The sequence below is a fragment of the Streptomyces sp. ICC4 genome (genome assembly GCF_003287915.1).
GTDB lineage: Bacteria > Actinomycetota > Actinomycetes > Streptomycetales > Streptomycetaceae > Streptomyces > Streptomyces tritrimontium.
The window spans coordinates 5,567,259-5,681,150 of the sequence record NZ_CP030286.1 but is presented as its reverse complement, the minus strand read 5'-3'; the positions used below and the strand labels follow the sequence as shown (position 1 = coordinate 5,681,150).

The 113,892-nt window shown below is 72.2% G+C and carries 102 protein-coding genes, 2 tRNA genes, 1 other RNA gene and 3 pseudogenes (2 of these 108 running past the window's edge); 63 read left to right on the top strand and 45 right to left on the bottom strand.

Going from position 1 to position 113,892, the window contains the following annotated elements; translation table 11 throughout:
* The 6 genes from DRB89_RS26480 to DRB89_RS26455 all read left to right on the top strand — a co-directional run.
* A protein-coding gene (locus DRB89_RS26480) for an ABC transporter permease subunit (RefSeq protein WP_112450600.1) crosses the window boundary here: on the top strand, positions 1-433 show its 3' portion. It extends 365 nt beyond the left edge of the window; the window shows 433 of its 798 coding nt (coding positions 366-798); the start codon falls outside the window, past its left edge; the stop codon is at positions 431-433.
* Between the two features lie 48 nt (positions 434-481).
* A complete protein-coding gene (locus tag DRB89_RS26475; protein WP_112450601.1) occupies positions 482-1,579 on the top strand; it encodes a 2-aminoethylphosphonate ABC transporter substrate-binding protein in 1,098 nt (365 codons plus the stop codon).
* 190 nt (positions 1,580-1,769) lie between these two features.
* Positions 1,770-3,290, top strand: a complete 1,521-nt coding sequence (locus DRB89_RS26470; RefSeq protein ID WP_239516347.1) for an alkaline phosphatase family protein — start codon at positions 1,770-1,772, stop codon at positions 3,288-3,290.
* Between the two features lie 137 nt (positions 3,291-3,427).
* On the top strand, positions 3,428-4,207 hold the full coding sequence (locus tag DRB89_RS26465) for an HAD-IIA family hydrolase (RefSeq protein WP_112450602.1): 780 nt from the start codon (positions 3,428-3,430) through the stop codon (positions 4,205-4,207).
* A 162-nt stretch (positions 4,208-4,369) separates the two neighbouring features.
* Entirely contained in the window at positions 4,370-5,032 is a 663-nt protein-coding gene (locus tag DRB89_RS26460; protein ID WP_112450603.1) for a hypothetical protein, read from the top strand.
* Positions 5,033-5,036: 4 nt separating this feature from the next.
* Positions 5,037-5,699 carry a class F sortase gene (locus tag DRB89_RS26455; protein ID WP_112450604.1) on the top strand — a complete coding sequence of 221 codons (663 nt, stop codon included), beginning with the start codon at positions 5,037-5,039 and terminating at the stop codon, positions 5,697-5,699.
* Positions 5,700-5,764: 65 nt separating this feature from the next.
* On the opposite strand, the gene DRB89_RS26450 is transcribed toward DRB89_RS26455, so the two are convergent.
* Positions 5,765-5,838 (bottom strand) — tRNA-Lys (locus DRB89_RS26450).
* A 315-nt stretch (positions 5,839-6,153) separates the two neighbouring features.
* Here DRB89_RS26450 and DRB89_RS26440 point away from each other — a divergent pair.
* The 5 genes from DRB89_RS26440 (at position 6,154) to DRB89_RS26420 (ending at position 13,281) form a co-directional block, all read left to right on the top strand.
* On the top strand, positions 6,154-7,554 hold the full coding sequence (locus tag DRB89_RS26440) for a peptidoglycan-binding protein (RefSeq protein WP_112450606.1): 1,401 nt from the start codon (positions 6,154-6,156) through the stop codon (positions 7,552-7,554).
* Positions 7,555-7,565: 11 nt separating this feature from the next.
* Entirely contained in the window at positions 7,566-10,502 is a 2,937-nt protein-coding gene (locus DRB89_RS46055) for an SPFH domain-containing protein (RefSeq protein WP_275435585.1), read from the top strand.
* Positions 10,503-10,801: 299 nt separating this feature from the next.
* The gene (locus DRB89_RS26430; protein ID WP_112453709.1) at positions 10,802-11,404 is read left to right on the top strand and encodes a lytic polysaccharide monooxygenase; all 603 of its coding nucleotides are present in this window, start codon (positions 10,802-10,804) and stop codon (positions 11,402-11,404) included.
* A gap of 67 nt (positions 11,405-11,471) precedes the next feature.
* Entirely contained in the window at positions 11,472-13,145 is a 1,674-nt protein-coding gene (locus DRB89_RS26425; protein WP_112450607.1) for an AMP-binding protein, read from the top strand.
* Between the two features lie 62 nt (positions 13,146-13,207).
* Positions 13,208-13,281, top strand: a tRNA-Lys gene (locus tag DRB89_RS26420).
* Between the two features lie 114 nt (positions 13,282-13,395).
* Here DRB89_RS26420 and DRB89_RS26415 read toward each other — a convergent pair.
* On the bottom strand, positions 13,396-14,154 hold the full coding sequence (locus tag DRB89_RS26415) for an IclR family transcriptional regulator C-terminal domain-containing protein (RefSeq protein WP_112450608.1): 759 nt from the start codon (positions 14,152-14,154) through the stop codon (positions 13,396-13,398).
* A gap of 229 nt (positions 14,155-14,383) precedes the next feature.
* On the opposite strand from DRB89_RS26415, the gene DRB89_RS26410 reads away from it, so the two are divergent.
* Entirely contained in the window at positions 14,384-15,598 is a 1,215-nt protein-coding gene (locus DRB89_RS26410) for an LLM class flavin-dependent oxidoreductase (protein WP_112450609.1), read from the top strand.
* A gap of 357 nt (positions 15,599-15,955) precedes the next feature.
* Positions 15,956-17,785: an ATP-dependent zinc metalloprotease FtsH gene (gene ftsH, locus DRB89_RS26405; protein WP_239516862.1), complete on the top strand. Its 1,830-nt coding sequence runs from the start codon at positions 15,956-15,958 to the stop codon at positions 17,783-17,785.
* Positions 17,786-17,860: 75 nt separating this feature from the next.
* On the opposite strand, the gene DRB89_RS26400 is transcribed toward ftsH, so the two are convergent.
* Complete coding sequence (locus tag DRB89_RS26400) at positions 17,861-18,586, bottom strand: methyltransferase type 11 (RefSeq protein ID WP_239516346.1); 726 nt, start codon at positions 18,584-18,586, stop codon at positions 17,861-17,863.
* Between the two features lie 142 nt (positions 18,587-18,728).
* Here DRB89_RS26400 and proS point away from each other — a divergent pair, with 142 nt between their 5' ends.
* The 21 genes and pseudogenes from proS (at position 18,729) to DRB89_RS26295 (ending at position 35,230) form a co-directional block, all read left to right on the top strand.
* Positions 18,729-20,141 carry a proline--tRNA ligase gene (proS, locus tag DRB89_RS26395; protein ID WP_112450511.1) on the top strand — a complete coding sequence of 471 codons (1,413 nt, stop codon included), beginning with the start codon at positions 18,729-18,731 and terminating at the stop codon, positions 20,139-20,141.
* 213 nt (positions 20,142-20,354) lie between these two features.
* Complete coding sequence (locus DRB89_RS26390) at positions 20,355-20,954, top strand: hypothetical protein (RefSeq protein WP_112450510.1); 600 nt, start codon at positions 20,355-20,357, stop codon at positions 20,952-20,954.
* Positions 20,955-21,124: 170 nt separating this feature from the next.
* A complete protein-coding gene (gene rpsP, locus DRB89_RS26385; protein WP_112450509.1) occupies positions 21,125-21,568 on the top strand; it encodes a 30S ribosomal protein S16 in 444 nt (147 codons plus the stop codon).
* A gap of 2 nt (positions 21,569-21,570) precedes the next feature.
* Positions 21,571-21,810, top strand: coding sequence for an RNA-binding protein (locus DRB89_RS26380; protein ID WP_030011889.1), 240 nt, complete (start codon positions 21,571-21,573; stop codon positions 21,808-21,810).
* An 84-nt stretch (positions 21,811-21,894) separates the two neighbouring features.
* Positions 21,895-22,527, top strand: coding sequence for a ribosome maturation factor RimM (rimM, locus tag DRB89_RS26375; RefSeq protein ID WP_112450508.1), 633 nt, complete (start codon positions 21,895-21,897; stop codon positions 22,525-22,527).
* On the top strand, positions 22,527-23,348 hold the full coding sequence (gene trmD, locus DRB89_RS26370; RefSeq protein WP_112450507.1) for a tRNA (guanosine(37)-N1)-methyltransferase TrmD: 822 nt from the start codon (positions 22,527-22,529) through the stop codon (positions 23,346-23,348). The genes rimM and trmD overlap by 1 nt, the downstream gene beginning before the upstream one ends.
* A gap of 134 nt (positions 23,349-23,482) precedes the next feature.
* Positions 23,483-23,833 (top strand): 50S ribosomal protein L19, encoded by a 351-nt coding sequence (gene rplS, locus DRB89_RS26365; protein ID WP_112450506.1) that lies wholly within the window; start codon positions 23,483-23,485, stop codon positions 23,831-23,833.
* A gap of 44 nt (positions 23,834-23,877) precedes the next feature.
* On the top strand, positions 23,878-24,651 hold the full coding sequence (gene lepB, locus DRB89_RS26360; RefSeq protein WP_112450505.1) for a signal peptidase I: 774 nt from the start codon (positions 23,878-23,880) through the stop codon (positions 24,649-24,651).
* Positions 24,652-24,709: 58 nt separating this feature from the next.
* Positions 24,710-25,675 (top strand): annotated as a pseudogene (gene lepB / locus DRB89_RS26355) (signal peptidase I).
* A complete protein-coding gene (gene lepB, locus DRB89_RS26350; protein ID WP_112450504.1) occupies positions 25,644-26,570 on the top strand; it encodes a signal peptidase I in 927 nt (308 codons plus the stop codon). Before lepB (DRB89_RS26355) ends, lepB (DRB89_RS26350) begins: the two are co-directional and overlap by 32 nt.
* Before the next feature lie 44 nt (positions 26,571-26,614).
* Complete coding sequence (gene lepB, locus DRB89_RS26345; RefSeq protein ID WP_112450503.1) at positions 26,615-27,391, top strand: signal peptidase I; 777 nt, start codon at positions 26,615-26,617, stop codon at positions 27,389-27,391.
* Positions 27,381-27,893 carry an NUDIX hydrolase gene (locus DRB89_RS26340; RefSeq protein ID WP_112450502.1) on the top strand — a complete coding sequence of 171 codons (513 nt, stop codon included), beginning with the start codon at positions 27,381-27,383 and terminating at the stop codon, positions 27,891-27,893. Before lepB (DRB89_RS26345) ends, DRB89_RS26340 begins: the two co-directional genes overlap by 11 nt.
* A gap of 55 nt (positions 27,894-27,948) precedes the next feature.
* Positions 27,949-28,257 carry a DUF2469 domain-containing protein gene (locus DRB89_RS26335; protein ID WP_005311352.1) on the top strand — a complete coding sequence of 103 codons (309 nt, stop codon included), beginning with the start codon at positions 27,949-27,951 and terminating at the stop codon, positions 28,255-28,257.
* A gap of 136 nt (positions 28,258-28,393) precedes the next feature.
* Complete coding sequence (locus DRB89_RS26330; protein WP_112450501.1) at positions 28,394-28,765, top strand: YraN family protein; 372 nt, start codon at positions 28,394-28,396, stop codon at positions 28,763-28,765.
* Positions 28,765-30,387, top strand: coding sequence for a YifB family Mg chelatase-like AAA ATPase (locus DRB89_RS26325; protein ID WP_112450500.1), 1,623 nt, complete (start codon positions 28,765-28,767; stop codon positions 30,385-30,387). Before DRB89_RS26330 ends, DRB89_RS26325 begins: the two co-directional genes overlap by 1 nt.
* Complete coding sequence (gene dprA, locus DRB89_RS26320; protein WP_112450499.1) at positions 30,384-31,643, top strand: DNA-processing protein DprA; 1,260 nt, start codon at positions 30,384-30,386, stop codon at positions 31,641-31,643. The genes DRB89_RS26325 and dprA overlap by 4 nt, the downstream gene beginning before the upstream one ends.
* A gap of 209 nt (positions 31,644-31,852) precedes the next feature.
* A complete protein-coding gene (gene whiG, locus DRB89_RS26315) occupies positions 31,853-32,689 on the top strand; it encodes an RNA polymerase sigma factor WhiG (RefSeq protein WP_112450498.1) in 837 nt (278 codons plus the stop codon).
* A 96-nt stretch (positions 32,690-32,785) separates the two neighbouring features.
* Complete coding sequence (locus DRB89_RS26310; protein WP_112450497.1) at positions 32,786-33,343, top strand: TetR/AcrR family transcriptional regulator; 558 nt, start codon at positions 32,786-32,788, stop codon at positions 33,341-33,343.
* A 173-nt stretch (positions 33,344-33,516) separates the two neighbouring features.
* Positions 33,517-34,671, top strand: a complete 1,155-nt coding sequence (locus DRB89_RS26305; RefSeq protein ID WP_239516861.1) for an MFS transporter — start codon at positions 33,517-33,519, stop codon at positions 34,669-34,671.
* A 29-nt stretch (positions 34,672-34,700) separates the two neighbouring features.
* Complete coding sequence (locus DRB89_RS26300; protein ID WP_112452248.1) at positions 34,701-34,976, top strand: type II toxin-antitoxin system Phd/YefM family antitoxin; 276 nt, start codon at positions 34,701-34,703, stop codon at positions 34,974-34,976.
* Positions 34,973-35,230, top strand: a complete 258-nt coding sequence (locus DRB89_RS26295) for a Txe/YoeB family addiction module toxin (protein ID WP_112452247.1) — start codon at positions 34,973-34,975, stop codon at positions 35,228-35,230. The genes DRB89_RS26300 and DRB89_RS26295 overlap by 4 nt, the downstream gene beginning before the upstream one ends.
* Positions 35,231-35,435: 205 nt before the next feature.
* Here DRB89_RS26295 and ssrA read toward each other — a convergent pair.
* From ssrA to ftsE, 5 genes are all read right to left on the bottom strand, one after another.
* Positions 35,436-35,824: a transfer-messenger RNA gene (gene ssrA, locus DRB89_RS26290) on the bottom strand.
* A 127-nt stretch (positions 35,825-35,951) separates the two neighbouring features.
* On the bottom strand, positions 35,952-36,437 hold the full coding sequence (gene smpB, locus DRB89_RS26285) for an SsrA-binding protein SmpB (protein ID WP_112452246.1): 486 nt from the start codon (positions 36,435-36,437) through the stop codon (positions 35,952-35,954).
* An 18-nt stretch (positions 36,438-36,455) separates the two neighbouring features.
* Positions 36,456-37,667 (bottom strand): S41 family peptidase, encoded by a 1,212-nt coding sequence (locus tag DRB89_RS26280; protein ID WP_204357906.1) that lies wholly within the window; start codon positions 37,665-37,667, stop codon positions 36,456-36,458.
* A gap of 68 nt (positions 37,668-37,735) precedes the next feature.
* A complete protein-coding gene (gene ftsX / locus DRB89_RS26275) occupies positions 37,736-38,659 on the bottom strand; it encodes a permease-like cell division protein FtsX (protein ID WP_112452244.1) in 924 nt (307 codons plus the stop codon).
* Between the two features lie 17 nt (positions 38,660-38,676).
* A complete protein-coding gene (gene ftsE / locus DRB89_RS26270; protein WP_112452243.1) occupies positions 38,677-39,366 on the bottom strand; it encodes a cell division ATP-binding protein FtsE in 690 nt (229 codons plus the stop codon).
* A gap of 224 nt (positions 39,367-39,590) precedes the next feature.
* Between ftsE and DRB89_RS26265 the strand changes: the two genes are divergently transcribed.
* The gene (locus DRB89_RS26265) at positions 39,591-39,785 is read left to right on the top strand and encodes a hypothetical protein (protein WP_112452242.1); all 195 of its coding nucleotides are present in this window, start codon (positions 39,591-39,593) and stop codon (positions 39,783-39,785) included.
* Between the two features lie 107 nt (positions 39,786-39,892).
* On the opposite strand, the gene prfB is transcribed toward DRB89_RS26265, so the two are convergent.
* On the bottom strand, positions 39,893-41,002 hold the full coding sequence (prfB, locus tag DRB89_RS26260; protein WP_112452241.1) for a peptide chain release factor 2: 1,110 nt from the start codon (positions 41,000-41,002) through the stop codon (positions 39,893-39,895).
* A 314-nt stretch (positions 41,003-41,316) separates the two neighbouring features.
* Here prfB and DRB89_RS26255 point away from each other — a divergent pair, with 314 nt between their 5' ends.
* A complete protein-coding gene (locus DRB89_RS26255; protein WP_112463440.1) occupies positions 41,317-42,384 on the top strand; it encodes a 2-oxoglutarate and iron-dependent oxygenase domain-containing protein in 1,068 nt (355 codons plus the stop codon).
* A gap of 66 nt (positions 42,385-42,450) precedes the next feature.
* On the opposite strand, the gene DRB89_RS26250 is transcribed toward DRB89_RS26255, so the two are convergent.
* Together DRB89_RS26250 and DRB89_RS26245 are read right to left on the bottom strand one after the other, a co-directional pair.
* Positions 42,451-43,698 carry a serine/threonine-protein kinase gene (locus DRB89_RS26250; protein WP_112451941.1) on the bottom strand — a complete coding sequence of 416 codons (1,248 nt, stop codon included), beginning with the start codon at positions 43,696-43,698 and terminating at the stop codon, positions 42,451-42,453.
* 208 nt (positions 43,699-43,906) lie between these two features.
* Entirely contained in the window at positions 43,907-45,703 is a 1,797-nt protein-coding gene (locus tag DRB89_RS26245) for a serine/threonine-protein kinase (RefSeq protein ID WP_112451942.1), read from the bottom strand.
* Between the two features lie 440 nt (positions 45,704-46,143).
* Here DRB89_RS26245 and DRB89_RS26240 point away from each other — a divergent pair, with 440 nt between their 5' ends.
* The 3 genes and pseudogenes from DRB89_RS26240 to DRB89_RS26230 all read left to right on the top strand — a co-directional run.
* Positions 46,144-49,464, top strand: a complete 3,321-nt coding sequence (locus tag DRB89_RS26240; protein ID WP_112463439.1) for an FHA domain-containing protein — start codon at positions 46,144-46,146, stop codon at positions 49,462-49,464.
* A gap of 161 nt (positions 49,465-49,625) precedes the next feature.
* A complete protein-coding gene (locus DRB89_RS26235) occupies positions 49,626-51,089 on the top strand; it encodes an ABC transporter substrate-binding protein (RefSeq protein ID WP_112451944.1) in 1,464 nt (487 codons plus the stop codon).
* A gap of 93 nt (positions 51,090-51,182) precedes the next feature.
* Positions 51,183-51,458: pseudogene (locus tag DRB89_RS26230) on the top strand (winged helix-turn-helix domain-containing protein); the annotation flags it as partial.
* A gap of 92 nt (positions 51,459-51,550) precedes the next feature.
* Here the strand turns inward: DRB89_RS26230 and DRB89_RS26225 are convergent.
* Positions 51,551-53,041 carry a PepSY domain-containing protein gene (locus DRB89_RS26225; protein WP_112451712.1) on the bottom strand — a complete coding sequence of 497 codons (1,491 nt, stop codon included), beginning with the start codon at positions 53,039-53,041 and terminating at the stop codon, positions 51,551-51,553.
* A gap of 82 nt (positions 53,042-53,123) precedes the next feature.
* On the bottom strand, positions 53,124-53,972 hold the full coding sequence (locus DRB89_RS26220) for a hypothetical protein (protein ID WP_112463438.1): 849 nt from the start codon (positions 53,970-53,972) through the stop codon (positions 53,124-53,126).
* Positions 53,973-54,037: 65 nt separating this feature from the next.
* On the opposite strand from DRB89_RS26220, the gene DRB89_RS26215 reads away from it, so the two are divergent.
* From DRB89_RS26215 to DRB89_RS26195, 5 genes are all read left to right on the top strand, one after another.
* Positions 54,038-54,679 carry a rhomboid-like protein gene (locus tag DRB89_RS26215; protein ID WP_204357866.1) on the top strand — a complete coding sequence of 214 codons (642 nt, stop codon included), beginning with the start codon at positions 54,038-54,040 and terminating at the stop codon, positions 54,677-54,679.
* Positions 54,680-54,737: 58 nt separating this feature from the next.
* Positions 54,738-55,571 carry a tyrosine-protein phosphatase gene (locus DRB89_RS26210; protein ID WP_112451714.1) on the top strand — a complete coding sequence of 278 codons (834 nt, stop codon included), beginning with the start codon at positions 54,738-54,740 and terminating at the stop codon, positions 55,569-55,571.
* A 101-nt stretch (positions 55,572-55,672) separates the two neighbouring features.
* Positions 55,673-57,595, top strand: a complete 1,923-nt coding sequence (locus tag DRB89_RS26205; RefSeq protein WP_112451715.1) for a hypothetical protein — start codon at positions 55,673-55,675, stop codon at positions 57,593-57,595.
* A gap of 110 nt (positions 57,596-57,705) precedes the next feature.
* Positions 57,706-58,623 carry a metal-dependent hydrolase gene (locus DRB89_RS26200; protein WP_112452874.1) on the top strand — a complete coding sequence of 306 codons (918 nt, stop codon included), beginning with the start codon at positions 57,706-57,708 and terminating at the stop codon, positions 58,621-58,623.
* Positions 58,620-59,675, top strand: coding sequence for a PDR/VanB family oxidoreductase (locus DRB89_RS26195; RefSeq protein ID WP_112452873.1), 1,056 nt, complete (start codon positions 58,620-58,622; stop codon positions 59,673-59,675). The genes DRB89_RS26200 and DRB89_RS26195 overlap by 4 nt, the downstream gene beginning before the upstream one ends.
* A gap of 72 nt (positions 59,676-59,747) precedes the next feature.
* Here the strand turns inward: DRB89_RS26195 and DRB89_RS26190 are convergent, their stop codons facing one another.
* The 6 genes from DRB89_RS26190 to DRB89_RS26165 all read right to left on the bottom strand — a co-directional run bounded on the left by DRB89_RS26190 (position 59,748) and on the right by DRB89_RS26165 (position 70,181).
* Complete coding sequence (locus DRB89_RS26190) at positions 59,748-60,197, bottom strand: hypothetical protein (RefSeq protein WP_162688728.1); 450 nt, start codon at positions 60,195-60,197, stop codon at positions 59,748-59,750.
* Positions 60,198-60,211: 14 nt separating this feature from the next.
* Positions 60,212-66,688, bottom strand: a complete 6,477-nt coding sequence (locus tag DRB89_RS26185) for an RHS repeat-associated core domain-containing protein (protein WP_239516344.1) — start codon at positions 66,686-66,688, stop codon at positions 60,212-60,214.
* Between the two features lie 99 nt (positions 66,689-66,787).
* Positions 66,788-68,935: a LamG domain-containing protein gene (locus tag DRB89_RS26180; protein WP_112463437.1), complete on the bottom strand. Its 2,148-nt coding sequence runs from the start codon at positions 68,933-68,935 to the stop codon at positions 66,788-66,790.
* 438 nt (positions 68,936-69,373) lie between these two features.
* Positions 69,374-69,703: a hypothetical protein gene (locus DRB89_RS26175; RefSeq protein WP_112450985.1), complete on the bottom strand. Its 330-nt coding sequence runs from the start codon at positions 69,701-69,703 to the stop codon at positions 69,374-69,376.
* Positions 69,700-69,945 carry a hypothetical protein gene (locus DRB89_RS26170; protein ID WP_112450986.1) on the bottom strand — a complete coding sequence of 82 codons (246 nt, stop codon included), beginning with the start codon at positions 69,943-69,945 and terminating at the stop codon, positions 69,700-69,702. The genes DRB89_RS26175 and DRB89_RS26170 overlap by 4 nt, the downstream gene beginning before the upstream one ends.
* On the bottom strand, positions 69,942-70,181 hold the full coding sequence (locus DRB89_RS26165; protein WP_112450987.1) for a hypothetical protein: 240 nt from the start codon (positions 70,179-70,181) through the stop codon (positions 69,942-69,944). The genes DRB89_RS26170 and DRB89_RS26165 overlap by 4 nt, the downstream gene beginning before the upstream one ends.
* Positions 70,182-70,287: 106 nt before the next feature.
* Here DRB89_RS26165 and DRB89_RS26160 point away from each other — a divergent pair, with 106 nt between their 5' ends.
* From DRB89_RS26160 to DRB89_RS26150, 3 genes are read left to right on the top strand one after another with little or no spacing between them, the layout of a single operon-like run.
* The gene (locus tag DRB89_RS26160; protein WP_112450988.1) at positions 70,288-71,124 is read left to right on the top strand and encodes a helix-turn-helix transcriptional regulator; all 837 of its coding nucleotides are present in this window, start codon (positions 70,288-70,290) and stop codon (positions 71,122-71,124) included.
* Positions 71,121-71,315 (top strand): DUF397 domain-containing protein, encoded by a 195-nt coding sequence (locus DRB89_RS26155; protein WP_112450989.1) that lies wholly within the window; start codon positions 71,121-71,123, stop codon positions 71,313-71,315. The genes DRB89_RS26160 and DRB89_RS26155 overlap by 4 nt, the downstream gene beginning before the upstream one ends.
* 18 nt (positions 71,316-71,333) lie before the next feature.
* Positions 71,334-71,528 carry a DUF397 domain-containing protein gene (locus tag DRB89_RS26150; RefSeq protein ID WP_112450990.1) on the top strand — a complete coding sequence of 65 codons (195 nt, stop codon included), beginning with the start codon at positions 71,334-71,336 and terminating at the stop codon, positions 71,526-71,528.
* A 42-nt stretch (positions 71,529-71,570) separates the two neighbouring features.
* On the opposite strand, the gene DRB89_RS26145 is transcribed toward DRB89_RS26150, so the two are convergent.
* Both DRB89_RS26145 and DRB89_RS26140 read right to left on the bottom strand, forming a co-directional pair.
* The gene (locus DRB89_RS26145; protein WP_112450991.1) at positions 71,571-73,577 is read right to left on the bottom strand and encodes a CocE/NonD family hydrolase; all 2,007 of its coding nucleotides are present in this window, start codon (positions 73,575-73,577) and stop codon (positions 71,571-71,573) included.
* Positions 73,578-73,621: 44 nt separating this feature from the next.
* The gene (locus DRB89_RS26140; RefSeq protein ID WP_112453763.1) at positions 73,622-75,130 is read right to left on the bottom strand and encodes a peptide MFS transporter; all 1,509 of its coding nucleotides are present in this window, start codon (positions 75,128-75,130) and stop codon (positions 73,622-73,624) included.
* Between the two features lie 211 nt (positions 75,131-75,341).
* Here DRB89_RS26140 and DRB89_RS26135 point away from each other — a divergent pair, with 211 nt between their 5' ends.
* The 4 genes from DRB89_RS26135 (at position 75,342) to DRB89_RS26120 (ending at position 78,573) form a co-directional block, all read left to right on the top strand.
* Positions 75,342-76,352, top strand: a complete 1,011-nt coding sequence (locus DRB89_RS26135) for a polyprenyl synthetase family protein (protein ID WP_112450992.1) — start codon at positions 75,342-75,344, stop codon at positions 76,350-76,352.
* A 264-nt stretch (positions 76,353-76,616) separates the two neighbouring features.
* Positions 76,617-77,846, top strand: a complete 1,230-nt coding sequence (locus DRB89_RS26130; RefSeq protein WP_112450993.1) for a DUF2092 domain-containing protein — start codon at positions 76,617-76,619, stop codon at positions 77,844-77,846.
* Between the two features lie 110 nt (positions 77,847-77,956).
* A complete protein-coding gene (locus DRB89_RS26125) occupies positions 77,957-78,160 on the top strand; it encodes a ribbon-helix-helix domain-containing protein (protein WP_239516343.1) in 204 nt (67 codons plus the stop codon).
* Positions 78,157-78,573 (top strand): hypothetical protein, encoded by a 417-nt coding sequence (locus tag DRB89_RS26120; protein WP_239516342.1) that lies wholly within the window; start codon positions 78,157-78,159, stop codon positions 78,571-78,573. The genes DRB89_RS26125 and DRB89_RS26120 overlap by 4 nt, the downstream gene beginning before the upstream one ends.
* Here the strand turns inward: DRB89_RS26120 and DRB89_RS26115 are convergent.
* From DRB89_RS26115 to DRB89_RS26085, 7 genes are all read right to left on the bottom strand, one after another.
* Complete coding sequence (locus DRB89_RS26115; protein ID WP_112450995.1) at positions 78,547-78,747, bottom strand: hypothetical protein; 201 nt, start codon at positions 78,745-78,747, stop codon at positions 78,547-78,549. The two genes, DRB89_RS26120 and DRB89_RS26115, sit on opposite strands and share 27 nt — an antisense overlap.
* Before the next feature lie 56 nt (positions 78,748-78,803).
* Complete coding sequence (locus tag DRB89_RS26110) at positions 78,804-80,120, bottom strand: M28 family metallopeptidase (protein WP_112450996.1); 1,317 nt, start codon at positions 80,118-80,120, stop codon at positions 78,804-78,806.
* Between the two features lie 323 nt (positions 80,121-80,443).
* Positions 80,444-81,469: an EamA family transporter RarD gene (rarD, locus tag DRB89_RS26105; RefSeq protein ID WP_112450997.1), complete on the bottom strand. Its 1,026-nt coding sequence runs from the start codon at positions 81,467-81,469 to the stop codon at positions 80,444-80,446.
* A 150-nt stretch (positions 81,470-81,619) separates the two neighbouring features.
* The gene (locus DRB89_RS26100; RefSeq protein WP_112450998.1) at positions 81,620-82,486 is read right to left on the bottom strand and encodes an SDR family oxidoreductase; all 867 of its coding nucleotides are present in this window, start codon (positions 82,484-82,486) and stop codon (positions 81,620-81,622) included.
* 180 nt (positions 82,487-82,666) lie between these two features.
* Entirely contained in the window at positions 82,667-83,725 is a 1,059-nt protein-coding gene (locus tag DRB89_RS26095; protein WP_112450999.1) for a 2-oxoacid:ferredoxin oxidoreductase subunit beta, read from the bottom strand.
* Positions 83,718-85,709, bottom strand: coding sequence for a 2-oxoacid:acceptor oxidoreductase subunit alpha (locus DRB89_RS26090; RefSeq protein ID WP_112463436.1), 1,992 nt, complete (start codon positions 85,707-85,709; stop codon positions 83,718-83,720). Before DRB89_RS26090 ends, DRB89_RS26095 begins: the two co-directional genes overlap by 8 nt.
* Before the next feature lie 145 nt (positions 85,710-85,854).
* Positions 85,855-86,514 (bottom strand): response regulator transcription factor, encoded by a 660-nt coding sequence (locus tag DRB89_RS26085; RefSeq protein ID WP_308313410.1) that lies wholly within the window; start codon positions 86,512-86,514, stop codon positions 85,855-85,857.
* A 184-nt stretch (positions 86,515-86,698) separates the two neighbouring features.
* Between DRB89_RS26085 and DRB89_RS26080 the strand changes: the two are divergent.
* Positions 86,699-86,899, top strand: a pseudogene (locus tag DRB89_RS26080) (DUF3516 domain-containing protein); the annotation flags it as partial.
* A gap of 50 nt (positions 86,900-86,949) precedes the next feature.
* On the opposite strand, the gene DRB89_RS26075 reads toward DRB89_RS26080, so the two are convergent.
* Complete coding sequence (locus DRB89_RS26075; RefSeq protein WP_112452120.1) at positions 86,950-87,711, bottom strand: SDR family oxidoreductase; 762 nt, start codon at positions 87,709-87,711, stop codon at positions 86,950-86,952.
* Positions 87,712-87,790: 79 nt separating this feature from the next.
* Between DRB89_RS26075 and DRB89_RS26070 the strand changes: the two genes are divergently transcribed.
* Together DRB89_RS26070 and DRB89_RS26065 are read left to right on the top strand one after the other, a co-directional pair.
* The gene (locus tag DRB89_RS26070; protein WP_112452121.1) at positions 87,791-88,381 is read left to right on the top strand and encodes a TetR/AcrR family transcriptional regulator; all 591 of its coding nucleotides are present in this window, start codon (positions 87,791-87,793) and stop codon (positions 88,379-88,381) included.
* Positions 88,382-88,817: 436 nt separating this feature from the next.
* Positions 88,818-90,287 carry a PAS domain-containing sensor histidine kinase gene (locus DRB89_RS26065; protein WP_204358109.1) on the top strand — a complete coding sequence of 490 codons (1,470 nt, stop codon included), beginning with the start codon at positions 88,818-88,820 and terminating at the stop codon, positions 90,285-90,287.
* Between the two features lie 158 nt (positions 90,288-90,445).
* On the opposite strand, the gene DRB89_RS26060 is transcribed toward DRB89_RS26065, so the two are convergent.
* Together DRB89_RS26060 and DRB89_RS26055 are read right to left on the bottom strand one after the other, a co-directional pair.
* Complete coding sequence (locus tag DRB89_RS26060) at positions 90,446-90,703, bottom strand: WhiB family transcriptional regulator (RefSeq protein ID WP_004937597.1); 258 nt, start codon at positions 90,701-90,703, stop codon at positions 90,446-90,448.
* A 332-nt stretch (positions 90,704-91,035) separates the two neighbouring features.
* Positions 91,036-92,001, bottom strand: coding sequence for a diacylglycerol kinase family protein (locus tag DRB89_RS26055; RefSeq protein WP_112452123.1), 966 nt, complete (start codon positions 91,999-92,001; stop codon positions 91,036-91,038).
* 85 nt (positions 92,002-92,086) lie between these two features.
* Here DRB89_RS26055 and DRB89_RS26050 point away from each other — a divergent pair, with 85 nt between their 5' ends.
* Positions 92,087-92,515: a hypothetical protein gene (locus tag DRB89_RS26050; protein ID WP_112452124.1), complete on the top strand. Its 429-nt coding sequence runs from the start codon at positions 92,087-92,089 to the stop codon at positions 92,513-92,515.
* Positions 92,516-92,559: 44 nt separating this feature from the next.
* Here the strand turns inward: DRB89_RS26050 and DRB89_RS26045 are convergent, their stop codons facing one another.
* From DRB89_RS26045 to DRB89_RS26035, 3 genes are all read right to left on the bottom strand, one after another.
* Positions 92,560-93,612, bottom strand: a complete 1,053-nt coding sequence (locus tag DRB89_RS26045) for an RNA polymerase sigma factor SigF (RefSeq protein WP_112452125.1) — start codon at positions 93,610-93,612, stop codon at positions 92,560-92,562.
* Positions 93,609-94,022 carry an anti-sigma regulatory factor gene (locus tag DRB89_RS26040; RefSeq protein WP_112452126.1) on the bottom strand — a complete coding sequence of 138 codons (414 nt, stop codon included), beginning with the start codon at positions 94,020-94,022 and terminating at the stop codon, positions 93,609-93,611. The genes DRB89_RS26045 and DRB89_RS26040 overlap by 4 nt, the downstream gene beginning before the upstream one ends.
* A 226-nt stretch (positions 94,023-94,248) precedes the next feature.
* Positions 94,249-94,509: a UBP-type zinc finger domain-containing protein gene (locus DRB89_RS26035; protein WP_112454146.1), complete on the bottom strand. Its 261-nt coding sequence runs from the start codon at positions 94,507-94,509 to the stop codon at positions 94,249-94,251.
* 64 nt (positions 94,510-94,573) lie between these two features.
* On the opposite strand from DRB89_RS26035, the gene DRB89_RS26030 reads away from it, so the two are divergent.
* Positions 94,574-96,154 carry a Na+/H+ antiporter gene (locus DRB89_RS26030; protein WP_112463435.1) on the top strand — a complete coding sequence of 527 codons (1,581 nt, stop codon included), beginning with the start codon at positions 94,574-94,576 and terminating at the stop codon, positions 96,152-96,154.
* Between the two features lie 22 nt (positions 96,155-96,176).
* On the opposite strand, the gene DRB89_RS26025 is transcribed toward DRB89_RS26030, so the two are convergent.
* From DRB89_RS26025 to DRB89_RS26010, 4 genes are all read right to left on the bottom strand, one after another.
* The gene (locus DRB89_RS26025; RefSeq protein WP_112451954.1) at positions 96,177-97,067 is read right to left on the bottom strand and encodes a pyridoxal-phosphate dependent enzyme; all 891 of its coding nucleotides are present in this window, start codon (positions 97,065-97,067) and stop codon (positions 96,177-96,179) included.
* 56 nt (positions 97,068-97,123) lie between these two features.
* Complete coding sequence (locus DRB89_RS26020) at positions 97,124-97,714, bottom strand: N-acetylmuramoyl-L-alanine amidase (protein ID WP_112451953.1); 591 nt, start codon at positions 97,712-97,714, stop codon at positions 97,124-97,126.
* Between the two features lie 92 nt (positions 97,715-97,806).
* Entirely contained in the window at positions 97,807-99,003 is a 1,197-nt protein-coding gene (locus DRB89_RS26015; protein WP_112451952.1) for a globin domain-containing protein, read from the bottom strand.
* Positions 99,004-99,185: 182 nt separating this feature from the next.
* Positions 99,186-99,638, bottom strand: a complete 453-nt coding sequence (locus DRB89_RS26010) for an Rrf2 family transcriptional regulator (RefSeq protein WP_112451951.1) — start codon at positions 99,636-99,638, stop codon at positions 99,186-99,188.
* A 228-nt stretch (positions 99,639-99,866) separates the two neighbouring features.
* On the opposite strand from DRB89_RS26010, the gene DRB89_RS26005 reads away from it, so the two are divergent.
* From DRB89_RS26005 to DRB89_RS25985, 5 genes are all read left to right on the top strand, one after another.
* Entirely contained in the window at positions 99,867-101,273 is a 1,407-nt protein-coding gene (locus tag DRB89_RS26005) for a family 2B encapsulin nanocompartment shell protein (protein ID WP_112451950.1), read from the top strand.
* A 50-nt stretch (positions 101,274-101,323) separates the two neighbouring features.
* A complete protein-coding gene (locus DRB89_RS26000; RefSeq protein WP_112451949.1) occupies positions 101,324-102,373 on the top strand; it encodes a family 2 encapsulin nanocompartment cargo protein polyprenyl transferase in 1,050 nt (349 codons plus the stop codon).
* A gap of 160 nt (positions 102,374-102,533) precedes the next feature.
* Entirely contained in the window at positions 102,534-103,124 is a 591-nt protein-coding gene (locus tag DRB89_RS25995) for a GNAT family N-acetyltransferase (RefSeq protein ID WP_112451948.1), read from the top strand.
* Between the two features lie 113 nt (positions 103,125-103,237).
* The gene (locus tag DRB89_RS25990) at positions 103,238-103,822 is read left to right on the top strand and encodes a dihydrofolate reductase family protein (RefSeq protein WP_112451947.1); all 585 of its coding nucleotides are present in this window, start codon (positions 103,238-103,240) and stop codon (positions 103,820-103,822) included.
* A 45-nt stretch (positions 103,823-103,867) separates the two neighbouring features.
* The gene (locus DRB89_RS25985) at positions 103,868-104,071 is read left to right on the top strand and encodes a hypothetical protein (protein ID WP_112451946.1); all 204 of its coding nucleotides are present in this window, start codon (positions 103,868-103,870) and stop codon (positions 104,069-104,071) included.
* 49 nt (positions 104,072-104,120) lie between these two features.
* On the opposite strand, the gene snpA is transcribed toward DRB89_RS25985, so the two are convergent.
* The 3 genes from snpA to dacB all read right to left on the bottom strand — a co-directional run bounded on the left by snpA (position 104,121) and on the right by dacB (position 107,807).
* Positions 104,121-104,783, bottom strand: coding sequence for a snapalysin (gene snpA, locus DRB89_RS25980; protein WP_112451945.1), 663 nt, complete (start codon positions 104,781-104,783; stop codon positions 104,121-104,123).
* Positions 104,784-105,162: 379 nt separating this feature from the next.
* Positions 105,163-106,305 (bottom strand): zinc-dependent metalloprotease, encoded by a 1,143-nt coding sequence (locus DRB89_RS25975; RefSeq protein ID WP_112450446.1) that lies wholly within the window; start codon positions 106,303-106,305, stop codon positions 105,163-105,165.
* Between the two features lie 59 nt (positions 106,306-106,364).
* Positions 106,365-107,807 carry a D-alanyl-D-alanine carboxypeptidase/D-alanyl-D-alanine-endopeptidase gene (gene dacB / locus DRB89_RS25970; protein ID WP_239516341.1) on the bottom strand — a complete coding sequence of 481 codons (1,443 nt, stop codon included), beginning with the start codon at positions 107,805-107,807 and terminating at the stop codon, positions 106,365-106,367.
* 165 nt (positions 107,808-107,972) lie between these two features.
* Here dacB and DRB89_RS25965 point away from each other — a divergent pair, with 165 nt between their 5' ends.
* Both DRB89_RS25965 and DRB89_RS25960 read left to right on the top strand, forming a co-directional pair.
* Positions 107,973-108,467, top strand: coding sequence for an inorganic diphosphatase (locus DRB89_RS25965; RefSeq protein ID WP_112453683.1), 495 nt, complete (start codon positions 107,973-107,975; stop codon positions 108,465-108,467).
* Between the two features lie 179 nt (positions 108,468-108,646).
* On the top strand, positions 108,647-110,308 hold the full coding sequence (locus DRB89_RS25960; protein ID WP_112450444.1) for a threonine/serine exporter family protein: 1,662 nt from the start codon (positions 108,647-108,649) through the stop codon (positions 110,306-110,308).
* A 147-nt stretch (positions 110,309-110,455) separates the two neighbouring features.
* On the opposite strand, the gene DRB89_RS25955 is transcribed toward DRB89_RS25960, so the two are convergent.
* The 4 genes from DRB89_RS25955 to mrdA form a co-directional block, all read right to left on the bottom strand.
* Entirely contained in the window at positions 110,456-111,157 is a 702-nt protein-coding gene (locus DRB89_RS25955) for a VTT domain-containing protein (protein WP_112450443.1), read from the bottom strand.
* A gap of 96 nt (positions 111,158-111,253) precedes the next feature.
* The gene (locus DRB89_RS25950) at positions 111,254-112,012 is read right to left on the bottom strand and encodes a MerR family transcriptional regulator (RefSeq protein WP_112450442.1); all 759 of its coding nucleotides are present in this window, start codon (positions 112,010-112,012) and stop codon (positions 111,254-111,256) included.
* Positions 112,013-112,096: 84 nt separating this feature from the next.
* The gene (locus tag DRB89_RS25945; RefSeq protein ID WP_112450441.1) at positions 112,097-112,612 is read right to left on the bottom strand and encodes a DinB family protein; all 516 of its coding nucleotides are present in this window, start codon (positions 112,610-112,612) and stop codon (positions 112,097-112,099) included.
* A 93-nt stretch (positions 112,613-112,705) separates the two neighbouring features.
* Positions 112,706-113,892, bottom strand: the 3' portion of a protein-coding gene (mrdA, locus tag DRB89_RS25940; RefSeq protein ID WP_112450440.1) for a penicillin-binding protein 2. The gene runs 889 nt beyond the window's last position; only the last 1,187 of its 2,076 coding nucleotides appear in the window; its start codon lies off the right edge, out of view; it ends in the stop codon at positions 112,706-112,708.

The window sequence follows — 113,892 nt, the reverse complement described above, 5'->3', positions numbered from 1 at the left end:
CGCCTTCAGCAAGCCGCCGCTGCTCCTCAACGGCACCAGCTCGATCGTGATCCTGGCGCACACGATTCTTGTCACGGCGTTCGCCTACCAGTCGGTTTCGGCTGCCATCGTGCGTCTCGATCCCGCGTACGAGCAGGCGGCGGCCTCCCTGGGCGCCCGACCCGCGTACGTGCTGTGGCGGGTCAAGCTCCCCCTCCTGCTGCCGTCGCTCACCGCGGCCGCGGGACTCTGCTTCGCCCTGTCCATGGGCGAGCTGAGCGCCACGATGATGCTCTACCCGCCGGACTGGATGCCCCTGCCGGTCCGCATCTTCACCGCCACCGACCGCGGTTCGCTCTTCAGCGGCTCCGCCGTCGCCGTGGTCCTGATGGCCACCACCCTGCTGGTCCTGCTGGCCGTCTCGCGCGTCCGCACCAAGGCCGCGTACCGCTGACCCCCTGCCGCACTCCCCGCTGACTCCCTTTCCCCGTGAGGAAGTTCCATGCCCAGCAACAAGTACCTGCGCGCCACCGCCGCCGTCACCGGCGGCCTCGCCCTCGCCGCCTCCCTCGCCGCCTGCGGCGGCTCCTCCTCCACCGGCTCCGACGGCTCGGCCGACGGCGCCAAGGGCGGTGGCGAGAAGGTCGTCACCGTCTACAGCGCCGACGGACTCAAGAGCGACAAGGGCGACGGCTGGTACGACAAGGTCTTCGCCGACTTCACGAAGAAGACCGGCATCGAGGTCAAGTACGTCGAGGGCGGCTCGGGCGAGATGGTGCAGCGCGCCGTCCGGGAGAAGACCAACACGCAGGCCGACGTACTGATCACCCTGCCGCCCTTCATCCAGCAGGCCGACGGCAAGGGCCTGCTCCAGGCGTACAAGCCGGCGGGCTCCGACAAGGTCAACGGCGCGGACAAGGCCGCCGACGGCAAGTGGACCTCGGTCGTCAACAACTACTTCGGCTTCGTCTACAACAAGAAGGAGCTGGCCCAGGCCCCCAAGACCTGGGAAGAGCTGCTGGACGCCAAGTACAAGGGCAAGCTCCAGTACTCCACCCCGGGCGTCGCGGGCGACGGCACCGCCGTCCTCATCAAGGCGATGCACGACTTCGGCGGCAAGGAGCCGGCGATGGAGTACCTGAAGAAGCTCCAGGCCAACAACGTCGGCCCGTCCTCCTCCACCAGCAAGCTCGCGCCCAAGACCGACAAGGGCGAGCTGCTCGTCGCCAACGGCGACGTCCAGATGAACTTCGCGCAGTCCAAGTCCATGCCGAACCTGGGCATCTGGTTCCCGGCCAAGGAGGGCGCCAAGCCCACCACCTTCTCCCTGCCGTACGCGGCCGGGCTCCTCGACAAGGCCCCGCACACCGAGAACGGCAAGAAGCTCCTCGATCACCTCCTCAGCGAGGACGCCCAGAAGCTGGTCAGCGGGGTCGGCGGCGGCTTCCCGGCGCGCACCGACGTCAAGCCCACCGACGCCAACGCCGTCGAGCTCACCAAGCTCATGAGCGGGGTCGAGGTCTTCGAGCCGGACTGGGCCGACATCGACAAGAACCTCACCGGCTACGTCGACGCGTGGAAGTCGGCGACCGGAAGCTGACCGGAAGCCGACTGGACGCCTCCCGGCCACCCACGGCCAGGATAGTGACGCTCACATAACGGGTCTGGACCGTATCTCGCCTTCGGTCCGGACCCGCCCTACGCTCGTGCGCCCGCACGCCAGTACAGCCGCACGCCAGCGCACCCGTACGTCCCCTGCGCCTTCCCCACGATTACTCCCGGAGGAGTACGTGCCCACTGTCCTGTCCGGACGGACCCTCGCCGTGGCCGCCACCGCCACGGCCCTGCTCGCCACCGCGCTCGGCGCCCACGCCGCGACCGCCGACGAGGCCGCCGCCACCACCGACAAGGTGCTCGTCATCGGCCTGGACGGCGCGGTCCTCGACCGCGTCAAGGCCGCCAACGCCCCGCACCTGAACGGCCTGATGGCCCAGGGCCTGACCGCCCGCAGCACCCTGTACGCGAACCCGATGGGAGCCACCTCCTCGGGACCCGGCTGGTCCTCCATCGCCACCGGCGTCTGGCCCGACAAGCACGGCGTGAAGGACAACTCCTTCACCGGCAAGAACTACACGGCCCACCCGGACTTCCTGACCCGCATCGAGAACGCCAAGCCGGCGCTCAACACGTACGCGGCCGCCGACTGGGAGCCCATCACCTCCACCGACCAGAACGGCCCGATCTTCTCGGCCAAGGTCGACAAGCGCCTCTCCCTCAAGGGCGACCGCGACGGTTACGGCAGCGAGGACCCGAAGATCGCCGCCGCGGCCGCCACCGAACTGCGCGACCAGAACCCGGACGCCGCCTTCGTCTACCTCGGCGAGATCGACGCGGCCGGCCACTCCTACGGCGCCGCCAGCCAGCAGTACCTGGACACCGTCGCCCGCGTCGACGTCCTCGTCGGCCAGCTCCTGGGCGCCGTCCAGAACCGCCCGACCTACGCCCAGGAGAACTGGAAGATCCTGGTCACCACCGACCACGGCCACACCAACTCCGGCGGCCACGGCGGCTCCACCATCGCCGAGCGCGGCACCTTCGTCATCGCCAAGGGCGCCGGCATCCCGGCCGGCTCGGTGCGCGAGGACGTCAAGCTCGTCGACGTGGCCGCGACCGCGCTCGCCCAGGTCGGCGTCAGCGCCCCCGGCATCGACGGCGTCCCGCTGAACGCCCCCGACGACGACCCCTTCGACACCCTGCGCCCGATCCTCCAGGCGCGCGTGGACGAGGCGGGCATCCCGGCCGCCACCAAGGGCTTCACGCACACCCCGCCGGCCGGCTGGTCCGTCGACAACTCCAAGATGGGCACGGGCGGTGTCACCGAGTGGGCCGGATGGGCCTTCGCCACCGACGAGTTCTGGAGCCAGTCGCAGCGCGACCAGTGGCGCGAGCTGAACGTCCGCTCCCGCGACGTCTTCGCCGTCGCCGACTCCGACGAGTGGGACGACAAGAGCCACACCGGCTCCTACGACTCCACCCTCATCACCCCCAAGTGGCCGGTCACCGCCGGGTCGACGCGGAACCTGACCTTCCAGACCCACTACCGCCAGGAGTCCGGCCAGACCGCCCAGGTCCTGGTCTCCTACAACGGCGGTACGCCGACGGTCGTCAAGAGCTACACCGCCGACGCGGTCGCCCGCTCCGAGTCGATCGCGCTCCAGGTCCCGGCCGGCGCCACCGACGTCCAGGTCCGCTTCCGCTACAGCGGCAGCAACAACTGGTACTGGACCGTCGACAACGTCCGCCTGGCCTGACACGACCGGCCCGACCAGCTGTTTCGCCCTCCGGTCCGGGCCGTGGACGCCGAACGCGTCCGCGGTCCGGCCCGGATAGGGTGGTAGAGACCAGAGGTCACCGAGGTCAGACGCCACCGAGAGCGGAGAACAGTCCAGTGGCAGAGCGCAAGCCGATCGAATCCTGGCTCACCGACATGGACGGGGTCCTCATCCACGAGGGCACCCCGATCCCCGGCGCCTCCGCCTTCATCAACCGGCTGCGCGAGTCCGGCAAGCCCTTCCTGGTCCTGACCAACAACTCCATCTACACCCCGCGCGACCTCCAGGCCCGCCTCAGCCGCATGGGCCTGGACGTCCCCGTCGAGAACATCTGGACCTCGGCGCTGGCCACCGCGAAGTTCCTCGACGACCAGCGCCCCGGCGGCACCGCGTACGTCATCGGCGAGGCCGGCCTGACCACCGCGCTGCACGACATCGGCTACATCCTGACCGACCACGAGCCCGACTACGTGGTCCTGGGCGAGACCCGTACGTACAGCTTCGAGGCCATGACCAAGGCGGTACGCCTGATCAACGGCGGCGCCCGCTTCATCTGCACCAACCCGGACGAGACCGGCCCCTCCACCGAGGGCCCGCTGCCCGCCACGGGCGCGGTCGCCGCGCTGATCACCAAGGCGACGGGCAAGAAGCCGTACTTCGCCGGCAAGCCCAACCCGCTGATGATGCGGACCGGCCTGAACGCCATCGGCGCGCACTCCGAGACCAGCGCGATGATCGGCGACCGGATGGACACCGACATCCTGGCGGGGCTCGAGGCGGGCATGCAGACCTTCCTCGTGCTGACCGGCCTGACCTCGACGGCGGACACCGAGAAGTTCCCGTACCGCCCGACCCAGACGTTCGACTCCATCGCGGACCTCGTCGACCTCGTCTGAGGTCCGTCCGGCGTCCGTCCGGGGTACGCCGGCGGACCCCGGCGGGTGCCCCGATCAGCTCGGCGATTAGGTCGTACGGCTGACACGTACGGGCCAAGAGAGCGCCGCTCCGGATGCGGAGCGGCGCGCCGCGCGTGAATCTCCTTGTTGAGGAGGTTCACCATGCGCACCGATCTGATCGCTCTCCGTGTCACCGGGGTGGCCGTCGCCCTGACGGCCCTGTCCGCCGTGACCGCGCCCATCGCCTTCGCGGAGGACTGGAACAACCGCGGCAGCGTGTCCGTCGACCCCAATCCGGCCGAGCCGGGGGCGCAGGTCAAACTGCGCGTCCGCGGCTGTGACGACGACTGGGCCATCGCCCAGTCCTCCGTCTTCGTCTCCGAGGTCCGGCTGTCCACCGGGCGCGACGACCGCCGCACCCTGTGGGGCGACGCGATGATCCGCTCCTGGGCCGAGCCGGGCCGGCACACCATCCGGGTCAAGTGCGGCGGCCGCGACGACCGCGAGTGGGGCTCGATCGAGATCGAGCGGCGCCGCGAGCACCACCCCAACCCGCACCACACGCCGATCTGGCCGGTCCACGCGGGCGGCGGCGGCATGTCCGAGGAGATCGCCGCGAAGTCGAAGGCGGCCGACGTGGCGAAGGCCGCCGACCAGGCGAAGGCCGCCGACTCCGCGCAGCTGGCCGCGGCGGCCAAGAAGGGCCAAGGGGACGACGGCCCCGGCCTGCCGCACACGGTGATCGGCGCGGTGCTCGCCGCCGCGGCCACCCTGGCGGTCGCCGGCCGGGCGCTGACCCTGCGCCGCCGCCGCAGCGGCGGGTGAGCGGATGAGCGGCGAGCCGAAGGCCGCCGGCGGCTCCCGGCTGCTGACCTTCGCCGCCTGGTCGGTGCTGGTCCTCGGCCTGTGGCTGTGGGGCCGTGAGATCACCGGGGTGTCGATACCCCTGCCCGGGCAGGCCGGCGGACCGGCGGCCCCGGGCCTGCCCGCGGCGCACACCCCGCTGGGGCCGGCCGCGCCCGCGCGGGTCGACGTACCGTCCATGGGCGTGCAGGCGCCGGTGATCACCCGGGACCTGGACGCGCAGGGGGCGATCGAGCCGCCCCCCTACGACAATCCCGGCACCGTGGGCTGGTGGCGCGGCGGCGCTCAGCCGGGCACGGCCGGGACCGCGCTGCTGGTCGGACACGTGGACACGCGGTCGAAGCCGGCGGTGTTCTACGGCCTGAGCTCGGCGAAGCCGGGCGACAAGGTGCGCGTGGTGCGGGCGGACGGCTCGATCGCCGAGTTCACGATCGAGGACGTACGGGTCCACGAGCGCGCGGGCTTCGACCCGGCGAAGGCCTACGGCCCCAAGGTCCGGGGCCGGGCCGAGCTGAGGCTCGTGACCTGCGGCGGCAGCTACGACAAGGCCGCCAAGCAGTACACGGCGAACGTGGTGGTGTCGGCGTACCTGACCGGCGTCGGAGCCCGCTCGGGCACGGCGGTGTAGGCCGGCCGCCGCCGGAAACGAAGAAGCCCCCCACAGTTTTCACTGTGGGGGGCTTCTCTCGTCTGTGCGCCGCCAGGGACTCGAACCCCGGACCCGCTGATTAAGAGTCAGCTGCTCTAACCAACTGAGCTAGCGGCGCTTGGTGACAGGGAAAACTCTACCCCACGCGCGCCGGTGCTCGTGACAAGCTGCGCGCGTTCTGTCCGATTAACCCATGTTTGGGGGTTTTGTCGTGCACGATATGTCTGGGCCAGGCCGGATCTGATGCCCCGCCAGATGCGGTCCCGGCTGCCCAGTGGACGAGCAGGGGAGTGGACGGAACCGCATGACGATGCAGCCTCCGACGCATGCGCACGAGATGACGCCGACGCCGACGCCGACGCCGACGCCGACGGCGACGGTGACGGTGACAGAGACGCCGGCGCCCGTGCCCGTGCCGACGGCGCCGACCCGGATGCCGATGCCCGCCTTCGAGGAGTACGAGCCCGCCGGCGACTGCCCGTGCCAAGGCTGTGCCCAGCGCCGCCGCACGCTCGCCCGTGCCCGGGCCATACCGCTGCGTGACGGCGGGCACCCCGCCGCGCACGGGGCCCGCCGGGCGCTGGTCCTGGCCACCGCCGCGGGCGTGGTCCTCGGCGGCGGCGGGGGAGCGGCGGTCGCGGTGACCGTGCCGGGCCCCGGCTCGGTGGCGCCGCAGGACGATCCGAACTCGCCGCAGGGCGGCCGCGGCCCCCTGCACGGGCCGAAGGGCGTGCCCGCGAAACCCCCCGGGCTGCCGGGAGCGCCCTCGGCGGTGAAGCGCACCGACCGCGCGACGATCATCAACCGGGCGAAGCTGTGGCTGGACGCGCAGGTTCCGTACAGCATGTCCGAGTACTGGACGGACGGATACCGGCAGGACTGCTCCGGCTACGTCTCGATGGTGTGGAACCTCGGCACCAACGAGTGGACCGGCAGCCTCGACAAGTTCGCGACGAAGATCACGAAGGAGGAGCTGCTGCCGGGGGACATGCTCCTCTTCCACAACCCGGCCGACCCCAACAAGGGCTCGCACGTCGTGCTCTTCGGGGGGTGGGTGGACGAGACCCGCACCCACTACGTCGTCTACGAGCAGACCCGGCCCACGACACGGCGCCAGGCCACGCCCTACGGCTACTGGAACAACGCGGCGAAGTACCTCCCGTACCGGTTCAACGGGCTGGCCGGCTCGGTCGTTCCCGACCCGGCGGTCGGCGAGCCGCCCGCGCCGGGCGGCACCCCGGCCGTCTCGGCCACCTTCCCCGGTGCGTCGAAGTTCGGCCCGGGATCCAACAACGCGTACGTCGCCCAGCTCGGCCGGATGCTCTCCGACCGCGGCGGCTCCCGCTTCTACCCGCAGGGCGTCACCACCCGGTGGAGCGACTCCGACCGGCTGGCGACCCAGGCCTTCCAGCGCGCCCAGGGCTGGACGGGAGCGGACGCCGACGGCATGCCGGGCGCGCACACCTGGCGGCTGCTCGCCCAGCACCAGGGCAAGGACATCCCGCCGACACAGGGCGCCGCACCCACCCCGCCGGCACCCGCTCCGCCGGCCCCGGCCCCGCCGAAACCGGGCGGCGCAGCGGGCCCGGCGGGCAAACCCGCCTACCCGGGAGCCGCGACGTTCCGTCCGGGCGTGTCCCACCCGTCCATCACCGCCCTTGGCCGCCAGTTGGTGAAGAAGGGCTTCGGCAAGAACTTCACGTCCGGGCCGGGCCCCCGCTGGGGCGAGGCCGACCGCCGCAGCGTCGAGGCCTTCCAGCGCGCCCAGGGCTGGCGCGGCGCCGAGGCCGACGGCTATCCGGGCCCGGAAACCTGGCGCCGGCTGTTCGCATGACGGAGGCAACGATGTACCCCACGCGCACGACCTCGACCACGGGCACCTTCCAGGTCCCCCCGCGCCCGGCGCCGACGCCGACGCCCACGCCGACGCCGACCCCTACTCCGGTCCCGGTCCCGGTCGCGGTTCCGGTTCCGGTTCCGGTGCCGTCCGAGCGGACGGCGACCGAGTGGGCCGCACCGACCGGCTGGACGGTGGCGCCGACCCCGGTCGCGCCGCTCGCCGCGGCGCCGGTCCCGGCCGAGCCGGCCTTCGCCGCGCCCGTCTTCGCCGCGCCGCAGCCGGTGAGCCCGACGCCGGCCGCGGAACCGGACCGGGAGCAGCCGCTCGCGGCGGCCACCGCGCACGGGCGGGCCCCGTGGGAGGCGGCCGCGGGCCGCCCGGCGCAGGCCTGGTCCGAGGACCGCGCCGCGCACGGCCCGTTCGCGGCGGAGTCCGCGCGCGGCGACCTGCTCGCGTCCGGCGCGGCGCACCACCGGCCCGCCCGGGCCGCGGAGGCCGCGCGAAGCGACGTACCGGCGGCGCGGGTGGACATCCCGCACCCGCAGGATGAGGAGGCGGTCTACGCGGGCGCGGCCGCCCCGCGCCTGCGGAACGCGGACACCGAAACCGCGCGCCCCCACCCGCAGGACAACCCGTGGCCCCCGGCCGCGGAGCCCGAGCCCGTCTTCCACACCGCCGGGGCGGACCGGGTGCCGCCCCCCGGCGCGTCCGGGTCCGACCGGCAGGCCGGACCGTACGCGGCGCGCGACCTGGCGCACGACCTGCCGGTGCCGGTCGGCGCCATGGCCGAGCCCGCGCCCACCGCACCCGCCCCGTCCGACGCCCCAAAGGGCGACCCCTTCACCTTCACCGGCCCCGCCTTCCGGGACGCGCCGGCGCGGCCCGACCACGGCCCGGCCGGTACGGCGCCCCAGACCGGCTCCGGGTTCCCGGGCGCGGCCGCTCGGACCGACTGCCGCACCGCCGGTACGGAGCCCGGCTTCGACGACGCGGCCGTTCGGGCCGAGACCCGCTCCGCCGTGGCTCCGGCCGGGCCGTTCGGCCGGGCGGAGTCCGGTAGCGACCAGCAGGAGGTGCACGGCGGTTCGCCCGTCGCGCCGGCTCCGGCGTGGTCCGTGCCCGCCCCTGCCCTTGCCGACCGGGACGACCTGCGCGACCAGTCCCGGTCCGTGCCCGGACCCGCCGGAGCGGTCCGGGAGCAGGCCGCCGACGGCGGCGTACCGGCCCGGGCCGAAGACCGGCCCGCCGCCCCGCGCGGCGGAGCCGATCGGCCGGGTGGGGCGGAGCCTGGCGGTACGGAGCCGTGCGGCGGGCCCGCCTTCGACGGCGGAGCCGGGCCCCGGGCCGCGCGGCCCGGCCCGCGCGCCGACACCGTCGAGCAGTCCGCCCGGACGGCCGGGGAGCCGGCCGGCGCCGTGGCCGCGGCCGCGGCCACGGTGTCCCGGGTGGTCACCGCCCCCGGCGGATCCGGTCGGCCCTTCGGCCAGGCCGGTACCGCGGCGAGCGCCGGTTCCGTCTTCGACGGCGGAGCCGACTCGGACGGCCCCTCGGCCGGCCACCCCTGCGCCGGTCCGGCCGAGCAGCACGAGCAGCCCGCTCCAGGGGGCCGGGAGCCGAGTGCTCCCGTCGCGGAGGCCGACGCGGACCTGGCCGGCGGAGCGGAGGCCGCGGCCGGGCGCGAGGACGGCGGCGGCGTGCGGGACCTGTCCTGGTCCGTGCCCGGACCCGGACCCGGACCCGGACCCGGCCACGGTCCCGGCGTCGCGGAGGTCGTCGCGCGGGCCGTGGCGCGGATGGAGGAGGACGACACGCAGGACCTGCCCCGGGTCGGGGCACTGCGCGGGGTCGCCGTGAGCGAGGTGCCGGTGCACCTGCCCTTCCGGGGCGCGGCCCAGCCGCAAGCCCAGCAAGTCCAGCAAGTCCAGCAAGCCCAGCAAGCAGGGCAGGCCCCGCAAACGCGGCGCGGACCGCAGGCCAAGGCTCCGGTCCCGGTGGGCGCGCCCGCCGGTGCGGCCGTCCGGACCGTCCCCGGACGCCGCGTACCCCGCGGGGACGACCGCCTCCGGGAGCACCACGGACCGGTGCTCCCCGGCTGGATCGGCGTGGCCGTCGGCGGGCTCGCCCTGGCCGGCTGCACGGTCGTGCTGTGGCGGGCCGGGGCCGTTCCCGACGCCCTCGCCGTGGCGTTCGGCGCGGAGCCCCGCCCCTACCGCGGTCTGCAAGCCCGCTTCTGGCCCCCGCTCGCCTTCCTCGGCGTCGTCGCACTCCTCGCCCTCGGCGGACTGGGCCGGGGCCGCGCCGGGCACGCCTGGGTGCTCACCCTCTTCGGCCGCTACCGCGGCACCGTCCGCCGCTCCGGCCTGACGTGGATCAGCCCCCTGCTGCTGCGCCGCCGGGTCGACGTGCGGCTGCGCCACTGGCGCAGCGACCCGATGCCCGCCGTCGACTCCGGGGGCCTCGCCCTCCAGGTCGTCGTCCAGGTCGTCTGGCAGGTCAAGGACACCGCCCGCGCGACGCTGGCCGTCGCCGACCACGTCGACTACCTCGCCGAGCAGGTCGAATCGGCCATGGCCCGCGTCCTGTCCCAGCTCCCGGCCGACGCCTTCCACGAGGACGCCCCGACCCTGCGCGACGCCGAAGCCGTCGGCGACGCGCTGACCCGGATGCTCGCGGCCGAGACCGAGGCGGTCGGGGTCGAGGTGTTCTCGGCGCAGCCGACCCGGATCGAGTACGCCCCCGAGGTCGCGGACGCCATGCGGCGCCGCCGGGTCGCGGCGATCGATGCGAAGCACCGCGACGCCGTCCTGACCTCGGTGGTCGACGCGGTCGACGACACCGTCCACCGCCTCACCTCGCGCGGGCTCGTCGAGCTCGACGACTACGAGCGCAAGGCGCTGGTGAAGGACCTGACCGTCGCCTTCTACACGGGCCGCGCGGAGTAGCGGCGGCGGGCGGCGGGCGGCGGTACCAGGACGACAGGGGCCCAGCGACAGGGCCCCGCGGCAGGGCCGGAGGCCGCCGCACCAGACGAACGGGTGGATCCGGGGTGGACCGGACCACCCGTTCTTCCATTGGTCTGGACAGGGACAACTCCCGTCAATACTGTGGGACTTGGTCTAGACCTAAAGAGTTTCGCGAACGGCCCGTTCCGGCGCCAGCGCCGGCGCGGGCCATCCCCACGCGTGCGCACGCTCTCCCGGACATCCCCCCACGTTCAAGGAGCATCATGCGTTCCTTCCGCATGCCCAGATCCCCGAAGGCCGCCGCCGCCACCGCGGCCGGCCTCGGCATCGCCGCCGCCCTCGCGCTCGTCACGGCCCCCACCGCGAACGGCCACGGCTACACCGACACCCCCATCAGCCGACAGAAGCTCTGCGCCAACAGGACCGTCGCCGACTGCGGCCCCATCCAGTGGGAGCCCCAGAGCGTCGAGGGCCTCAAGGGCTTCCCGGCTGCCGGACCCGCCGACGGCCGCATATGTTCGGCCAACCACACCGAGTTCGCCCAGCTCGACGACCCGCGCGGCGGCGCCTGGCCGGCCACCCCGGTGACCAGCGGGCAGAGCTACAGCTTCCGCTGGCAGTTCACCGCGAACCACTCGACCACGGACTTCCGGTACTACGTGACCAAGAACGGCTGGAACCCGAACAAGCCCCTGACCCGAGCCGACCTCGACCCGCAGCCCTTCCTCACGGTCGCCTACAACGGCGCCCGCCCCGCCATGACCACCGTCCACCAGGGCGCCATGCCGAGCGGCAAGACCGGCCGGCACCTGATCCTCGCCGTCTGGACGGTCAACGACACCGTCAACGCCTTCTACTCCTGCTCCGACGTCCAGTTCTGACCGTTCCGATCGCCGGCCTTCCGCGCGGCGTTCATTTCTGACGGAACGTCAGCTATCCTCCGGCGGCATGCGGACGACGACACCCGAAACCGTCGCGGAGCTCATCGCGCGCCAATGGGGCGACCACCGGCCCGGTCTGAAGTACGCCGACGGCGTCCTCAGCCACCACCGGACCGCCCGGGAGGCCGCGGCGCGCGCCGCGCTCCTCGTCGACCTGCTGCCGCCGGGGGCGGAGCCGCACATCGGGGTGCTGCTCGACAACACCCCCGAGTTCCCGTTCTGGCTCGGCGCGGCGGCCCTCGCCGGGGCCGCCGTCGCCGGGATCAACCCCACCCGGCGCGGTCCCGAGCTGGCCCGCGACATCCTGCACACCGACTGCCGGATCCTGGTCACCGAGCGCGCCCACCTGCCCCTGCTGCGCGGCCTCGACCTGCCCGGCGTACGGCTGCTGGTCACGGACGCCGAAGAGTACGAGGCCCTGCTCGCCCCCTACGCCGGCGCGAAGCCCGGCGAGGCGGTCCTGGGCGCGGGCCCCGGCCCGGAGTCGCGGCTGCTCCTCTACTTCACCTCCGGTTCCACCGGCGCGCCCAAGGCCGCCATCTGCACCCAGGGCCGCCTGGCCGGCGCCGGAGCCTCCCTCGCCCGGCACTTTTCGGTCACCCCGGACGACGTCCACTACGTCTGCATGCCCCTCTTCCACGGCAACGCGGTCATCGCCGACTGGCTGCCCGCGCTCGCCGGCGGGGCCGCGGTGGCGCTGCGCCGCCGCTTCTCGGCCTCCGCGTTCCTGGACGACGTACGGGCCTACGGGGCGACGTACTTCACCTACGTCGGCCGCGCGGTCCAGTACCTCCTCGCCACCCCGCCGCGCCCCGACGACCGCGCGCACACGCTGCGCCTCGGCTTCGGCACCGAGGCCGGGGCGGTCGACGCGGCCCGCTTCGCCGAGCGCTTCGGGGTCCGGCTCGTCGAGGGCTACGGGGCCACCGAGGGCGGCGCCTCCGTCCAGCGCACCCCGGACACCCCGGCCGCCGCCCTGGGCCGCGCGGGCGCGGGCGACGACCTGGCCGTCATCGACCCGGAGACGGGCCGGGAGTGCCCGCCGGCCGATCTCGACCCGCAGGGGCGGCTCCTCAACGGCGACGAGGCCATCGGCGAACTGGTCAACAAGGGCCGCAGCCTCTTCGAGGGCTACTGGCGCAACCCCGACGCCGAGGCGGCCCGCACCCGCCAGGGCTGGTACTGGACCGGCGACCTCTTCTTCCGCGACGCGGACGGCTTCCTGTACTTCGCGGGGCGCACCGACGACCGGCTGCGCGTCGACAGCGAGAACCTGGCGGCGGCGGTGATCGAGAACATCCTGGCCCGCTGGGCGCGGGCCGCCGCCGTCGCGGTGTACGCCGTACCGGACGAGGTGGCCGGCGACCAGGTCATGGCGGCGGTCGCCCTGCGCGCGGGGGCCGTCTTCTCACCGGAGGGCTTCGCGGCCTTCCTCGGCGTCCAGCCGGACCTCGGCACGAAGATGGCCCCGCGCTACGTGCGGGTCGTCGACGCCCTGCCGACCACGGCGACGAACAAGGTCCACCGGGTCTCCCTGCGCCGCGAGGGCTTCGACACCCCGGACCCGGTCTGGTGGCGCCCGCGGGGCGAATCCGCCTACCGCCCGCTCGGCCCGGCGGACCGGGCGGCCCTCCTGGCCTCCTACGAGGCCCAGGGACGGGCCGGGCTGCTGGGCCGCTGAGCTGCCGGACCCCATGGTTTTGAGCACCCCGGAGGAGCAGGTAGTATTTTCTCTGTCAGCAGGCGCCGCTAGCTCAGTTGGTTAGAGCAGCTGACTCTTAATCAGCGGGTCCGGGGTTCGAGTCCCTGGCGGCGCACCTGTCCTTCGGGCGGTTTCCGGTTCACCGGGAACCGCCCGAAGTGTTTTCCGGGCCGGCCGCCCCGGCCCGGGGCCCGGCAGGGCGCCCCGCCGCCACCGCCGCCCCCGCCGTTCAGAGGGTGAGCGACAGCAGCAGCGGTGCGGCCTTGCGGTTCAGGGCGTCGGCCGCGGCCCGCAGCCGGTGGGCGTGCTCGACCGGCAGCGACAGGGCCAGGCAGCCCACCGAAGCTCCGGCGGTGATCGGGACGGCCGCGCAGACCGTGCCCACCGCGTACTCCTGGAGATCGAGCATGGGGACCGTGGCCGGCTGGCTGTCCAGCTTCGAGAAGAGGATCCGCTCGTTCACGATCGTCTTCGACGTCAGCCGGGCGATCTTGTGCCGCGACAGGTGGTCGCGCCGCCCGTTCTGGTCGAGCTGGGTCAGCAGGCACTTGCCGACCGCGCTGGCGTGCGCCGCGGAGCGGAAGTCGACCCACTCGTGCACCTTGGGCGTGCGCGGGCTGTCCGCGAACTGCGTGATGCGCACTTCACCGTCCACGTACCTGCTGATGTAGACCGCCGCCCCCACCGAGTCCCGCAGCCGGTCCAGGGTCTCCTGGAGCTTGTCCTGCAGGGCCTGCTGGCGGTCCACGCCGGAGCCCAGCAGGACCAGGGAGTCCCCTATGGCGTAGGCGCCGTCTGACACCTGCAGTACGTATCCTTCCCGGCGCAGCATGAGGAGCATGGGGGCGAGATGGACCGCGGGCAGGCCGGTCTCACGCGCGATCTGTACGTCGGTCACGCCGCCGGTATGGCGGGCGACCGTTTCGAGTACGCGCAGGGCGTACTGCACCGAGTGGAACGGCGCGGTCGGCTCGGGCTTCAGCGCCACGGTTTCCCCCTAGCAGGTTGTTACCGCTTGCTCTCACACGATAGCCATCAAGAGGCCCACGTGGAGCGCCTGTTGATGAGATTGATGGCTCATTTACATCGCTCTGCCTGGATCTACTCCTCTGGCATATGCCAAGGTCACGCGCGGTGTCCGACTGTGCCGGGAATGCCCGGAGCGCGCCCGAGGTTCGGGTTCTTCGTACGGACGGTCGAGCGGAGCGGGAGCGACGATGAGTGACACCGGAGACGCGGGTCGACAGGAGAGCCGCACGCCGGACCGGGCAGGGACCGGCCCCCGGGACGCCTCGGGCGGCGGTTCCGTCGGCGGTTCCGTCGGCGGCTCGGGCGGCGCCTCGGGCGGCGGTTCCGGCGACGGGATCCACGGGACCGCGCACGGCCGGGCCCCGGTTCCGCTCTCCGTGCTCGACCTCGTCACCGTGGGCGCGGGCAGCACCGCCCACGCCTCGCTGCGCACCAGCGTGGACATGGCCCGGCTCGCGGAGGCCCGCGGCTTCCACCGCCACTGGGTCGCGGAGCACCACTCCATGCCCGGGGTCGCAAGCTCCTCCCCGGCCGTGATCCTGGCCCACCTCGCCGCCCACACCTCCCGGATCCGGCTCGGCTCGGGCGGGGTCATGCTGCCCAACCACGCCCCGCTCGCGATCGCGGAGCAGTTCGGCACCCTGGAGGCCTTCGCCCCGGGCCGGATCGACCTCGGCCTCGGCCGGGCGCCCGGCACCGACGGGCACACGGCCGCCGCGCTGCGGGGGCCCGGGCGCCGCGACGAGGCCGTGGACGAGTTCCCCCGGCAGCTCGCGGAGCTGATCCGCTTCCTCGACGACGACTTCCCCGAGGGGCACCCGTACGCCCGCGTGCACGCCGTGCCGGGCCCCGTGCAGGGCCCCGCCGGGCGGCCGCCGGTGTGGCTGCTGGGCTCCTCGGGCTTCAGCGCCCGGCTGGCCGGCGGACTCGGACTGCCCTTCGCCTACGCGCACCACTTCTCCCCGGCCGGGACGCTGCCCGCGCTCGACCTCTACCGGCAGTCGTTCCGGCCCTCGGCCGTCCTGGACGCCCCGTACGCCCTCATCGGGGTCGCGGCCCTCGCCGCCGACACGGACGCCGAGGCCCGGGCGCAGGTGCTGACGGGCGCGCTGTCGATGCTGCGGCTGCGCACCGGGCGCCCCGGGCTGGTGCCGACGCCCGAGGAGGCGGCGGCGTACCCGTACACGCCGGCGGAGCGGGAGTTCGTGGACGAACGGCTCGCGAGCGTGGTCCACGGAACCCCCGACGAGGTCCGCGCCGGGCTCGACGGGCTGGCGAAGCGGACGGGCGCCGACGAGCTCATGCTGACCGCCAACGCCCACGGCGGGGAGGCGAGGTTGCGCTCGTACGCGCTCGTCGCAGATGCGTACGGGATGCCCGGGGAGGACCCGGACCGGGTCTGATCGCACACGAACGGGGTTTGGCTGGTTTGTTGCCAAAACCTTGCGCGGGGGTGGCCGAAGGTACCCGAAAACTGCTCGTCACCCGGGGTGGCGGGCAGTTTTTGGTATGCAGTCAGGCCTCTGACAAGGGGAATTGTCCTGCGAGTGGTCTAGTCCTTCTTTGGTCCAAACCATTGACGCGGGCCTGGAGTGATCGCTATCACTTCTCCCACCTGATGTTGTCGCCCTCCCCTCCCACAGTATTGCGTCGTGAGCGGCAGATGTGGACACTGGCCCCCCCCCGTACCGCCCCGCGACCGGGCCGACACGCCCTGGCGCTCCGAGGGCGCACCGCCCGCCCCGCCGCCCAAGAAGAAGATGCCGGGGGGCTGGCGCGGCCTGATCCTCACCGCCCTGATCGTCTACCTGGTGACCAACCTGGTCCTGTCCTTCTTCAACGAGGGCGACGAGCCGACCATCTCGTACACCGAGTTCAGCAAGCAGGTCGCCAACGGCAACGTCTCGAAGATCTACTCCAAGGGCGACGCCATCCAGGGGCAGCTGAAGACCGAACAGCCCAAGCCGGACGGCGGAAAGGGCGACTACACGAAATTCGTCTCCCAGCGCCCCGCCTTCGCCGACGACGACCTGTGGGCCGACCTCACCAAGCAGAACGTCGTCGTCACCGCCTCCCCGGTCGTCGAACAGCGCAGCTTCCTCGCCAACCTGCTGATCTCCCTCGCCCCGATGCTGCTCCTGGTCCTCCTGTGGGTGTTCATCGCCCGCCGGATGAGCGCCGGAATGGGCGGGGGCATGGGCGGGCTCGGCCGCAAGGCGCCGCCGAAGCCGGTGGAGCTGGAGGGCGCCAAGCGCACGACCTTCGAGGACGTGGCCGGCATCGACGAGGTCGAGGGCGAGCTCAACGACGTCGTGGACTTCCTCAAGAACCCCGACGAGTACCGCAAGATGGGCGCCCGGATGCCCGGCGGCGTGCTGCTCGCCGGCCCGCCCGGCACCGGCAAGACCCTGCTCGCGCGGGCCGTCGCGGGCGAGGCCGGAGTGCCGTTCTTCTCCGCCTCCGCCTCCGAGTTCATCGAGATGATCGTCGGTGTCGGCGCGTCCCGGGTGCGCGAGCTCTTCTCCGAGGCGCGCAAGGTGGCCCCCGCGATCGTCTTCATCGACGAGATCGACACCATCGGGCGGGCCCGCGGCGGCGGCGGGGCCATGGGCGGCCACGACGAGCGCGAGCAGACCCTCAATCAGATCCTCACCGAGATGGACGGCTTCTCCGGATCCGAGGGCGTGGTCGTCCTCGCCGCCACCAACCGGGCCGACGTCCTGGACCCGGCGCTGACCCGGCCGGGCCGCTTCGACCGCACCGTCGTCGTCTCCCCGCCCGACAAGGCCGGCCGGGAGGCCATCCTGCGCATCCACACCCGGGACATCCCGCTCGCCTCCGGCGTGGACCTGGCCCAGGTGGCCCGTACGACGCCGGGCATGACCGGAGCCGAACTGGCCAACCTGGCCAACGAGGCCGCCCTGCTCGCCGTGAAGCGCCAGCAGAAGGAGGTCACCCAGGCGGACCTGTCCGACGCGCTGGAGAAGGTCCAGCTCGGCGCGGAACGGTCGCTGGTCATGCCGGACGAGGAGCGCCGCCGCACGGCGTACCACGAGAGCGGGCACGCCCTCCTGGGGATGCTCCAGCCGGGCGCCGACCCCGTCCGCAAGATCACCATCGTGCCGCGCGGCCGGGCGCTCGGCGTCACGCTCTCCACCCCGGAATCGGACCGGTACGCGTACACCGAGGAGTACCTGCGCGGCCGCATCATCGGCGCACTGGGCGGCATGGCCGCCGAGCAGGTGGTCTACGAGGTCATCACCACGGGTGCGGAGAACGACCTGGAGCAGGTCACCAACATCGCCCGGGGCATGGTCGGCCGCTGGGGGATGAGCGCGCGCATCGGCCCGCTCACGGCGATCCCCTCGGACGGGCAGGGCCCCTACGGCCTCCTCGCGGCCCCCGCCACCCTCGACGCGGTGGACCACGAGATGCGGCGCATCGTGGACGAGTGCTACGAGAAGGCCCGCCGGCTGCTCCGCGAGAACCGCGACAAGCTGGACGCCCTCGCACAGGCCCTCATGGAGAACGAGACCCTGGACGAACCCGCCGCCTACGCGGCGGCGGGCATCCCGCGCCTGCACAAGTGACCGCGAAGCCGGGCGGGACCGGATCCCCCGGCCCCGCCCGGCCCGGCCCGCACACCTTGCGCGCGGGGGACGCCGTTACGCCGTCCGGGCGATGACGTACCGGAAGATGTTCGGCAGCCACACGGCCCCGTCACCCCGCTCGTACGGGTGAAGCGCCTCGGCCAGCTCCTTCTCCGTCAGGGCCGGGTCGGCCGCTTCGAAGGGCGCGGGGCCCGCCGCTGCGGTGGAGCCGGTGCCCGCACCGGGGTAGAGCCCGGTCGACAGCAACCCCCGTACCGCGCTGTCCACATCCGCGTAGCCGAAGGGGCAGAACACCCGCCCCGACCCGTCCGGCACCAGCCCGGCCGAGGCCACCACCGCGTCCAGGTCCCGCGCCGCCGGTCCGCCGCCCAGGACGGACGGCACCGTGCAGCGTTCCGCGGGGCCCCAGTCGGCCAGCACCACCACCCCGCCGGGCCGGCGCAGCGCCGGCAGGGCGGCCTCCAGGGCGCCCGGAGCGGGCGAGAAGGCCAGCAGCACGTCGTACGGCACCACGGGCGCCGGCGGGGCCGCCAGCACCTCCAGCAGCCGCTCACGCGCCAGTGTCCGCAGCGCCGGATCCGCCTCCACACCCGTGGCCAGGGCTCCCCGCCCCGAGGCCAGCAGGAGGGGCAGCCCGGCCCCGCAGCCGAGGCCCAGCAGCCGGTCGCCCGGCCCCATGTCCAGTCGGTCGTAGACCGCCTCGTACAGCGGTACCAGCATCCGTTCCTGGATTTCCGCCCAGTCCCGGGCGACAAGCGTCGCCGTCGGCGTCGGTGTCATCGAAAGAGCGCTCCTGATTCCGTTTCGCCCCCATGCCCCCGTTGCCAGGGAACTCCCGATTCGACCCCGCGTCCAGAGGAGCGCGCCACCCGATTCGCACCCGATTCACGCTCAGCACGCCGGGCGCCGTACCATTCGCGCCATGGCAAAGGCACCCGTTCTCACCCCCCAGGCGGAGGATTTCCCCCGCTGGTACCAGGATCTGATCAACAAGGCCGAGCTGGCCGACAACGGTCCGGTACGCGGCACCATGGTCATCCGACCGTACGGCTACGGGCTGTGGGAGCGGATGCAGCAGGAGATGGACGCGCGCATCAAGGACGCGGGCGCCCAGAACGCGTACTTCCCGCTGTTCATCCCGCAGTCGTACCTGACCCGGGAAGCGGAGCACGTCGAGGGCTTCGCCCCCGAGCTCGCCATCGTCACGCACGGCGGCGGCAAGGAGCTGGACGAGCCGGTCGTCGTCCGCCCCACCTCCGAGACGATCGTCAACGAGTACTTCTCCAAGTGGGTCCAGAGCTACCGCGACCTGCCCCTGCTGATCAACCAGTGGGCGAACGTGGTCCGCTGGGAAATGCGTCCGCGCATCTTCCTCCGTACGAGCGAGTTCCTCTGGCAGGAGGGCCACACGGCCCACGTCTCCTACGAGGACGCCCGCGACTACGCGGGCCGCATCCACCGCGACGTCTACGGCGACTTCATGACGAACGTGCTCGGCATCGACGTCGTGCTCGGCCGCAAGACCGCCAAGGAGCGCTTCGCCGGCGCCATCAACACCCTCACCCTCGAGGGCATGATGGGCGACGGCAAGGCCCTGCAGCTGGGCACGAGCCACGAGCTCGGCACCAACTTCGCCAAGGCCTTCAACACGCAGTACCTGTCGAAGGAAGGCAAGCAGGAGCTCGTCTGGCAGACCTCGTGGGGCGTCTCCACCCGCATGGTCGGCGGCCTGATCATGTCGCACGGCGACGACAACGGCCTGCGGGTCCCGCCGCGCCTCGCGCACGTCCAGGTCGTCGTCATGGCGATCAAGGGCGACGAGGCCGTGGCCAAGGTCCGCGAGCTGGGCGCCCAGCTCAAGGCCGCGGGCCTGCGCGTCTTCGTCGACGACCGGGTCGACACCCCCTTCGGCCGCCGCGCCGTGGACTGGGAGCTCAAGGGCGTACCGGTCCGCGTCGAGATCGGCCCCCGCGACCTGGAGGCCGGCACCGCGATGCTGGCCCGCCGGATCCCGGGCGGCAAGGAGGCCGTGCAGATCTCCGACCTCGCCGCCCTGCTGCCCAAGGTGCTGGAGGAGGACCAGGCGCAGCTGCTGCGCGAGTCCCGCGAGCGCCGCGAGTCCCGCACGTCCGACGTCGCGACCATCGAGGAGGCCGCCGAGGCCGCCATCGCCGGCGGCTGGGCGCGCATCCCGTGGGCCGACCTCGGCCCCGAGGGCGAGGCGAAGCTCGCCGAGCAGGCCGTCTCCGTACGCTGCCTGATCACCGAGGACGGCGGGGTCCCGGAGGCCGACGACAGCCCCGGCAACCTCGCCATCGTCGCCCGCTCGTACTAGCCGGTCCGGCTGGACCGGTCTCACGCCCCGGCGTGCGGCTCGCGCCGCGCGCCGGGGCTGTGCCGTCGTTGGCCCTCGTTACGTACCGACTCCTCCTGAGATGTGCGCACCCGTCCTCGTCGGGACGCATCAGACAGAACTGACTGGTACGTGCAAAAAATTTGGAATGGCCCGGAATCGGAACACCGGGGCACCCCGGCTCGTTGTCACGACGTGAGCACGACACCACCTGTTCTCGCCGCAGAGCTGGCGCAGGCGTGGGCCGATATTCAGCGGTACCACTCCGAGCTGCCTGACCTTGCCGCGCCCGAGTCCCTGATCGGAGAGTCCTCGTCCGCCTGCGGCGCCGAGCTCTCCTTCGAGCGACTGCTGCACGAGGCAGTCCACGGCATCGCCGCCGCCCGCGGAGTGCGTGACACCTCGCGCGCCGGCCGCTACCACAACCGCAGGTTCCTCGCGATCGCCGAGGAGATGGGCCTGGACCACGCCGACGAGCCGCATGCGAGCAGCGGTTTCTCGCTGGTCTCGCTCAACCCGGAGGCGAAGACGCGCTACCGCCCCACGATGGAGCGCCTCCAGCGAGCGCTGAAGGCCCACACGGTCGCGACGGCGGCCGACACCAAGCGCAGTTTCCGGGGTCCGGCCGCCCGGCACGGATCCTCCGGCGGAGGCGTCCGCGTCAAGGCGGTCTGCGACTGCGGGCGCAACGTGCGGGTGGTCCCGTCCGTGCTGGCCCAGGCCCCGATCGTGTGCGGCGGCTGTATGAAACCGTTCCGCATTCCCGACGTCGCGGTGTCGGCAGCCGCTTCCTGACCGGGGCGGGCGGGGCACCTCGGGCGTGTGGCACAATGGACAGCTGTACTCGACAGTCGCATAGGACCCCTCTCTCCTCCGGCTGACGCGTCCATCGGGCACCCGAGTACCGCAACCCCACGTGGCATCTCATGTGCCCAACCACGTCAAGTTCAGGAGACACCACTCCAGTGGCAGTCAAGATCAAGCTCAAGCGCCTCGGCAAGATTCGCCAGCCGCACTACCGCATCGTCGTCGCCGACGCCCGTACCCGTCGGGACGGTCGCGCGATCGAAGAGATCGGTATCTACCACCCGACGTACAACCCGTCGCGCATCGAGGTCACCGCCGAGCGTGCGCAGTACTGGCTGTCGGTCGGCGCCCAGCCCACCGAGGCTGTGCTCGCCATCCTGAAGCTCACCGGTGACTGGCAGGCGCACAAGGGCCTTCCGGCCCCCGCGCCGCTGCTGCAGCCGGCGACGAAGGAAAACAAGCGTCGCACCTTCGACGAGTTCGCCAAGGCCCTCGAGGGCATCGGCGAGGGCAAGGGCGAAGCCATCACGCAGAAGGCGAAGAAGGCCGACAAGAAGGCGGACGAGGCTGAGGCCGAGACCGCCGAGTCGACCGAGGCCTGAGCATGCTCGAGGAGGCTCTTGAGCACCTCGTGAAGGGCATCGTGGACAACCCCGACGAAGTGCAGGTCGCCTCGCGCAACCTGCGCCGCGGGCAGGTGCTGGAGGTCCGGGTCCACCCCGACGACCTCGGCAAGGTGATCGGCCGCAACGGCCGCACCGCACGTGCTCTGCGTACCGTCGTGGGCGCCATCGGCGGCCGGGGGATCCGCGTCGACCTCGTCGACGTGGACCAGGTCCGCTGAGAAGTAGTTGAGTCACCGGCACGGGCCGGGGAGGGCAATTTTGCCCGCCCCGGCCCGTCGTCGTATGAACAGGAGAGATGTGTAGTGGAGCTGGTAGTCGCGCGGATCGGCCGCGCCCACGGGATCAAGGGTGAGGTCACCGTCGAGGTGCGGACCGACGAGCCGGAGCTGCGGCTCGGACCCGGCGCCGTGCTCCGGACCGAGCCGGCGTCGGCGGGACCGCTGACGGTCGAGACGGGCCGGGTGCACAGCGGAAGGCTGATGGTGCGCTTCGCGGGGGTCAAGGACCGTACCGGCGCCGAGGCGCTGCGCAACATCCTGCTCATCGCGGACGTGGACCCGGCGGAGCTGCCGGCCGAGGACGACGAGTACTACGACCACCAGCTGATGGACCTCGACGTGGTCCTGGAGGACGGCACCGAGATCGGCCGGATCACCGAGATCTCCCACCTGCCCTCGCAGGACCTCTTCATCGTCGAGCGGCCGGACGGCACCGAGGTGATGATCCCCTTCGTCGAGGAGATCGTCGCCGAGATCGACCTCGAGGAGCAGCGCTGCGTCATCACCCCGCCGCCCGGACTGATCGACGACCGCGCCGAGGTCGCGTCCGCGCGCGACGACGAGTCCGCTGAGACGTCTGGGTCCGCTGGGACCACTGAGTCCGCTGTGTCCGCCGGGTCGTCCGAGGGTGCCGAGGCCGCCGGGGACGAAGCCTGATGCGGCTGGACGTCGTCACGATCTTCCCCGAGTACCTGGAGCCGCTCAACGTCTCCCTGGTCGGCAAGGCGAGGGCGCGCGGGCAGCTCGACGTGCACGTCCACGACCTGCGGGACTGGACGTACGACCGGCACAACACGGTGGACGACACCCCGTACGGCGGCGGCCCCGGCATGGTCATGAAGACCGAGCCCTGGGGCGAGGCCCTGGACGCGGCGCTGGCCGACGGCTACGAGGCGGGCGCGCACGGGCCCGTCCTCGTCGTCCCCACCCCCAGCGGCCGGCCGTTCACCCAGGAGCTCGCGGTCGAGCTCTCCGAGCGGCCGTGGCTGATCTTCACCCCGGCTCGGTACGAGGGCATCGACCGCCGGGTCATGGACGAGTACGCCACCCGGATCCCGGTCTACGAGGTCTCCATCGGCGACTACGTCCTGGCCGGCGGCGAGGCGGCCGTCCTGGTCGTCACCGAGGCCGTGGCCCGGCTGCTGCCCGGGGTGCTGGGCAACGCCGAATCGCACCGCGACGACTCCTTCGCGCCCGGCGACATGGCCAACCTGCTCGAGGGGCCCGTCTACACCAAGCCCCCGGAGTGGCGCGGTCGCGGCATTCCGGACGTGCTGGTCAGCGGCCACCACGGCAAGATCGCCCGGTGGCGCCGGGACGAGGCGTTCCGCCGCACGGCGGCCAACCGCCCGGATCTGATCGAGCGCTGCGAGGCCTCCGCCTTCGACAAGAAGGACCGCGAGCTGCTGAGCATCCTGGGCTGGCGCCCGACGGCCGACGGCCGATTTTGGCGTAGGCCGCAGACCGTGGAAGAATAGGCGGCTGCTGTGTGCTCGCGTGCGCCCCTGCCACAGGGGGACAGTCGCCCGCCGAGTCCCGCGGCTCCCGAATTCTCTACGGAAACCCCGCACCGGCGGCCTGTGGCGTCGTGCGAAGAAAGCAGACGAATTACATGTCTCACCTGCTCGATGGCGTCAACGCCGCCACGCTGCGCTCGGACCTCCCGGCGTTCCGCCCCGGTGACACGGTCAACGTTCACGTCCGCGTGATCGAGGGCAACCGCTCCCGTATCCAGCAGTTCAAGGGTGTCGTCATCCGCCGCCAGGGCGCCGGTGTCTCCGAGACCTTCACCGTCCGCAAGGTCTCCTTCAGCGTCGGCGTGGAGCGTACCTTCCCGGTCCACTCCCCGATCTTCGAGAAGATCGAGCTCGTCACCCGCGGTGACGTGCGTCGCGCCAAGCTGTACTTCCTCCGTGAGCTCCGCGGCAAGGCCGCGAAGATCAAGGAGAAGCGCGACCGCTGATCTGCTCTCGGGGCCCCGGGACGGGCCGGATAGGCTCGCCCCCGATGGACACCGAAGCACGTCACACGCAGCGCGGCCACTCTTCCCCCGGCGAGGGGGAGGGGCGGTCGCGTTTCGCGTTTTCCGGCGACGGCGGCGACGGCCATGGCGATGACGGCGGGCCGGCCGCGGGCAGGGCGGGATGGCTGACCTGGCGCCGGGCCGGGCTGCTGGGCGTTGCCTGCACCCTCTTCCTGCTGCTGCTCGGCAATTTCGTGCTCCAGCCCTTCCTGATCCCGAGCCGCTCGATGGAGCCGACGCTCGAGGTCGGCGACCGGCTGCTGGTCAACAAGCTGGCGTACCGTTTCGGCGACCAGCCCGAGCGCGGGGACGTCGTGGTCTTCGACGGCACCGGCTCCTTCGTGCCGCAGGGCCCGGACGGCAACCCGGTCGGCGAGGCCCTGCACGGCGCGGCCTCGGCGCTCGGCCTCGCCGACCCCTCGGACACCGACTTCGTGAAGCGGGTCGTGGGCGTGGGCGGAGACGACGTGGTGTGCGACGGGAGCGGCCGGATCAAGGTCAACGGTGTCGCGCTGGACGAGCCGTACCTCTTCCCTGGAGACTCGGGGTCGAAAGTGCCCTTCCGGGTCGTCGTGCCCCTGGGGACCCTGTGGGTCATGGGTGATCATCGTTCCCAGTCCCGGGATTCCCGGGACCACCTGGGGGAACCGGGCGGGGGGATGGTGCCGGTGGAGAAGGTGATCGGGCGGGCCGACTGGATCGGCTGGCCGGTTTCGCGCTGGGGCGCCGCCGACCCGACGGGCGGCGATCGTGGGTAGCCGGGGGCGCCGGCGGGGCGACTGGGACGAGGCCGCCGCGGACCAGGAGGACGAGCCCGTGTCCGGAGACGGGGCGCAGGAGGCCGGAGGCCGAGCCGATCGGCGCCGGCTGGCGCGCAAGGTCCGGCGCAGACGGCGTACCCGCAGGGTCGGGGAGCTGCCCCTGCTCGTGGTGGTCGCGCTGTGCATCGCGCTGATCCTCAAGACCTTCCTGGTGCAGGCGTTCTTCATCCCCTCGGGCTCCATGGAGCAGACGATCCGGATCGGCGACCGGGTCCTGGTGGACAAGCTGACCCCGTGGTTCGGCTCCAAGGTCGAGCGCGGCGAGGTCGTCGTCTTCAAGGACCCCGGAGGCTGGCTGGGCGCCGAGAGCGTCCGCCCGGCACCGGACCCGGTGGGGATCAAGCAGCTCAAGCAGGGCCTCACCTTCATCGGCCTGCTGCCCTCGGCCGACGAGCAGGACCTGATCAAGCGGGTCATCGGGGTCGGCGGGGACACCGTGAAGTGCTGCGACGCCCGGGGCCGGGTCAGCGTCAACGGATCACCGCTGGACGAGCCGTACGTGAACCCGGGGAACGTGCCTTCGGAGATCCGCTTCGAGGTGCACGTGCCCGCCGGGCGGATCTTCGTCATGGGTGACCACCGGGCGAACTCGGCCGACTCCCGCTACCACCTCGACGAGGCCTTCCAGGGCACGATCGACGAGAAGGACGTGGTCGGCCAAGCCGTCGTGATCGCATGGCCGTTCGGGCACTGGCAGCGGCTGGAACAGCCCGCCACCTTCCGGATGGTGCCCGACCAGGCGCGCGCCGGTCGCCGTGCGCCCCGTCGGCGCCGTCGGGCCGCGTCGTTCGCATAGTGTGTCCTGGGTCTCCCGCGCCTTCGGGAACTCCCGCTCGTTAGGGGAGGGGAGGGCCCGTGCCCGATTCGGCGCGGGCGGATTTGCCGGTTTCCGAGTTCTGAGTTCCGACTGAGGAGTGGATGTGGGGGATGTGGCGGTAGGCGCACGGTCCGGACGCGATGAAGGTGATGAGCGGCCGGACGACGCCGTCGAGCGCGATGCCGTCGAGCGCGATGCGAAGGACGGCGACGCGACGGACGACGGCGCGGTCAAGCGCCCGCACCGCTCGTTCTGGAAGGAGCTGCCGCTCCTGGTCGGCATCGCCCTGATCCTCGCCCTGCTGATCAAGACCTTCCTGGTGCAGGCGTTCTCGATCCCCTCCGACTCGATGCAGAACACCCTGCAGCGGGGCGACCGGGTGCTCGTGGACAAGCTGACGCCGTGGTTCGGCTCCGAGCCCGAGCGCGGGGAGGTCGTGGTCTTCCACGACCCCGCGAACTGGCTGAGCGGGGAGGCCACCCCGGAGCCCAACATCGCGCAGAAGGTCCTCAGCTTCATCGGCCTGATGCCGTCGGCCGAGGAGAAGGACCTGATCAAGCGCACGATCGCGATCGGCGGTGACACGGTCGAGTGCAAGAAGGGGGGACCGGTCGTCGTCAACGGCAAGGAGCTCGACGAGCCGTACATCTTCCCCGGCAACACTCCCTGCGACGACGTGCCCTTCGGCCCGCTGACCGTGCCCAAGGACAAGATCTGGGTGATGGGCGACCACCGGCAGAACTCGCAGGACTCCCGCTGGCACCAGCAGGACGAGACCCACGGCTTCGTGCCCGTCAGCGATGTCGTCGGGCGGGCCGTGGTCGTCGCGTGGCCGGTCACCCGCTGGTCCACGCTGCCGATCCCGGACACCTTCGACCAGCCGGGCATCGGCACGCAGTCCGCGGCCACCGCGCTCGGCCTCGGTGCCTCCGGACTGGCTCCGGTCGGGCTCGGCCCGGCCGCCCTCGGATTCGCCGGAGCGGTCCCGCTCGTGCTGTGGCGCAGGCGGAAGCTGACTGCCGGGCGTACCGGCAGGTAGGGTGCCGCCCAGGTCGACGATCTCCGAAGTGTGGGGGCGCTCCAATGGGCGGAACACGAGCAATACGAGCAGGTGACGGCCATGGCCGCGGCGGTTTCGGCAACATGTTGTCGGGAATCGCCGTGGCCATCGGCTTTGTGCTGTTCCTGGGCGGGTTCGTGTGGGGAGCCGTCGTGTACCAGCCGTACACGGTGCCGACCGACTCGATGGTGCCGACGGTGAAGCCCGGGGACCGGGTCCTGGCACAGCGGATCGACGGCGGCGAGGTGCGCCGCGGCGACGTGGTCGTCTTCAAGGACGACATGTGGAGCGATTCGCCGATGGTCAAGCGGGTCGTGGGCATCGGCGGCGACACCGTCAAGTGCTGCGGCGACGGCGGGCGGCTCACCGTGAACGGCAAGGAGCTGGACGAGCCGTACATCGAGGAGGAGAAGCTCGACGTACCGGACGCGCCCGGCGGCTCCGCCTCGCGCACGCCCTTCGAGGTGACGGTGCCCGAGGGCAACCTCTTCCTGCTGGGCGACCGGCGCGGTGCCTCGCTCGACTCCCGGGCCCACCTGCAGGAGGCCGGGCAGGGGACGGTGGCGCGGTCGGCGGTGAAGGCCCGGGTCGACGCCCTCGCGTGGCCCTCCATGTCGATGCTGGAGCGGCCGCGGACCTACGCCTCCCTGCCCGGCGGGACCTCCGAGGCAGGCCCGCTGCGACTCCAGGTGGCGGCGGTGGCGGCCGGCGTCGCCCTGGTGCTGCTCGGAGCCGCGTACGGGCCGGTCGTACGGGTTCTCGGGCGCGGGCGCAGGAGGGCGCGGGCCGGTGTCCGCTGACCTGCGGGACGGGGCCGGCGGCGGTCCGCGCAAGGTGTCGCGGGTGATCCTGCTGGACCCCGCGGACCGGATCCTGCTGCTGCACGGCTTCGAGCCCTCGGACCCGGCGGACGACTGGTGGTTCACGCCCGGCGGCGGTCTGGAGGGGGCCGAGACCCGGGAGCAGGCCGCGCTGCGCGAACTCGCCGAGGAGACCGGGATCACCGCGGTGGAGCTGGGGCCGGTGCTGTGGCACCGCTCCTGCTCGTTCCCCTTCGACGGGCGCCGCTGGGAACAGGACGAGTGGTACTTCCTGGCACGTACCACCCAGACCGCGACCGACATGGGCGGGCTCACCGAGCTGGAGCGGCGCAGCGTCTGCGGAGCGAGGTGGTGGACCTCCGAGGAACTTCTCGCGGCCCATGAGACGGTGTACCCGACCAGACTCGCAGAGCTGCTCCGCACGCTGCTCGACGACGGTCCTCCGGGTGCGCCCGTGAACCTGGCCCCGGAAATCGTTTAGGGGCGCACGGGCCTGGCGCACAATAGGGGGACGCACGGCTGAAGGGGAACATGCCATGAGTGCCGAGGACCTCGAGAAGTACGAGACCGAGATGGAGCTGAAGCTCTATCGCGAGTACCGCGACGTCGTCGGGCTGTTCAAGTATGTGATCGAGACAGAGCGCCGTTTCTACCTCACCAACGACTACGAGATGCAGGTGCACTCGGTCCAGGGGGAGGTCTTTTTCGAGGTCTCGATGGCCGACGCCTGGGTCTGGGACATGTACCGGCCCGCCCGCTTCGTCAAGCAGGTGCGGGTGCTGACCTTCAAGGACGTGAACATCGAGGAGCTCAACAAGAGCGATCTCGAGCTTCCGGGCAGCTGAGGCGGTCCTTCGCCGTGCCGCACCGCTGACGGTTCACCCGCAGGGGTGAGCGGGTTTTCCACAACGCCTTCGTTGTCCACCAAGATCCACAAGGTGGGCGGGGTTGCGGGACCGTCGGCGCTGGAGGTGGTGCCGGATGAACGCGAAGGGCGTGGCACAGCAGGCATTGGGGCGGTACGGCGAGGAACTCGCGGCGCGGCGGCTCGCCGAGGCCGGGATGACGGTGATCGCGCGGAACTGGCGGTGCCGCAGCGGGGAGATCGACATCGTCGCCCGCGACGGCGACGCCCTCGTCGTGTGCGAGGTCAAGACCCGGCGGGCGGGGGAGTTCGAGCACCCCATGGCAGCCCTGCGGCCGGGCAAGGCCGAGCGGCTGCGCCGGCTCGCCGGGCGGTGGCTCGCCGACCACGGCGGACCGCCTCCGGGCGGCGTGCGCATCGACCTCGTCGGGGTCCTGCTGCCGCGGCGCGGTGCGCCCGTGGTGGAGCACGTCAGGGGGGCCGCCTGATGGGCTTCGCGCGTGCCTGCTCGGTCGCCCTGCTCGGCGTCGACGGCGTGGTGGTGGAGGTGCAGGCCGACCTCGAACCGGGGATCGCGACCTTCGCCCTGGTGGGGCTGCCCGACAAGACCCTGATCGAGAGCCGCGACCGGGTCCGGGCGGCCGTGGTCAACTCCGGGGCGACCTGGCCCCAGAAGAAGCTCACCGTCGGCCTCAGCCCGGCCTCCGTGCCGAAGTCGGGCGCCGGCTTCGACCTGGCCGTGGCCGCCGCGGTCCTGGGCGCCGCCGAGGTGGTCGATCCCGCGGTGATCGCCGATCTCGTCCTCATCGGGGAGCTCGGCCTGGACGGCAGGGTCCGCCCCGTCCGGGGGATCCTGCCCGCCGTGCTCGCCGCCGCCGAGGCCGGATACCGGCAGGTCGTGGTCCCGCAGCAGTGCGCGGCCGAGGCCATGCTCGTTCCCGACGTCTCGGTGCTCGGCGTGCGCAGCCTGCGGCAGCTGATCGCGGTGCTGACCGGCGGGGAGGTGCCCGAGGCGGACCCGCCGGATCCGCCCGGGAGGCCCGATCCGATGCTGGCCGGGCTGGTCGTGCCGGGCGCCGGACTCGGCACGGGCGTGGCCCGCGAGGGGGACGGGCGGGACTTCCCCGACCTGGCCGACGTCGCCGGACAGCACGCCGCGCGCCGAGCGCTGGAAGTGGCCGCCGCCGGGGGCCACCACCTCTTCCTGAGCGGACCGCCGGGCGCGGGCAAGACCATGCTGGCCGAGCGGATGCCCTGGATCCTGCCCCCGCTCACCCGACAGGACTCCCTGGAGGTCACGGCCGTCCACTCGGTCGCGGGAATCCTGCCGCCGGGAGAACCGCTCGTCGCCAGGCCGCCGTACTGCGCCCCGCACCACTCGGCGACCATGCAGTCCCTCGTCGGGGGCGGCGCCGGTGTGCCCAGGCCCGGGGCGGTTTCCCTGGCCCACAAGGGGATCCTCTTCCTCGACGAGGCCGCGGAGTTCAGCACGAAGGCCCTGGACGCCCTGAGACAGCCCCTTGAGTCCGGGCACGTGGTCATCGCACGGGCCGCCGGCGTGGTACGCCTGCCGGCCAGGTTCCTGATGGTGCTCGCGGCCAACCCCTGCCCGTGCGGCCGGCACACCCTGCAGGGGGCGGGCTGCGAATGCCCGGCCTCGGTGATCCGGCGCTACCAGGCCCGGCTGTCGGGGCCGCTGCTCGACCGGGTGGACCTGCGGGTGGAGGTCGAGCCGGTCACCCGCTCCGATCTGCTGGGGCGCGGCGGCCGCGGCGAAGCCACGGCGGTGGTGGCCGACCGGGTGCGCGAAGCCCGCGACCGGGCGGTGGCGCGACTGGCCGGCACGCCGTGGCGGCTCAACTCCGAGGTGCCCGGGCACGAGCTGCGGACCCGCTGGCAGGCGGGCCCCGGGGCGCTGGCCCTGGCGGAGCGGGACCTGGAGCGCGGGCTGCTCACCGCGCGGGGGCTGGACCGGGTGCTTCGGGTCGCCTGGACGGTGGCGGACCTGCGGGGCCGCGACCGCCCCGACGCGCTGGACGTGGCCGTCGCCCTCGAGCTGCGCACCGGCATCGCCCGGGGCGCGGCGGCGGCCGTCGGACCCGGATCATGACCGGGCCCGGGCCGGCCGGGCCGGAGCCGCCGGCCGGGCCGGACGGTGCGCACCGGCCGGGCGCGAGGGCGGCCGCGGCGCAGGACGGGGAGCCGTGCGACGAGGTGCTCGCGCGGGCCGCGCTGACCCGGGTGCTGGAGCCCGGGGAGGCGCTCGGCGGGCGCTGGCTGCGCGCGTACGGGGCCGTCGGGCTGATCCGCCTGCTGACCGCGCCCGAGCCGCCGCCCGGCCTGCCGGGCGGGGCCGGCGCCGAGCGGCTGGCCGGCTACCGCAGACGGGCCGCCCTCGCCGACCCCCGGCGGGACCTGGCGGCCGCCGCCGAGACGGGCGGCCGGTTCGTCTGCCCCGGATCGGCGGAGTGGCCGACCCAGCTGGACGGCCTCGGTGACGCCCGGCCCCTCGGGCTGTGGGTGCGCGGCCGGGCGAGCCTGCGGACCTGGGCCCTGCGCTCGGTGGCCGTGGTCGGGGCCCGCGCCTGCACCCCGTACGGGGCGCACATGGCACAGTCCCTCGCCGCCGGGCTCGCCGAGCACGGCTGGGTGGTCGTCTCGGGCGGCGCCTACGGCATCGACGGCGCCGCCCACCGCGGGGCCCTCGGCGCCGGCGGGGCCACGGCCGCCGTGCTGGCCTGCGGCGTGGACGTCCCGTATCCCCGCGGGCACGCCGGACTGTTCGGCCGGATCGCCGCCCAAGGGCTGCTGCTCGGGGAGCTGCCGCCCGGCAGCCACCCCACGCCGAGCCGGTTCGTCCTGCGCAACCGCGTCATCGCCGCACTGACCCGGGGCACGGTCGTGGTGGAGGCCGCCCACCGCAGCGGCTCCCTCGTCACCGCCCGGCGGGCCCAGGCGCTCGGGAGGTGCACCATGGGCGTCCCCGGCCCGGCCACGAGCGGGCTGTCGGCCGGCGTGCACGAGCTGCTGCGCGGCGAGGCCACCTTGGTCACGGACGCGATGGAGGTCATCGAGCTGGTCGGAGCCATGGGCGAGCTGGCCCCCGAGCGGCGCGGTCCGGTGCTCGCCCGGGACCTCCTGGACCCCGCAGCCGTCCGGGTGCTCGAAGCGCTTCCGGCCGGGCGGCTCGCCGATCCGGCGGAGGTCGCCCTCGCCGCGGGCACCGGCACCGATGAAGTCATCGGCAGACTGTACGAACTTCACTCTCTGGGGTTCGTCGAACGGCAGGGCGACGGCTGGCAGTTGATCCCGCGAGCGCCTGCGGGAGGCATACAAACCGGCGTTGCCCGGCGAGGCGGTCGTTGACCTGGGGAGTTCCGGTGAAAGAGTGAAGCCGATGAGAGACGCGGTCCTCCCGGCGGCAGTCGCCGGGACCGTGCGCCAGGCGCCGGTCCCGGGTCGCCCGCGCGAGCCGGGGCGCCCTTGTCGGCCCGCGCGATCCCGTACTCTTCGCGCACCGCGACACTTCCGTCACGCTACGCTCCCAAGGAATCCGGCTCCGGCAAAGGCGAAGCATGCCCCAGCACACCTCAGGGTCTGACCGCGCTGCGGTGCCCCCCGCTGCGCGCAGCAGCGAGCGGTCCACCGCGCCCTCGTCCCTGGAGGTGCTGTGGCGCTCGTACAAGGACTCGGGTGACGAGCGGCTGCGGGAGCAGCTGATCCTGCACTACTCGCCCCTCGTGAAGTACGTGGCCGGGCGGGTCAGCGTCGGCCTGCCGCCCAATGTGGAACAGGCCGACTTCGTCTCCTCCGGGGTCTTCGGACTCATCGACGCCATCGAGAAGTTCGACATCGAGCGGTCCATCAAGTTCGAGACGTACGCGATCACCCGGATCCGGGGCGCGATGATCGACGAACTGCGGGCGCTGGACTGGATCCCGCGGTCGGTTCGGCAGAAGGCGCGGGCCGTGGAGCGGGCCTACGCCACGCTGGAGGCCCAGTTGAGGCGTACCCCGACCGAGGTCGAGGTCGCCCGTGAGATGGGTATCGCCGTGGAGGAACTCCACGCGGTTTTCAGCCAGTTGTCGCTCGCCAACGTGGTAGCCCTGGAAGAGCTGCTGCACGTCGGCGGAGAGGGCGGCGACCGCCTCTCGCTGATGGACACCCTGGAGGACACCGCCGCCGACAACCCGGTGGAGGTCGCGGAGGACCGCGAGCTGCGGCGACTGCTGGCACGGGCCATCAACACGCTGCCCGAGCGGGAGAAGACGGTGGTGACCCTCTACTACTACGAGGGGCTCACGCTCGCCGAGATCGGCAACGTGCTCGGTGTGACGGAGAGCCGCGTCAGCCAGATCCACACCAAGTCGGTGCTCCAGCTGCGGGCGAAGCTGGCGGACGTCGGACGCTGATCGGGCCGCGGGCGCGGCCGCGGGTGCGGCCGGGGGCGCGACGGCCTTGCGGGACGTCCGTAGAGTGGACGCGTGCCCAGGATTCGAGCGGCCTCCGTGGCCGAGCACCGGTCGATGCAGCGCGGCTCCCTGTTGGACGCCGCGCGTTCCCTGCTGTCCGAAGGGGGGACGGAAGCGCTGACCTTCCCCGCCCTCGCCGAGAGGACCGGCCTCGCCAGGTCCTCCGTGTACGAGTACTTCCGCTCTCGCGCCGCCGTCGTCGAGGAGCTCTGCGCGGTGGACTTCCCCGTGTGGGCGGCCGAGATCGAGGCGGCTATGTCGGACGCGCAGACGCCGGAGGCTAAGATCGAGGCGTACGTCCGCAGCCAGCTGGGGCTGGTGGGGGACCGCCGGCACCGGGCGGTGGTGGCGATCTCGGCGAGCGAGCTGGACGCCGGGGCGCGCGAGAAGATCCGCGCGGCCCACGGGGGGCTGATCGCGATGATCGTCGAGGCGCTCGCGGCGCTCGGACAGAAGGAGCCGAGGCTGGCGGCGATGCTCCTGCAGGGAGTCGTGGACGCCGCCGTCCGCCGGATCGAGGCGGCCTCCGGTGAGGACCCGGACGTGGTCACCGACGCGGCCGTCGCCATGGCCCTGCGGGGCGTCGGGGGCTGAGGCCCGTCACCCCCTTGTCCCGTCACCCCCATGTCCCGTGGTCCCGCGGTCCCGCGGTCCCGTCGTCCCGGGGGGCAGGCGGGGGGTCGGGCGGGGGAGGAGCAGCCTCCCCCTCCGCTTCCCCCTCTGCCCCGGCGGCGCGGCCGGCCCGCGCCGCAGGCCCGTACCGGCGGCTGTTCGCGCTCCCCGGCACCCGCGGCTTCACCACCGGGAACCTGATCGCCCGGCTGCCCATGGGCATGTTCGGCATCAGCGCCGTCATGATGATCGCGGGCCAGCGCGGCTCGTACGCCCTGGCCGGGGCGGTCGTGGCGGCCGGCCTGGCGGCCACCGCGCTCGTGGCGCCCTGGACGGCCCGGCTGGTGGACCGGCACGGGCAGGCCCGTGTCGCCGTACCCGCCACCCTGATCGCGGTCCTCGGCTCGCTCTCCCTCGTCGCGTGCGTCCGTACCGGGGCCCCGGCCTGGACCCTCTTCGCCTCCTACGCCGCCACCGCGACCACCCCCAACATCGGCGGCATGTCCCGCGCCCGCTGGACGCACCTGCTGAAGGGCGAACCGGCCGCGCACCACACCGCGATGTCCTTCGAACAGGCCGCGGACGAGCTGGCGTACATGCTCGGGCCGGTGGCCGCCGCGTTCCTGTGCACGGCCGTCTTCCCCGAGGCGGGCACGCTCGCGGGCGCCGTGCTGCTCCTCACCGGCATGCTGGTCTTCACCGCCCACCGGGCCACGGAGCCCCCGCCGGCGCCCGCGGTCCGCGGCCGGTCTCCACTGCGGGCCCTGGGCCGTCTCCTGCCCCTGTTCTTCGTGCTCGGCACCATGTTCGGCTCGATGGAGATCACCTCGGTCGCCCACCTCGGCGCCCACGGCCTCGGCGCGCTCTCGGGCCCGGTCCTCGCCCTCCAGGCGGCGGGCTCCTGCGCGGCCGGCCTGCTGTACGGCACCCTGCGCCCGCGCGGGCTCCCGGTCTGCCTGGCCGTCCTGGCCGGGGCGATGGCGCTGCCGTGGGCGGCGGCGGCCGCGGGTTCGGTGCCCGGCCTCGCCGCGGCCCTGCTGGCCGCCGGCACGGCCACGGCCCCGGTCATGGTCACGGCCATGTCCCGGGTCCACGCGGTGACCCCGCCGGGCCGGCTGAACGAGGGGATGACCCTGGCCGTCACCGCGATCTTCGCGGGCATCGCGGTCGGCTCGGCGGCCGCCGGATCCGCGATCGACCACCTCGGCACGACCGCCCCGTACGCCCTGCCGGCCGCGGCGGCCCTGCTGGCCTTCCTCCTTGCCGGGACAAGACTGGTACCGGTTTTCGGTACAAGACTGGTACGGTAGATCGGTACCTTCGAGAATGGAGTGACGCCATGTCCATAAGCGCCAGCGAGGCCAGAGCGACCCTGTTCCCGCTCATCGAGCGCGTCAACACGGACCACACTCCGGTGCGCATCACCTCCAAGGGCGGCGACGCCGTCCTCATGGCCGCCGACGACTACGACTCCTGGCAGGAGACCGTCTACCTGCTCCGGTCTCCGGAGAACGCGAAGCGCCTGATGGAAGCGGTCGCCCGCGACCGCGAGGGTGCCATCACCGTCACCAGGACACTGGACGAGCTGAGGGAGATGGCCGGGGGCGAGGAGTGAGGGGCGTCCACTTCGACCCCGCGGCCTGGGACGACTTCCTCTTCTGGCTCTCCTCCGACCGGAAGATGGCCCGCAGGATCACCCGCCTGATCGGCGAAATCCAGCGCGACCCGTTCGGCGGGATCGGCAAACCCGAACCCCTGAAGGGCGAGCTGTCGGGCTACTGGTCCCGCCGGATCGATGACGAACACCGGCTCGTCTACCGGGCGGACGACAAGGAAGTGAAGATCCTCAAGGCCCGCTACCACTACTGACCCTGAGGGCCTTGGACCCGGGGGACGAAGGTGAAGCGATGGCGTACTCGCCCCACCAGCGGGCCATGAAGGCGATGGCCTCACGGAGGGCCCGCGGGGTCCTCTCCGGCATGGGCGGGACACCCGGTTCGCCCACGGGGGGGGCTTCGGGCACGACAAAGGCCCCGCAGCCTGATGGCCGCGGGGCCTTTGCCCAACATGGGGGTTGTGGAGATGGCGGGAATCGAACCCGCGTCCAACGGTGCAGAAGTAGGGCTTCTCCGAGCGCATTCCGCTGCGCTTTTCTCAGCCCCGGAGATCACACGGACAAGTCTCCGACGGGCTCAGTCACTGTTTGGTTTCCCCCTAGCCCCCGTGACCGGGGTTAGAGGTTTAGATCCCTAATTGACGCCAGGATCCGGACCGGGACCACTTCCGGGCTGACGCTCCTCACAGAGGCTTCAGCTCACTGTTATTAGGCAGCGAGGGTGAAGCGGGAGTTATCGCTCTTGGAGTTGGCGATTATTGTTTGCGACATATGGTTAACGAGATCATTGCCGCTTTCTCGGCTCGCTTCCCCTACATCAACATCCGCTGTCGAAACCGATCATCCCCATGTTTCACACTCTTCAGTTGTGAGATCGAGCCGGCGCTCTCCATGCGTTCCGACCGACCGGCACCACCCGCAAGCGCGTGGTGCTGACGCCATGGTACGCGAAGTGGACCTCCGCGTGCCAGGAGATTAAAGCTGGGCGCGCTCCTTGCGCTTCACGGCCGAGATCACCCGGTTCGTCTCGCGCGTGTCCTGCTTCTCCCGCAGGGACTGGCGCTTGTCGTACTCCTTCTTGCCCCTCGCCAGCGCGATCTCGATCTTCGCCCGGCCGTCCTTGAAGTACAGGGCGAGCGGCACGATCGTGTTGCCCGTCTCCCCCGTCTTCGACTCCAGCTTGTCGATCTCCTCGCGGTGCAGGAGCAGCTTGCGCTTGCGCCGCGCGCTGTGGTTGGTCCAGGTGCCCTGGCTGTACTCCGGCACGTGGACGTTGTAGAGCCACGCCTCGCCGCTCTCCACCGACACGAAGCCGTCCACCAGCGAGGCACGGCCCTGGCGCAGGGACTTGACCTCGGTACCGGTGAGCACGAGACCGCACTCGTAGGTGTCGATGATCGTGTAGTCGTGCCGCGCCTTCTTGTTCTGGGCGATCAGCTTGCGCCCTGTTTCCTTAGCCATAGTGCGGTCATTTTCGCACTACGGACCCACCCCGAGGCCACTCAATACCGTTCGGGCCCGATCCTCGACCCCGTCCGCCGCCGAAAGGTCGGGCGTGATGCCCCCGCCGTCGAGGCTGCGGCCCGCCGGGGTGCGGTACGTGCCCACCGTCAGTTCCGCCACCGACCCGTCCGGGAGCTCCGTCGGCATCTGCACCGAGCCCTTGCCGAAGGTGCGGGTGCCGACCGCCACCGCGCGGCCCCGGTCCTGGAGGGCACCGGTGACCAGCTCGGCCGCGCTCATCGTGCCGCCGTCGATCAGCGCCACCAGCGGCCGGTCCGTGTCCCCGCCCGGGGACGCGTAGAGGGCGTGCTGGGCGCCGCGCACGTCGTACGTCGCCACGAGCCCGCCGTCCAGGAAGGCGGAGGCGGCCGTCACCGCCTCGGTGACCAGCCCGCCCGTGTTGCCGCGCAGGTCGAGCATGACCCCGCCGCCGGCCGGGGCGGCGCGGACGGCGGACCGTACGCGCTCGCCGGAGCCCCGGGTGAAGGAGGCGACCTTGATGACCGTGATGCCGCCCGGCAGCTCCCGTACGGTCACCGGATCCGTGCGCAGCTCCTCGCGCCGCACGGTCACGGTGAGATCGGCTCCGTCGCGGGTCAGGTGCAGCACCACGGGGGTGCCGGCGGCGCCGCGCAGCAGGGCCACCACCTCGCCGACCCGCAGCCCGCTCACGCCCTGCCCGTCGATGCTCAGCAGCCGGTCCCCGGCGCGCAGCCCGGCCCGGGCGGCGGGACCGCCGGGCTGGACCCGGTCGATCTCCACGCGGCCGTCGCGCAGCCTGGCGGCCCACAGGCCGACGCCGGTCCAGTGGCCGTCGAGCTCGTCGGCGAAGGCCTCGTACTCGCTCTGGTCGTACACGGTGCCCCAGCGGTCCCCGCTGCGGCTGACGACGTCCTCGGCGGCCTTCTTGCCCGACTTGCCCTCGGCGACGGCCTCGGCGGCCGCGCGGGTCACCGCGTCCCGGTCAGCGGTGCCCGCCTCGCGGTCCGCCGGCGGGCGCGGCGGGGGCACGGCGGGGCCCGTACGGGCCGCCAGGAGGGAGGACGCGGATTCCCCGTGGCCGGAGTCCCAACTGCCGGTGCACGCACCGGCGCCGACGGCCGCGAGGAAGGCCAACGTCAAAACGGCCCCGCGACGCATGTCGCGGGGCCGTGGACAGAAGGCGGGAACACTCGGCAAGCCCGGCATGGCGCCGAGTCTAGGACAGGACCCGCGGCGGGTACGGCTGGTCGGCCGGACCGCTCACGGGTCGCTTGTCACACCTTCAGGTACTTGCGCAGCGCCACGAAGGCGGCCAGCGAGGGCATGAGCACCCCGATGACGAGCACCAGCGGCAGCTTGGTCAGGACCGAGTCCCAGCCGATGAAGTTGATGAGCTCCATCTTGTCGCGGAGCGCGGCGCCGTGGTCGATCACGAAGTACTGGCCGGCGCCGAGCATGCCGCAGGCGAGGAGGGCGCCGATGAGGCCCGCGAAGGCGGCCTCCATGATGAACGGCACCTGGATGTAGAAGCTGGACGCGCCCACCAGCCGCATGATCCCGGTCTCGCGCCGCCGGCTGAAGGCGGAGACGCGCACCGTGTTGACGATCAGCAGCAGCGCCACGATGAGCATGATCAGCATGATGCCGAGGGCGGCGATGTTGAGGTAGCCGAGGAGTCTGAAGAGGTTGTCCAGCACGGTGCGCTGGTCCTCGACCGACTGGACTCCGTCACGTCCGGAGAAGGAGGTCGTGATGACCTTGTACTTCTCGGGCTGCTTGAGCTTCACCCGGAAGGACTCGGGCATCTGGTCCGGGGTGATGGAGGCGGCCAGGGCGGTGTGCCCGAACTGCTCCTTGTAGTGCTTGAAGGCCTCGTCGGAGGACTCGTACGAAACGTTCTCGACGAGGTCCATTCCCTTGAGCTCGGTCTCCAGGGCCGTCTTCTGCTCGGGCGTCACCGCGCCCTTGGAGCAGGAGGCGCCGCCGGTGGCCTCGGCGTCGTTCTTGTTGCAGAGGTAGATCGAGACATTGACCTTGTCGTACCAGTAGCCCTTCATCTTGCTCACCTGGTCGCGCATGAGCAGGGAGCCGCCGAACAGGGCCAGCGACAGGGATACGGAGATGATGACCGCGAAGGTCATGGTCAGATTGCGGCGGAGACCGACCCCGATCTCCGACATGACGAACTGGGCGCGCATCGCGTCTCAGGAGCCTTTCAGTGCTGGTAGCCGTAGACGCCGCGCGACTGGTCGCGGACGAGACGGCCCAGCTCGAGTTCGATGACGCGCTTGCGCATCTGGTCGACGATCTGCTGGTCGTGGGTCGCCATGATCACGGTGGTGCCGGTCCGGTTGATCCGGTCCAGCAGCTTCATGATCCCGACGGAGGTCTGGGGGTCCAGGTTGCCCGTGGGCTCGTCCGCGATCAGCAGCGCGGGCCTGTTGACGAAGGCGCGGGCGATGGCCACGCGCTGCTGCTCACCACCGGAGAGCTCGCCGGGCATCCGGTCCTCCTTGCCGCCGAGGCCGACGAGCTCGAGGACCTGGGGAACGGCCTTCTTGATCTCGCCGCGCGGCCGGCCGATGACCTCTTGGGCGAAGGCCACGTTGTCGGCCACCGACTTGTTGGGCAGGAGCCGGAAGTCCTGGAACACGCACCCCAGCTGGCGCCGCATCTGCGGGACCTTCCAGTTGGAGAGCTTGGCGAGGTCCTTGCCCAGGACGTGCACCTGGCCGTGGCTCGCCCGCTCCTCGCGCAGGATGAGCCGCATGAAGGTGGACTTGCCGGAGCCGGAGGAGCCGACCAGGAAGACGAACTCGCCCTTCGCGATGTCCAGGGAGACATCTCTGAGTGCGGGACGGCTCTGCTTCGGGTAGGACTTGGAGACGTTGTCGAATCGGATCACGGGTGCACCACGGTCGCCGGGAGTAGGTGAGCGTGACCATACGCGAACAGGCGCGGGGTGTGGACCCGGCGTCCGGAGTTGCCCGATATATCCCCTGGTCCCCGGCGTGCACGACCGCGATTGCCCGGACGGGCCGCGCCTAATGTCGCCGGAGCTGGCACAGTGGTAGGGGAACGGAGTCGTTCCCGCTGCCGTTGTACCCGAGGGGACGGAAGGAGGAGCGCATGACATATGACCGGCTCGTGTGCGCGAACTGCGCCGCGCCCGTGAACCAGGGCCGCTGCCCGGTGTGCCGGGCGAACCGACAGCGCCTCCAGCAGGAGGGCCCCTTTTCCGGCGGCCTGAACCCGGTGGCGCTCGTCGCACTGCTCGTGATCCTGGTGGCCGCGCTGGCACTGGTGGCCCAGCAGACGGCGTAGCTCCTCAGCCGCCACGTACCCGATCAAGCGCAGCCCGATCGAGCGCGGAAAGGGCCCGGACACCTTGAGGTGTCCGGGCCCTTTCCGCGCTCTACGCGCTCACGTGCTTACGCGGTCTGCTCCTGCTGCTTGCGCCAGCGGATGCCGGCCTCGAGGAAGCCGTCGATCTCGCCGTCGAGCACCGCCTGCGGGTTGCCGACCTCGAACTCCGTCCGCAGGTCCTTGACCATCTGGTACGGGTGCAGGACGTAGGAGCGCATCTGGTTGCCCCAGGAGCTTCCGCCGTCCTTGAGGGCGTCCATCCTGTCCTTCTCCTCCTGGCGGCGCCGCTCGAGCAGCTTGGCCTGGAGGACGTTCATCGCGCTGGCCTTGTTCTGGATCTGCGAGCGCTCGTTCTGGCAGGAGACCACGATGCCGGTCGGCAGGTGCGTGATGCGCACCGCGGAGTCGGTCGTGTTGACGCCCTGGCCGCCGGGGCCCGAGGCGCGGTACACGTCCACGCGCAGCTCGCCCTCGTCGATCTCGACGTGGTCGCTGGACTCGACGACCGGCAGCACCTCGACGCCCGCGAAGGAGGTCTGGCGGCGGCCCTGGTTGTCGAAGGGCGAAATCCGGACGAGCCGGTGGGTGCCCTGCTCGACGGAGAGGGTGCCGTAGGCGTACGGGGCCTTGACCACGAAGGTGGTCGACTTGATGCCGGCCTCTTCCGCGTACGAGGTCTCGTAGATCTCGGTCGGGTAGCCGTGGCGCTCGGCCCAGCGCAGGTACATGCGCTGCAGGCGCTCGGCGAAGTCGGAGGCGTCCACGCCGCCGGCCTCGGCGCGGATGTTGACCAGCGCCTCGCGCTCGGCGTACTCGCCGGAGAGCAGGGTGCGGACCTCCATCTCGTCCAGCGCCTTGCGCACGGAGACCAGCTCGGTCTCCGCCTCGGCGAGGGTGTCCGCGTCGTCCATCTCCACGGCGAGCTCGAAGAGCACCGCGAGGTCGTCGATGCGCCCGCGCAGGTTCTCGGTCTTGCGGACCTCGGCCTGGAGGTGCGAAAGCTTGCTCGTGATCTTCTGGGCGGCGTCCGGGTCGTCCCACAGGGACGGCGCGGCGGCCTGCTCCTCGAGCACGGCGATATCTGCCCTCAGCTTGTCGAGGTCCAGGACGGCCTCGATCGACCCCATGGTCGAGGAGAGGGACTTCAGCTCTTCGGATACATCGACGACTGCCACGGGTCCAGCGTAGCCGGTCCCCGGGGGCCGCTCTCCGGCCAGGCCGAATCACCCGTTCTGGTGGCGGGTCGTACGGGCGTACGCTCACCGTATGACCGTTCTCCTCGTCAAGCGCCGCCATGTGGACCACATGCGTGTCACGACGACGAGCTGTCCGCCGCCGGACCTGCTCCAAGCCTGATCCACCCCGATCCGACTTGGTCCTGTACGCGGCTCTCGCGGTCCCGGCGCCAACCCTGCCGGCGGCCCCTCCCCGGCCGCGGCCCCCACCATCCCTGGGGACAGGACCCCGTGACATCCGAAACGGAGCCGTCATGCCGTCCGCGCCCTCCTCCCGGCCCTCTCACCCAGCCCAGGCCTCCCACCCGGCCCGGCCCGCCGGACCCGCTCAGCACACCCTCCCGGTACTGGACCTCTCCCAGGCCGACGACCCCGCCCTGCGCGACTCCTTCCGCGGGCGACTGCACGCGGCCGCCCGGGACAGCGGCTTCCTGCACCTCACCGGGCACGGGGTCAGTGCCGCCGAGACCGCCCGCATCCTGGAGCTGACCCGGGCCTTCTTCGCGCTCCCGGAGGCCGACCGGCTGGCCGTGAGCAACCTGAACTCCCCGCACTTCCGCGGCTACACCCGCATCGGGCACGAGCTGACCGGCGGCGCCTCCGACTGGCGCGACCAGCTGGACGTGGGCGCGGAGCGGCCCGCGCCCGAGGTGGGCCCGGACGACCCGGCGTACCTGTGGCTGGAGGGGCCGAACCAGTGGCCCGCCGCGCTGCCCGAGCTGAGGGACGCGGTGCTGGGCTGGCAGTCGCGGCTCGCGGCGGTCGCCCACCGCCTCCTCCAGGAGCTGCTCGCCTCGATCGGAGCCCCCTCGGACTTCTTCGACGCGGCCTTCGCGGACCGGCCGCACCTGCACACGAAGCTGATCCGCTACCCCGGCTCCGCTCCGACGGGCACCGACCAGGGGGTCGGGGCCCACAAGGACTACGGCTTCCTGACCCTGCTGCTCCAGGACACGGTGGGCGGGCTGCAGGTGGTCCGGGACGGGGCCTTCCTGGACGTCCCTCCCCTGCCGGGCGCGTTCGTGGTCAACCTGGGCGAGCTGCTGGAGATCGCGACCGACGGCTATCTGACGGCGACCGACCACCGGGTGGTCAGCCCGCAGGGGGCGGTGGAGCGGTTCTCGGTGCCGTTCTTCTACAACCCGCGGCTGGACGCGGTGGTGGAGACGGTTCCCGGCGACTACCTGCGCTCCGCGCCGGGCCTCGCCCACGACGACGCCAACCCGCTGCACGCGGAGTACGGCCGCAACGAGCTGAAGGGCTGGGTCCGCGCCCACCCGTCGGTGGCCCGGCGCTGGCACCCGGAACTCGTGACCGTGTGACCGTATGACCGAGATCGTCGGCGGGGCGCTCCGGCCCCGCCGGCGTTCGAGGCGCGGGGTCCGCGGCTACGGGGCCGTCGAGCCCGACTGCTTGTTGTCCCGGGCCGGGGGCGCCGAGTCCGAGGAGACGGCGAGCCAGCTCCCGACCCCGACCGCGGCGGCCAGCGCGACGGTCGCGGCGGCCAGCGCCAGCCTTCGCTTGCGGACCGTCTCCGCCCGGTGCCGCGCGGAGCCCGGCCGGTGGCCGCCGGCCGGACGCGGGACCCGGGCGGTGCCCAGCGCGCCCCCCGCCAGCTCGTCCGGTCCCGGCACCCGCATCGAGGTGTGGGTGTCCCGGTTGGAGTCCGTCGAGGACCCGGGCACCAGCGGGACCACGCCCCGCCGCCGGACCGGGTCCGCGGCGGTCTCCGGTTCCGGCGACCGGTCCGGCTCCGGCTCGTCCGGCTCGTCCACGTCCAGCGGCGGCATGCCGGCCACCAGCGGCAGCAGGTCCCGCAGGCGCAGCGAGAGCTCCGAGGCGCGCAGGCGGGAGGCGGGGGCCTTCGCCAGGCACTGGACCATCAGCTGCCACAGCTCGTCGGGGATCCCGGGCAGCGGGACGACCGTCTCCGTCACGTGCCGGCGCAGGACCGCCCCGGGGTGCCCGCCGCCGAACGGCGTGAATCCCGCCAGCAGTTCGTACAGGACGGTGGCCAGGGCGTAGATGTCCACCGCGGCGCGCGGCGGCAGGCCCTCCACGATCTCCGGCGCCAGATAGTCCGGCGTCCCGATGATCCGGGTGGTGGGGGCGGACGCGCGGCCGCCGGTGGCCCGCCGCGGAGAGTCGATGAGTTTGGCCACGCCGAAGTCCGTGAGCAGCGCGGGGTGCGCGCCGCCCGGCCCGAGCGGGCCCTGCATGTCGAGCAGGACGTTCTCCGGCTTGACGTCCCGGTGGACGACCCCGGCCGCGTGCGCGGCGGCCAGCGCGTCCGCGACGTCGGCGACGATCGCGACGGCCGCCTCGGGGGCGAGCCGCCGCTCGCGGTCCAGGCGCGTGCGCAGGTCCGTACCGCGGACGAGGTCCATGACGAGGGCGAGGTCGTTGCCGTCCACGACGAGGTCGCGGACGCAGACGACGTGCGGGTGCTCCAGGCCGAGGAGCGCGCTGCGCTCCTGGACGAACCGTCCGACGAGCTCCTGGTCGGACGCGAGGTCCTCGCGCAGCAGTTTGACGGCGACGGGGCCGTCCGGCCCCTCGCCCAGCCATACCGTGCCCGCGCTGCCGCGCCCCAGGATCTGGTGCGCGGTGTACCGGCTGCCGATCTTCCGTGCCACGACTGCTCCCTCAGCGGCTGGCGTAAGTGCCAAAGCTACGCGGCCGGGTGGGGGTTGTAGTCCACGGATCGCGGCGACCTTCACTTCTGCGGGCGAAATCACGTCCCAGAAGTCGACAAATCCACGAAGTCAGCGGTACAGGGCCCGATTCGGGCCCCGAACCCGCGTCGCGGGACGTCGACTCAGGGACGCGACTCAGCGACGCGGCTCAGGGATTCGAGCCGCCTCCCGTGGCGTCACCGATCGTGCCGACCCAGTCGACGACGTCCGAGCCCCAGGTCCACACCTGGTCCCACCAGCCGCGGCCGGTGCCGACCCACTCCTGGAGCGGGGTCAGCTCCCAGACCAGCCAGCCCGCGACGAAGAACACCAGGATCATGACCAGGCAGCCCTTGAGGCAGCCCAGGCCCGGGATCCTCACCGGGTTCGCGCCGCGGCGGCGCGGCTCGCGGGGCTCCCGCTCGGCCGGCTGCCGCGGCGGACCCTGCGGGGGCTGCTGCTGGGGAGGCGGCTGGGGCTGGCGGTACTGCGGCTGCCCCTGCGGCTGCTGGTACTGCTGCGGCTGGTGCTGCTGCGGCTGGTGCTGCTGCGGCTGGTAGTGCTGCGGCGGCGGGGGCGCGTACTGCTGCTGCGGCTGCTGGTACTGCTGCTGCTGCGGCGGCGGGGCCTGCCGGTAGGGCTGCTGCTGCGGAGGCTGCTGCGGCTGGCGGTACTGGGGCGGCTGCTGCGGCTGCTGCGGCGGAGGCGCCTGGCGCTGCGGGCGGCGGCGCAGCGGGTCCTCGCTCGGGTCGAGGTACTGCATCTGCGTCTGCTCGTTGCGGTCGCGGGCGGCCTGCATCTGCGACTGCCAGGGGTGCGGCTGGTCCGGCCGCTGCACGGGCGGCAGCACGGAGGTCGCGTCCGCGACGGGACCGCCCTGGCCGCCCGGCCCGCCGGTGCTCGGCAGGACGGAGGTGGCGTCGGCCGCGCCGACCGGCGGCAGGACGCTGGTCATGCCGTTCGGGTCGTAGGCGCCCATCGGGGAGTTCCCGGCGCCGCCGGGCAGCATCTGGGTGGCGTCCGCGGCGCCCGGGGTCGCGGGGACCGGCGCGGGCGAGGGGTCGGGCGCGAGCAGGGCGCCGACGCCGAGCGCGGCCTCGACCTCGGCGGCGGTGGAGTGCACGCCGATGCCGGAGGCCACGACGCGCAGGCCGCGCGCCAGGCTCTGCGCGCTCGGGCGCTCGTACGGCTCCTTGCGCAGGCAGCGCTCGATGACCGTCCACAGGGGCTCGGGCACGTTCGCCGGCCGCTGCGGGTCCTCGCTGAGGTGGCGGTGCAGGACCTCGAGCGCGGAGCCTCCGGCGAAGGGCGGCCGGCCGGTGAGGAGTTCGTAGAGCAGGATGCCGGCGCCGTAGATGTCGACGGCCGAGGTCTGCGGGCGGCCCTCGGCGGACTCGGGGGCGACGTAGGCCGGGGTTCCGACGAACTCGTGCGTGCGCGTCAGGCCCGGGGAGTCGGCCAGGCGCGCGATGCCGAAGTCGGTGAGCATCGGCTTCATCTGGCCGTCGCGCTCGTCCAGCAGGACGTTGGCGGGCTTCAGGTCGCGGTGGACCACGCCGTCGGCGTGGCTGGCGGCGAGCGCGTCCGCGATCTGGGCGGTCAGCAGGCTCGCGGCGACCGGGGTGAAGGGTCCGTTCGCGCGCAGGTACTTGTGCAGGTCGGGGCCGTCGATGAGGTCCATGACGAGCGCCAGCAGATCGCCCTCGACGACGAGGTCGCGGGTGCGCACGATGTTGGGGTGGGTCAGGCGCAGCAGGACGGAGCGCTCGCGCAGGAAGCGCATGACGATGTCCGCGTCCTGGGCCAGCTCCTCCTTGAGGACCTTGATGGCCACGGTCTCGCCGGGGTGGCCGGCGACTGCCGCCTCCGCACCGGCTGCCTCCCGCTGGCGGGCGCGCCAGACGGTGCCCGTGGCGCCGCGCCCGAGCGGCTCCTCGAGCAGGTACTTGCTGCCGACTGGCCGCACGTCACGCGCTCCCTGCTGTTGGTTGCCGTAAGTCGATTCGGCGAATGGTTTTCCGGCCCACTCTAGGGGGTGCCCTGAGGGAAGACGCCGAGCGTGGGAGGTTGGTTGCCGTACCTGTGTACGGAGGGTGAGATTCGCGGTGTATGCCAGGGGCGATTTTCCCTGCCTTGCTGTCCTTATCCGACCGTCCCGGTCGCAGGTCCGGAGCGGGTCCGTGACCGATCAAGATCACTTGTTGGTGGGCGGCGGGCGTGTTGTGTACGACAGGTGCGAGGATGCACCCGTACGGAACGGCCGGGACGGGAGCCCCGCCTTCCGGGCAGACCTGACCGGACGACGCGTCCGTGCCGGGTGGGGGCGGACGGGCACGCATGGCATGTCCCGTGGATCCCTGCCGGGCGCATACACCGCGCACCGCGCAGAAGGGACCGCTGACGGCGATGCAGATCCGGCTGACCGTTCTCGGGTCGGGGTCGCGCAGCGGCCACCTGGCCGCCTCCACGACCGCCTCAGGCACGGGCTCCGGCACCGGGCCCGCCGGCTGCGACGTCCTCGTCACCGCACCCGCCGGCACCGCGCTGTCCGCGGTGGCCTCCGGACTCGCGGCGACCGTCGGCGGTCCCGACACCGGGGGCACGGTGGTGCTGTACGCCGGTACGGAGCGGCTCGATCCCGGGCGCAGCGTGCTCGGCGAGCCGCCCCTCGTGGACGGGGCGGTGCTCTCGCTGAACGTGCCCGGCCCGCACGTCCTCAGCGACGGTGAGACCGGGGACGGGCCCCAACTGCACGTCGTCGCCGGGCCGGACGCGGGCGGGGTGCACCTGCTGCACCCCGGGGCGATCCGGATCGGGCGATCCGCCGACGCGGACGTCCCGCTCGACGATCCCGACGTCTCGCGCCTGCACTGCACCGTCACGGTGCTGCCGGACGGGCGGGTGGCGGTGGCCGACCTCGGCTCGACGAACGGCACCACGCTCGACGGCGCGGTGGTCGGCGCGGACCGGGTGGCCCTGGCTCCCGGGGCGCTGCTGCGGGTCGGCGAGTCCACCCTCCGGCTGTCCGTCGGACCACCGCCGTCCCCCCTGCCCGTCACCCCCGACCTGGAGGGCCACCTCGCCCTCGCCCTGCCGGGCGGCCCCCGGCCGCAGCCGCAGCTCCCCGGCGCCGACGTGGGCGCCGACGCGAGCGGGGCCGGGCCGGGCGCGCCGGCCGCGGGGTCCGGTACGGTCCCGGGCCCCGGCGGGGACCCGCGCGAACGCTTCCCCCACCCCTCCCCTTCCCCCGACACCGGGGCCGACAGCGGGGCCGGGTCCGGCACCGGGGCCGGGTCCGGCCGGGACCGCGTGTCCGGCGCCGAGGACCACCGCCAGGCGGGCTGGGAGACGCCCGACGCCGGGCGCCCCGGACCCGGATCCGGCGCCCCCGGCACGGAGCCGCACTCCGGCGGCCGAACCAGCGGGCACTGGCCCGGCGCAACGGGCGCGTCCGGCGCAACCGGTGTCGAGCACTACGGCGAGGCCGGCTGGGACAGCGCGCCCGGCCCGGCCCGCGGCGGCGGCACCGGGTCGGTGCGCACCGGTCCCGACGCCGGTCCCGACGCCGGCCGGGACACCGGGTCCGGCGCCCCGGACTCCGCCTCCGAGCCACGGCGCGGGGCCCGGCGCGGGATCGGGGCCTGGGCGCGGAAGTGGGTGCGCGGGGAGGAGCCCGCGGAGGCGGAGCCGCCCGCGGAGACCGCGTCGGTGGCCGCCGTCGCCGTACGGCCCGGATCCGACGATCCCGCCGCCCTGCTGCTCGCCGCCCTCGGCCCGGCCCCGAGGCTGTGGGCCGGGCCCCCCGGGCTCGAGGTCACGCTCGGCGCCGGCAGCAAGGTCGCGCTCCGCGAGGCCGGCGGGCTCGGCATCGCCGGCCCCCGGGCCCGGCTGACGGGCGTGGCCCGGTCGGTGATCGCCCAGCTCGCCGCCCTGCACGCACCCGGGCAGCGCCTGGAGGTCGTACTGGTCAGCACCGACCGGGCCCGCCCGCTCGCCGAACGCCGCCGCGACTGGGGCTGGCTCGGCTGGCTGCCCCACGTACGGCCCGCGCACGGACAGGACTGCCGGCTGCTGCTCGCGTACGACCGCGATCAGGCGGCCGCCCGCACCGGTGAGCTGACCCGCCGCCTCGACGACGGCCCGCTCGGCACCCACTGGGCCGCCGCCTCCCCGGACGCCGTCCGCGAGGCCTCGAACGGCTACCGCGGCCCGTACACCCTCCTCGTCCTCGACGGGGATCCCGGCCCCGGCGCCCTCAGGGACGTCGCCAGCAGGCTCGCCTCGCACGGGCCGGCCGGCGGGATCCACGTCCTGGCCCTCGCCGAGGCCCCCGCCGCGACACCGGCCTCGCCCGTCACCGAGACGTTCGAGACGGCCTGCGCCGCGTCCCCCGCCTTCCGGGACTGCGGCGCCGCCGCCCTGCTCAGCGGTGACGTGGCCACGGCCGTACGGACCTTCGCGGTCTCGGGCGGCAAACCGGCCGGGCCCGGCCGGGCGGCCACCGCCGACGCGGTCTCGGTGGCCTGGGCGGAGCGGTTCGCCCGCGCCCTGGCCCCCCTCAAGGCCGACTCCCCCGCCACCGAGGGCTACCGGCCGGCCGCCGCCAGCCTGCCCCAGACCTCCCGCCTGCTCGACGAGTTGGGGCTGGCCCGGGCCACCCCGGCCTCCCTGATGGCCCGTTGGGCCGCCGCCACCGACCAGGGTCAGCGCGTCGGCGGCCTCGCCGAGATCGTGCTCGGCACCGGCCGGCGCGGGCCGGTGGGCGCCGAACTCGTCACCGACGGACCGCACATGCTGATCGAGGGGCCCGCCGGCAGCGGCCGCACCGAGCTGCTGCGCTCCGTCGCCGCCTCCCTGTCCGCCGCCGCCCGCCCCGACCGGCTCGGCCTCATCCTGCTCGACGGGGCCGGCGGCGAGCGCGGCGACGGCCTGCTGCCCTGCACCGAGCTGCCGCACGTCTCGGCGCACCTGATCGCCTCGGACCCGCTGCGCATGCGGGAGTTCGCGCAGGCGCTGGGCGCCGAGCTCAAGCGGCGCTCGGAGCTCCTGGACGGGGTGCCGTTCGCCGAGTGGCACGCGCTGCGCGAGGTCTCCGACCGGATGGTCTCGCCCCGCCAGCCCACCCCCGGCGAACTGCGCGGCGACCTGGAGCCCCAGCGCTCCGGCACCCTGCGGCTGCGCTCCTCGGTCGCCCGCGCCGACCAGGCCGCGGGCCCGAGCCCGCTGCCGCGCCTGGTGGTGCTCGTGGACGACTACGACGCCCTGGTCGCTCCGGGTCTGGGCAGTACGGGCCGCCCCGCCGCCGGTTCGGTGGTCCGCGCGCTGGAGGCGGTGGCCCGCGGGGGGGCCCGGCTCGGTGTGCACCTGGTGGCCACCAGCGCCCGCCCGGACCGGACGGCCGACACCGAGCTGGCCCGGCTCACCACCCTGCGCGTGGAGCTCGACGCCCCCGACCAGCCGGGCCCCGGCCGCGGCCTGCTCCGGTACGCCGACGGCCGCGACGTCCCGTTCCAGGGCGGCCGGGTCACCGGCCGGATCCCCCGGACGGCGACCTTGCGGCCGACCGTGGTCCCGGTGGAGTGGGAGCGGATGGGCGATCCGCCGGCCCGCCGCCCGGTCCGCGAGCTGGGCAACGGACCGACCGACCTCGCCCTGCTGGCCAGCGCCCTGGACCGGGCCTCCCACCTGGTCGCGGCCATACCGGTGCTGTTCCCGCCGGCCCCCTGACCCCGCCCCTCCCGGCGGGGCCGGACGGGCCCCGGGGGCCGGTGGGCCGGTCGCGCGCACCGGTGCGCGGGCCCCGAGGCGGTATTGCGGGGGTGCTCGGGGCGGCGTAGACCTTGTGGCACGGGACACACCAGGGCCAGCGAGGCATCGGGGGCACAGCCATGCGCGAGCACGGAACGAGCCGCACCAATTCCGGCACGGAGACCTACACGGAGACGGGCGCGAACACCGGCGCGAAGACCGGGCCGAACACCGGCTCCGGGCCCGGCGCGAAGGACCGTACGAGAACCCGCGCCTGGGCCGCGCTGCTCGCGGCGGGCGCGCTCGCGCTCACCGCGTGCGGCGGCGGGGACGACGGCAAGAAGGCGGACCCGCCGAGCGACGGGGCGACGGGCGGGCCGGCCGTCTCCTTACCCCGCCTCGACGGCGAGAAGCTGGAGGTCGCCGCGGTCTGGACGGGCCCGGAGCAGGAGAACTTCACCAAGGTGCTGGCGGAGTTCGAGCGGCGGACCGGCGCCAAGGTCACCTTCGTCCCGGCGCAGGACCCGATCGTCACCTTCCTCGGTACGAAGATCGCGGGCGGGGCCCCGCCGGACGTGGCGCTGCTCCCGCAGGTCGGGGCGCTGGTGTCGGCCGTCAAGAGCAAATGGGCGCAGCCGGTCGGGGCCGAGGCGCAGGCCCAGCTCGACCGGAACTACTCGGCCGGCTGGAAGACGCTGGGCGCGGTCGACGGGGTCCAGTACGGCGTCTACTACAAGGCCGCCAACAAATCGCTGATCTGGTACAACGCGAAGGCCTTCGAGGCGGCGGGCGTGCAGCCCCCGAAGACGTGGAAGGAACTCATCACCGTCGCCGACACCCTGTCCGCGTCCGGCACCCCGGCGGTGTCGGTGGCCGGGGCCGACGGCTGGACCCTGACGGACTGGTTCGAGAACGTGTACCTCTCCCAGGCGGGCCCGGAGAAGTACGACCAGCTCGCCAAGCACGAGATCAAGTGGACGGACGACAGCGTCAAGGCGGCGCTGACCACGCTCGCCGAGCTGTTCGGCCGCAAGGACTTCCTGGCGGGCGGCCAGAGCGGGGCGCTCGCGACGGAGTTCCCGAAGTCGGTGACGCAGACGTTCACCGGCGGCGACCGGCCGGCGGCCGCGATGGTCTACGAGGGCGACTTCGTGGCCGTGAACATCGCGCAGACCGACGCGAAGGTGGGGAAGGACGCCCTGGTCTTCCCCTTCCCCTCGGTGGGCGCCAAGGCCCCGGTGGTCTCGGGCGGTGACGTGGCGGTCGCGCTGAAGCCCTCGAAGGGGGCGCAGGCCCTGCTGACGTTCCTGGCCTCGGCGGACGCGGCACGGATCCAGGCCCGCGAGGGCGGGTTCCTCTCCCCCAACAAGTCGGTCGGGCCGGACGCCTACCCGAACGACATCCAGCGCGACATCGCCAAGGCGCTGATCGCGGCGGGCGACGACTTCCGCTTCGACATGTCGGACCAGGCTCCGGCGGCCTTCGGCGGGACCCCGGGCGCGGGCGAGTGGAAGGCGCTCCAGGACTTCCTCGCGAACCCGTCTGACGTGGCGGGGGCCCAGGCGAAACTGGAGGCGGACGCGGCCAAGGCCTACGGGAACTGACCCCGTGTCCCCCGCCGCTCCCACCCCGGCCGCTCCCCCGCCGGACGATAGGTACGTCAGGTCCAGGACCTCGCCGTCCACCTCGGCGGTGCCCTGGTCCGCATCGACCCGGCCCAGCGCACCGCCGAGGTGGACGGCGAGGTCCTGGACCTGACGTACCTGGAGTTCGAGCTGCTGGCCCACCTGGTCGCGCACCCGCACCGGGTGCACAGCCGGGACCAGCTGGTGACCACGGTCTGGGGCTACGGGCACGTCGGCGACGGCCGGACCGTGGACGTCCACGTCGCGCGGCTGCGCCGCAAATTGGGCGCCTCGCACCGCGGCGCGATCCAGACCGTGCGCCGGGTGGGGTACAAGTACGCCCCCTGAGCGCACTTATGACGGATCGGCATCCGTGCTGACATGACATCGGGCCCGTACTCACGAGGGGGAGTACGGGCCCGCTCTCATGCCGGGACCCGCTAGAGCGCCTTGGAACGGCGCGACGCCGCGAAGCCCAGCGTCAGGTCCACCGCCAGGAACACCAGCAGGCTGATCCCGAGCAGCGGCAGGAACCAGCCCACGACGGCCGTCGCGGCGGCCAGCGGCAGGAGCACCGCCACCGGGAGCTTGCGCCACGCCCCGCGCGGCTGGGCGCGGCCGACCGAGAGCGTGCGGTCCTTGGTCGGTCGGCGCAGCCACCACATGCGGTAGCCCCAGACGACCATGAACATCACCAGGACCGCCAGGGCGGCCAGCGCCAGCTGGTTGGCGAGCCCGAAGGTCAGGCCCATGTGCAGGTCGATGCCGAAGCGGGTCAGCTGGGCGGCCAGCGGGTGGTCGGCGAAGCGGAGTTCGTCCATGACACGGCCGTCGGCGGGGTCGACGGAGACCGCGTCCAGGTGCACCGGCACCTGCTTGTCCTGCTCCTTGAGCACGTACCCCTTGCCCTTGGCGGGCAGGGTGATCCGCAGGGACTCGGTGACCCCGGCGGCGCGCGCCGCCGCGACCGCGCCGTCGATGCCGATGGCGTCGGCCGGGGTGGGGGGCGCGGCCTGCGCGCCGTCGGCCGTGCCGTGCCCGGCGTGCTCGCCGCCCGCGTCGGCGGCCGGGGCGCCGCCGACCTTGGCGGAGACGGCCGGGGTGGCCCCGCCGAGGCCGTCCTTGAGCTCCCCGATGTTCTCGCCGGCGTACTTCGACCAGGTCAGGCCGGTGGCGGAGAGGCCGACGAGGCCTATCGCGATCCAGACGCCGACGGAGCCGTGCCAGGAGAGGGTCTTGCGTCGGCCCGACGCCTTGCGGTCGGGCACGACGAGCGCGGCCCTGCGGGTGCGTCGGCGGCCGATCCACAGCGCGAGCCCGCCGAGCACGACCACCCACAGCCAGCTCGCCGCGAGCTCGCTGTAGTTCCGCCCGAACTCCCCCAGCTGGAGGCTGGAGTGGAACTCGCTCAGCCACGCCCGCAGCGGCAGCGCGTCACCGACGGTGGTGAGCTTCCCGCGGACCTCGGCCGTATACGGATCGACGAACACGGTGAGGGTCTCGCCCTCGGCGAGTCCCGGGCTCTCCATGATCACCCGGGTGGTGTCCTCCGCCTCGGGCGCGGGCCACACGGAGGTCACCTCGCCCTGGGGCGCGGCGTTCTTGGCCGCGTCCACCTGCGCGCCGAGCGGCAGCGCGGTCGCGCCGACGCGGTCGACCGTCAGCTCGTCGGCGTAGAGGATCTTCTCGGCCTGCCAGGAGGCGGCGTAGAGCAGCCCGGTGGTGGCGGCGATGAACAGCAGCGGGGCGATCAGCACCCCGGCGTAGAAGTGCAGGCGCAGGAGCAGCGGCCGCAGGGCGGCCCAGGTTCCGGCGCGAGAGGGGGCCGCCGCGGGCGCTTCGGGTGCGGCCGCTGCGGATGCTTCGCCTTCGCTTGCTTCGGGTGCTTCGGGGTCCGCTGCGCGGATCTCCCGGACGTCGTCGACAGACATGGGTGTCCTAGGTGGGTGTGGGCGGAGACATGGGTGATCGGCCCCAGGTCCCGCCGCCTCACCGAGGAGGCGCGCCGTTCGGTCAGGCGCGGGCGGGACGGCCGGGGGCCGTGATGCGGATCCGTCCGCGCGCGGGCGGCCCGCGCCGCTCGGCGGTGTGCGCGTGCACGGCCCCGCGCAGGGTGCGCGGCCGCGCGTGGGCGGCGGGGCGCGCCACGGGCGCCGGCGGGGCGGGGGTCCCGCGCGTCCACAGCAGTGCGAGGACGCGGGCGAGCGGCCGGGCGGCGAGCAGCGCGCCGGCCGCGAGGACGGAGGCGAGCCGGAACACGGCGGCCTCGCCCCGGGCCAGCCAGAGCGCGCAGAACAGCCCGGCGAGGACGTGCGCGGCGATCATGCCGAGGCCGTCGTGGGCGTGACCGGCGGCCATCCCGCCCATGCCCGCCATCCCGGCGAGGTCGGCCATCCCGGCGAGGTCGGCCATCCCGGCCATCGCGCCCGTGCCGGCCATCCCGGCCATGCCGTCCGCACCGGCCGCGCCGGCCGTCCCCGCCATGTCGGCCATGCTCGCCATGTCGGCCGTGCTCGTCATGTCCGCCATGCCGGGCATGGAGTGCGCCCCGGAAGCGCCCGCGTGGGCGCCGTTCGCGCCCACGTCCGTGCCCGCCGTGTGGTGGCTGCCGGCCGAGGCGGAGAAGACGAGGTGGAGGACCGCCTGTACGCCGAGCAGCGCGGCGGAGATGGAGAGCGGTCCGCGCCGCCGCCCGGTCCCGAGCCAGACGAGCCCTCCGGTCAGCCCGAAAGCGGACAGAAGACCCAGGAGCGGAATGTCCGTACCGGACATGTACGAATGCCCCACCGCACCCAGTGCGACAGCCACCGCCGCGAATACCGCGGCCCGCGTGGCGCGCATCGGCGCGGGGCTGTGTGACATGACCAGGGCATGCTGCCACGGGGCCCGCTCTCACTCAACGCCGCCCCGTGGTCGATCATGTTCGAATGAACCGACTGCCGTTGACAGTGCCGCTGGGCGCCGTGTACGCGGGCGGGGTCCAGCTGGGGGCGTACGCCCTGGAACGACTGGATCCGGCGGCGCGGGAGCGGCTGCTGCGCAGGTGCTCGACCCATGCCGACAACCTCGATGCCGGCCGCTGGGGGACCCTGGCGGCCAGTGCCTTCCTCGTGGAGGAGCCCATGCCGCTGCCGTACGCCCTGCTGCTGGCCGCCGTCCTCGGGTACGCGGAGTACGCGTACGGGGCCTGGTGGGCGGCCGCCGCCTTCCTGTTCGGGCACGCGGCGGCGACCCTGCTGGTCTACGGGGTCCTGCGCCGCACGGCCGGTCCGGACACCCGGCGGGCGGTGGACGTGGGCACCAGCTACGGGTTCAACACCGTGCTCGGCGCGCTGACCTCGGCGCTTCCCCCCGGGGCGGTGCGCACCACCGCCCGGGTGGGGCTGCTGGCCCTCGCGGTCCGGCCGCTCCTGCGCCGGGAGCGGACCTTCACGGACGCCGGGCACCTGGTCGCCCTGGGGCTGGGCGTGGGAGTCTCGCTGGCCGCCGATTACCTATCCGGGGCGAAATCTCGGAAAATCATAGAGCTGACACGCGTCACCCAGCGCGTGCCGGCCTCGGCCATTTAGTTCTTCGATCATTCGTTTTTCGAATGCCACCGCCACCGCCACCGTTGGAGCCGCCACGATGACCGCCACCTCCGCCACGACCGTCGCCAACCTCCGCGACCTGGGAGGCACGCCGCTCCCCGGCGGCCGCACCGTCCGCTCCGGCCTGGTCTTCCGCTCCGGCCAGCTCGACCGGCTCGACCTCGAGGCCGACCGGGTGGTGGCGGCGCTGGAGCTCCGCACGGTCCTCGACTTCCGCACCGACGTCGAGCGCGCCGAGCACCCCGACCGGATCCCGGCCGGCGCCCGCCTGCTCATAGCCGACGTCCTGGCCGACAAGGTGAACGCCGACATCGGCGGCGCGGAGGACTCCGAGGGCTCCGGTGGCCCCGGCAAGATACCCGCGGCCCAGCTCAAGGACATGCTGTCCGACCCGGTGGTGGCCGAGGAGCACCTGGGCGGCGGCAAGGCGCAGGCCCTGTTCGCGAGCGTCTACCGCTCGCTGGTGAGCTCCGGCTCCGCGCAGGCCGCGTACCGGCTGATGCTCACCGAGCTCGCCGACCCCGGGGCGGGGCCGCTGCTCTTCCACTGCACGGCGGGCAAGGACCGCACGGGCTGGGGCGCCACCGTGATCCTGTCGCTGCTCGGCGCGGACGACGAGACGCTGATGGACGAGTACCTGTCGGTCAACCCGGCGGTGCGGATCGCCTTCGCGCCGCTGATCGAGAAATTCACCGCGGCCGGCGGCGACCCGGACCTCGCGCTGGCGCTGATCGGCGTCTTCCCCTCCTACCTGGAGGCCGCGCTCGAAGAGGTGGACACCCGCTACGGCTCGATGGAGAAATACGTCCGCGAGGGCCTCGGCGTCCCCGACGGGACCGTCGAGGCGCTGCGCGCCCGCCTCACCGCCTGAGCGCAGGCCCGTCCGCGCACGCCGCAACGGGGCCCGGCCGGGCAGCGGTTGACCCGAACGTGTGCTTGGTAGACGGGTGACCATCCGACCATTCGCTCGTTCTGCTGAATGTGACTGCGCCGGATACCGCCACCCGCCCCCTCTCGCCCGACGTCGAGCAGGCCGAGGCCGCCATCGTCGAGCACTATCCGCGGCTGGTGCGGCTCGCCTACCTGGTGCTGCCGCCCTCCCTCGGCCGCAACCGGCGGGTCCTCACCGCCCATTCGCTGACCCAGCGCGCCCTGCCGCGCGGCCGGCGGGAGGCGGCCGCGGCGCAGGGCGGGGTGCCGGGCCAGCGGGGCGGGGCGGGCGCCGAGTCCGGTTACGCGTACGTCCGCCTGCGCGTGCTGCGCTCGGCCCTGGAGGCCGGGCTCCCGCTGACCTTCCGCGCCCTGCCCCGGCGGTCGCAACTGCCGCCGCTGCTCCCCCAGGTGTGGGGGCTGCGGCTGTTCCCGCGCTCCGGCGGCGCGGAGGAGCTGGCGCTCGACCAGTGGCTGGCGACCCTCGACGGGCCGGGCCGGGCCGCGTGCGTACTGCGGGCACTGGAGCGGCTGCCCGAGCCCGAGGTGCTGCGGGTGCTGACCGAGGCCGGGGTGGTCAATCCGGCCGCGGCCGTCGCCGAGTCCGGGGACCCGTCCACCGACGAGCTCTTCGCCTCCCCCGAGTTCGACCCGTGCGTGCTCCAGGCCCGGCCCACCGACCTGCTGCGCCGCCGCCGGCTGACCCGGGCCGCGATCGTCGGCGGGGCCGCCCTCGTGGTGTGCGGGGCGCTGCTCGCGCTGCCGGGCGGCGGCTGGGGGGCCGACGGGGCGGCGGCCCCGCTGTACGCGAAGAACGCGGCGGCGGAGCAGGCCCTGGACCCCGGGCAGCTGGTGCGGGTCGCGCCCACGGTCTGGCGTACGTCCTCGCGCACCGACTACTCGGGCTGGCCCGCGCGCGGGGACCGGGTCGACGACGCGGCCCTGCTGCGGCGGGCGCTGGCCGTCTGGGCCCGGCCCGGCCGCTCGGTGGTCGTCTCGGCGACGCCCGGCACGCCGTCCGGGCCGCCGATGGGGCCGCCGCAGCTGCTGTTCGCCGGGACCGTCGACCAGGCCGTCGTGGTCCTGCTGTACGACGGCCTGCGCGTGGCGCGGTACGCCGAACCGCTCCAGGGCACCGAGGTCGCGGCCCTCGACTTCGCCCGGACGGACGGCGCGTCGGCGGACACGGCGACGGGCCTGGTGCTCAGCCGGGTCGACGGCAACGTCCGCTATCTGGCGGCGCCGTGGGTGACGGGCGCGGCCCTGCGGGACCTGCTGAAGCCGGGCGAGGCCCCGGTGGCGCTGAAGCTGACGCCGGAGGGGATGACCCCGCCGGTGCCGAGTCCCGCCCCGGACGGCAGCTGCACCAGCTGGAACGCGCTGGCCGTGACCGGCGACGGCGCGACGCGGCTGATCACCGACCTGGGCGAGCTGACCCCGGCCCGGCTGACGTCGGGCGCGCCGGGCGCCGAGCGGAACGTGACGGAGGGCGCGGAGCTCGGCGAGTGGTCGCGGATCGCCTGCCTGCTGCCGTCGGTGCGCTCGCACGGGGTGCGTACGGTCAACGCGTGGACGTACGCGAAACAGCCGCTGCCCGAGGGCGACGGCACGGCGACCTGGCTGTGCACCCGGGCGGAGACCTGGCAGGGCACGGCGGACCGGGTGCAGGCGCAGTTCCTGGCCCCGGGGGCACCACTGGCCGCGCAGGCGGCGAAGGCGGAGGGTTCGCCGGCGTGCGGGCCGCGCGAGCCGCGGGTGCTGGCCGGGGTGCTGTGGAAGTCGAAGGCCGGCCAGTGGTACGTGCTGGCGGCGGGCAGCGCGCAGTTCGCCTCGTTGACGGTGGGCGGCGGCCAGGTGAGCGGGGCAGCGGTGGGCAACCGGCTGGCGGTGAAGGCTCCGGCGGGGGCGCAGGTGGAGCTGTCGGGCAAGCTCACGGACGGCTCGAAGGCGGGGGTTCTGCGGTAGCCCCGGCGGGGCGGGCCGGCGGCGGGTCGGCGGCGGGCAACGGCGGGGCGGCGGCAGGAAGTGGCCGCAGAGGGGTTTCCCTCCCCTGTACCCATCAGTACATTGACGCCATGTCTAATACGCCGCCCGCGCCCGCCTTCGTGGCGTCGGAACACACGGAACACATAGACCTCACGGGAGGCCTCAAGGCCCGGAACGTGTCCTTCTCCTGGGAGGACACCCCGCTCCACTGGCTGCCCGGCGACCCCTTCGCCAACCACACCATCAACGTGCTGCACCTCCTGCTCCCGGCGGGCGAGCGCTGGTTCGTGCACGTCTACAAGCAGGTGCTCCCGTACATCACGGACGAGGCACTGCGGGCGGACGTCGTCGGCTTCATCGGCCAGGAGGCCATGCACGCCACGGCGCACGACGACGTACTGCCCCACCTCAAGCGGCTGGGCCTGGACCCGACCCCCTACACCGCCCAGGTCGACTGGCTCTTCGAGAAGCTGCTCGGTGACCGGACGCTGCCGCCGGGCAAGGCGCGCAAGTGGTGGCTGATGGAGCGCGTGGCGATGATCGCGGCGATCGAGCACTACACGGCGTTCCTCGGCAACTGGGTGCTGAACGCCGAGGAGTTGGATCGCCGGGGCGCCGATCCGATGATGCTGGACCTGCTGCGCTGGCACGGCGCGGAGGAGGTCGAGCACCGCTCGGTGGCCTTCGACCTCTTCATGCACGTGGACGGCAACTACCGCCGCCGCGCCAGGACCTGGGCCACCGCCTTCACCGCGCTGGTCTTCCTGTGGCAGCGCGGGTCGCGCTACTTCATGGAGCACGACCCCGAACGGCCCGGCTCCAAGGCCTCGTTCGGCCAGTTCCACCGCGCCGGCCGCAAGGGCACCCTGCCCTCCACGGGCGCCATGCTGAAGTCGATCCCGACGTACCTCTCGCGTACGTACCACCCCTCGCAGGAGGGCTCGACGGCCCAGGCCGTCGCCTACCTGGCCTCCTCCCCCGGCGCGAACGGCGGTTTCACGGCATGAGGCGGGGCACGGCGGCGACCGTGGTGGCGCTGGCGGGCACGGCGTGGCTGGCGAAACGGGCGATCGGCCGGCGCATCAACGGCGGCTCGCCGCTCTGGCCGCTGCCGGCGCTGGAGAACCCGGTGTCGGGCTACTCGCCGCGCCGCTGGATCCCCACGCTGATCGTCTCCCGTACGGAGCCGGCGCAGGGCGTGCTGTCCCTGGTGCTGGAGTCCCCGGAGCTCCCCCCGTGGGCCCCGGGCGCGCACGTGGACGTGGCGCTCCCCTCGGGCGTGGTCCGCCAGTACTCCCTGTGCGGCGACCCGGCCGCACAGGGCCGCTACACGATCGCGGTCCGGCTCGTCGAGGACGGCCGCGGGGGCTCGCGCGAGGCGCACGCGCAGCTGGTGGAGGGCGCGGAGCTGTCCGTCCGCCCGCCGCGCAACCGGTTCCCCCTGGAGCCCTCCCCCTCGTACGCCTTCGTCGCGGGCGGCATCGGCATCACGCCGATCCTGCCGATGCTGCGGGCGGCCACGGCGGCGGGCGCCGACTGGACCCTGCTGTACGGGGGCCGCTCGCGCACCTCGATGCCGTTCCTGGCGGAGCTCGAGGCGTACGGGGACCGGGTCACGATCCTCCCGGAGGACGAGGCGGGCCTCCCCGACCTGGCCCCGCTCTCCGGGAGCCCCGAGGGCACCCTGGTCTACTGCTGCGGCCCGGCGCCGCTGATGGAGGCGGTCCGGGCGGCGGCCCCCGCGGGGGTCCCGGTCCACCTGGAGCGCTTCTCCCCGGCGGCCGGGGCGGGCGACGCGAAGCCCTTCACGGTGGAACTCCACCGCTCGGGCCGGACCGTCGAGGTCGCGGCGACGGAATCCACCCTGGCCGCGGTGCGCCGCGAGCTGCCGGACACCCCGTACTCCTGCGAACAGGGCTTCTGTGGCACCTGCCTGCACCGGGTCCTGTCGGGGGAGGTCGACCACCGGGACGCGCTGCTCACGGACGGCGAACGTGAGGACTCGATGCTCCTGTGCGTCTCGCGCGCGGCCGCGGACCGCCTGGTCCTGGACCTGTAGGGGCCCGGCCACGGGCACGTGAACGCGGGAAGGCCCCGGAGACCGAAGTCTCCGGGGCCTCGTGCCGTCGCCTTACGGTGCGGGGGTGGCGGCCTCCTTCTTGAGGAGTGCGTGCCGTCCGTCACCGGTCCAGGTGGCGAGGACCTTCAGACCGCCCTGGTCCTTCACCTCTATGCCGACGGTGCCGCCGCCGGTGAAGCGCAGGTCGACCCGGGACTCGTCCCCGATGTTGGTGAGCACCCACTCTCCGCTGCCCGCGACGAGTCCCTTGCCGGGTGAGGTGACCCCCCCGCCCGGCAGGGCGTCCGCGCGCAGCTTGTCGGCCGCGAAGGTGCCGTCCTCCTTCAACGTCACTCCGCCGATCGACCCGTCCTTCCAGCCGCCGACCATCTCGGCACGCTGGACGCCGGCGGCGTCCTTCAGCGATGGCCCGCCGCCGGAGGACCCGCACCCCGACACGGTCGTGATCAGGGCCAGCGTCCACAGGAGCGTGCGCACCGCGATGCGCCGGCGTCCGGTCATTCCGGTGTCCTTCATCAGTACCTCAGGGTCTCTCGCCACGACACGGTCAGGTTCCTCCGCCGCGCGAAGCCACCGATGCCTCCCTCGTCGAACTGGGAGACGATCAGGGTATCCAGGCCGTCGTAGCCGGTCACCAGGTGTGCGAAGGACGAGAGGTCCGTCTCCTCCCTGACGGTGAACTCCACCTGGACCCCTTCGTCCGAGGTGGCCACCACGCGACCCGTGATCTTGAACGAGCCGAGCAGGACCTTCATGGAGTTCGGGTCCTCCAGGCCGTTCCCCATGCTGCGCAGGTCCTGGTACAGCTGGCCGGCGAACTCCATCCCCTCGAGGTCGGAAATCGAATAGTTGGCGAGGTTGTCGAAGTAGCCCTCGTTGGTCGACTTGGACAGCTCCATGGCCTTGGTGCGGGCGTCCTCAGCCAGCTTCGTCGCGGCCAGTTGCATGGCCAGCGTGGAGCCGTCGCCGAAGGTCAAGTCGGTGGGGCCGAGGCCCGACACCCACAGGGCCGCGACATCCTGGACCGACACGTCGGGCGCCAGCGTGCTGGCCGCCGGTTCCGTGCACGCCAGCAGGATCGGGTCGGCCTGGCACATCTGCGAGTGGAGCCGATGCGTCTCCGCCGCCGCCTCTGCCTCCTGCTGCTGGATCTTCAGGAAGAGCGGGGTGAGGATCGGGTCGTAGACCACGGGCATCATGTTGCTGCCGAGGAGGCCCTTGGGCTTCCCGCCACCGCAGTAGCCGTAGCTGCCGCAGCTCTCGAGACCGGTCGGGTCGCTGTTGGTGACCGGGCTGTTGTTCGCGTAGGTGTAGCCGTTGAGGGACTGGTGCTGGTCGAGGCTCAGCACGGGGTCGACGCTGAGGAACTGGCCGAGGGCCGCGTCGTATTCACGTGCGCCGATGTGGGTCAGGCCCGTGCCGATGTCCTCGGGCTTGTCCAAGAACCGCTTGTCCTCGGGCCAGTTGGCCGCCGCCGGTCCGCGTGCGGAGCCGAACGGGGTGGTGTAGCGCTTGGACACCGCCTGGGTGTCGTCCGCGGAGATGGTGAGCGAAGACGTTGAGTGGGCGTCGCCGGCCACGAACGACAGCTTGGCGCTGCCGGATTCGTTGGTCAGGACCGCGACCTTGGTACTGGCGATGGTGTACGAGCGGGTGGCCCACTTCTTGGCGCCCTTGAGGTGGACCTCGTTGGAGCCCGCGTAGAGGACCGTCTCGCCCGCCGGGTCACGGCGGATCAGGAGTTCGCCTTCCGCGTCGTAGACGTAGTCGGTGGCGTTGGCGCCCTCCGTGGTCTTGGTGAGCTTGCCCTCCGGACCCCAGGCCAGGCTCTGCGAGGTCGCGCTGCCCGGGGTTTCGGCGCGCTTGGTGGTGTTGCCGGTCGCGTCGTAGGTGTACTGCGGGGTCACACCGGTGCAGGTGGCGCCAGTGGTGGTGGCCGCCAGGGCGTGCGGGCGGGCCGGGTCGTAGCAGTAGGTACGGGTCTGCGGAGTCCCGGTGTTCGTCTTCTCCGTGGCCCGCTGGCCGCCCGCCGTGTACGTGTAGCTGTTCCAGTACGGAGCCGCGCCGTCGAGGTTGGCGGCGGTGCGCCCGGTCGGGTTGCAGTCGGCGGTCTTCGGGGTCCAGGCCTCGGTCATCCGGCGCTGCGCGTCGTAGGAGAAGCACTGGTTGTCGGCCTTGGTGAACCCGCTCAGCGGAGCCGAGTCGAAGATCGACAGGACATTGCCCGCCTGGTCGTAGCTGTAGGTCAGCTCTTGCAGCATGCCGTTGTGCGTCTGGTCGTTGACCGTGGACCGCAGCAGGCGGCGGGTGCCCTCCTCGTAGGTGTTGCCGACGAACGTCTTGCGCACACCGGCGGCCGCGGAACGGGCCAGGGTGAGCTGGTCGATGTCACCCAGCGGGGAGTACGACACGTTCTGCACGTAGTCGGTGGTTCCGGAAAGCCCCTTCGGGAGACCGAAGTTGTTGTAGCTCACCTGGAGGGTCTCCGCGGGCAGGCCCGCGGCAGCCGGTCCGGCCACGGTGTTCGGGGAACCGTCCAGCCGGTAGGTCGCCGTCGTGTCGGTGGTGGCGGCGATGGCGCCCGAAGTGACGAGCGGGTCGTCGGCGGGCAGGGTCAGCCGGTTCGTCGAGGGACGGCCCAGGACGTCGTACGCGGTGACCGACTTCGTGTAGGCCTTCCCGGTCAGGCCGCCCTCGTAGCGGGTGGAGGCCGAAGGGGAACCCTTGCGGACCGTGTCGTACGTCCACGCCGCGAGCTTGTTGGCGTCGGACTTCGGCGACTTCCACAGGCCCGTCTTACGGCCGAGCTCGTCGTAGCTGTACTCCAGGACCGTGTTGCGGGCGTCCTTGGACGTCGCGATCTGGTCCAGGACGGTGTACGTCGTGGTGCCCTTGCCCTTGTCGGGGTCGGTCGTGGTCACGGCCCGGCCGAAGAGGTCGTAGCCGTACGTCCACTTCGCGTTGTCGGGGCCCGTGATCGCGGCCTGCTTGCCGTCGACGGTGTAGGTGTTGCTCACACTGGTGTAGGACGTGCCGGGTGCGGTCCCCCCGTAGGCGGGGTCGTTCGGCGTGGTCCCGCCGTAGGTGCGGGTCTCCGCGGTCCGGCCCAGCGCGTCGACGATCGTACGGGTCGCGTTGCCGCCCTGGACGGCCGTCGAGGCGGTCGAGTCACCGGTGTAGCTGGTGGTCGTGGACTGCTTCTGCACGCCGTAGACGAGCAGGGTGCTGGTCGTGGGGCGGCCGAGGCCGTCGAAGACGGTCTGCGACTGGGCGGGGGTGCTGCCGTACTCGGCGCGGGCGTAGACGCCTTCCGGCGCCTTGTCCTTGTCCCAGATGTCCGCGTAGGACTCGTAGGCCAGGCCACGGGAGTCGTAGCGGGTGTCGGTCAGGATCCGGCCGCCGTTCGACGACGGGGTCTGGGTCTGCAGCGGACGCAGGAGCGCGTCCGCGATCGTGTAGACCGTCTTGTAACTGCCGTCGGGCACGAGGGCGCCGACCGAGGTCCACGGCTGCTTGCCGCGCTCCAGCAGGTAGCCGTACTTGACGTTCGGAGTCAGGGACTGGCCCCGGTTGGGCAGCCAGGTGGCGGTCACACGGCCCAGGCCGTCGTAGGTGTTGAAGGTCGAGCCCATGTTGGCGTCGATGGAACGCACGATGGATCCGCGCAGGTCCGTGTACGTGTACGTCCTGTGCTGCTGCGCGTTGGAGGCGAGCTTCGGCCCGGTGATCACCGTGACTTCGAGCGGGCCCGCGGCGGCCGGTGTGTAGCTGGTCGTGGTCGTGTTGCCGCCGGCGTCGGTGGCGGTCAACGGGCGGCCGAGCTTCGAGGTCGCCGTGTCGTACGTGGTCTTCGCGGTGGTCTGCCAGCCGGCGGCGCCGACCGGGTTGCGGTCCGCGGTGCCGCTGGCGGCCGGGTAGGCCTGGGCGCGCCCGGTCCACGTGGCCAGGCCCAGGGTGGGGGTCTGGTTGGCGGTCCAGGCGGTCGCGGTGGTGTCGTCGTACACGGTGGCCGTGTCGGACAGGACGTCACCGCGGGTCGCCGAGTTGGCGGGGAGGGTCAGCTTGTCGTCGGTGACGGAGCACTCCGCCGCGACGGTGCGGGTGCGCGAAGGCAGGCCGGTGAAGCCCTTGGCGTCATTGCGCGCGTACCAGGTGCGGGTGCACGACTCGTCGCCGGTCTTGGCCGTGTCTCCGGCCGACGAAGTCTGCGTCTGCAGGCCGTAGTCGTCGTACGCGCTGTCGGCGCGGGTGGACCGCCAGGTGTTGGAGGCGGTCAGGAAGGTGTGGCCGTAGGTGGTCCCCGTGCGGACGTAGTGCGCCTTGGTGTTGGCGTACGACTTCTGCTGGCTGGCGGTCTCCTTGCTCCAGGGGTCGGTCACCGACACGGAGGCCGGGGTGGCCCCGTCGTAGGTGATCTCCTGCCGCAGGAAGCCGGAGTATTGCTCGTCGTCGTTGATCGCGGGGATCGTCAGGCCGGACACCGGGACGGCCGCGACCGTGGTGGTGCGGGTGGCGGTGGTGCCCTTGCGCTTGTCGCCGCGCATGCCCTGCATGAAGACCTTCACGGCCTTGGAGCGGGTCTTGCCGAGGGCGCCGGTGTAGGTGGTGACCTTGCCGTAGCCGCGCCACTCGGACCAGGTCCGCTCCTTCTCCGGCGTCAGCGGGTCGTCGTTGTGGTGCCAGCCCGGGTTCGCGTACTCGTACGAGTTCTCGACGAGGTCGTTCTGGCCGGCCGGGTCGGCGATGGTGACGGCCGCGACGTTGTACTTGTGGAACCAGTCGAGCTTCGGGTCACCGCCGTTGATCGGCCAGTACACCGGATAGCAGGACAGCGCGTTGTCGTCCTCGGCCACCGGCATCTTCGAACCGCGCACGCACTCCGGGTTCGAGAGCGTGACCGTGGTGATCGCGCCCGTCTCCGAGGTGATCGTGTTGATGCGCGGACGGTTCAGCGGAACGATGTTGTCCCCGTCCACATCCACCCGGTTCGGACGCATGTGGTAGGTGAAGTCCACCGGCGGCACATCGACGGTCCCGCCGTTCTTGCCCGTGCGCTTGATCGACTTCAGGACCAGGGTCTGGTCACTGGTGTCACCCAGGTCACCCGCGTCCAGGTACTCCTGGGTCAGGTCGAACACGTCCACCAGCGCGTAGTTGTCCGGCTCCAGCGCCGTCGACCACGCGTGGGTCTGCACGTTCACCATGCGCTTGCGCGTGAAGAAGGCCGGGCCCTGGGCCTTGCACTCCTTCTCCGTGGCCGAGCAGATGGAGTCGAAGGGAACATCGGGCCAATGGTCCGAGGTGTCCTTCGTCAACGAGGCGCAGCTCGCCGCGAAGCAGCGCTCCTCGTAACCGAAGGTGACCTTGTGCGAGGGCGTGCCCGAGAAGACGGTGTCGGCGCGCTGGCCGTAGCGGATCTCGGAGAGGGTGCCGCCGCGGGTGTACGGGAGGAGCTTGGCCTCGTCGCCGTTCTTCGCGTAGTTGTTGGTCTCGGCCGCATACCAGTAGGTGGCCGCGTTGCCGTGGACGTCCTGGACCAGGTCCAGGTTCCAGCGCCAGGCCTGGGTCTCGTGGCGGTCGGCGAAGGTGGAGCCCTTGGTGTAGCCGGGCTCGCCCGAGTCGTCGCCGAACACCGGCGCGGACCAAGTCGAGTTGGTGCGCTCCGCGCCTGCGCCCGGGAGCTTGTTCAGGCCGAAGGTGTAGGTCGTGCCGTCACCGGTGAGCACCTTCCAGTACTCGCCGTCGTTGTCGCCGTTGTCGGCGCCGGTGGACCAGGTGACCTGGGAGGCGTCGTCGTCCTTCAGTCGCCACTTGCCCGTCGTGTCGTCCTTGACGAGCTCGCTGGACTTGCCGTTCAGGACGAGCGAGGCGTTCTCGTACTTCCAGCAGAGGTCGTGCTTGTCCTCCTGGCCGTCGTCGTCACAGGAGCCGTACTTGCGCTCGATGTAGGAGGAGGTCAGGTCGAAGCCCTCGCCGACCTGGGAGCCCTGGTTGTTGGAGTTCGCGGTCCGGCCGTCGATGCTGCCCGAGCTGTACGAGAACGACAGCGACGGCGAAGGGCCGGCCGCGGCGGGCGGAACGGCCACCGGGTAGGACCAGCTGAAGCCGCCGCCGGAGGAGCCGGACTCCCAACTGGAGGAGGCCGAGAGCGGGGTCGCCGCGAAGTCGCCGCCGCCCTGGGGGGAAGCGGTCTCCGACGCCATCACGGCGAAGACCGCCGGAGCCTGCGCCGGGGCCTTGGACGTGGACTTGGCCGCGGTCGGGGTTCCGGCGGAGAGCGAGGTGACATCGGCCGTCACCGTGCGGTTCTTCAGGCTGTTCGCCGAGGGCAGCGGGGTCGTCTTGCGGCACTCCGCCTTGTCGGGGGTGGTCAGCGCACACGCGGGCAGGCTGACCAGACCCAGGCGCGTGGACCAGCCACCACCCACCGCCGAGGCGAAGGAGCCGTAGTCCACGGTCAACTGCGCCGGACCGTCAGCCGTGTTGGTCGCGGTGAACAGGACACCGGTGATCCCGGCCTTCTCCGCCGCCTTCTGGTCCAGGACCTTGACCGTGGACTTGCCGCCCGCGCTGTCCGGGGAGGCCGCCGCGGGCGCTGCCGGGCCCTTGGGAACCGACGGGGACAGCAGCGGGCTCCTCACCCGCGCCGTGGACCGTACGTCGACCAGCGGGCGCGAGCCCGACCGCGCGGCCGAGCCCTCCAGCGTGGCCGCCTTCGGCCAGTCCGCCTTGGCCTCCGCCCGGGCCCGGTCCGCCTGGACCTTGTTCTCCGCCTTGTTCTTCGCCACCAACTCCACGGCAGCCTTCGCGCCCTGCGCGTTGACCGCCTTGACCTTGGCGTCCTTCGGCTTGGCGATCTTCGGGGCGCCGGGGAGGTCGGCGGCCTCCGCGGCCGGGGTCAGGATCCCCGGCACCGCGAGGGCGAGCGCCAGGGCGGCCGCCAACGGCAGCCGGTGGCGGAGGATCACTCCGCCTGGTGGTCGGATGGACACGAATGCTCCATGTGGATAGGTGTTTCGGGTACAGGTGAGGCCGTGGCCGCCCCCTTTCGGGGGCGGCCACGGCAAGTCATTGATGGAGGGGGAGGACGATCAGCTGCCGGCGCCGAAGACGACGTCGGAGACCTGCTGGGCGTCCTTCACCGCGCCGGACCACAGGCGCATGCCCTTGACCTCGCCGGGCAGGAAGCTGCCCCAGCCGCTGTCGGTGAAGCCCTTGCCGACCGCGAGCTCACCGGTGCCGGCGGCGGCCGTGTAGGCCTTGGGCTGGCTCTGGCCCGCGGCGCCGACGTAGAGGGTGATGGTGCCGTCCTGGGCGTTGTGGACGCCGGTCACCTGGACGCCCGCGTTGAGCTCGGCGGGCAGGTCGCTGGCCACCGAGGTGCCGGAGCCGTCGGCCGTCAGGCGGCCGAAGTGCCAGGTCCCCTCGGCGAAGGACAGCATCTTGGTCGGGTCCTGCTCGTCCGGCTCGGTCCGTACACCGGTCTTCTCGAACCACAGGCTCCAGGAGGATCCGGTGGCGGTGCGCTGGCCGATGACCTGGGCCTTGTATCCGTCCGGCTTCGTGAGCAGAGCGGTGTTGTCGAGCCTGGCCTCGGCCGTCACCGTGAAGGAACCGGAGTCGTCGACGACCGGGCCGGCGGCGGTGGCCGCCTGCGTGGTGCCGTTGAGCTTCAGCGCGCCCTCGTTGAGGGTGGTGCCGGTCGTCGCCGTCAGGGCGCGGCCGTTGCCGGAGGTGTCGGTGAAGACCGGACCGGTCTGGGAGAGGTCCCAGGCGCCCGCCAGGTCCACGAACGGCTTGCCGGTCGCGGGGTCGATGAGGGAGGCGTCCTGCTTGACCGCGGACTCGCTGAGCTCGTCCTGCCAGGCCTTGACCTCGTCGACACGGCCCGGAAGGAAGTCGGTGAGGGCACCGCGGTGCTTGATCGCGCCGAAGTTCATGGGACCGGTGGTGGCGATCGGGTTGGTCACGGTCATCTGGCCCTCGAGGCGCCCGTTGACGTACAGCTTCGCGAGGTCCGTGGACTGGTTGTAGGTGGCCGCGACGTGCGTCCACACTCCGGCCTGCGCCGGGGTCGTTCCGGTGACCCGGCCGATCGTCAGTTGGCCCTCGGTGGTGTCCTCCGTGGCCATCTGGATCATCCACGGCTTGCCGGCCCACGCGGTGATCGCGACGCCGCTCATGTTCGTACCCGCCTGACCGAACACCGTGGAGTTCTTGTCCGTGCGGTCCAGGCGGACCCAGCCCGCGACGGTGAAGGAGGAACGGGTGTCGATGACCGGCTTGGAGGTGGAGGCGTACTGGGTGCTGGTGCCGTTCAGCAGCAGCGTCCGGTCCTCGTGGACGGTGGGCGTCTTCAGCCCGCCGCGACGGCCGTTCTCGGTGCGCAGGCTGCCCGCGGACAGGTCCGCGTTGTTCTGGAGGGTCGCGTTCGTGGTCGAGGTGTCGATCGCCTGACCGTCGTACTCGTCGAAGTTCCAGTAGCCGACCGGACCGGGGCCTTCCTTGACCACGAAGTCGACGATGCTGGTGGCGCCCCAGCGGCCCAGGGAGTCCTTGGCCTTCACGTTCAGCTTCATCGTCCCGGACAGCGGCGGGGTGATCGAGACGGTCGGCTTGGCGCCGGCGATCTCGGCCCACGAGGTGTCCGTCGACAGCTTGTACTGGTAGGCCGTGTTCGTGTCACCCGAAGCCGGGCCGAAGGTGAACTGACCGGCCTGGTTGGGCTTGCCGGCCGCCACGCAGGCGGTGCTGGTGCAGGCGCTGTACGGGGTTCCGAAGGTGACTGCCGGGGCCTTGGGGGCGCTGGAGTCGACCTTGAAGTAGCAGTCCGCGCTCGGGTTGCTGGTCCGTTCGTGACCGTCCGCGTACGACCGGGTCCAGGTCCGGAACCGGTACTGGGTGCCGTCCGCCAGAGCGGCGGGCGGATCGCTGGTGACCTTGACGTTGTCCCCCACGAAGCCCGAGGCGGGCCGCTGGACGTAGTTGGCGTCGGCCGCGTTGGCCTTGACCGGGGTCCAGGTGCCGTTGGTCTCCTTCTTCTCGGTCTGCATGAGGATCCGCAGCGAGGCGCCGGCCTCGCCGCCCCACACGGTCTCGGTGATCGCGGTCAGCGCCGGAGTCGGGTCGGAGACCACGCTCGGGCTGGCGGCGTCGTTGGAGCACACCTGACCGGAGCCTGCGATCAGGCCCACGTAGATGGGGGTGTTGGGCTTGCCGATGTAGTCGACGGACAGCACCGCGTCGTTGCGGAAGCGCTTCCACGCCGAGGTGTCCGACTCGTCCTCCGCCCGCAGCTCGTTGCGCGCCGTCTCCTGGGGCTCCGCCCCGGACCCCGCTCCTCAAACGCCGGAGGGGCTGGAATCACCGGCCGGCGGCCCGGCCACGCGGTGCGCTGCGCGCACGTGCGGGCCGCCGGAGGCCACCTCCAGCCCCTCCGGCGTTTGAGGAGCGGGGTCTGGGGCGGAGCCCCAGGGGCCTCGGGCGCAGCCCGGGGCCCCTCAGCCCGTCCGGCGCTTGAGGACCGGGCCCGGGCAGCGCCCGGGGGCACCCTCAGTCAGGGTTCTCGGCCGGCCGATACGTGCTCGTTCGACTTCACGGTCGCCGACGAGGGCAACCGGACCTCCGGCCCTCGCGCTTACGTACGCGGCGACGCCGCGGCCTGACCGGCGGGAGCCTCAGGGGGCGGGGTCCGTGAGCTGCCAGGTGTGGCCGCCGGGGTGGGAGAGGTACTGTCCGCAGCCCTCGCCGGCGCCGCCCACCGGGCAGTCGGGGAGGGAGAGGACCGCGTCCCCGGGCCAGCGGGCCCACATCGCGCACCCCGGGTCCGGGCCCTCGTGGAGCACGTCCATGTGCGGCCCGGCGTGCCGCCCCAGGGAGCACCGCAGTTCCGGGCCGGCCCCGAGCACCTCCAGGAGTACCCCGCGCGGCAACCGCGCGAGCGCGTCCAGGTGTACGGCGGACAGCGCGCCCGAGGCTCCGCACGCCGGGGCGCTGCCGCCGCTCACGTGATCCCGCCCCGGGCCGCGGCGAACGCCAGGCAGCAGGTCCAGACGACCGCCCCGAGGGTCACGGTCACGGCGGCCGCGGCATCGTCCGCCGTACGGGCCTCCAGCACCCCCCGCATCCGCCGGGCCGCGTCCGCGGCGGCCCGCCGGACCAGCGCCGCGTCCAGCAGTGCGCGGAAGCGGGCCCGGTAGGCGGGGTCCGACTCGATGCGCCGCAGCTCGGCGAGCGGGTCGTCCCTCACAGCAGACCCTCCGTGCTCCGGGCGTTGCGCCGGGCGGTCTCCGCGCGGAGCCGCTCCATGGGGTCGGGGAGGCGTACGTCGCGCGGCTCCGCCTCCCACTCGGGCCCGCCACGCACGGGCCGCAGCGCCCAGTACGGCCCGGCGAGCCCCCGGAACTCCCCGACCCGGTCGTCGCGACTGGTGTCCACCACGAGGGTTCCGGGGGTGGGGGGAGGGGGAATTGGAATTCCACACATGGCCGTTCCTCTGCGTAGCGGAGTCACTACTGGGTGGGTTCAGCGTGGCGCGGTCGTGGGGACAGTTCAACTTGCCAGTACGGAACGGAAAGTTGGTCACGGGCCTGTGAATCGCAAGGAGTTGAACCCCGAGAAGGGTCCCGAAGCGGCGTTCGGGGCACGTCTGCGCAGCTCGCGGGAGGAGCGAGGATGGACGCAGTTGGGCCTCGGGAAACGGATGGGCTTCTCCAGTACGCACATCTCGGCGGTGGAAACCGGGCGCAAGATTTCGACTCTGCGTTTCGTGCGAAGTGCGGATGCGGTGTTCGGCCTCGCGGGAACCGAGGACACGTTCGAACGCCAGTGGCGCGAGATCCGGCACGGGGTCCTGCTGGAGGGCTTCCCCGAGTTCCTCGGGTACGAGAGCCGGGCCGTGGAGATCCGGCTCTACGAGGTGGGCGTCATACCCGGTCTGCTCCAGACCCCGGAGTACGCGACGGTCCTCGCCGAGAGCGCGGTCAAACGAGGGGCCATCACCCCGAAGCAGGCGGCCGAGCGCATCGCAATCGTCGCGGACCGGCAGGCCGTGCTTCTGGGTACCCCTCCGCCGCTGGTCCTCGCGGTGCTCGACGAGAGCTGCATCCGGAGGCCCCTCGGCGGGCCCGACGTCATGAGGGAGCAGTTCACGCGCCTGCTCGAATTCGCCGAGCTGCCGAACACCGTGCTCCAGGTCGCACCGTTCGACATGGGGGAGCGGCGGCCCTTCAACCTGCCCGTCACCGTGTTGACGCTGCCGGACCGCTCGATCATGTCCTACGCGGAATCCGCCCAACGGGGCCATCTGGAGCGGGAGAACAACTCGGTGGTGCCCATGCTGACGGCCTACCATCAGCTCCAGGCCGAGGCATGCACCCAGGCGGCATCCGTGGCCATGATCGATCAGCTACGAAAGGGCACCTCGTGACGACCGAATCCCCCCGCTGGTTCACCTCCTCCTACAGCGACAACGGCGGCCAGTGCGTCGAGGTCGCCACCAACCTCGTCGCCTCGCGCGGCGTCGTGCCCGTCCGGGACTCCAAGCGTGACGACAGCCCGGTGCTCGGCTTCACCGCAACCGCTTTCGCCACATTCGTGGCTGGCGTCAAGGCTGTCTGACCAACAGAAGGGCACGGAGTGATGAGCGAATCCCCCCGCTGGTTCACCTCCTCCTACAGCGAGAACGGCGGCCAGTGCGTCGAGGTCGCCACCAACCTCGTCGCCTCGCGCGGCGTCGTGCCCGTCCGGGACTCCAAGCGTGACGACAGCCCGGTGCTCGGCTTCACCGCAACCGCTTTCGCCACATTCGTGGCCGGCGTCAAGGCCGTCTGAGCGGCCGCCGGGCCCCGGGCGGCGCCCCGGGGCCCGGGCCGGCTACACGGCCGCGCGCGGCAGTCGGCGTTCCCACGTGCGGTGGAAGAGGACCTCGTCGCCCTCCCGGCACACCACCTCGTTCGACGTCAGGAAGCCGCCCTCGTCGCAGGTGATTTCGGAGCGGGTCACCACCGACACGTCCCAGCCCAGCTCCGGCCGGTGCAGCCGTACCGTCCATGTCGAGTGGGTGCGGGCCGACAAGGGGTCCGCCTCCTGGATCTCGTAGACCTCCAGCGCGTCCTCGCTGAACTCCAGGCCGTCCGGGTAGACCCGGGTTCCGCCGTAGCGCGGGTCGACCTCCAGGCGCCATACGCCCCGCGCCACGTCCCGTACGACCAGCCGCTCCGGCCGCGGCTCGTCCAGTGTGGCCGGGTAGACGACGCCCAGCGGCTCCGACTGCTCCGGGGCCTCGAAGAGGATCGGTTCCACCGCGGCAGGGGCATCGCGGACCGGGAGTTCCACCGCGCTGCCCGCCGGGTCCAGGGTCCAGCCCGCCTCCGAGCCGGCCCGTGGCCAGATCCACGGCCAGTAGGCCGAGGACAGGGCGACGCGGATGCGGTGGCCCGGTGGGAAGGAGTGGCCGATGCCGTTCAGTTCGAAGGCGACGTCCTCGTACGAGCCCACCGGCCATGGCACCGCCTTGTCCCGGCCTTGTCGGGAGGACAGGTTCAGGACGCCGCGGGTGACCAGCGTCGAGGAGCCGTCCGGGGCCACGTCGCAGAGGCGGGCCACGACCTGGCCGTACGGGACGTCCATGCGCAGGCGGAGTCTGACCACGGGGCGGCCCAGGATCTCCACCGGGCCGGAGCCCTGCCCGACGGGGAACTCGAAGCACGCCGACTTCGCGTCCTCCTCCCGCTGGTCCGGCGGCAGGTCCGCGTCGTTGCCGAAGGGGAAGAAGCGGCCCGCGTCCAGGCCCGTGTGCTGCGGGGAGGCCACGACCACCGGCGCGCCCTGGAAGGCGTAGGTGACCGGGTCGACGTTCGGGGAGGGCCAGGACGGGTCGCCGACCCAGCGGCCCGGCAGGGTCGCGTAGGTGGTCGCCGGCGGGTGCGATTCGGAGATCCAGGAGCGGAGGAGGGGTTCGGACATGACGCCGGTGTCCTTGCCCTTGAGCCAGTGGTCCCACCAGCGCAGGGTCTCCTGGAGGAAGCCGATGGCGGGGCCCGGCGGCAGCCCCCGGTCGGGGTACTGGTGCGACCAGGGGCCGATCAGGCCCCGGACGCGGTCGGCGGGGAGTGCGGCGACCAGCCGCAGGACGGTGTCGCGGTACGGGTCGTGCCAGCCGCCGACGGCCAGGACGGCCGCGCCGATCGCGCCGTAGTCCTCGCAGACGCTGCCGTGGCGCCAGTACGCGTCGCGGGTCTGGTGGGAGAGCCAGGTGTGGACGAGGGGTTCGACCGCGCCGAGCCGCGAGAGCCACTGCTCGCGCCAGCCGCCGCCCGCGTAGAGGGGGTCCGGCGGGCGGGAGGCGAAGGCGAGCATGGTCGCCGCCCACGCGTGCATGTCCACGGCGAGGAGGGAACCGCCCATGTAGTGGACGTCGTTGTCGAAGCGGTCGTCCGTGGAGCAGACCGTGACGATCGCCTTGAGGGGTTCGGGGGCGAGGGCGGCGATCTGGAGGCTGTTGAAGCCGCCCCAGGAGATCCCGAACATGCCCACGGACCCCGTGCACCAGGGCTGGGCCGCCAGCCATTCGACGACCGCGACACCGTCGGCCAGCTCCTGGGCGTCGTACTCGTCGCCCGGGTCGCCGCCGCTGCAGCCGTGGCCGCGCACGTCGACCCGGACGGAGGCGTAGCCGTGGCCCGCGTACCAGGGGTGGCGCTGCCAGTCGCGCGGGGCGGTCCAGTCGGTGAGGCGGTACGGGAGGTACTCCAGCAGGGCCGGGACGGGCTCGTCCGTGACCGGGCGCCAGATGCGCGCGTACAGCTCGGTGCCGTCCCGGAGGGGGATGCGGACGTCCTCGCGGGTGGTTCCGTAGGGGAAATCGGTACGGACGATCATCGGTTCTTGACCACCAATCACCTCGGCGGGCGGGCAGCGGACGGTCAGTGGACGGGGTGCATCGTGCGCTTCAGCCAGGGGGCGAGCGCGATCACGGCCAGCCCCACCGCGATCGCGATGGCGCCGTTGACGCCGAAGTACGCGGGGTTGGAGACCTTGCCGTAGAGCTTGACCACCTGTGCCTGGATGCCGTTGGCCAGGGCGAGGGACAGGAACCACAGGGCCATGGTCTGGCTGGCGAAGGCCTTCGGGGCGAGCTTCGTGGTGGCCGACATGCCCGAGGTCTCCAGCAGGACGTCACCGAGTCCGAGCAGCAGGTAGGAGCCGATGATCCACCAGGCGGCCATCTTGTAGGTGTCCCCGGAGTGCCCCGAGGTCGGGATGACCATCAGGAGGAAGGACAGGCCGCCCAGGACCACGCCGATGGCGATCTTGTTGGAGGCGTGCGGCTGGCGGGGGCCCATCCGGACCCACAGCGCGGCGACGACGGGGGCCAGCAGCACCTCGAAGGCGCCGAGGGCGGAGGCGTACCAGCCGGCCGGGAAGGTGAAGCCGAGGATCTCGGTGCGGGCGTTCGTCGAGGCGAGCAGCATCATCGTCGAGTACGCCTGGAAGAGGATGAAGTTGAAGGCGACCGAGGCCAGGAAGAGCACGACGTACGGGCGCAGCCGCCCCCGCTCCTCGCCCGTCACCCGGGGGCTGCGGAACATGACCGCGAAGTAGACGATCGGCGCGATCACCGAGACCAGGGTGAGCAGGTCGACGAACCGGCCCATCGTCAGCCAGCCGAGTACCGCCAGAAGGGTGGCGAGCGCGGCGAAGAGCACGAGCCCCGCGATGATCTTCGTCACTGCCGCGCGCATCGCGTCGGGCGCGAGCGCGAACTCGGCGGAGTGCTTGCGTCCGGCCAGGTGGCGGCGGCCGAGGACGTACTGGATGAGTCCCGCGGTCATGCCGATGGCGGCGGCCGAGAAGCCCCAGTGCCAGCCCTTGTGCTCACCGAGCCAGGCGGTGATCAGCGGGCCGGCGAAGGCGCCGATGTTGATGCCCATGTAGTAGAGGGCGAACCCGGCGTCGCGCCGCTCGTCGTCCGTCTTGTACAGCTTGCCGACCATGCTGGCCACGTTCGGCTTGAGCAGTCCGGTGCCGGCGCTGATCAGGCCGAGGCCCACCCAGGTCATGGCGGCGGTCGGCACGGCCATGGCGTAGTGGCCGCAGGCGATGAGGATGCCGCCCCACAGCACGGCGCGGTACGAACCGAGGATCCGGTCGGCGAGCCAACCGCCGGCGACGGAGACGAGGTAGACCATGGTCCCGTAGGCCGCCGAGACGGAGGCCGCGGTGCCCGGGTTCATCCCCAGGCCGCCATGGGCCACCGTGTCCGCGAAGTAGAGGACGAGGATGGCCTGCATGCCCAGGAACGAGAAGCGCTCCCAGACCTCCAGTCCGGAGAGCGTGGCCAGGCCCCTGGGGTGCCCGAGGAAGGCGTGGTCGTCGCCGGGCGGCGGCTGGTCCGCCTCCGGGTCAGCCTCCGGGTCCGGGGGCTCGTCTATATCGGTCGCAGTTCTGGACAAAACGTATTCTCCGGTTGTTTCGGCTCCTCAAGAACATACCGGTGTGCATCGGGCACTGCTCGGGTAGTGACCGGGCAGCCGCCCTGGGTGATCGAAAACAGACCCGATACGCTGGCTTGAGTGATGGCAGCGACACATCGACAATCCATGTGATCGTCAACGTGATCGTCAGCAGACAGGAGTACCCCTCGTGACCGTCGTCGGGCCGTTCGGACTGAGCGTGCGGGACCAGGCTCTTGAGACCGATGTCCAGGCCGGACTGGCCGCCGTCGAGGCGGGTCTGCTGGAAGCCACCAAGAGCGAAGTCCCCTTCATCACCGAGGCCGCGCAGCACCTCGTGCGCGCCGGAGGCAAGCGGTTCCGGCCGCTGCTGGTGATGCTCGCCTCCCGATTCGGCGATCCCTACGCGCCCGGAATCGTGCCCTCCGCCGTCGTCGTGGAGCTGACCCACCTGGCGACGCTCTACCACGACGACGTCATGGACGAGGCGGACGTGCGCCGCGGCGTGGACAGCGCGAACGCCCGCTGGGGCAACTCCGTGGCCGTCCTGACGGGTGACTTCCTGTTCGCCCGCGCCTCGCACATCCTGGCGGACCTCGGGCCCGAGGCCGTACGGATCCAGGCCGAGGCCTTCGAGCGGCTGGTGACGGGCCAGATCCTGGAGACGGCCGGTCCGCGCGACGGCCGCGACCCGGTCGCGCACTACCTGGACGTGATGGCCGGCAAGACCAGTTCGCTGGTCGCCGTCTCCTGCCGCTTCGGCGCGCTGATGTCCGGCGCCGACGAGATGGTCGTCGACGTCCTCACCCAGTACGGGGAGCGCCTCGGCCTGGCGTTCCAGCTCGCCGACGACGTCCTCGACATCGCCTCCGACGCGCACGAGTCCGGCAAGACCCCGGGCACCGACCTGCGCGAGGGCATCCCGACGCTGCCGGTGCTGAGGCTGCGCGAGATGGCCGCCCGCGACGGGAACCCGGACGACCTGGACCTCGTGGCGCTCCTGGACGGCGACCTGACGGACGACGCCCGCCACGCCGAGGCCCTGACCCGGCTGCGCTCCCACCCCGCCCTGGAGCAGGCCCGCCGGGACACCGTCCGCTACGCGGAGGAGGCGCGGGCCACGCTGGCCCCGCTGCCGGAGTGCTTCGCGAAGTCGGCGCTGGTGGAGCTGTGCGACGCGGTGGTCCACCGCGCGGGCTGACGCCCGGCGCGGACCGGCGGACCCGGACCTAAGGCAGAGGCGCGGGCCCGGCATCCCCTACGGGTGGGGGAGGCCGGGCCCGCGTTTTGTCATCCCTGGGGCGTAGGCACAGTTGGCTCCGGGGGTTGACGCCTTCACCCCCTCGGGTTTGGTCAGATAGAGGCACATCCCCACCAGATCGGGTGAGAGTGGCGGCGCGGGGTGGACGTGTACACGCAAGACGGGTAGGTCGCCGCCGTACACACAGAGGTAGGGCAGACAGACATGGCAACGAACTCAAAGACCCGCAAGGCCGCTCGGTACGCCGTACCGGTCGCGGTGTTCGGTGTGGTCGCCGGCACGATCGCGATGGTTCCGGCCTTCGCGAACTCCGGTGGCCCGGACCTGCCGAAGATCACGGCGCAGCAGCTCATCGAGAAGATCGCCGCTTCGGACGTCGAGCAGCTGTCCGGCAGCGCCAAGATCAGCACGGACCTCGGCCTGCCGACCCTGGCCTCCGGCCTGCTCGGCGGTGGCGGCGTCACGGGTGGCTCCGCCGACCCGCAGGACAAGGTCGCGCAGCTGGCGAGCGGCACCCACACCTTCCGGGTGGCCGCGGACGGCCCGGACCGGCAGAAGCTCACCTTCGTCGACGGCAAGGACGAGTACACCCTCGTCCACAACGGCGACGACGTCTGGGGATACGACTCCAAGTCCAAGGAGGCCTTCCACGAGAAGGCCCCGGCGGAGGCGGGCAAGAGCTCCGAGCGCAAGACCGGCGACCGGCTCGGCGCCACCCCGCAGGAGATCGCCAAGGAGGTCCTGGAGGCCGCCGGCCCGACCACGGACGTCAGCGTCGGCGACACGGCCCAGGTGGCCGGCCGCGACGCCTACCAGCTGGTCCTGAAGCCGAAGGCGTCCGGATCCACGGTCGCCTCGGTGAAGATCGCGGTGGACGCCAAGAACGGCGTGCCGCTGCGGGTCCAGCTGCTGTCCACCGACGGCGGCAAGCCGATCCTGGACGCCGGCTTCACCAAGGTGGACTTCGCCAAGCCCGCCGCCGACACCTTCGCCTTCACCCCGCCCAAGGACGCCAAGGTGAACGAGGGCGGCGGGGAGCACGGCAAGGGCGACAAGGGTGACAAGGGAGACAAGGGCCTGGGCGGCGCCCTCGGGTCCATCCCGGGCCTGGACGCCCTCACCGGCGGCGCCGGTGTCGGCGCCGACAAGGGCGGCATGAAGGTGCTCGGCGAGGGCTGGACCTCGATCGCGCGGATCGACACCGGCCAGGCCAACGGCCTCAAGGACCTCGAGGGCGCGGCGAAGGACGGCAAGGCCCCCAAGGAGGCCAAGCAGTTCCTCGACACCCTCGGCGACAAGGTCTCCGGGAAGTTCGGCGAGGGCCGCATCTTCAAGACCCGCGTGGTCAACGCCCTGATCACGGACGACGGCAAGGTCTACGTCGGAGCGGTCACCAAGGACGAGCTCGTGAAGGCCGCCGACGCGAACAAGTAACCGCGCTCCGGCCGCCGCACGACGGAAGGGTGGGCAGGGACACTGTGTCCCTGCCCACCCTTCCGCCGTTCCGCCCCTGCGTACAGCAAGCCCGCTGTACCGTGAAAAGCATGTCGAGACACGTCACCATCCGCCTGGAAGAAGAGTTCCACGAACGCCTCAAGGCGCGCGCGGCGGCGCTGGGGACAACGGTCACCGCGCTGATCACCGAAGTCACGGAACGCGAACTCGACGAGGACCGGAAGAACTTCCTGTCCGGGATCGAGGAGTTCGCCGACCACTGGGGCTACTTCCAGGAGCGGTTCGGGCATTGAAGATCACCATGGAGTGGGCCTGGACCGCTCTGGCCCACCATCTCCCGTCCGATCCCGCCGTATGGGATCCGTCCGGAGTGGCCGCAGCCGTGGCCCGGCACCAGAACGACCTCGTCCTGGTGCCCGAGCAGCCCGCCCCGGATACCGCGTGGCGGGCCGCCGCTTTTTTGCACACCCTCGCGGTGTGCCCGGCGCTGGAATCCCCGATGAACGAGTTCTACGCCGCCGCCGCGACCCGCTCGTACCTGCGCGTCGCCGGGGCCAAGCAGCTGCCCTCGCCGGAGGAGCTCGGCGATCTGGTGGAGGCCGCGAAGCTGGGGCGCGCCGATGTCGAGGCGGTCGCGGAGGAGCTGCGGGCCCGGATCCAGGACCCCCTGCCGGCCTCGCTACGGGGCGGCGCGCAGGACGCGTAGCACCATCGGGGCCTCGTCCGGGTGGAGCCGCAGATCGGCGGGGACGAGGACGGCCCTGCCCTGCGCGTGGTCCGCGAGCCGCCGGCGCCGCCGCCGTCTGCGCACGAGGAGTGCGGGGTTGACGGCGGCGGCTTGGCCGAGCAGGCCCAGCAGGGCGATGAGGAGCTCCGGCATCCTCCGATCAGACCATCGGACGCCGGAGGGGCGGATCCTCCCTGGAGATGACCTTCCTAGAAGGTGATCTTCCAGCTGTTGATGTAGCCGACGTCCTGCGCCGCCCCGTCCTTGGCCCGGAGCTTCCAGACCCCGTTCGCCACCTCGGAGGAGGCGTTGACGGTGTAGGACTGCACGAGGTTGTCGGCGCTGCCGCCGGTGCGGTTGTGCAGGTTGTAGACGGTGCCGTCGGGGGCGACCAGGTCGACCACCAGGTCACCGCGGTAGGTGTGGACGATGTTCACATCGACCTTGGTGGTGGCCGGGGCATTGCCCGTGACGCCCGAGGCCGTGATCGACGAGGTCACCGCGGCGGCGGGGGAGTCCGGGATGCTCACGTCCGCCGTGTTCTCGAAGGACGGGCCCGGCGGGACCGGGACGGCGAACCCGAGGTTCCAGATCGCGTAGGCGATGGCGTCCGCGTTGCGGTCCAGGGCGGTGTCGTTGATGTTCGACGTGTTGTCGCAGGACGAGTGGTAGCAGCGGTCGAAGGCCTGACCCGAGGTGCCGCCCCACTTCTGGGCCTGGGCCGCCGTCTTGCTGTTGCTGGCGCCGGTGAACAGGCCGCCGACGGGGATGCCGACGTTCTTGAAGGACGCGTGGTCGGAGCGGCCGTCGCCCTCCGTCTCGATCTCGGTCGGGACGCCGAGGCCCGCGTAGTAGTTCTTGAAGGTCTGCTCGATGGTCGGGTCGTCGTCGTAGACGAAGTAGCCCGGGTTCGGCGAGCCGATCATGTCGAAGTTCAGGTACCCGGCGAACTTCGCGCGCTCCGCGGTCGGCAGGTTGTTGACGTAGTACTTCGACCCGACCAGGCCCAGCTCCTCCGCGCCCCACCAGCCGAAGCGCAGGTGCTTCGTGGGCGTGAGGCCGGCCTGGGAGACGGCCAGCGCGGTCTCCAGGACGGCCGCGCTGCCGGAGCCGTTGTCGTTGATGCCCGCACCGGAGGACACCGAGTCCAGGTGCGCACCGGACATCAGGACCGAGTTGGGGTCGCCGCCCGGCCAGTCGGCGATCAGGTTGTAGCCGGTCGCACCGCTGGAGGTGAAGGTCTGCAGGGTGGTCGTGAAACCGGCCGCGTCCAGCTTGGCCTTCACGTAGTCGATCGAGGCCTTGTAGCCGGTCTTGCCGTGTGCGCGGTTGCCGCCGTTGGCGGCGGCTATGGACTGCAACTGCGTCAGGTGCGCCTTGACGTTGGCGACCGGGATGTCGGGCGGCGTCGGCGCCGCGGCGACCGAGGCCGGCGAGGCGAGCGCGGCGGGAGCGGTGGCGGCGAACAGGCCCGCGACCGCGATGGCGGTCACGGCGGCCAGACGCCGGGAAACGGACAGGCTCATGTGGGGGCTCCGGGATTCCGTACTGGGGATTGTGCGGAACGTGCGGGTGGCGCGGGTGAGCGTGCCTGTGCGGCGGCGCTACTGCGTGGGTACGGCAGTGCGTCGTGCGTCAGTGCGAGCCTGATGTTCGAGGAGAGAATGACTGTCCGTCAAGAACACAATCCGGTCAGGTTGGTTCGGAAACCGGACGATCCCCGCTCCGGAACTCCGGGGCGGGGATCGACGGGTGCGGCTGCGGGCCTACGGGACGGGCCCGCGCGGCGCCTGCGGGACGGGCCGCGCAGCGCCTGTGGGACGCTCCGCGCGGCGCCTGTGGGGCAGGTCTACGCGGCGCCCGCCGGGGCCTTGGCCTCGGCGGTGACAGCGGCGGTGGCAGTGGTGGCGGTGGCAGTGGCAGTGGTGGTGGCAGTGGCCTTCGCGCCGGCCGGGCCGCCCACCGGAAGGGCCCCGAGCCGCAGGGCGCGGTTGCGGCGGGCGGAGCGCAGGGCGTCCCAGGTGAGGATCGACAGGGCGACCCAGACCAGGGAGAAACCGGCCCAGCGGGCGGGCGGCATGGCCTCGTGGAAGTACAGGACGCCGAGCCCGAACTGGAAGACGGGGGCCGTGTACTGCAGCAGTCCGAGGGTGGACAGCGGTACCCGGATCGCGGCCGCCCCGAAGCAGACCAGCGGGATCGCGGTGACCAGCCCGGTGGAGGCGAGCAGCGCGGAGTGCCCCGATCCCTGGGAGGCGAAGGTCGACTGGCCCTGCCAGCTGAGCCACAGCAGGTAGCCGAGGGCGGGCAGGAAGAGCAGCACGGTCTCGGCGGTCAGCGATTCCAGGCCGCCCATGTTGAGCTTCTTCTTGATCAGCCCGTACGCGGCGAACGAGAAGGCCAGCACGAGCGAGATCCACGGCGGCCGGCCGTAGCCGACGGCCAGCACCAGCACGGCGGCCACGCCGATGCCGACCGCCGCCCACTGCCGGCGGCGCAGCCGTTCGCCGAGGAGGATGACGCCGAGCGCGATGGTGACCAGGGGGTTGATGAAGTAGCCGAGGCTGGCCTCGACCACCGCGCCGTTGTTGACGGACCAGATGTACACGCCCCAGTTCACGGTGATCAGGGCGGCGGCGGCCACGAGGAGCGCCAGCTTGCGGGGCTGGCGCAGCAGCTCTCCCATCCAGCTCCAGCGGCGCAGGACGAGCAGGGCCAGGCCGACCGCGCCCAGGGACCACACCATGCGGTGGGCGAGGATCTCGATCGCGCCGGCCGGCTGCAGGAGTGGCCAGAAGAGGGGTACGACGCCCCACATCCCGTAGGCGCCGAATCCGTAGAGCAGACCCGTGCGCTGCTCGTTCTCCGCCTTCACGGGGCCTCCAGTGAGATTCAGCCAACCTCAAGACGGTAGCGCCGTACGCGCCGGATGTCATCAGCGTCAGTGGGAGATGCTCATGACACTTGCGGTACCGGTCGCCGCCGGCCCGGCGCCGGCGCCGGGCCACCGGGCCGCCGGAGGGGTCTACCGGCGCGCGGCGGCGAGCGCGTCGGCGATCGCCCCGGACACCGGAGTCGTCGGGCGCCCGATGAGCCGGGCCAGGTCGCCGTCCGTGGAGCCCAGCCGGCCGCGCCGGATCGCCGCGTCCACGTCCGCGAACACCGCCGCGAAGCCCTCCGGGAGCCCGGCGGCGGTCAGGACGGCCCGGTGCGCCTCGGGCGTGAGCTCGGTGTACGCGACCTCGCGGCCCGACTGGGCCGACAGCTCCGCGGCGTACTCCGCGAGGCTCCAGGAGGCGTCCCCGGAGAGCTCGTAGGCCCGGTTCAGGTGGCCCTCGCCGGTCAGCACCACGGCCGCGGCGGCCGCGTAGTCCGCGCGGGCCGCGGAAGCGACACGGCCCTCGCCCGCGCTGCCCACCAGCGCGCCCCGCTCCAGGTGGGAGGTCAGGTCGCGGGTGTAGTTCTCGTGGTACCAGCCGTTGCGCAGGAAGGTGTACGGGATCCCGGAGTCGAGGATGGCCTGCTCGGTGGCGCGGTGCTCCGCCGCCAATTCGAAGTCGGCCTCGGGTCCGCCGAGGATCCCGGTGTAGGCGAGCTGGGCGACCCCGGCGGCGCGCGCGGCCTTCAGGACGGCGGTGTGCTGGGCGATCCGGCGGCCGATCTCGTTGCCGGAGACCAGCAGCACCCGGTCGCCGGCCCGGAAGGCGCGGGCCAGGCTCGCGGGGTCGTCGTAGTCGGCGACCCGCAGCTCGACGCCGCGCTCGGCGAGGTCCGCGGCCTTGGCGGCGTCGCGCACGACGGCCGCGATCCGGTCGGCGGGGACGCGGGTCAGCAGCTCCTCGACGACGAGGCGGCCGAGGGCTCCGGTGGCTCCGGTGACGACGATGCTCATGGGGGTCTCCTTCGTGCGGCGGCCTCGGGGGCGGGGCCTGTCACTACCGTACGGGAAGCGCTAACTTTTGGAAAGTAAGCTGGTGGGGGCGGTGGTGGCACACGCTCGGAGATGCGGAAGCCCGGGCCTCCACGAGGAGGTCCGGGCTTCGGTCGTACACGTCCCGACGGCTCGGCGGACTCAGCCGACGACGGTCCAGGTGTCGTTGCCGCTCAGCAGCGCACCCAGATCGCCCTTGCCGTTGCGTTCTACGGCTGTTTCGAGTTGTTCGGCCATGAGGGTGTCGTAGACGGGCCGGCGCACGTTGCGGAAGACGCCGATGGGCGTCCGGTGCAGCGTGTCGGGGTCGGCGAGCCGGGAGAGTGCGAAGGCGTTGGTCGGTGAGGCGGTGGATGCGTCGTGGACCAGGATCCGGTGCTCGTTGTCCGGGGTGACGGTGACGACTTCCAGGTCCCCGGTGGTCACGTCGCGGACGACGCCTTTGGTGTGGTCGGTGCCGAAGCGGATCGGCTGCCCCTGTTCGAGGCGGATCACCGCTTCCTGGGCCTGTTCGTGGTCTTTGAGGACTTCGAAGGCGCCGTCGTTGAAGATGTTGCAGTTCTGGTAGATCTCCACGAGGGCTGTGCCCTGGTGGTCGGCGGCGGCGCGCAGGACTTCGGTGAGGTGTTTGCGGTCGGAGTCGACGGTCCGTGCCACGAAGGAGGCCTCCGCGCCGATGGCCAGGGAGACCGGGTTGAACGGGGCGTCGAGGGAGCCCATCGGCGTGGATTTGGTGATCTTGCCGACTTCGGAGGTGGGTGAGTACTGGCCTTTGGTGAGCCCGTAGATCCGGTTGTTGAAGAGGAGGATCTTGAGGTTGACGTTGCGGCGCAGGGCGTGGATGAGGTGGTTGCCGCCGATGGACAGGGCGTCGCCGTCGCCGGTGACGACCCAGACGGACAGGTCGCGGCGGGAGGAGGCGAGTCCGGTGGCGATGGCGGGGGCGCGGCCGTGGATGGAGTGCATCCCGTAGGTGTTCATGTAGTACGGGAAGCGGGAGGAGCAGCCGATGCCGGAGACGAAGACGATGTTCTCTTTGGCCAGGCCGAGTTCGGGCATGAAGCCCTGGACGGCGGCGAGGACGGCGTAGTCGCCGCAGCCGGGGCACCAGCGGACTTCCTGGTCGGATTTGAAGTCTTTCATGGACTGTTTCGCGGTGGCTTTGGGGACGAGGGAGAGCAGGGTGGGTGCCTCAGTCATTGATGGCCTCCTTGAGATGCGTGGCGAGCTGCTCGGCCTTGAAGGGCATGCCGTTGACCTGGTTGTACGACTGTGCGTCGATCAGGTATTTGGCCCTCAGGAGGGTGGCGAGCTGCCCGAGGTTCATCTCCGGCACCACTACCTTGTCGTAACGCCCCAGGACCTCGCCCAGATTCCTGGGGAAGGGGTTGAGGTGGCGCAGGTGGGCCTGGGCGATGGGGACACCCGCGATCCGCAGGCGGCGTACGGCGGCGGTGATGGGGCCGTAGGTGGAGCCCCAGCCGATCACCAGGGTCCGCGCCTGGTCCGGGTCGTCGACTTCCAGGTCGGGGACGTGGATGCCGTCGATTTTGGCTTGTCGGGTGCGGACCATGAAGTCGTGGTTGGCGGGGTCGTAGGAGATGTTGCCGGTGCCGTCCTGTTTTTCGATGCCGCCGATGCGGTGTTCGAGGCCGGGGGTGCCGGGGACGGCCCAGGGGCGGGCCAGGGTGTGGGGGTCGCGTTTGTAGGGCCAGAACACTTCGGTGCCGTCCGCGAGCTCATGGTTGGGGCCGGAGGCGAACTGGACGGTGAGGTCGGGGAGGTCGGCGACGTCGGGGATCCGCCAGGGTTCGGAGCCGTTGGCGAGGTAGCCGTCGGACAGCAGGAACACCGGGGTGCGGTAGGTCAGGGCGATCCGGGCGGCGTCCAGTGCCGCGTCGAAGCAGTCGGCCGGGGTGCGGGGGGCCACGATCGGGACGGGTGCTTCACCGTTGCGCCCGTACATGGCCTGCAGCAGATCGGCCTGCTCGGTTTTGGTGGGCAGACCGGTGGAGGGGCCGCCGCGCTGGATGTCCACGATCAGCAGCGGCAGCTCCAGCGACACCGCCAGCCCGATCGTCTCCGACTTCAAAGCCACACCGGGCCCGGAGGTGGTGGTCACGGCCAGGGCCCCGCCGAAGGCCGCGCCCAGGGCCGCGCCGATCCCGGCGATCTCGTCCTCGGCCTGGAAGGTCCGCACCCCGAAGTTCTTGTGCCGGCTCAGCTCGTGCAGGATGTCGGAGGCCGGAGTGATCGGATACGAACCCAGGTAGAGCGGCAGGTCAGCCTGCCGGCCCGCCGCGATCAGCCCGTAAGACAAAGCCAGATTCCCCGAAATATTGCGGTAGGTACCCGCGGGGAAAGCACGCGTCGCCGGCGCCACCTCATAGGAGACGGCAAAGTCCTCGGTGGTCTCCCCGAAGTTCCAGCCCGCCCGGAAAGCGGCCACGTTCGCCTCGGCGATCTGCGGCTTCTTCGCGAACTTCTGCCGCAGAAACCTCTCCGTACCCTCCGTCGGCCGGTGATACATCCACGACAGCAGACCCAGCGCGAACATGTTCTTGCTGCGCTCGGCCTCCTTGCGGGAGAGCCCGAAGTCCTTCAGCGCCTCGACGGTCAGGGTGGTCAGCGGCACCGGGTGGACGTTGTAGGCGTCCAGGGTGCCGTCCTCCAGCGGGGAGGAGTCGTAGCCGACCTTCGCCATCGGACGCTTCGTGAACTCGTCGGTGTTCACGATGATGTCCGCGCCGCGCGGCACGTCCGCGATGTTCGCCTTCAGAGCGGCCGGATTCATCGCGACCAGCACGTTCGGGGCGTCACCCGGCGTCAGGATGTCGTGATCGGCGAAATGCAGCTGGAACGAGGACACACCCGGCAGCGTCCCGGCGGGCGCCCTGATCTCGGCCGGAAAGTTCGGCAGCGTCGACAGATCGTTCCCGAAGGAAGCGGTCTCCGAAGTGAAACGGTCACCGGTGAGCTGCATTCCGTCACCCGAGTCACCCGCGAACCGAATGATCACCCGATCGAGTCGGCGTACTTCCTTGCCGGGGCCGCCGGCGGCGCCGGAGGCGCCCGCTCCGTCCGGGTTGTCACCGTTCGGGCCCGGGGGCGTCCGCTGTTCGCCGACGATCGCGCTTTCGGCCCCGTCGGACTGCTCGGCTGGGCTACTGACCTGGCTGGTCACTGAACTGGACCTCCTTCGAGGCGTGAGCACTGCCCAAGGTCAACCCTACGTCCGTAGGGATTGCTGCCCCTGGATGCTCATTTTCTGGACCGCCCACAGAGACGGTCTGTCCGAATCCGGCCTTACCTGACAGGGTGTCAGTTGATCAAGATCTTAGGTAGGTGAGGACGGCCAGCACGCGCCGGTGATCCCCGTCACTCGGTGACAGGCCCAGCTTCATGAAGATGTTGCTGACGTGCTTCTCCACCGCTCCGTCGCTCACCACCAGCTGTTTGGCCACGGCGGAATTGGTCCGCCCCTCGGCCATCAGCCCGAGCACCTCGCGCTCGCGCGGGGTCAGCCCGGCCAGCACGTCCTGCTTGCGGCTGCGGCCGAGCAGCTGTGCCACGACCTCGGGGTCCAGAGCGGTGCCGCCCCGGGCCACGCGCACGACGGCGTCCAGGAACTCCCGGACATCGGCGACCCGGTCCTTCAGCAGATACCCCACCCCGGTGCTGGAACCGGCCAGCAGTTCGGTGGCGTACTGCTCCTCCACGTACTGCGACAGCACGAGCACGCCTATGCCGGGGTGGTCGCGCCGCAGCCGCACGGCGGCCCGCACCCCTTCGTCGGTGTGCGTCGGCGGCATCCGCACATCGGCCACCACCACGTCCGGCAGCGCGTTCTCCGCCGCCAGCTCCGCCACCGTCTTGATCAGGGCTTCCGCGTCCCCGACGCCCGCCACGACGTCATGCCCCCGGTCGGTCAGCAACCGGGTCAGGCCCTCGCGCAGCAGCACTGAATCCTCGGCGATGACCACCCGCACCCTGTCTTCCACGTCTTCGTAGCTCCCCGTGTCCACTTGTCCCCGTTTCCCTGACTCAGCCAAGCATCCCAGCCTCAGGCCCGGATCAATGCGGAGTGGGATCAACGTGTAGGGGTGGGGGCGGTGTTTTCGGGGTCGGAAGGGCCCGCTCCGCCGCGCGGGGCCGAAAGACAGGGCTTTCGCCCCCGAGGCCGGGGGCCGCACGATCCGCCTCCCCGTCGACCCCCAGCAGGACGTGGCGCTGAACCAGCCGCTGTCCACCTTCGCGCTCGCCTCCTTCGACCTGCTGGACCCGGGGTCCCCCTCCTACGCGCTGGACATGATCTCGGTCGTCGAGTCCACGCTCGACGCCCCGCGCCAGATCCTCGCGGCCCAGCAGAACAAGGACCCCGCTGCCGCTCCGGGTGGCGGCGGCGGGAAGGGGCGGCGGCCCCGCTACAGCAGCGCCAGCTGCAGGCCGCCCGTCGCGGAAAGGTGCTGGCCCGTGACCCAGCGGGAGTCGGGGGAGGCGAGGAAGGCGACCACGTCCGCGACCTCCTCCGGGACCCCGACGCGGTGGAAGACGGACCGGGAGGCGGCGTGCGCGCGGGCCCCCGGGTCCGCGAGCCAGTCCGCGTTCAGGTCGGTCGCGGTGATCCCGGGGCCCACCGAGTTCACCGTGATGTTCCGCGGCGCGAGCTCGGCGGCCAGCGAGACCGTCATCGCGTTCACGGCGCCCTTGGCCATGACCGTGGCGAGGATCGCCGGCAGCGCGATGTCCGGGGTGCCCGTCACGTTCACGATCCGGCCGCCGTCCCGCAGCCGCGCCAGCCCGTGCTTGATCACGAAGAACGGCGCCTTCGCGTTGAGCGCGTGCGCCCGGTCGTAGGTCTCCTCGTCCGTCGAGGCGATGTCCGCGAAGGCCGCCCCGCCCGCGTTGTTCACCAGGACGTCCACCTCCTCGGTGGCCAGCGGATGGGCCGCGTACGCCGCCCAGAGCGCCTGTGCGTCGCCCGGGACCCCCAGCTCCGCCCCTACCGCGAAGGCGCGGCCCCCGGCCGCCTCGATGGCGTCCACGGTCTCCTTGGCCGCCGCCTCGTTCCTCCCGTAGGCCACCGCGACCAGTGCCCCGTCCCGGGCGAGCCGCTGCGAGACGGCCCTCCCGATGCCCCGGCTGCCGCCCGTGACCAGTGCCGTCTTTCCGTCGAGCACGCCCATGGCGCGCCCCCCTTTCAATAGTGGTCGCTACAGAAAGGGACCGTACCAGATTCAGTAGCGAGCGCTATAGAATGCGTGCATGGTGACCGGACAGCGCGGCAGGCCCCGCTCCTTCGACCGCGACGCGGCACTCGGCAAGGCGATGTTCGCCTTCTGGGAGCACGGCTACGAGGCGACGTCGATCTCCGACCTGACCGCCTCGCTCGGGATCAGCGCGCCGAGCCTCTACGCCGCCTTCGGCGACAAGCGCAAGCTCTTCGACGAGGTCGTGGTGGTGTACGGCGGGCGGTACGCGGAGTTCGCGGTCATCGCCCTCGCCGAGGAGCCCACCGCCCGCGCGGCCGTGGGGCGCGTCCTGCGCGAGGCGGCCGAGATCTACACCGACCCGGCCCACCCGCGGGGCTGCATGGTGATCAGCGCGGCCGTCAACACCACCTCGGAGGAGGTCGCGGAGGCGCTGCGCGAGCGGCGCGAGGCCACCCTGGCGATGTTCGAGAGCCGGATCGGGGCCGATGTGGCCGCGGGAGCCCTGCCCGCGGGCACGGACGCGCGGACGCTCGCGCGCTACGCGGCGGCGGTGCTCCAGGGGATGTCCCAGCAGTCGCGCGACGGCGCGAGCAGGCGGGAGCTGGAGGCGGTGGCGGAGAGGGCCATGCTCGCCTGGCCGTGACGGCGGCGGGCGGCGCGCGCGAGGCCGGTGACGTGGGCGGCGCGGGCGATGTGGGCGGTGCGAACGGCGCGGGCGCGGGATCCGGCGCGGGATTCCTCTGGGCCACGGTGCCGAGCGGGACCCTCAGCCCGTCGGCACCGTAGCCCGGAGTACTTACGGCCGGCGGGTGTGCGGTGCCCGGCAGCCGTTTGGGGAGGTGTTCGCGCGGTCAGGGCAGAACGCGCGTCTTACCTCGATCCGTCCTCCTGTGCGGGGAGGGCGGAAGTCTGATGCAATTGTGGACTAGACCAATCTGTTCTGTCCATCCAATGCCGGGGCCCAACTTCCCGTCACTTCCTCCAAGCCTACGCGGAACCGGGCTCCGGTGGATACTCCGCGGTATCGCGCTGAGGAAAGTCGTGGCCCATACCCGGGGTACGCTCGCCACGTGCCCTCCATGAACGACCTCGTACGCCAGCACACCGCTCTCAGTGAAACCGACCTGGAGTGGCTCCATCTGCTGGTCTCGGAGTGGCAGCTGCTCTCCGACCTCTCCTTCGCCGACCTGGTGCTGTGGGTCCCCACCCTGGACGGCAGCCGGTACGTCTCCGTCGCGCAGATGCGCCCGAACACCGGCCCCACCTCGTACCAGGACGACATGGTCGGCCACCTGGTCCCGCGCGGCCGCCGCCCGCTGCTCGACGCCGCCCTCGATGAGGGCCGCATCGTGCGCGAGGGCGACCCGGAGTGGCGCGAGGAGGTCCCGGTCCGCGTCGAGTCGATCCCCGTGCGCCGCGAGGGCCGGGTCCTGGGCGTGATCGCCCGCAACACCAACCTGCTCACCGTGCGTACACCCAGCCGGCTGGAGCTCACCTACCTCCAGTCCGCCTCCGACCTGGCCCAGATGATCGCCGCGGGCTCCTTCCCGTTCCCCGGGCAGCAGGTCGACATGGACGCCTCCCCGCGCGTCGGGGACGGCCTGATCCGGCTGGACGCCGACGGGGTGGTCACCTACGCGTCCCCGAACGCGCTCTCCGCCTACCACCGCCTCGGCCTCGCCTCCGACCTGGTCGGCCAGCACCTGGGCAACATCACCTCCGAACTCGCCCCGTCCCGCGGCCCGGTGGACGAGGCCCTGGTCAAACTCGCCAGCGGCTGGGCGCCGCGGGAGACCGAGGCCGAGGGCAGCGGCGGGGTCATCCAGCTGCGCGCCATCCCGCTCAAGCCCAAGGGGACCCGGATCGGTTCCCTGGTCCTGTGCCGCGACGTCACGGAACTGCGCCGTCGCGAACGTGAATTGATCACGAAGGACGCGACCATCCGGGAGATCCACCACCGGGTGAAGAACAACCTCCAGACGGTGGCGGCGCTCTTGCGCCTCCAGGCCCGCCGGATGGATTCGCCGCAGGGGCGCGAGGCGCTGAACGAGGCCGTCCGCCGCGTCGGTTCGATCGCGATCGTGCACGAGACGCTCTCCCAGAACCTCGACGAGCGCGTCGAGTTCGACGAGATCGCCGACCGCGTGATCGCGATGGTCGCCGAGATCTCCCCGGGCAAGGTCGCCTGCCGGCGCACCGGCCGCTTCGGGATCCTGGACGCGGAGGTCGCCACCCCGCTGTCGATGGTGCTGACGGAGATCCTGCAGAACGCCCTGGAACACGCCTTCACCCAGGGGGAGGGCGGCACCGTGGAGGTGTCGGCGGCCCGCTCCGGCACCGGCCGGGCCGATGCCCGGCTGCTGATCTCGGTGGTCGACGACGGCTGCGGCCTGCCCGAGGGCTTCGACCCCCAGCGGGCCGGCAACCTCGGGCTGCAGATCGTACGGACCCTCGTGGAGGGCGAGCTCGGGGGAACCTTCGACATGGTCCCGGCCGAGCCGCGCGGCACCAAGGTGGTCCTCGACATACCGGCGAGCCCGCAGAAGTAGACGGGCGGGAGCTCCGGCCTGGTCACTCACCGTGACGCCATGGGCTCCGGACAGCACTGAACCCCGTACCGAATGGTTTTCGGTACGGGGTTCGAGAGCACGTTGCTGAGCGCTTATATGGGTACTACGCGCTGCGGCTCGAGGCTCGAAAGTCGATGTCAGGCGGTTGCGTTGCGCGCCCGATTGCGAGCGGCGCGGCGCTTCATCGCGCGGCGCTCGTCCTCGCTGAGACCGCCCCAGACGCCGGAGTCCTGACCGGACTCGAGCGCCCACTGCAGGCACTGCTCCATGACGGGGCAACGGCGGCAGACGGCCTTGGCTTCCTCGATCTGCAGCAGGGCAGGACCGGTGTTGCCGATGGGGAAGAAGAGTTCCGGGTCTTCCTCGCGGCAAACGGCGTTGTGACGCCAGTCCATGGCTGCTCCATCTCCTTGTATTGCGGGCAGGTTGCTTGTGAATGTGAACGCTTTCACGAATCCCCCCGTGAGGGAAGGGAGACCACCCAGTTTGGTCAAAAGCTCGCCCTGGGAGGCCGGAGATTCGTGGAGGGGTTCTGGCGGTCTGTGTGGGTGCCGGGTTCTGCGGGCTGTCCCGATCGCCATGTAGAGATTCGCAAACCTCGGACGGGGATACAACCCCTTCCGGAAAGTTTTTTTTGATTCGTCGGTGTCTACTAGGTCACAGCCCTACTTCGTGGGGGTGGACCGGCGTGTAAACGTTCGAGTGAAAGGACTTTGGGCCCTTCCGCTCACACAATCACACGCAGTGCACGGCGTACGCCTGTGAACCGAACGCTGGTACGCAGACCGAGGTGGTCTCCGTCCATCTGGAACGGAAGCGGAACCTTCGAATGCAAGGTGAAGTCCGTCAGATCGTGCAGAGACACCGCATGCTTGCCGTGCGGACCGCGCTCAGGAGTCGAGGTCAGGAGCTGTGTCGCGTACCGGGCGACCGCCGGAGTTGACAAACGGTCGAGCGCCAATACGTCAAGTGCGGTATCGAACGACGCCTCCGGAGAGGCATAAAGCGGACGATTGCCCAAATACGTCCAGGGTGACGTGTTGCACACTATCGACAGCACCAGGTCGGTCACCGGATCCGCGCCGGGGCGCTCCAGCGTGACCGTACCGTGCCGCCGGTTGGGCTCTTCCCAGAACTGGCGCATCAGCTGTCGTACATAGAGGGCGTGCGTCGAACGCTTGCCCCGTTCCCGCTGCTGCTCGACCCGGCCCACCACGCCCGCGTCGAAGCCGAGGCCCGCGCAGAAGGTGAACCAGCGCGCCGGCACCGACTCGTCCTCGGTACCCGGCGTACCGGCCGCCAGCCCCAGGCCGACCGTCCGCTCGCGCCGCTCCCGCAGCGCGTCCAGCAGCGCGCCGGTCGCCTCGACCGCGTCGTTGGGCAGGCCGAGCGCGCGGGCGAACACATTGGTGGAGCCGCCGGGGACCACGGCGAGGCCGGGCAGCCGGTCCGGATCGGGCCCCTCGTGCAGCAGGCCGTTGACCACTTCGTTGACGGTGCCGTCACCGCCCAGCGCGACCACCAGGTCGATCCCGGTCTCGGCGGCCCTGCGCCCCAGGTCCCGGGCGTGGCCGCGGTACTCGGTGGTGACCGCCTCCAGCTTCATCTCGCTGGCCAGGGCGTGGGTCAGGACGTCGCGCGTGCGCGCGCTGGTGGTCGTCGCTGCTGGGTTGGCCACGAGAAGTGCACGCATGGGCGCCAGCCTACCGACCCGTTCATACGCCGCCCATACTGGCCGTCCCCTCCGGGGCCGCGCGGCGCGCGGCTACCCTGCAGGGGTGAGTAAGAAGCCCAGTCCCACCGCGCCCGCCACCCCCACCGCGCTGCCCCGCCGGCTGACCGCGGCCGCCGCGCTCACCGCGCTGGAGGGACTGGCCCTGGCCGGCCTCGGCGTCTACATGCTGTACATGGGCGTCGCCGGCGACGTCGACTCCGTACGGCAGGCGGAGGCGGGCGGGATCACCTGGATCCTCGTCGCCGCGCTGCCCCTGTTCGCGGCGCGCGGGCTGCGCCTGGGCCGCCGCTGGAGCCGCGGCCCGACGCTGATCACCCAGCTGCTGGCCCTGCCGGTGGCCTGGAACCTGTGGACCGCCGGCGGGGCGATGGCCGTCGCCGGCGTGGCCCTGGCCCTGGCCGCGGTGGCCGTCGTGGGAATCCTGCTGAATCCGACGGCCACCGAGGCGCTGGGCTTCCAAGCGGGCGAATAGGAGCCCGGACAGCCCCTGCCCGGGGCTGTTCCCCGACCCCGGGGCTACTCCTCGACCAGGAGCTTCTCGCGGAGCTGGGCCAGGGTGCGGGCCAGCAGGCGCGAGACGTGCATCTGCGAGATGCCGACCTCCTGCGCGATCTGCGACTGGGTCATGTTGCCGAAGAAGCGCAGCAGCAGGATCCGCTTCTCCCGCGGCGGCAGCCCCTCCAGCAGCGGCTTGAGGGACTCGCGGTACTCGACCCCCTCCAGCGCCTCGTCCTCCGAGCCCAGGGTGTCCGCGACCGCCGGCGACTCGTCGTCGGTGTCCGGGACGTCCAGGGAGAGCGTGCTGTAGGCGTTGGCCGATTCCAGGCCCTCCAGCACCTCCTCCTCGGAGATGCCGAGGCGCTCGGCCAGCTCGTGCACCGTGGGGGAGCGGCCGTGCTGCTGGGACAGCTCCGCCGTCGCCGTGGTCAGCGAGAGCCGCAGCTCCTGCAGCCGCCTGGGGACCCGTACCGCCCAGCCCTTGTCGCGGAAGTGGCGCTTGATCTCGCCGACCACCGTGGGCGTGGCGTACGTGGAGAACTCCACCCCCCGGTCCGGGTCGAACCGGTCCACCGACTTGATCAGCCCGATGGTGGCGACCTGGGTCAGGTCGTCCAGCGGCTCGCCGCGGTTGCGGAAGCGCCGCGCCAGGTGCTCGACCAGCGGCAGGTGCATCCGCACGAGGCGGTTGCGCAGCTCGGCCTTCTCCGGCGAGCCGTCGGGCATCGCCCGCAGCTCGATGAACAGGGCCCGCGCGCCACTGCGGTCGCGCGGATCCGGCAGGGGAGCCGGAGCGGTGAACACCGGGGCCGCGGGGGCGTCCGGTGTGTCCGGGGCCGGGGCCGGCGGGGCCGTGGCAGCGGCCCCCGGTGGCTGGACCGGCAGTGGTTGGTCGTGCTGGTTCTCGCTCACAGGGCCCGCCCGTCGCTCCGCCGAGTCCAAAAAGCCGTTTTCCGCATCCGTGTCAGCCGGGTGCGGCCGGGCGTGCTGCTGCTCCGGAATGCCGCCGTCGACCTCGTGTCGTGCCCGGGGCCGATCCCCGCCCCGCACCGGGACCTCCCCGCCGCTCACGCCGGGCCTGGTCCCGCGCCGCGCTGTTTGTAGAGGCTGATGCTCACTGTCTTGTCCTCCTCGACCGTGGCCTCGACCTTCCCGGCCAGCGCCGAGAGGACCGTCCACGCGAACGTGTCGCGCTCCGGGGCCCGGCCGTCGGTGGTCGGGGCGGAGACGGTCACCTCCAGCGAATCGTCCACCAAACGGAAGACGCAGCTGAGGACGGAGCCGGGCACGGCCTGCTGGAGCAGGATCGCGCAGGCCTCGTCCACCGCGATGCGGAGGTCCTCGATCTCGTCGAGGGTGAAGTCCAAACGTGCCGCGAGGCCGGCCGTGGCCGTCCGCAGCACCGACAGGTAGGCACCCGCAGCGGGCAGCCGGACTTCCACGAAGTCCTGGGTCCCGGGCTCGCCTGCGATCTGGGACACCCTCACCTCCAAGGTGGTACGAGCTCTGTTCGCCGGTGACGCTATCGCGATCCGGGCGATCGTGTCGCGGTACCCCTGGGCGGAAGCGCAGGGCCCCGTCGAACATAGCTGGCCGAGCGGCCGCACCTGTGACCGGTGACTGATGGTAAGCCCATCGGTACGCACAGTGGCTAGGGGTCTGCGGGCCCAAATCAGGGGAACCGGCGGAGGGTTGACCTACCCCGCCTCAGACGATCGAACCGTCGACAAAACACCATCGCCAGGTCTCACCCGGTTCGAAGCTGCGCATCACCGGGTGGCCGCTCTCCCGGTGGTGCGCCGTGGCGTGCCGGTGGGGCGAGGAATCGCAGCAGGCGACGTGCCCGCACCCCAGGCACATCCGCAGCTGCACGGGATGGCTGCCGAGCGCCAGACATTCAGGGCACGTCTGGGCAAGGGGGATGGGCTCGGGGCGCGGCAGTTCGGGAACGTGGGTGCACTCGCTCATGATGGCCAGCGTACTGAGGCGCGGGCGCGCGAGGGCGATTCGAATCAGGCGAGGGTGATCTTCGATGGAGGTATTGCCGCTGGTGGCGCTCGTCGCCGGCTGTGCGGTCGTCGCGGGCGCGGCCCGCCGCACCCCGGTGCCCGCGCCACTGCTGCTGGTGGCCGTCGGGCTGGTCGCGGCGTACGTGCCGGGCGTGCCCGAGTACGGCCTCGACCCGCACGTCGTGCTGCCCCTGCTGCTCCCGCCGCTGCTGTACACGGCCGCCGTGGACAGCTCGTACCTGGACCTGCGGGCCAACCTGCGGCCCGTGGCGCTGCTGTCGGTGGGCTACGTGCTCTTCGCGACGCTCGCCGTCGGGTACGCGGCCTACCTGGTGGTGCCGGGGCTCTCGCTGCCGGTGGCGCTGGTGCTGGGCGCGGTCGTCGCGCCGCCCGACGCGGTCGCGGCGACGGCCATCGCGCGCAAGCTCGGGCTGCCGAACCGGATCACGACCATCCTGCAGGGCGAGTCCCTGGTCAACGACGCCACCGCGATCACCGCGTACAAGGTCGCGCTGGCGGCGGCGGTCGGGGCGAGCGCCGGCTGGACGGGCGGGATCGCGGAGTTCCTGCTGGCCTCGGTGGGCGGGGTCGGGATGGGCCTGCTGCTGATGGTGCCGATCCACGTGCTGCGCAGGCGGCTGCGGGATTCGCTGCTGCAGAACACGCTCTCGCTGCTGATCCCGTTCGTGGCCTACGCGGCCGCCGAGCGGGTGCACGCCTCGGGCGTGCTGGCGGTCGTGGTGGTCGCGCTGTACCTCGGGCACCACAACTGGCAGGTCGACTTCGCGACCCGGCTCCAGGAGGAGGCGGTGTGGAAGGTGGTCGCCTTCATCCTCGAATCGGTGGTCTTCGCGCTGATCGGGCTCCAACTGCCGGTGGTGCTGAAGGGGCTCGGGGAGTACGAGGGCATGGCCGCGGCCGGCTACGCGCTGGCGGTCTTCGCGGTCGTGGTGGCGGCCCGCTTCGCGTGGGTCTTCCCGGCGACGTTCCTGCCGAGGGTGCTCTCGCGGCGGATCCGGGAGCGGGAGCCGGAGACGAACTGGAAGGCGCCGGTCATCGTCGGATGGGCCGGCATGCGCGGCGTGGTCTCGCTGGCGATCGCCTTCTCCGTGCCGATCAGCGTGCCGCACCGGAACCTGATCCTGTTCCTGACGTTCACCACGGTGATCGGCACCCTGGTGGTCCAGGGCCTGACGCTGCCGCCGCTGATCCGCCTGCTGCGCCTGCCCCCGCGCGACACCCACGCCGACACCCTGGCGGAGGCCCAGGCCCAGAGCGAGGCCTCGCGGGCCGCGGAGGAGCGCCTGACGGAACTGCTGGCCGCACCGGCGAACGCCCTGCCGCCGCCGCTGGCGGACCGGCTGCGGACGGTGCTGGAGCGCAGGCGCAACGCCGTGTGGGAGCGGCTGGGCGAGGTCAACGCGGTGACCGGCGAGTCGGCGGACGAGGTGTACCGCCGGCTGGCCGGGGAGATGATCGCGGCGGAGCGGGAGGTCTTCGTGTCGCTGCGGGACGCGCGCCGCATCGACGACGAAATGCTGCGGGCCCTGCTGCGCCGGCTGGACCTGGAGGAGGCGGCGGCCTACCGCGAGGAGTCGGCGTAGCCGCGGCGCGGGATGTACCCCCCTACGGGCGGCCCGTGACGACCGCCGCCAGGGTGGTGCCCGGGGGGAAGGCGCCGGCCCGGGTGAGTTCGAGCAGGGCCCAGAGGAGCTTGGCCACGTAGATCCGCTCCACCGGCAGCCCGTGGCGGGAGGCGAAGTCCGCGGCGAAGGCCTCCAGGGCGTCGGGGACCCGGGCGTAGCCGCCGTGGGCGAAGCCCTCGGCGAGCGACCAGTCGCCCGCCGGGCCGCCGAACGCCGCCGCCTGGAGGGAACGTATCTCCGCCTCCAGGAACCCGCCCCCGACCACCGGGACGCCCACCGCCCGCTGGCCCGGGGCCAGCCCGGCCGCCAGCCCGGCCAGGGTGCCCCCGGTGCCGCAGGCCACCGCGGCGACGTCGCAGGCGCCCCGCAGTTCGTGGCCGAGCTCGGCGCAGCCCCGTACCGCGAGCGCGTTGCTGCCGCCCTCCGGGATGACGTAGGCGTCGGCCGCACCGGCCCGCGCGGGCAGGGCGGCCTTGTCCCGGTAGGCCGAACGGGTCACGAAGTGCAGCCGCATGCCGTCCGCCGCGCACCGGGCCAGCGAGTCGTTCAGCGGGCGCCCCGCGAGCTCGTCGCCCCGTACGATCCCGACGGTCGCCAGCCCCAGCAGCCGGCCCGCGGCGGCGGTGGCCCGCAGGTGGTTGGAGTAGGCCCCGCCGAAGGTCACGAGCTCCGTACGGCCCTCGGCGACGGCGGCCCGCAGATTCGGCGCGAGCTTGCGCCACTTGTTGCCGGGCAGCTCGGGATGGACCAGATCGTCCCGCTTGAGCAGCAGCCGCACACCGTGCCGCCCGAACCGCTCGTCGCGGACCTCCCGCAGGGGGGAGGCCGGCCGGGGCCGCAGGATCAGCTCGGGGTCGCCTGGACGGTTCACGCCCCCATTGTGTGCCGCCCGCGCGCCCGCCGTCGCACGTCAGAGCGGTGCGGGCGTCATTTCAGGCGTTCCTCGACGCGGGTGCGCATCGAGGCCATCGTGAAGCCCTTCGGGTCGATCTTGCCCGGCTGCCATTCGAGGTGGCCGACGACCGAGCGGGCGGTCCAGCCGTGGGCGCGGCACAGGGCGGCCGAGGCGCGGGCCATCGCGTCGAGTTGGGCCGCCGGCCAGGGGTCCTCGCCGTCGCCGAGGTTCTCGCACTCGAAGCCGTAGAAGTACCGGTTGCCGTCGGTGTCCGCCCGGTGGTCCGGGGGGAGGCGCTTCTCCGCGATCACCGCGGCCAGGACGTCGGAGTCGCCCGCCCCGGCGTGGTTGGCGCGGCCGTGGCCCACGAGGTGGACCCGGCCGTCCTTGGTGATCACGCCGTGGCAGAGCGGGCCGGGGAGGGCCTCGTCGCCGTCGCGGCAGAGCCGGACGGTGAAGGCGGTCCCGTGCGTGACGGTGTGGTGGAGCATCACCCCGTGCACCGGGCCCCAGGGCCCCTTGTGGTTGCGGTTGCGGGTGCGCCAGCCGCCGACTTCGACGACGGTCAGGCCCTCGGCCCGCAGGGCGTCGATGAACCGGTCCGCGGACAGGGGTGCGGACATGGCCGCCTCCTTGACTCTGAGTGAGGGGTACGTCACTCAACGTTTAGTGGAGGCGGCCATTCCGCCGCAAGGGCGCAAGACCGGCGCACGGCTCACGCGGAGGCGAGCCACAGGTCGGGGCCGAAGACCTCGTAGTGGACGTCCGCCGGCGCCACACCCTTGGCGATGAGCTGCTCGCGGGCCGCCCGCATGAAGGGGAGCGGTCCGCAGAGGTAGGCCAGGGTGCCCGGGGCGACGGGGACGGCGGCGAGGTCGAGGCGGCCCTCGTGGTCGCCGGGCTCCGCGTCGGCCTCGTACCAGAAGTGGGCCCGGGCGTCCGCGAGCTTGTGGGTCAGGGCCCGGTGGTCGGCGCGCAGGGCGTGGTCGGCGGGGGAGCGGTCGGCGTGCAGGACGGTCACCGGGGCCGTGTGCGCGGTGTCCGCCAGGTGCTCCAGCATCGAGAGCATCGGGGTGCAGCCGATGCCGGCCGAGGCGAGGACCACCGGCGCGGCGGAGTCCCGCAGGACGAGGTCGCCGTACGGGGCGGAGACGCGCAGGGTGTCACCGGTGCCGATCCGGGTGTGGAGGTGGTGGGAGACCTCGCCGTCGGGGCCGCCCGCGGCCGGTCCGTGGACCCGCTTGACGGTGAGGGAGCGGAGGGGTGATCCCGGGGCGCTGGAGAGGCTGTACTGGCGGATCTGGTGGGCGCCGTCGGGGAGTTCGACCTGGACGGAGACGTACTGGCCGGGCTTGAAGCCGGGCGCCGGGGCGCCGTCGGCCGGGGTGAGGTGGAAGGTGGCGCAGTCCGCGGTCTCCTCGACGCGGGCGGCGACCGTCCAGTCGCGCCAGACGTCGCCGGCCAGGACCTGCTGCTCGGCGTAGAGGCGCTCCTCGATGGTGATGAGGGCGTTCGCCATCAGCCAGTAGACCTCGTCCCAGGCCTCGGCGACCTCGGGGGTGACGGCCTCGCCGAGGATCTCGACTATGGCCTCGAAGAGGTGCGTGTGGACGATCGGGTACTGCTCGCGGGTGACGCCGAGGGAGGCGTGCTTGTGGGCGATGCGGTTCAGCATCACGTCGGGGCGGTCGTCCGGGTGGGCGACGAGGTGGGTCGCGAAGGCGGCTATGGAGCCGGCGAGGGCCTGCTTCTGGAGGCCGGCGTTCTGGTTGCCGCGGTTGAAGAGGTCGCGGATCAGCTCGGGGTGGGCCGCGAAGAGCTTCCCGTAGAAGAGCTCCGTGATGTCGCCGATCGCCGCGCCGACGGCGGGCAGGGTGGCTCGTACGGTCGCGGCCGACTTCTCGGAAAGCATCTGGGGGACTCCTCGCGTAGGGGTGGTTCGCGGAACCGGCTGCAGAACTGGCATATGAGATGCCTATTTTTGAAAACAGGCCCACAGGGTCCGCCGCGGTGCGTACTTCTGTTCGAAGGGTCTGTCGGGTTCAGGCTATGCGGGCCGGCCGGCGGTGCGAATCGGCCATTCGGCCCCCGTGGTCAGGGCCTTCCGGCCCCCGTCGATCCGCCCGAAATGCCCAGCAGGAGCGGACCGGTCGGGGCTGCGACCAGGTCGTTCACCGTCAGCGGGTCCAGTGAGGCGAAAAAGGCCTCCTGGGCCCGGCGCAGCGCGCCGCGCAGGACGCAGGCGCCGCGCAGCGGGCACGGCACGGTGCCGTCGCAGTCCACGACGTCGCCGGCGCCCTCCAGCTCGCGGATCAGTCCGCCCACCGAGGCGCCCCGGCCGGCGGGGGTCAGGGCGAGCCCGCCGCCGCGCCCGCGGCGCGCCTCGACCAGGCCGAGATGCTGCAGCTTGGCGACCACTTTGGCGGTGTGGGTGTACGGGACCTCCATGGTCGCCGCCACGTCGCGCGTGGTGGGGAGGTCCGTCTCCTCGACGGCCAGGCGCATCAGCACGCGCAGCGCCAGGTCGGTGAATCGGGTCAGCCGCATGGGTTCAGCGTAGAAAACTTGCATCCACGATGCAAATTCAAAACGGGTCCGCTTGTGGGGGTGGCCGGAACCGGTGGGGTTCGGGTGGCTCCTGGGGGGCCAGTTGAACTCTTGAGGGTGCCCAGCCACGGACGGAGTAGTCCCACCCTTTTGTGTAATGGTCCCACCACGGTGCGTACTGGAAAGCTTCCGTCCCGCAGATCCATGGAGTGATCGAAGGGGAAATACATGTCGGTCCAGGCAGGTTCCGAATCCGAGACCCAGGCGCCACAGCGGAGTCTGGGGACATCGGCCGCGCGGAACTTGGCAACCACGACCAAGTCCGCGCCGCAGATGCAGGAGATCACCTCGCGGTGGCTGCTGAAGATGCTCCCGTGGGTGTCCGTGCAGGGCGGCACGTACCGGGTCAACCGGCGGCTGAGCTACTCGGTCGGCGACGGACGCGTGGAATTCATCAAGACCGGCACGCAGGTGCAGGTGATCCCCGCGGAACTCGGCGAACTCCCGATCCTGCGCGATTACGACGACCCCGACGTCCTGACCGAACTGGCGGCGCGCTGCCACCAGATCGATTTCGAGGCGGGCCAGGAGCTCACCTCCTTCGGCAGCCCGTCCGACAAGGTCTTCCTGCTGGCCCACGGCCGCGTCGACCAGATCGGCACCGGCCCCTACGGCGACGACGCCGTCCTGCAGACCGTCGCCGACGGCGCCTACTTCGGCGAGGACGCCCTCGTCGACGAGGAGGCCATCTGGGAGTACACCGCCCGCGCCGCCACCGCCGGCACCGCGCTCGTCCTCTCCCGCCAGGACTTCCAGATCCTCGCCGACCGCGTCGAATCGCTGCGCGCGCACGTGGACTCCGTACGGTCCCTGCCCGACCAGCGCACCAACAAGTACGGCGAGGCCGCGATCGACCTCTCCGCCGGCCACCAGGGCGAGGCCGTGCTGCCCGGCACCTTCGTGGACTACGAGGGCCGCCCGCGCGAGTACGAGCTCTCCATTGCACAAACGGTCCTGCGGGTCCACACCCGCGTCGCCGACCTGTACAACCAGCCGATGAACCAGACCGAGCAGCAGTTGCGGCTCACGGTCGAGGCGCTGCGCGAGCGCCAGGAGCACGAGATGCTCAACAACCGCGACTTCGGCCTCCTGCACAACGCCGACTACGACCAGCGCATCCAGCCCCACGACGGCGCGCCCGGCCCCGACGACATGGACCAGCTGCTCAGCATGCGGCGCGGCTCCAAGTTCTTCCTCGCGCACCCCAAGGCCATCGCCGCCTTCGGCCGCGAGTGCAACAGGCGCGGGCTGTACCCGGAGTCGGTCGAGATCGGCGGGCACCGCGTGCCGTCCTGGCGCGGGGTCCCGATGTTCCCGTCCAACAAGATCCCGATCAGCGACGCCCGTACGACGTCCATCCTCTGCATGCGCACCGGCGAGGACGAGTCCGGCGTGATCGGCCTGCACCAGCCCGGGATCCCGGACGAGATCGAGCCGAGCACCTCGGTGCGGTTCATGGGGATCAGCGAGCAGGCGATCATCTCCTACCTGGTCACCGCCTACTTCTCCGCCGCGGTGCTCGTGCCCGACGCGCTCGGTGTCCTGGAGAACGTCGAGATCGCCCGCTGGCGCTGAGCCGGCCCTAGCAGAGCACCGGGGACGGGACAGGACGGGACGGACAGGCGATGTCGACCACTGAGGCGATCACCATCGGGGAGGGGCGGGAAGCCGCCGCCCTCCTCGAACGGACAAGAGAAACGGTCAACCCGGCCCTGCGCCGGACCGTCGAGAGCCTGCCCGGCTCCATGCGGCGCGTGGCGATGTACCACTTCGGATGGGAGCACGAGGACGGCACCCCGGCCGCGGGCAACGCCGGCAAGGCGATCCGGCCCGCGCTGGTGCTCGCGGCCGCCCAGGCCCTGGGGGGCGAGGGAAGCGTGGGGGAGGGCGTCGTACGGGCCGCGGTCGCGGTCGAGCTGGCGCACAACTTCACGCTGCTGCACGACGACGTCATCGACCGCGACGCCCGCCGGCGCGGCCGGGCCACGGCCTGGACGGTCTTCGGGATACCGGACGCGATCATCACGGGCGACGCCGTGATGGCGCTCGCCCTGCGGCTGCTCGCCGAGGACCCGCACCCGGCTTCGGCGGCGGCCTCGGCCCGGCTCACGACCTGCGTCATCGAGCTGTGCGCGGGCCAGCAGGCGGACTGCGCCTTCGAACGGCGGCCGGACGTCTCGCTCGACGAGTGCCTGACCATGGCGACGGCCAAGACCGGGGCCCTGCTGGGCTGTGCGTGCGCGCTCGGCGCGCTGTACGCGGGGGCCGGCCCGGACGAGGTCGACGCGATGGACGACTTCGGGCGGGAGGCCGGACTGGCCTTCCAGCTCATCGACGACCTGATCGGCATCTGGGGGGACCCCGGCCACACCGGGAAGCCCGCCGGGGCGGATCTGATCGCCCGCAAGAAGTCCCTCCCGGTCGTGGCCGCCCTCACCTCGGGCACCGCGGCGGGGAAGGAGCTGGCCGACCTCTACGCGGGTCCCATGACCGCGGACGACGTGAGCCGGGCGGCCGACGCGGTGGAGCGGGCCGGCGGGCGGGACTGGGCGCAGGCCCATGCCGCCGACCGGATGGGCCGGGCGGTGCAGCAGCTCTCGCGGGCCGTTCCGGACCTCGGGGCGGCGGGCGGGCTGCTGGCCCTGGCGGAGTTCGTGACGCGGCGCACGAAGTGAGCGCGGCGGGGTGACCGCGCGACCGCGCGACCGCGCGACCGCTCGCGCGGCGCCGAGGCCGGTTCCGGCATCCCATGATGCCGGAACCGGCCTTTCCGCTGGTGTGGCCCAACTCTAGGATCGCTCCGGGTTGTTGATGACCGAGCGAAGGGTGTGACCAGTGGTGCTGGAGATACGTCAGGCGGATCAGTCGGACCGGGACGCGGTGGCGCGGCTGCTCGACGAGGCCTTCCGCACGGATCCGGTGAGCAGCTGGGTCTTCCCGGACCCGGAGCACCGGGCGGCGGTGCACGGGAAGTTCCTCGGCGTCTTCGTGGACGTCGCGCTGGCCGAGGGCCGCGTCGACCTCGCGGCCGACGGTTCGGCGGCCGCGCTGTGGCTGCGGATCCCGGCCGGTGAACCGGAGGGCGAGGACGAGATCCCGGCGAAGATGCGGGCCGTGGCCGACCCCGACAACGAGCGGTGCGAGCTGGTGGGCCGGCTGACCGGCGCCGTGCACCCGACCGCCGAGGAGCACGAGTACCTGCTGATGATCGCGGTCGAGCCGGGCCGGCAGGGCGAGGGACTGGGCGGGGAGCTGATCCGGCCGGTGCTGGAGCGGTGCGACCGCGAGGGGGTGCCGGCGTACCTGGAGGCGAGCAGCGAGCGCAGCGGCCGGCTCTACGAGCGGCTCGGTTTCGAGCACACGGGCACGCCGGTGCGGCTCCCGGACGGGCCGCTGATGTGGCCGATGTGGCGCAAGCCGAGGTGACCCCGCGAACCCTTGGACTCCTTACCCTTGGACTCCTTGTGTGACTACTTCACCTGAAGTACTTTGACTGGCGTGCCTCGATGGGGGTGCACTGCCGAACGGAAGAGAATCGCTTGCGCAAGCTCACGTACTTCATCGCCACCACCGTCGACGGGTTCATCGGAGCCCCCGACGGCGACGGCGATTTCTTCTACGCACACCTGGACGGCGAGTTCATCGAGCACCTGAAGGCGGAGTACCCCGAGACGATCTCCGCCCAGGGGCGCGTCCGGCTCGGCCTCGCCGACACCCCGCCGAAGCGCTTCGACACGGTGCTCATGGGCCGGAACACCTATGAGCCGGGCCTCAAGGCCGGGGAGGCCAGCCCGTACGGGCACCTGCGCCGGCAGTACGTGGTCTCGCGCTCCCTCACCACCGCCCCCGACCCGGCCGTCACGCTGATCGGCGGCGACATCGCCGCCCGCGTGCGGGAGCTGAAGGCCGAGGACGGGCTCGGGATCTGGCTGTGCGGCGGGGCGGACCTCGCCACCCAGCTGATCGACGAGATCGACGAGTACGTGGTCAAGACCTACCCCGTCCTCGCGGGCACCGGCATGCCGATGTCGCGGGCCGGCTTCGGGGTCCGCCCGCTGGAGCTGACCGGCGCCACGGTCCTCGGCGGCGGCCAGGTCGTCACCTCGTACGCCGTCAGGCGCTGACCCTCCCGGCGGTCCAAAAGCGCGGAACCGGCCTACCGTGGAGGTATGGCAGGCGAACAGCGGCATCGCGGTGAGAGCGTTACGGTCGCCCCGCGAGCCGGACACGACCAGCAGACGTGTCCGGCCTGCGGGCAGCCCGTGGAGACGGTGGTCAGCCGCCGCAAGTCCCTCGGGATCTTCGTGCCGCGGTGGAGCCCGGGCCCCTGCGGGAACCCGGACTGCACCGCGTACGCACCCGTGGAGGCCTGACCCCGGAGACCGGCGGTCCGACCTCCGCGGGTCAGGCCCCGCCGGGGTCTCAGCCTTTCGCGTCCAGGCCCGACGCGACGAGGCCGTTGGCCCACAGCTGGTTGACGCGCGAGCGCTCGGCGGAGTTCGGGTTGGCGTTGGTGCACGAGGTCCCGGGGCCGCCGCCCGACATCAGCTCGCTGCACGGGCCCGAGTAGTGGTCCGGCAGGCCGAGCACGTGGCCGGTCTCGTGAGCGGTCACACGGGTGGAGTTGTACTGCTGGTTCTGGCGGTAGTCGAGGAAGATGTAGCCCCGGCCGTGACCGTCCGTGCTCGCGTAGGAGCCGCGCGAGTCGTTGCCCTCGTAGTACGAGAAGTTCCCGCCCGAGGACACCTCCTGCAGCCTGACGTTGGCCACCGAGCCGTTCCAGATCTGCGTGGAGCGGGATATCTGGGTGCGGAAGCTCGGCGCGTTGCGGGTGTTGTAGGTGACGGTCACGGCCGCCAGGCCCGGGTTGGCGGCGCGCTGCTCGGCCACCGAGCGCCGGACGGCCTCGAAGAAGGCGCGGTTCGCGGCCTGGTTCTCCTGGGAGCGCTCGTACGCGGCGTACGAGCTCGGGCTGCCGGCGGGGGAGGCGGCGGCGGCGGTCGTGCCCGGTACGACGGCGCCGAGGACGGCGGCGATGCCGAGGCCGACGGCTGCGGACATGGTGGTCCTGCGGGAGTGGCGCATGTGGGGGGACTCCTGCTCATCCGGTGCGGGGGGGGGCCTACGCGGGGTGCGGGAGCGGGTCGGTCGGTGAGGTCGGTGAGGACGTCGTGGAGTGCGCGGCGGACCGCCAGGCGTATCGCCGCGACCGCAGGATGGGGACCCATGTGCCGGTGCCCTTCGGTGGAGTTCGGATGCCTCGGAGGCGCTCGGGAGGCGTGGGGGAGGGTGCTGTGCCGGGTGCTGTCCGGTTTCCCCCCGCGGACGGGGGGTTGTCACTCAGAGTGCGATGATGGTGACAGAACCGAGCCGTTCCCCGAGCATCGCACGCCCTTCCACGCCCCACGGTCCCTCGGACGGGTGACGCTGCTTCCCCCAGAGGGACATCTTCACGCCTCTCCCGTCACACCTCTTCGCTCTGTTCGCTCCCCTTGCGGTGGACACGGGCGACCCAGTCCGCGGGCTTGGCGATCTCCGCCTTCGTCGGCAGCGTGTTCGGCGAGGTCCAGACCCGGTTGAAGCCGTCCATGCCGACCTGGCCGACGACGGCGCGGACGAACCGCTCCCCGTCGCGGTACTGGCGCATCTTCGCGTCGAGGCCGAGCAGCTTGCGCAGCGCCCCGTCGAGCCGGCCCGCTCCGCTGGCCCTGCGCTGCTGGAACTTCTCCCGGATCTCGGCGACCGAGGGCACCACCTCGGGCCCGACCCCGTCCATGACGAAGTCGGCGTGGCCCTCCAGCAGGGACATGACGGCCGTGAGCCTGGCCAGCACCTCGCGCTGCTCGGGGGTCTGGACGAGCTCGACCAGCGAGCGGCCCTCGTCGCCGCCCTCCGCCTCGGGGCGGGCTCCGGCGAAGGACTGGGCGGCCTCGCGCAGCCGCTCCAGGACGGTCATCGGGTCGACCTCGGTGGCGCCGAGGAACGTCTGGATTTCGCCCTCGATGTGTTCGCGGAGCCACGGGACGGCCGTGAACTGGGTACGGTGCGTCTCCTCGTGCAGGCAGACCCAGAGCCGGAAGTCGTGCGGGTCCACCTCCAGCTCGCGCTCCACGTGCACGATGTTCGGCGCCACGAGCAGCAGCCGGCCGCCGGCGGCCGCGCCCGGCAGGTCCAGGGCGGCCGGCGCGAAGGTCTCGTACTGGCCGAGCACCCGGGAGGCCAGGAAGCTGAGCAGCATGCCGAGCTCCACGCCGGTGACCTTGCCGCCGACCGCGCCGAGGACGGCGCCGCCGGGGGTGCCCGCGCGGCGTTCCTGCATCTTGCCGAGCAGCGGTGCCAGGAGCTCGCGGAAGCCGGCGACATTGGCCTTCACCCAGCCGGCCCGGTCCACGACGAGGACGGGGGTGTCGGGCGGGGCCGAGCCCTCGGGCATCATCCGGGTGAACTCGCGCACGTGCCGTTCGGAGGTCTTGGCGTGCCTGCGCAGCTCCGCCACGACGGCGCGCGCCTCCTCCCGGCTGACCTCCGGGCCGGGCCGAACCAGCCGGGTCGCGGTCGCCACCGCGAGGTTCCAGTCGACCATCTCCGCACCACCGATGCTCGTCATGCGTCAACCGTACGTGGACCGGCGCGCGGGCGGGATCCCCCGGCGCGGGCGGCCCTGCGCTAGGAAGCCCCGGCCACGGCTGCCGCGAGCCTGTCGAGGCCCTTCTCGGCGGCGCCCGCGTCGGCGGTGTTCGCGGTCAGGAACGCGAAGGCGAGCAGTCGGCCGGAGGGGTCGACGACGGTGCCGGCGAGGGAGTTCACACCGGTCAGGGTGCCGGTCTTGGCCCGGAGCAGGCCGGCCGCCGGGGAGCTGCCGGCGTTGCGGGTGCGCAGGGTGCCGGTGAAGCCGGCGACGGGCAGTCCGGTCAGGACGGGCCGCAGCTCGGGCCGCTGCGGATCGGCGGCCTTGGCCAGGACGGCGGTCAGCAGTCCGGCGCTGACCTTGTCCTCGCGGTTCAGCCCGCTGCCGTCGGCGAACCGGGAGCCGGAGGTGTCGACGCCGATCGAGGCCAGCTTGGCGCCGAGCGTCTTCTCCACGCCTTCGAAGCTCGCGGGCGCTCCGGCGGCCAGCGCGGTCTGGCGGGCCAGCGCCTCGGCGATGTCGTTGTCGCTGTGGGTCAGCATCCGCTCGACGAGTCCGGCGAGCGGGGGCGAGAGGGTCTCGGCGAGCGGTACGGCGCCGGCGGGGGCCTTGGCCCGGGCGGGCTCGCCGGTCACCTTGACGCCGCGTTCGGCCAGCAGGGCGGCGAAGGCGCGGGCGGTGTCCCGGGAGGGGTCCTCGCTGCGTCTGACGGGTCCGGAGAAGGACTCGTCGGGGCGGCCCTCGTCGGCCGTCAGGGCCGTGACCGGGGCGATGTTGTCGTTGACGCCGATCGGGTGGCGGGCCGGGCCGGTGTAGAGGGAGTCGTCGTAGCCGAGGGAGACGCTCTCGGTGCCGGCGGCCTTGAGCGCCTGCGCGGTGTCGGCGGCCAGGGCGACGAGGCTGCCGCCGGAGCCGGCCGGGGCCTTCTTCTTCGCGGTGAGCGAGGGGTCGCCGCCGCCGACCAGGACGATCTTGCCGGGGCCGGCTCCGGGCGCCACCGTGGTGCGGATCCGGTGCTCGGGGCCGAGCGCGGCGAGCGCGGCCGCGGCGGTGGCGATCTTGACGGTGGAGGCGGGTGTCATGGCCTCGCGGGAGCCGGACTCGTAGAGGACCTCGCCGGTGGCGGTGTCGACGACGGAGGCGCCGCGGGCGGTGCCCAGGGACCGGTCCGCGAGCAGCGGGCGCAGCGCGGCGGCCAGTGATCCGGCGTCCACGGTCTCGGCGCGGGTGCCCGTGCCGGCGGGGGCGGACCGTACGCCGGGGAGCACTCCGGGGGCGCTCGGGGCGGCCTGGGGCTGCGCTCCGTCCCCGCCGCGACCGTGATCTGCGCCACCCGTACGGCCCCAAGAGGCGGCCTCGTCCCGCTCGGCCTTACGCTGGCCGGAGTCCCAGGGACCCGCGGCGGCGACAGTCGCGGCCGACAGGGCGAGGCCGGCGACGGCCGACACCGCGATGAGCTGCCACGTCTTGACCAATGGCACCTCGGACCAGCCCCTTTCGCGATCACACATATGCGTGAGGGACACTTAACCACTGCGTCTTGCCGCGAGCATGGCACCCCACCCGACAGGGCCGGGGCGCCCGCGCACGCAGGTGAATCAAACGCAGTCTCGAAAGCAATGAAGCTGATCATGGAGGAGCAGGACGTGGAGTTCGACGTCACCATCGAGATCCCCAAGGGTTCGCGGAACAAGTACGAGGTGGACCACGAGACCGGCCGGATCCGCCTGGACCGTCGCCTCTTCACCTCGACCAGCTACCCGGCCGACTACGGCTTCGTCGAGAACACCCTCGGCGAGGACGGCGACCCGCTGGACGCGCTGGTCATCCTGGACGAGCCGACCTTCCCGGGCTGCCTGATCAAGTGCCGCGCGATCGGCATGTTCAACATGACGGACGAGGCGGGCGGCGACGCCAAGCTGCTGTGCGTGCCGGCCTCCGACCCGCGTGTCGAGCACCTGCGCGACATCCACCACGTGTCCGAGTTCGACCGCCTGGAGATCCAGCACTTCTTCGAGGTCTACAAGGACCTGGAGCCGGGCAAGTCGGTCGAGGGCGCGAACTGGGTCGGCCGCACCGAGGCCGAGGCCGAGATCGAGGCCTCCTACAAGCGCCTCGAGGCGCAGGGCGACCACCACTGAGCTCCGCTCGGTGACGGGCGGGCCGGGTTCGCCCGACCGCCCCTGTGACACCGCGGGCGGTACCCCTCCGGGGGTGCCGCCCGTTGTCGTGCCCGGGTACGCCGCGGCCGCACCTCGCTTTCGCCCGGGACCGAAGCGTTCCGCATACTGATACGGGCTGGCCGGGGACTGGAGGACGCGTGGCGGAGGGCGAAGCATCCGGGACCGAGGACCGGAAGCCGAAGTCGGACGAGGCGCGCAGCGCCTTCTCGCGGCCGGACGGGGTCGGAGTGGACCCCGAGGTGGCCGAGGAGGAGCAGCCGACCTCGGAGTTCGCCGTCCCCGACGGGCTCGCCTCGCTGCCGGTGGACCCCGATGGCCCAGCCTCCGCCTTCGCCACCCCGCACACCTACAGCGCCGCGCACTCCCCGCCCGCCTACACGGGCCCCCAGGGCTTCCCCGTCACCCGGATGAAGGAGTCCCCCTGGCAGGACCGCATGCGCACGATGCTGCGCATGCCGGTCGACGTCCGGCCGGTACCGGAGCCCGCCCAGCGGCTGGCCGCGGAGACCGGGCCCGCCGTGGGCCGCGTGCTCGACCTGACGCTGCGCATCGGCGAGCTGCTGCTCTCGGGCGGCGAGGGCGCCGAGGACGTGGAGGCCGCGATGTTCGCCGTGGCCCGCAGCTACGGCCTGGACCGCTGCGAGCCCACCGTCACCTTCACCCTGCTCTCGATCACCCACCAGCCCTCCCTGGTGGACGACCCCGTCTCGGCGAACCGCACCGTCCGCCGCCGCGGCACCGACTACACCCGGCTCTCGGCCGTGTTCAGCCTCGTCAACGACATCACCGCGCACGAGGTCGAGATCTCGCTGGAGGACGCGTACCGCCGGCTCGCCGAGATCCGCCGCAACCGGCACCCGTACCCCGGCTGGATGCTCACCGCCGCCGCCGGGCTGCTCGCCGGCGCGGCCTCCACGCTGGTCGGCGGTGGCGTACTGGTGTTCTTCGCAGCCGCACTCGGGGCGATGCTCGGCGACCGGCTGGCCTGGCTCTGCGCCGGGCGCGGGCTGCCGGAGTTCTACCAGTTCGTGGTCGCGGCGATGCCGCCGGCCGCGATGGGCGTGGCCCTGAAGCTCACCGAGTTCGACGTGCGCTCGTCGGCCGTGATCACCGGCGGACTGTTCGCGCTGCTGCCGGGGCGGGCCCTGGTCGCAGCCGTGCAGGACGGTCTGACCGGCTACTACATCACCGCCTCCGCCCGGCTGCTGGAGGTCATGTACCTCTTCATCGGCATCATCATGGGCGTCCTGGTGGTGCTCTTCGTCGGCGTCCAGTTCGGCTCCGATCCGCAGCCGGAGGACGTCCTCCAGATCGACCAGCGGCCGCTGCTCCAGATCGCCGCCTCGATGGTGCTGGTGTTCACGTTCGCGATCCTGCTCCAGCAGGAACGTTCCACCGTGTGGTTCGTGACGCTGAACGGCGGGGTCGCCTGGGTCGTCTACGGGGCCCTGCACTACGCCGCCAAGATGCCGCCGGTGCCGTCCACCGCGATCGCGGCCGGACTGGTCGGCCTCTTCGGCCAGCTCCTGGCCCGGCACCGGTTCTCCTCGGCCCTCCCCTTCGTCACGGCCGCGATCGGCCCGCTGCTGCCGGGCTCGGCGACGTACTACGGGCTGCTCCTGATCGCCGAGAACCGGCTGAACGAGGGGCTGGGCTCGCTCACGAACGCCGCGGCCATCGCGCTCGCCATCGCGATCGGCGTCAACCTCGGCTCCGAGGTGTCCCGCCTGTTCATGCGGATCCCCGGAGCGGCCAGCGCGGCCAAGCGCGGAGCGGCGAAGCGCACCCGCGGCTTCTAGCCGGCCAGCCGGCCAGTGCCGTGACCGGAAAGGTCCACCGGACCGGACCGGACCGGCCCGGACCGGACCTGCCCGGACACGCCGATGCCCCGCGCGGCCGGGGATCCGGCCGCGCGGGGCATCGTGCGTACGGGGCCTGGCGGGGCCTCAGCGCTTCGCGTGGCGGCCGCTGCGCTGGCCCGAGGCCTGCGGGTCGTCCCCGGAGCCGGACTGCGCGCCCGCCTCCCCCGCCGCCTTCTTGTTCTTGCGTGCCTTCAGCACCTCGAAGACCACCGGGATCACGGAGATCAGGACGATGCCGATGAAGATCGGCTCGACGTTGTTCTTGATCACCTCGAACTGGCCCAGCTTGTAGCCCAGGATCGTGACGCCCGCGCCCCACAGGATGCCGCCGATGATGTTGAACATCAGGAAGGTGCGGTACTTCATCGCGGTGGCGCCCGCGACCATCGGCGCGAAGGTGCGGATGATCGGCACGAAGCGCGCGAGCACGATGGCCTTGGGGCCGTGCTTCTCCATGAAGTCGTGTGCCGCGTCGAGGTTCTCGCGCTTGAAGAGCCGGGAGCCGGGCCGGTTGAAGATCTTCGGCCCGAAGACCTTGCCGATCATGTATCCGACCTGGTCACCGAGGATCGCGGCGGCCACGATCAGGGTGCAGACCAGCCACAGCGGCTGGCTGATGATGCCGCTCGCGACGAAGAGGCCCGCCGTGAAGAGCAGGGAGTCCCCGGGCAGGAACGCGAAGAGGCCCGATTCCGCGAAGACGATGACCAGGATGCCGATCAGACCGAAATGCCCGATCAGATACTCCGGGGAGATCCACTCAGGGCCAAGCGCAAGCGTGTTCACGAGTTCCGGGCTCTCCTGGAATCGGGGGGGGTGTCCGTCCAATTATGAACGCACACCGCCCCCGGCTGGTTCCAGGGACCGGCACGACCACTTCACCTACGCCTTGCGGACGGCGTTCGCCATGATCGCGTCCCGCAGGTGCTCGGCGAGGCCCGGGCGCATGGAGTCGTAGAACTCCTTGAACCGCTCGTCGGCCACGTACATCTCGCCCAGGCCCGTGTGCACCTCGTACGTGCAGTCGTAGAACCACGTGCAGATGTGCAGGCGGTGCTCCTCGGCCAGGTCCATCGCGCGCTCGCCCTCGGCGCTCTCACCGGCCTCCATGAGGGCCTCGTACCGGGCGCCCCAGTCGGCGACCTGGTCCTGCATCCGCTTCCAGTCGTCCTTGGTGTAGCCGGCGGCCCGGCGCTGCGACTCGGCGTAGCCCTCGGTGCCGCCCCAGCGGCGCTCGGCCTCCTCGGCGTACTGCTCGGGGTCCTTGTCCCCGAAGACCTCGAACTTCTCCTCGGGCGTGAGGTTGATGCCCATCTTCTTCGCCTCCATGGCGTGCTCAACGGCCTCGGCCATCTGCTGGAGCCGGGCGATCCGGTCGGTCAGGAGGGCGTGCTGCCGGCGCAGGTGCTCCCTCGGGTCCGATTCCGGGTCGTCCAGCAGGACCATGACCTCGTCGAGCGGGAAGCCGAGCTCCCGGTAGAACAGGACCCGCTGCAGCCGGTCGAGGTCGGCGTCGTCGTACCGCCGGTGCCCCGCACCGCTGCGGCCGCTCGGGGAGAGCAGCCCGATCTCGTCGTAGTGGTGCAGCGTGCGCACCGTCACTCCGGCGAATCCGGCGACCTGGCCCACGGAGTAGCCCATCTTCCCGCTCCTCTGGTTGGGTACGCCCTTCACTGTGGTCCCTCACGCGGCGTGAGGTGCAAGCCCTACGGGGGACCGGCCGTGCTAGCCCATGGCGCGGGTGCCGTCGATGGACTCGCGGATGATGTCCGCGTGGCCCGCGTGGCGGGCGAACTCCTCCACCAGGTGCAGGAGCATCCAGCGCATCGAGACCTTGGCGTCCGCCGGGAACCACGGGGCCGGCGGCAGCGGGAAGCTGTCGTCGAGGCTGGGGACGGCGGCGATGAAGGCCTCCGTCTCCCGGCTGACCCCGGCCCAGAAGGCCAGGACGGATTCCACGGACTCGCCCTCGACCAGGCGGAAGGCATCGCCCCAGGACTCCTCCCGGCCCTCGCCCTCGCCGGGCGCGGCCTGCTGCGCCATCCGCAGCCAGTTGAGCTCGCACTGCGCCGCGTGCTTGAGCAGCCCGGACAGGGAGAGCTCGCTGACGCTGGGCCGGCTCGCCGCCTGCTCCCCGGTCAGCCCCTGCGCGGCCTCGCGCAGGGCGGCCCGCTGGGCCTCGACGAAGGAGAGGAGCGTGCCGCGCTCGTCACCGGGGACCTCCGTGGAAATCTGAGCCATGGCCGACCGCCTGCTTTCCGTGGTTCTTGCTCCTGCTGACAAGAATCACGTTACGGAGCCTTGCGGTCAGGTTCCGTCCTGAATCAAGCCGGATCACTGACCTTCCTGGCGGACCGGCGGGAGCTCGGTCCGCGGCTCGGGGAGCAGGGCCTTGGAAAGGTCCTGCGCGCCCTTCGCGTCCAGGCCGTACATCGCCTCGTAGATCTTGCGGACGGCCGGGCCCGAGGCCCCGGATCCGGTGCCGCCCTGGGAGATCGTCATCACGATCGCGTAGTCCTCGGTGTACGAGGCGAACCACGAGGTGGTCTGCTTGCCCTGGACCTCGGCCGTACCGGTCTTCGCGTGCATCGGGATCTGCTTCTGCGGCCAGCCGCCGAAGCGCCAGGCCGCGCTGCCGGTGGTGGCCACGTCGGCCAGGGCGCCGTCGATGTTGTCGCGGAGCTTCGCGTCCATCGGGAGCTTTCCCTGCTCCTTCGGCGCGATCTCCTTGACCGAGGTGCCGTCGGCGCTGACCACGGCCTTGCCGATGCTGGGCTGGTGCAGGGTGCCGCCGTTGGCGATGGCGGCGTAGACGGAGGCCATCTGGATCGGGGTGACGAGGGTGTCGCCCTGGCCGATGGAGTAGTTGATCGCGTCGCCCTCGCGCAGCTGGTTGCCCTGGCGGCAGTTCTCGTAGGCGATCTTCTCGGCGTACGAGCCGTCCTTCTTGCCGTCGCGGCACCAGGCGGCCTTGTTCGCCTCGAAGAAGTCCTTCTTCCACTGGCGGTCGGGGACCCGGCCGGGGACCTCGCTGGGCAGGTCGATGCCGGTGGGCTTGCCGAGGCCGAACTCGTGGGCGGTCTTGAAGAACCAGTCGCCGGGCTGGGCCTTGGGCTTGATCCCGCCGTCCTTCTTCCACTCCTTGTCGGCGATGGCGTAGTAGACGGTGTCGCAGGAGACTTCCAGGGCCTTGCCGATGGTGATGTCGCCGTAGCCCTGGGACTCGAAGTTGGTGAAGACCTGGCTGCCGACCGAGTAGCTGCTCGGGCAGCCGTAGCGGGCGTTGAATGGGTAGCCGGCGTTGACCGCCGCCGTCGAGGAGACCACCTTGAAGATCGAGCCGGGGGCCGCCTGGCCCTGGATGGCGCGGTTCAGCAGCGGGTGGTTCGACTCCTTGTCCGTGAGGGAGGCGTAGTCCTTCGCGGAGATGCCGCCGACCCAGGCGTTCGGGTCGTACGTCGGGTTGGAGGCCATGGCGACGACCCGGCCGGTCTTGGCCTCCATGACCACGACGGCGCCGG

Bases quoted from the DNA above. Each gene is read 5' to 3' on its own strand.
- DRB89_RS26475 (WP_112450601.1), top strand. From the start codon at position 482: ATGCCCAGCAACAAGTACCTGCGCGCCACCGCCGCCGTCACCGGCGGC.
- DRB89_RS26460 (WP_112450603.1), top strand. From the start codon at position 4,370: ATGCGCACCGATCTGATCGCTCTCCGTGTCACCGGGGTGGCCGTCGCC.
- DRB89_RS26455 (WP_112450604.1), top strand. From the start codon at position 5,037: ATGAGCGGCGAGCCGAAGGCCGCCGGCGGCTCCCGGCTGCTGACCTTC.
- DRB89_RS26440 (WP_112450606.1), top strand. From the start codon at position 6,154: ATGCCGATGCCCGCCTTCGAGGAGTACGAGCCCGCCGGCGACTGCCCG.
- DRB89_RS46055 (WP_275435585.1), top strand. From the start codon at position 7,566: ATGTACCCCACGCGCACGACCTCGACCACGGGCACCTTCCAGGTCCCC.
- DRB89_RS26430 (WP_112453709.1), top strand. From the start codon at position 10,802: ATGCCCAGATCCCCGAAGGCCGCCGCCGCCACCGCGGCCGGCCTCGGC.
- DRB89_RS26425 (WP_112450607.1), top strand. From the start codon at position 11,472: ATGCGGACGACGACACCCGAAACCGTCGCGGAGCTCATCGCGCGCCAA.
- DRB89_RS26410 (WP_112450609.1), top strand. From the start codon at position 14,384: ATGAGTGACACCGGAGACGCGGGTCGACAGGAGAGCCGCACGCCGGAC.
- ftsH (WP_239516862.1), top strand. From the start codon at position 15,956: ATGCCGGGGGGCTGGCGCGGCCTGATCCTCACCGCCCTGATCGTCTAC.
- DRB89_RS26400 (WP_239516346.1), bottom strand. From the start codon at position 18,586: ATGACACCGACGCCGACGGCGACGCTTGTCGCCCGGGACTGGGCGGAA.
- proS (WP_112450511.1), top strand. From the start codon at position 18,729: ATGGCAAAGGCACCCGTTCTCACCCCCCAGGCGGAGGATTTCCCCCGC.
- DRB89_RS26380 (WP_030011889.1), top strand. From the start codon at position 21,571: ATGCTCGAGGAGGCTCTTGAGCACCTCGTGAAGGGCATCGTGGACAAC.
- trmD (WP_112450507.1), top strand. From the start codon at position 22,527: ATGCGGCTGGACGTCGTCACGATCTTCCCCGAGTACCTGGAGCCGCTC.
- rplS (WP_112450506.1), top strand. From the start codon at position 23,483: ATGTCTCACCTGCTCGATGGCGTCAACGCCGCCACGCTGCGCTCGGAC.
- lepB (WP_112450505.1), top strand. From the start codon at position 23,878: ATGGACACCGAAGCACGTCACACGCAGCGCGGCCACTCTTCCCCCGGC.
- lepB (WP_112450503.1), top strand. From the start codon at position 26,615: ATGGGCGGAACACGAGCAATACGAGCAGGTGACGGCCATGGCCGCGGC.
- DRB89_RS26335 (WP_005311352.1), top strand. From the start codon at position 27,949: ATGAGTGCCGAGGACCTCGAGAAGTACGAGACCGAGATGGAGCTGAAG.
- DRB89_RS26330 (WP_112450501.1), top strand. From the start codon at position 28,394: ATGAACGCGAAGGGCGTGGCACAGCAGGCATTGGGGCGGTACGGCGAG.
- DRB89_RS26325 (WP_112450500.1), top strand. From the start codon at position 28,765: ATGGGCTTCGCGCGTGCCTGCTCGGTCGCCCTGCTCGGCGTCGACGGC.
- dprA (WP_112450499.1), top strand. From the start codon at position 30,384: ATGACCGGGCCCGGGCCGGCCGGGCCGGAGCCGCCGGCCGGGCCGGAC.
- whiG (WP_112450498.1), top strand. From the start codon at position 31,853: ATGCCCCAGCACACCTCAGGGTCTGACCGCGCTGCGGTGCCCCCCGCT.
- DRB89_RS26300 (WP_112452248.1), top strand. From the start codon at position 34,701: ATGTCCATAAGCGCCAGCGAGGCCAGAGCGACCCTGTTCCCGCTCATC.
- smpB (WP_112452246.1), bottom strand. From the start codon at position 36,437: ATGGCTAAGGAAACAGGGCGCAAGCTGATCGCCCAGAACAAGAAGGCG.
- DRB89_RS26280 (WP_204357906.1), bottom strand. From the start codon at position 37,667: ATGCCGGGCTTGCCGAGTGTTCCCGCCTTCTGTCCACGGCCCCGCGAC.
- ftsX (WP_112452244.1), bottom strand. From the start codon at position 38,659: ATGCGCGCCCAGTTCGTCATGTCGGAGATCGGGGTCGGTCTCCGCCGC.
- DRB89_RS26265 (WP_112452242.1), top strand. From the start codon at position 39,591: ATGACATATGACCGGCTCGTGTGCGCGAACTGCGCCGCGCCCGTGAAC.
- DRB89_RS26255 (WP_112463440.1), top strand. From the start codon at position 41,317: ATGCCGTCCGCGCCCTCCTCCCGGCCCTCTCACCCAGCCCAGGCCTCC.
- DRB89_RS26240 (WP_112463439.1), top strand. From the start codon at position 46,144: ATGCAGATCCGGCTGACCGTTCTCGGGTCGGGGTCGCGCAGCGGCCAC.
- DRB89_RS26235 (WP_112451944.1), top strand. From the start codon at position 49,626: ATGCGCGAGCACGGAACGAGCCGCACCAATTCCGGCACGGAGACCTAC.
- DRB89_RS26225 (WP_112451712.1), bottom strand. From the start codon at position 53,041: ATGTCTGTCGACGACGTCCGGGAGATCCGCGCAGCGGACCCCGAAGCA.
- DRB89_RS26220 (WP_112463438.1), bottom strand. From the start codon at position 53,972: ATGTCACACAGCCCCGCGCCGATGCGCGCCACGCGGGCCGCGGTATTC.
- DRB89_RS26215 (WP_204357866.1), top strand. From the start codon at position 54,038: ATGAACCGACTGCCGTTGACAGTGCCGCTGGGCGCCGTGTACGCGGGC.
- DRB89_RS26210 (WP_112451714.1), top strand. From the start codon at position 54,738: ATGACCGCCACCTCCGCCACGACCGTCGCCAACCTCCGCGACCTGGGA.
- DRB89_RS26200 (WP_112452874.1), top strand. From the start codon at position 57,706: ATGTCTAATACGCCGCCCGCGCCCGCCTTCGTGGCGTCGGAACACACG.
- DRB89_RS26195 (WP_112452873.1), top strand. From the start codon at position 58,620: ATGAGGCGGGGCACGGCGGCGACCGTGGTGGCGCTGGCGGGCACGGCG.
- DRB89_RS26190 (WP_162688728.1), bottom strand. From the start codon at position 60,197: ATGACCGGACGCCGGCGCATCGCGGTGCGCACGCTCCTGTGGACGCTG.
- DRB89_RS26165 (WP_112450987.1), bottom strand. From the start codon at position 70,181: ATGTGTGGAATTCCAATTCCCCCTCCCCCCACCCCCGGAACCCTCGTG.
- DRB89_RS26145 (WP_112450991.1), bottom strand. From the start codon at position 73,577: ATGATCGTCCGTACCGATTTCCCCTACGGAACCACCCGCGAGGACGTC.
- DRB89_RS26130 (WP_112450993.1), top strand. From the start codon at position 76,617: ATGGCAACGAACTCAAAGACCCGCAAGGCCGCTCGGTACGCCGTACCG.
- DRB89_RS26125 (WP_239516343.1), top strand. From the start codon at position 77,957: ATGTCGAGACACGTCACCATCCGCCTGGAAGAAGAGTTCCACGAACGC.
- DRB89_RS26115 (WP_112450995.1), bottom strand. From the start codon at position 78,747: ATGCCGGAGCTCCTCATCGCCCTGCTGGGCCTGCTCGGCCAAGCCGCC.
- DRB89_RS26110 (WP_112450996.1), bottom strand. From the start codon at position 80,120: ATGAGCCTGTCCGTTTCCCGGCGTCTGGCCGCCGTGACCGCCATCGCG.
- DRB89_RS26100 (WP_112450998.1), bottom strand. From the start codon at position 82,486: ATGAGCATCGTCGTCACCGGAGCCACCGGAGCCCTCGGCCGCCTCGTC.
- DRB89_RS26095 (WP_112450999.1), bottom strand. From the start codon at position 83,725: ATGACTGAGGCACCCACCCTGCTCTCCCTCGTCCCCAAAGCCACCGCG.
- DRB89_RS26075 (WP_112452120.1), bottom strand. From the start codon at position 87,711: ATGGGCGTGCTCGACGGAAAGACGGCACTGGTCACGGGCGGCAGCCGG.
- DRB89_RS26070 (WP_112452121.1), top strand. From the start codon at position 87,791: ATGGTGACCGGACAGCGCGGCAGGCCCCGCTCCTTCGACCGCGACGCG.
- DRB89_RS26065 (WP_204358109.1), top strand. From the start codon at position 88,818: ATGAACGACCTCGTACGCCAGCACACCGCTCTCAGTGAAACCGACCTG.
- DRB89_RS26060 (WP_004937597.1), bottom strand. From the start codon at position 90,703: ATGGACTGGCGTCACAACGCCGTTTGCCGCGAGGAAGACCCGGAACTC.
- DRB89_RS26055 (WP_112452123.1), bottom strand. From the start codon at position 92,001: ATGCGTGCACTTCTCGTGGCCAACCCAGCAGCGACGACCACCAGCGCG.
- DRB89_RS26035 (WP_112454146.1), bottom strand. From the start codon at position 94,509: ATGAGCGAGTGCACCCACGTTCCCGAACTGCCGCGCCCCGAGCCCATC.
- DRB89_RS26030 (WP_112463435.1), top strand. From the start codon at position 94,574: ATGGAGGTATTGCCGCTGGTGGCGCTCGTCGCCGGCTGTGCGGTCGTC.
- DRB89_RS26020 (WP_112451953.1), bottom strand. From the start codon at position 97,714: ATGTCCGCACCCCTGTCCGCGGACCGGTTCATCGACGCCCTGCGGGCC.
- DRB89_RS26015 (WP_112451952.1), bottom strand. From the start codon at position 99,003: ATGCTTTCCGAGAAGTCGGCCGCGACCGTACGAGCCACCCTGCCCGCC.
- DRB89_RS26010 (WP_112451951.1), bottom strand. From the start codon at position 99,638: ATGCGGCTGACCCGATTCACCGACCTGGCGCTGCGCGTGCTGATGCGC.
- DRB89_RS26005 (WP_112451950.1), top strand. From the start codon at position 99,867: ATGTCGGTCCAGGCAGGTTCCGAATCCGAGACCCAGGCGCCACAGCGG.
- DRB89_RS26000 (WP_112451949.1), top strand. From the start codon at position 101,324: ATGTCGACCACTGAGGCGATCACCATCGGGGAGGGGCGGGAAGCCGCC.
- DRB89_RS25985 (WP_112451946.1), top strand. From the start codon at position 103,868: ATGGCAGGCGAACAGCGGCATCGCGGTGAGAGCGTTACGGTCGCCCCG.
- snpA (WP_112451945.1), bottom strand. From the start codon at position 104,783: ATGCGCCACTCCCGCAGGACCACCATGTCCGCAGCCGTCGGCCTCGGC.
- DRB89_RS25975 (WP_112450446.1), bottom strand. From the start codon at position 106,305: ATGACGAGCATCGGTGGTGCGGAGATGGTCGACTGGAACCTCGCGGTG.
- DRB89_RS25950 (WP_112450442.1), bottom strand. From the start codon at position 112,012: ATGGGCTACTCCGTGGGCCAGGTCGCCGGATTCGCCGGAGTGACGGTG.
- DRB89_RS25945 (WP_112450441.1), bottom strand. From the start codon at position 112,612: ATGGCTCAGATTTCCACGGAGGTCCCCGGTGACGAGCGCGGCACGCTC.